Source organism: Arthrospira sp. PCC 9901 (genome assembly GCF_059013425.1).
The window spans coordinates 2,155,001-2,270,343 of record NZ_CP102296.1 but is presented as its reverse complement, the minus strand read 5'-3'; the positions used below and the strand labels follow the sequence as shown (position 1 = coordinate 2,270,343).

Annotated in this window: 91 protein-coding genes, 3 tRNA genes, 1 rRNA gene and 6 pseudogenes (2 of these 101 running past the window's edge); 50 read left to right on the top strand and 51 right to left on the bottom strand. The window is 45.4% G+C overall.

The annotated features are described in order from the left end of the window. On the top strand, window positions 1-1,734 hold the 3' portion of the coding sequence (locus NLZ44_RS09890; RefSeq protein ID WP_493752655.1) for an iron uptake porin. It extends 96 nt beyond the left edge of the window; 1,734 of the gene's 1,830 nt are visible here — the last part of the coding sequence; its start codon lies off the left edge, out of view; its stop codon occupies window positions 1,732-1,734. Window positions 1,735-1,768: 34 nt separating this feature from the next. Then, window positions 1,769-3,577, top strand: a complete 1,809-nt coding sequence (gene hflX / locus NLZ44_RS09885; RefSeq protein ID WP_493752654.1) for a GTPase HflX — start codon at window positions 1,769-1,771, stop codon at window positions 3,575-3,577. Window positions 3,578-3,657: 80 nt separating this feature from the next. On the opposite strand, the gene NLZ44_RS09880 is transcribed toward hflX, so the two are convergent. After that, complete coding sequence (locus NLZ44_RS09880) at window positions 3,658-4,146, bottom strand: hypothetical protein (protein WP_493752653.1); 489 nt, start codon at window positions 4,144-4,146, stop codon at window positions 3,658-3,660. A 167-nt stretch (window positions 4,147-4,313) separates the two neighbouring features. On the opposite strand from NLZ44_RS09880, the gene NLZ44_RS09875 reads away from it, so the two are divergent. Continuing rightward, entirely contained in the window at window positions 4,314-4,871 is a 558-nt protein-coding gene (locus NLZ44_RS09875; RefSeq protein WP_493752652.1) for a Uma2 family endonuclease, read from the top strand. Between the two features lie 13 nt (window positions 4,872-4,884). Here the strand turns inward: NLZ44_RS09875 and NLZ44_RS09870 are convergent, their stop codons facing one another. Then, window positions 4,885-7,278, bottom strand: a complete 2,394-nt coding sequence (locus NLZ44_RS09870; RefSeq protein ID WP_493752651.1) for a heavy metal translocating P-type ATPase — start codon at window positions 7,276-7,278, stop codon at window positions 4,885-4,887. Window positions 7,279-7,421: 143 nt separating this feature from the next. On the opposite strand from NLZ44_RS09870, the gene NLZ44_RS09865 reads away from it, so the two are divergent. Both NLZ44_RS09865 and NLZ44_RS09860 read left to right on the top strand, forming a co-directional pair. Then, on the top strand, window positions 7,422-8,561 hold the full coding sequence (locus tag NLZ44_RS09865) for a methylglyoxal synthase (protein ID WP_493752650.1): 1,140 nt from the start codon (window positions 7,422-7,424) through the stop codon (window positions 8,559-8,561). After that, window positions 8,509-8,757, top strand: a complete 249-nt coding sequence (locus tag NLZ44_RS09860; protein ID WP_493752649.1) for a hypothetical protein — start codon at window positions 8,509-8,511, stop codon at window positions 8,755-8,757. Before NLZ44_RS09865 ends, NLZ44_RS09860 begins: the two co-directional genes overlap by 53 nt. Here NLZ44_RS09860 and NLZ44_RS09855 read toward each other — a convergent pair. Further along, window positions 8,754-10,538, bottom strand: coding sequence for a hemolysin family protein (locus NLZ44_RS09855; RefSeq protein WP_493752648.1), 1,785 nt, complete (start codon window positions 10,536-10,538; stop codon window positions 8,754-8,756). The two genes, NLZ44_RS09860 and NLZ44_RS09855, sit on opposite strands and share 4 nt — an antisense overlap. A 6-nt stretch (window positions 10,539-10,544) precedes the next feature. Next, window positions 10,545-11,207, bottom strand: a complete 663-nt coding sequence (locus NLZ44_RS09850) for a hypothetical protein (protein ID WP_493752647.1) — start codon at window positions 11,205-11,207, stop codon at window positions 10,545-10,547. A gap of 139 nt (window positions 11,208-11,346) precedes the next feature. Here NLZ44_RS09850 and NLZ44_RS09845 point away from each other — a divergent pair. The 4 genes from NLZ44_RS09845 to NLZ44_RS09830 all read left to right on the top strand — a co-directional run bounded on the left by NLZ44_RS09845 (window position 11,347) and on the right by NLZ44_RS09830 (window position 14,919). Beyond that, window positions 11,347-11,419: transfer RNA gene (locus NLZ44_RS09845), tRNA-Met, on the top strand. 160 nt (window positions 11,420-11,579) lie between these two features. Further along, window positions 11,580-12,407: an Rpn family recombination-promoting nuclease/putative transposase gene (locus tag NLZ44_RS09840; protein WP_493752646.1), complete on the top strand. Its 828-nt coding sequence runs from the start codon at window positions 11,580-11,582 to the stop codon at window positions 12,405-12,407. Window positions 12,408-12,722: 315 nt separating this feature from the next. Beyond that, entirely contained in the window at window positions 12,723-14,126 is a 1,404-nt protein-coding gene (locus tag NLZ44_RS09835; RefSeq protein WP_493752645.1) for a site-specific integrase, read from the top strand. Between the two features lie 598 nt (window positions 14,127-14,724). Continuing rightward, the gene (locus NLZ44_RS09830; RefSeq protein WP_493752644.1) at window positions 14,725-14,919 is read left to right on the top strand and encodes a hypothetical protein; all 195 of its coding nucleotides are present in this window, start codon (window positions 14,725-14,727) and stop codon (window positions 14,917-14,919) included. Window positions 14,920-15,113: 194 nt separating this feature from the next. Here the strand turns inward: NLZ44_RS09830 and NLZ44_RS09825 are convergent, their stop codons facing one another. From NLZ44_RS09825 to NLZ44_RS09810, 4 genes are all read right to left on the bottom strand, one after another. After that, complete coding sequence (locus tag NLZ44_RS09825; RefSeq protein WP_493752643.1) at window positions 15,114-15,569, bottom strand: hypothetical protein; 456 nt, start codon at window positions 15,567-15,569, stop codon at window positions 15,114-15,116. Between the two features lie 439 nt (window positions 15,570-16,008). After that, window positions 16,009-16,082, bottom strand: a tRNA-Asp gene (locus NLZ44_RS09820). 69 nt (window positions 16,083-16,151) lie between these two features. After that, window positions 16,152-17,339 (bottom strand): esterase-like activity of phytase family protein, encoded by a 1,188-nt coding sequence (locus tag NLZ44_RS09815; RefSeq protein WP_493752642.1) that lies wholly within the window; start codon window positions 17,337-17,339, stop codon window positions 16,152-16,154. Between the two features lie 231 nt (window positions 17,340-17,570). Then, window positions 17,571-20,657, bottom strand: coding sequence for a type ISP restriction/modification enzyme (locus NLZ44_RS09810; RefSeq protein WP_493752641.1), 3,087 nt, complete (start codon window positions 20,655-20,657; stop codon window positions 17,571-17,573). Between the two features lie 404 nt (window positions 20,658-21,061). On the opposite strand from NLZ44_RS09810, the gene NLZ44_RS09805 reads away from it, so the two are divergent. The 5 genes from NLZ44_RS09805 to NLZ44_RS09785 all read left to right on the top strand — a co-directional run bounded on the left by NLZ44_RS09805 (window position 21,062) and on the right by NLZ44_RS09785 (window position 31,524). Further along, window positions 21,062-22,312 carry a response regulator gene (locus NLZ44_RS09805; protein WP_493752640.1) on the top strand — a complete coding sequence of 417 codons (1,251 nt, stop codon included), beginning with the start codon at window positions 21,062-21,064 and terminating at the stop codon, window positions 22,310-22,312. Between the two features lie 450 nt (window positions 22,313-22,762). Continuing rightward, complete coding sequence (locus tag NLZ44_RS09800; protein WP_493752639.1) at window positions 22,763-23,128, top strand: response regulator transcription factor; 366 nt, start codon at window positions 22,763-22,765, stop codon at window positions 23,126-23,128. Between the two features lie 10 nt (window positions 23,129-23,138). Next, window positions 23,139-23,672 carry a chemotaxis protein CheW gene (locus NLZ44_RS09795; protein ID WP_493752638.1) on the top strand — a complete coding sequence of 178 codons (534 nt, stop codon included), beginning with the start codon at window positions 23,139-23,141 and terminating at the stop codon, window positions 23,670-23,672. A 219-nt stretch (window positions 23,673-23,891) separates the two neighbouring features. Then, a complete protein-coding gene (locus NLZ44_RS09790; protein WP_493752637.1) occupies window positions 23,892-27,278 on the top strand; it encodes a methyl-accepting chemotaxis protein in 3,387 nt (1,128 codons plus the stop codon). Window positions 27,279-27,393: 115 nt separating this feature from the next. After that, entirely contained in the window at window positions 27,394-31,524 is a 4,131-nt protein-coding gene (locus NLZ44_RS09785; protein WP_493752636.1) for a hybrid sensor histidine kinase/response regulator, read from the top strand. Window positions 31,525-31,538: 14 nt separating this feature from the next. Here NLZ44_RS09785 and NLZ44_RS09780 read toward each other — a convergent pair whose 3' ends face one another. The 3 genes from NLZ44_RS09780 to NLZ44_RS09770 all read right to left on the bottom strand — a co-directional run bounded on the left by NLZ44_RS09780 (window position 31,539) and on the right by NLZ44_RS09770 (window position 37,568). Next, window positions 31,539-35,684 carry a diguanylate cyclase gene (locus tag NLZ44_RS09780; protein ID WP_493752635.1) on the bottom strand — a complete coding sequence of 1,382 codons (4,146 nt, stop codon included), beginning with the start codon at window positions 35,682-35,684 and terminating at the stop codon, window positions 31,539-31,541. A 151-nt stretch (window positions 35,685-35,835) separates the two neighbouring features. Next, the gene (locus NLZ44_RS09775; protein ID WP_493752634.1) at window positions 35,836-36,777 is read right to left on the bottom strand and encodes a UPF0104 family protein; all 942 of its coding nucleotides are present in this window, start codon (window positions 36,775-36,777) and stop codon (window positions 35,836-35,838) included. Beyond that, on the bottom strand, window positions 36,774-37,568 hold the full coding sequence (locus NLZ44_RS09770) for a C40 family peptidase (protein ID WP_111892018.1): 795 nt from the start codon (window positions 37,566-37,568) through the stop codon (window positions 36,774-36,776). The genes NLZ44_RS09775 and NLZ44_RS09770 overlap by 4 nt, the downstream gene beginning before the upstream one ends. Window positions 37,569-37,602: 34 nt before the next feature. On the opposite strand from NLZ44_RS09770, the gene NLZ44_RS09765 reads away from it, so the two are divergent. The 5 genes from NLZ44_RS09765 to NLZ44_RS09745 all read left to right on the top strand — a co-directional run bounded on the left by NLZ44_RS09765 (window position 37,603) and on the right by NLZ44_RS09745 (window position 43,511). Then, complete coding sequence (locus NLZ44_RS09765) at window positions 37,603-38,565, top strand: serine hydrolase (RefSeq protein ID WP_493752633.1); 963 nt, start codon at window positions 37,603-37,605, stop codon at window positions 38,563-38,565. 186 nt (window positions 38,566-38,751) lie between these two features. Beyond that, complete coding sequence (locus NLZ44_RS09760) at window positions 38,752-40,764, top strand: FAD-dependent oxidoreductase (RefSeq protein WP_493752632.1); 2,013 nt, start codon at window positions 38,752-38,754, stop codon at window positions 40,762-40,764. 78 nt (window positions 40,765-40,842) lie between these two features. Further along, entirely contained in the window at window positions 40,843-41,244 is a 402-nt protein-coding gene (locus NLZ44_RS09755; protein ID WP_006621473.1) for a hypothetical protein, read from the top strand. Between the two features lie 184 nt (window positions 41,245-41,428). Next, window positions 41,429-42,334: a DNA-methyltransferase gene (locus NLZ44_RS09750; protein ID WP_006621474.1), complete on the top strand. Its 906-nt coding sequence runs from the start codon at window positions 41,429-41,431 to the stop codon at window positions 42,332-42,334. 178 nt (window positions 42,335-42,512) lie between these two features. Further along, window positions 42,513-43,511 carry a homogentisate phytyltransferase gene (locus NLZ44_RS09745; RefSeq protein ID WP_493752631.1) on the top strand — a complete coding sequence of 333 codons (999 nt, stop codon included), beginning with the start codon at window positions 42,513-42,515 and terminating at the stop codon, window positions 43,509-43,511. On the opposite strand, the gene NLZ44_RS09740 is transcribed toward NLZ44_RS09745, so the two are convergent. The 6 genes from NLZ44_RS09740 to NLZ44_RS09715 all read right to left on the bottom strand — a co-directional run bounded on the left by NLZ44_RS09740 (window position 43,508) and on the right by NLZ44_RS09715 (window position 48,176). Further along, complete coding sequence (locus NLZ44_RS09740; protein WP_111892243.1) at window positions 43,508-44,140, bottom strand: Maf family protein; 633 nt, start codon at window positions 44,138-44,140, stop codon at window positions 43,508-43,510. The genes NLZ44_RS09745 and NLZ44_RS09740 overlap by 4 nt on opposite strands. A 13-nt stretch (window positions 44,141-44,153) precedes the next feature. Further along, window positions 44,154-44,696 carry a photosystem II reaction center PsbP gene (psbP, locus tag NLZ44_RS09735; protein WP_006621477.1) on the bottom strand — a complete coding sequence of 181 codons (543 nt, stop codon included), beginning with the start codon at window positions 44,694-44,696 and terminating at the stop codon, window positions 44,154-44,156. Window positions 44,697-44,805: 109 nt separating this feature from the next. Then, on the bottom strand, window positions 44,806-45,858 hold the full coding sequence (locus tag NLZ44_RS09730) for a M23 family metallopeptidase (protein ID WP_008057145.1): 1,053 nt from the start codon (window positions 45,856-45,858) through the stop codon (window positions 44,806-44,808). Window positions 45,859-45,980: 122 nt separating this feature from the next. Beyond that, entirely contained in the window at window positions 45,981-46,997 is a 1,017-nt protein-coding gene (locus tag NLZ44_RS09725; protein ID WP_493752630.1) for a S1 family peptidase, read from the bottom strand. A gap of 92 nt (window positions 46,998-47,089) precedes the next feature. Further along, window positions 47,090-47,680 (bottom strand): COP23 domain-containing protein, encoded by a 591-nt coding sequence (locus NLZ44_RS09720; RefSeq protein ID WP_008057147.1) that lies wholly within the window; start codon window positions 47,678-47,680, stop codon window positions 47,090-47,092. A 28-nt stretch (window positions 47,681-47,708) separates the two neighbouring features. Continuing rightward, complete coding sequence (locus NLZ44_RS09715) at window positions 47,709-48,176, bottom strand: helix-turn-helix domain-containing protein (protein ID WP_008057148.1); 468 nt, start codon at window positions 48,174-48,176, stop codon at window positions 47,709-47,711. A gap of 159 nt (window positions 48,177-48,335) precedes the next feature. Between NLZ44_RS09715 and gatA the strand changes: the two genes are divergently transcribed. Beyond that, the gene (gene gatA, locus NLZ44_RS09710; protein WP_493752629.1) at window positions 48,336-49,802 is read left to right on the top strand and encodes an Asp-tRNA(Asn)/Glu-tRNA(Gln) amidotransferase subunit GatA; all 1,467 of its coding nucleotides are present in this window, start codon (window positions 48,336-48,338) and stop codon (window positions 49,800-49,802) included. Window positions 49,803-49,806: 4 nt separating this feature from the next. On the opposite strand, the gene NLZ44_RS09705 is transcribed toward gatA, so the two are convergent. Then, window positions 49,807-51,189 (bottom strand): MlaD family protein, encoded by a 1,383-nt coding sequence (locus tag NLZ44_RS09705; protein ID WP_493752628.1) that lies wholly within the window; start codon window positions 51,187-51,189, stop codon window positions 49,807-49,809. Between the two features lie 73 nt (window positions 51,190-51,262). After that, the gene (locus tag NLZ44_RS09700; protein WP_493752627.1) at window positions 51,263-52,045 is read right to left on the bottom strand and encodes an ABC transporter ATP-binding protein; all 783 of its coding nucleotides are present in this window, start codon (window positions 52,043-52,045) and stop codon (window positions 51,263-51,265) included. 218 nt (window positions 52,046-52,263) lie between these two features. Between NLZ44_RS09700 and NLZ44_RS09695 the strand changes: the two genes are divergently transcribed. Continuing rightward, complete coding sequence (locus NLZ44_RS09695) at window positions 52,264-53,640, top strand: gluconeogenesis factor YvcK family protein (protein WP_493752626.1); 1,377 nt, start codon at window positions 52,264-52,266, stop codon at window positions 53,638-53,640. A 6-nt stretch (window positions 53,641-53,646) separates the two neighbouring features. On the opposite strand, the gene NLZ44_RS09690 is transcribed toward NLZ44_RS09695, so the two are convergent. The 5 genes and pseudogenes from NLZ44_RS09690 to NLZ44_RS09670 all read right to left on the bottom strand — a co-directional run bounded on the left by NLZ44_RS09690 (window position 53,647) and on the right by NLZ44_RS09670 (window position 58,314). Next, complete coding sequence (locus NLZ44_RS09690; RefSeq protein WP_493752978.1) at window positions 53,647-54,678, bottom strand: C39 family peptidase; 1,032 nt, start codon at window positions 54,676-54,678, stop codon at window positions 53,647-53,649. 93 nt (window positions 54,679-54,771) lie between these two features. After that, a pseudogene (locus tag NLZ44_RS09685) lies at window positions 54,772-54,945 on the bottom strand (peptidoglycan-binding domain-containing protein); the annotation flags it as partial. A gap of 115 nt (window positions 54,946-55,060) precedes the next feature. Then, window positions 55,061-56,092, bottom strand: coding sequence for a C39 family peptidase (locus tag NLZ44_RS09680; protein ID WP_493752977.1), 1,032 nt, complete (start codon window positions 56,090-56,092; stop codon window positions 55,061-55,063). A gap of 93 nt (window positions 56,093-56,185) precedes the next feature. Continuing rightward, window positions 56,186-56,881, bottom strand: a pseudogene (locus tag NLZ44_RS09675) (peptidoglycan-binding domain-containing protein); the annotation flags it as partial. A gap of 137 nt (window positions 56,882-57,018) precedes the next feature. Further along, window positions 57,019-58,314 carry a M16 family metallopeptidase gene (locus tag NLZ44_RS09670; protein ID WP_493752625.1) on the bottom strand — a complete coding sequence of 432 codons (1,296 nt, stop codon included), beginning with the start codon at window positions 58,312-58,314 and terminating at the stop codon, window positions 57,019-57,021. A gap of 169 nt (window positions 58,315-58,483) precedes the next feature. Between NLZ44_RS09670 and NLZ44_RS09665 the strand changes: the two genes are divergently transcribed. Beyond that, window positions 58,484-58,846 carry a VOC family protein gene (locus tag NLZ44_RS09665; protein WP_006669132.1) on the top strand — a complete coding sequence of 121 codons (363 nt, stop codon included), beginning with the start codon at window positions 58,484-58,486 and terminating at the stop codon, window positions 58,844-58,846. Then, window positions 58,843-60,135: a recombinase family protein gene (locus NLZ44_RS09660; protein WP_493752624.1), complete on the top strand. Its 1,293-nt coding sequence runs from the start codon at window positions 58,843-58,845 to the stop codon at window positions 60,133-60,135. The genes NLZ44_RS09665 and NLZ44_RS09660 overlap by 4 nt, the downstream gene beginning before the upstream one ends. Window positions 60,136-60,193: 58 nt before the next feature. On the opposite strand, the gene NLZ44_RS09655 is transcribed toward NLZ44_RS09660, so the two are convergent. The 4 genes from NLZ44_RS09655 to NLZ44_RS09640 form a co-directional block, all read right to left on the bottom strand. Continuing rightward, the gene (locus NLZ44_RS09655; RefSeq protein WP_493752623.1) at window positions 60,194-60,793 is read right to left on the bottom strand and encodes an ExbD/TolR family protein; all 600 of its coding nucleotides are present in this window, start codon (window positions 60,791-60,793) and stop codon (window positions 60,194-60,196) included. Window positions 60,794-60,890: 97 nt separating this feature from the next. Then, complete coding sequence (locus NLZ44_RS09650; protein ID WP_493752622.1) at window positions 60,891-61,814, bottom strand: MotA/TolQ/ExbB proton channel family protein; 924 nt, start codon at window positions 61,812-61,814, stop codon at window positions 60,891-60,893. A 164-nt stretch (window positions 61,815-61,978) separates the two neighbouring features. Further along, complete coding sequence (cobQ, locus tag NLZ44_RS09645) at window positions 61,979-63,445, bottom strand: cobyric acid synthase CobQ (RefSeq protein ID WP_008057159.1); 1,467 nt, start codon at window positions 63,443-63,445, stop codon at window positions 61,979-61,981. 27 nt (window positions 63,446-63,472) lie between these two features. Next, window positions 63,473-63,880: an Npun_F0494 family protein gene (locus NLZ44_RS09640; RefSeq protein WP_228116471.1), complete on the bottom strand. Its 408-nt coding sequence runs from the start codon at window positions 63,878-63,880 to the stop codon at window positions 63,473-63,475. A 159-nt stretch (window positions 63,881-64,039) separates the two neighbouring features. On the opposite strand from NLZ44_RS09640, the gene NLZ44_RS09635 reads away from it, so the two are divergent. The 3 genes and pseudogenes from NLZ44_RS09635 to NLZ44_RS09625 all read left to right on the top strand — a co-directional run bounded on the left by NLZ44_RS09635 (window position 64,040) and on the right by NLZ44_RS09625 (window position 68,142). Next, the gene (locus NLZ44_RS09635; RefSeq protein ID WP_006669135.1) at window positions 64,040-64,474 is read left to right on the top strand and encodes a peroxiredoxin; all 435 of its coding nucleotides are present in this window, start codon (window positions 64,040-64,042) and stop codon (window positions 64,472-64,474) included. Window positions 64,475-64,644: 170 nt separating this feature from the next. Then, a pseudogene (locus NLZ44_RS09630) lies at window positions 64,645-67,297 on the top strand (C39 family peptidase). A 110-nt stretch (window positions 67,298-67,407) separates the two neighbouring features. Next, a complete protein-coding gene (locus tag NLZ44_RS09625; RefSeq protein ID WP_493752621.1) occupies window positions 67,408-68,142 on the top strand; it encodes a M50 family metallopeptidase in 735 nt (244 codons plus the stop codon). Between the two features lie 17 nt (window positions 68,143-68,159). On the opposite strand, the gene NLZ44_RS09620 is transcribed toward NLZ44_RS09625, so the two are convergent. After that, entirely contained in the window at window positions 68,160-69,605 is a 1,446-nt protein-coding gene (locus NLZ44_RS09620; protein ID WP_493752620.1) for an MFS transporter, read from the bottom strand. A gap of 62 nt (window positions 69,606-69,667) precedes the next feature. On the opposite strand from NLZ44_RS09620, the gene secG reads away from it, so the two are divergent. From secG to NLZ44_RS09585, 7 genes are all read left to right on the top strand, one after another. Then, complete coding sequence (gene secG, locus NLZ44_RS09615) at window positions 69,668-69,898, top strand: preprotein translocase subunit SecG (RefSeq protein WP_006618748.1); 231 nt, start codon at window positions 69,668-69,670, stop codon at window positions 69,896-69,898. Next, on the top strand, window positions 69,886-70,605 hold the full coding sequence (locus tag NLZ44_RS09610) for a peptidase (RefSeq protein WP_493752619.1): 720 nt from the start codon (window positions 69,886-69,888) through the stop codon (window positions 70,603-70,605). The genes secG and NLZ44_RS09610 overlap by 13 nt, the downstream gene beginning before the upstream one ends. 99 nt (window positions 70,606-70,704) lie before the next feature. Then, window positions 70,705-70,791 (top strand) — tRNA-Ser (locus NLZ44_RS09605). A gap of 199 nt (window positions 70,792-70,990) precedes the next feature. Continuing rightward, a complete protein-coding gene (rbp, locus tag NLZ44_RS09600; protein ID WP_006670612.1) occupies window positions 70,991-71,278 on the top strand; it encodes an RNA-binding regulator in 288 nt (95 codons plus the stop codon). A gap of 415 nt (window positions 71,279-71,693) precedes the next feature. After that, window positions 71,694-71,867, top strand: a complete 174-nt coding sequence (locus NLZ44_RS09595; protein ID WP_006621508.1) for a hypothetical protein — start codon at window positions 71,694-71,696, stop codon at window positions 71,865-71,867. 190 nt (window positions 71,868-72,057) lie between these two features. Continuing rightward, a complete protein-coding gene (locus tag NLZ44_RS09590; RefSeq protein ID WP_111891227.1) occupies window positions 72,058-72,384 on the top strand; it encodes a DUF4926 domain-containing protein in 327 nt (108 codons plus the stop codon). 30 nt (window positions 72,385-72,414) lie between these two features. Next, window positions 72,415-74,004, top strand: a complete 1,590-nt coding sequence (locus NLZ44_RS09585; RefSeq protein WP_493752618.1) for a bifunctional metallophosphatase/5'-nucleotidase — start codon at window positions 72,415-72,417, stop codon at window positions 74,002-74,004. A 5-nt stretch (window positions 74,005-74,009) separates the two neighbouring features. On the opposite strand, the gene NLZ44_RS09580 is transcribed toward NLZ44_RS09585, so the two are convergent. From NLZ44_RS09580 to NLZ44_RS09565, 4 genes and pseudogenes are all read right to left on the bottom strand, one after another. After that, window positions 74,010-74,159, bottom strand: a complete 150-nt coding sequence (locus tag NLZ44_RS09580) for a hypothetical protein (protein WP_493752617.1) — start codon at window positions 74,157-74,159, stop codon at window positions 74,010-74,012. Beyond that, the gene (locus tag NLZ44_RS09575; RefSeq protein ID WP_493752976.1) at window positions 74,160-75,269 is read right to left on the bottom strand and encodes an RNA-guided endonuclease InsQ/TnpB family protein; all 1,110 of its coding nucleotides are present in this window, start codon (window positions 75,267-75,269) and stop codon (window positions 74,160-74,162) included. Next, a pseudogene (locus tag NLZ44_RS09570) lies at window positions 75,232-75,840 on the bottom strand (IS607 family transposase). Before NLZ44_RS09570 ends, NLZ44_RS09575 begins: the two are co-directional and overlap by 38 nt. Before the next feature lie 55 nt (window positions 75,841-75,895). Then, the gene (locus tag NLZ44_RS09565) at window positions 75,896-76,117 is read right to left on the bottom strand and encodes a hypothetical protein (protein WP_493752616.1); all 222 of its coding nucleotides are present in this window, start codon (window positions 76,115-76,117) and stop codon (window positions 75,896-75,898) included. A gap of 288 nt (window positions 76,118-76,405) precedes the next feature. Between NLZ44_RS09565 and NLZ44_RS09560 the strand changes: the two genes are divergently transcribed. From NLZ44_RS09560 to NLZ44_RS09510, 11 genes and pseudogenes are all read left to right on the top strand, one after another. Then, on the top strand, window positions 76,406-77,692 hold the full coding sequence (locus NLZ44_RS09560) for a Glu/Leu/Phe/Val family dehydrogenase (protein WP_493752615.1): 1,287 nt from the start codon (window positions 76,406-76,408) through the stop codon (window positions 77,690-77,692). Between the two features lie 359 nt (window positions 77,693-78,051). After that, window positions 78,052-78,420, top strand: coding sequence for a 2Fe-2S iron-sulfur cluster-binding protein (locus NLZ44_RS09555; RefSeq protein ID WP_006670614.1), 369 nt, complete (start codon window positions 78,052-78,054; stop codon window positions 78,418-78,420). Between the two features lie 4 nt (window positions 78,421-78,424). Then, the gene (locus NLZ44_RS09550) at window positions 78,425-78,955 is read left to right on the top strand and encodes a thermonuclease family protein (RefSeq protein WP_493752975.1); all 531 of its coding nucleotides are present in this window, start codon (window positions 78,425-78,427) and stop codon (window positions 78,953-78,955) included. A 657-nt stretch (window positions 78,956-79,612) separates the two neighbouring features. Continuing rightward, on the top strand, window positions 79,613-80,425 hold the full coding sequence (locus tag NLZ44_RS09545; protein WP_008057189.1) for an inositol monophosphatase family protein: 813 nt from the start codon (window positions 79,613-79,615) through the stop codon (window positions 80,423-80,425). Between the two features lie 296 nt (window positions 80,426-80,721). Next, the gene (locus tag NLZ44_RS09540) at window positions 80,722-81,630 is read left to right on the top strand and encodes a DnaJ domain-containing protein (RefSeq protein ID WP_046320185.1); all 909 of its coding nucleotides are present in this window, start codon (window positions 80,722-80,724) and stop codon (window positions 81,628-81,630) included. A 92-nt stretch (window positions 81,631-81,722) separates the two neighbouring features. Continuing rightward, on the top strand, window positions 81,723-82,958 hold the full coding sequence (locus NLZ44_RS09535) for an ATP phosphoribosyltransferase regulatory subunit (protein ID WP_008057191.1): 1,236 nt from the start codon (window positions 81,723-81,725) through the stop codon (window positions 82,956-82,958). 315 nt (window positions 82,959-83,273) lie between these two features. After that, on the top strand, window positions 83,274-85,250 hold the full coding sequence (locus tag NLZ44_RS09530; protein WP_493752614.1) for a hypothetical protein: 1,977 nt from the start codon (window positions 83,274-83,276) through the stop codon (window positions 85,248-85,250). Window positions 85,251-85,587: 337 nt separating this feature from the next. Beyond that, window positions 85,588-86,202, top strand: a pseudogene (locus NLZ44_RS09525) (IS607 family transposase). After that, entirely contained in the window at window positions 86,159-86,308 is a 150-nt protein-coding gene (locus NLZ44_RS09520) for a helix-turn-helix domain-containing protein (protein WP_493752974.1), read from the top strand. The pseudogene NLZ44_RS09525 and the gene NLZ44_RS09520 overlap by 44 nt, the downstream one beginning before the upstream one ends. Continuing rightward, window positions 86,298-87,275, top strand: coding sequence for an RNA-guided endonuclease InsQ/TnpB family protein (locus tag NLZ44_RS09515; RefSeq protein ID WP_493752613.1), 978 nt, complete (start codon window positions 86,298-86,300; stop codon window positions 87,273-87,275). The genes NLZ44_RS09520 and NLZ44_RS09515 overlap by 11 nt, the downstream gene beginning before the upstream one ends. Before the next feature lie 25 nt (window positions 87,276-87,300). Continuing rightward, on the top strand, window positions 87,301-88,539 hold the full coding sequence (locus NLZ44_RS09510; RefSeq protein ID WP_493752612.1) for an LL-diaminopimelate aminotransferase: 1,239 nt from the start codon (window positions 87,301-87,303) through the stop codon (window positions 88,537-88,539). 105 nt (window positions 88,540-88,644) lie between these two features. Here the strand turns inward: NLZ44_RS09510 and infB are convergent, their stop codons facing one another. The 5 genes from infB to NLZ44_RS09485 form a co-directional block, all read right to left on the bottom strand. Next, window positions 88,645-91,827 carry a translation initiation factor IF-2 gene (gene infB / locus NLZ44_RS09505; protein ID WP_493752611.1) on the bottom strand — a complete coding sequence of 1,061 codons (3,183 nt, stop codon included), beginning with the start codon at window positions 91,825-91,827 and terminating at the stop codon, window positions 88,645-88,647. A 315-nt stretch (window positions 91,828-92,142) separates the two neighbouring features. Next, complete coding sequence (locus tag NLZ44_RS09500) at window positions 92,143-92,409, bottom strand: YlxR family protein (protein WP_369299348.1); 267 nt, start codon at window positions 92,407-92,409, stop codon at window positions 92,143-92,145. A gap of 39 nt (window positions 92,410-92,448) precedes the next feature. Beyond that, window positions 92,449-93,696 carry a transcription termination factor NusA gene (gene nusA / locus NLZ44_RS09495; protein WP_493752610.1) on the bottom strand — a complete coding sequence of 416 codons (1,248 nt, stop codon included), beginning with the start codon at window positions 93,694-93,696 and terminating at the stop codon, window positions 92,449-92,451. Between the two features lie 66 nt (window positions 93,697-93,762). Next, complete coding sequence (gene rimP / locus NLZ44_RS09490; RefSeq protein WP_493752609.1) at window positions 93,763-94,224, bottom strand: ribosome maturation factor RimP; 462 nt, start codon at window positions 94,222-94,224, stop codon at window positions 93,763-93,765. 315 nt (window positions 94,225-94,539) lie between these two features. Then, on the bottom strand, window positions 94,540-96,000 hold the full coding sequence (locus NLZ44_RS09485; protein ID WP_493752973.1) for a hypothetical protein: 1,461 nt from the start codon (window positions 95,998-96,000) through the stop codon (window positions 94,540-94,542). An 80-nt stretch (window positions 96,001-96,080) separates the two neighbouring features. On the opposite strand from NLZ44_RS09485, the gene NLZ44_RS09480 reads away from it, so the two are divergent. The 4 genes and pseudogenes from NLZ44_RS09480 to NLZ44_RS09465 all read left to right on the top strand — a co-directional run bounded on the left by NLZ44_RS09480 (window position 96,081) and on the right by NLZ44_RS09465 (window position 98,912). Further along, window positions 96,081-97,073, top strand: coding sequence for a glycosyltransferase family 2 protein (locus NLZ44_RS09480; protein WP_493752608.1), 993 nt, complete (start codon window positions 96,081-96,083; stop codon window positions 97,071-97,073). A gap of 359 nt (window positions 97,074-97,432) precedes the next feature. Next, entirely contained in the window at window positions 97,433-97,852 is a 420-nt protein-coding gene (rpsF, locus tag NLZ44_RS09475; protein WP_493752972.1) for a 30S ribosomal protein S6, read from the top strand. Between the two features lie 145 nt (window positions 97,853-97,997). Then, window positions 97,998-98,191: pseudogene (locus NLZ44_RS09470) on the top strand (hypothetical protein); the annotation flags it as partial. A gap of 166 nt (window positions 98,192-98,357) precedes the next feature. Beyond that, on the top strand, window positions 98,358-98,912 hold the full coding sequence (locus tag NLZ44_RS09465; protein WP_006621535.1) for an Npun_F5560 family protein: 555 nt from the start codon (window positions 98,358-98,360) through the stop codon (window positions 98,910-98,912). A 95-nt stretch (window positions 98,913-99,007) separates the two neighbouring features. Here the strand turns inward: NLZ44_RS09465 and NLZ44_RS09460 are convergent, their stop codons facing one another. The 6 genes from NLZ44_RS09460 to NLZ44_RS09435 form a co-directional block, all read right to left on the bottom strand. Further along, window positions 99,008-101,005 (bottom strand): PAS domain-containing hybrid sensor histidine kinase/response regulator, encoded by a 1,998-nt coding sequence (locus NLZ44_RS09460; RefSeq protein WP_493752607.1) that lies wholly within the window; start codon window positions 101,003-101,005, stop codon window positions 99,008-99,010. A 37-nt stretch (window positions 101,006-101,042) separates the two neighbouring features. Further along, the gene (locus NLZ44_RS09455; protein ID WP_111893143.1) at window positions 101,043-101,678 is read right to left on the bottom strand and encodes a chemotaxis protein CheC; all 636 of its coding nucleotides are present in this window, start codon (window positions 101,676-101,678) and stop codon (window positions 101,043-101,045) included. A gap of 12 nt (window positions 101,679-101,690) precedes the next feature. Then, the gene (locus tag NLZ44_RS09450) at window positions 101,691-102,062 is read right to left on the bottom strand and encodes a response regulator (protein WP_006670822.1); all 372 of its coding nucleotides are present in this window, start codon (window positions 102,060-102,062) and stop codon (window positions 101,691-101,693) included. A gap of 228 nt (window positions 102,063-102,290) precedes the next feature. Further along, a complete protein-coding gene (locus tag NLZ44_RS09445; protein WP_008057100.1) occupies window positions 102,291-102,692 on the bottom strand; it encodes a DUF1667 domain-containing protein in 402 nt (133 codons plus the stop codon). A 29-nt stretch (window positions 102,693-102,721) separates the two neighbouring features. Beyond that, window positions 102,722-103,987 carry an NAD(P)/FAD-dependent oxidoreductase gene (locus tag NLZ44_RS09440; RefSeq protein WP_006621540.1) on the bottom strand — a complete coding sequence of 422 codons (1,266 nt, stop codon included), beginning with the start codon at window positions 103,985-103,987 and terminating at the stop codon, window positions 102,722-102,724. A 149-nt stretch (window positions 103,988-104,136) separates the two neighbouring features. Then, entirely contained in the window at window positions 104,137-105,564 is a 1,428-nt protein-coding gene (locus NLZ44_RS09435) for an NAD(P)/FAD-dependent oxidoreductase (protein WP_493752606.1), read from the bottom strand. 271 nt (window positions 105,565-105,835) lie between these two features. Between NLZ44_RS09435 and NLZ44_RS09430 the strand changes: the two genes are divergently transcribed. Next, entirely contained in the window at window positions 105,836-106,453 is a 618-nt protein-coding gene (locus tag NLZ44_RS09430) for a GNAT family N-acetyltransferase (RefSeq protein ID WP_493752605.1), read from the top strand. Here NLZ44_RS09430 and NLZ44_RS09425 read toward each other — a convergent pair. Together NLZ44_RS09425 and NLZ44_RS09420 are read right to left on the bottom strand one after the other, a co-directional pair. Further along, complete coding sequence (locus NLZ44_RS09425) at window positions 106,443-107,339, bottom strand: metal ABC transporter permease (RefSeq protein ID WP_493752604.1); 897 nt, start codon at window positions 107,337-107,339, stop codon at window positions 106,443-106,445. The genes NLZ44_RS09430 and NLZ44_RS09425 overlap by 11 nt on opposite strands. A 103-nt stretch (window positions 107,340-107,442) precedes the next feature. Continuing rightward, window positions 107,443-108,228 carry a metal ABC transporter ATP-binding protein gene (locus tag NLZ44_RS09420; RefSeq protein ID WP_493752603.1) on the bottom strand — a complete coding sequence of 262 codons (786 nt, stop codon included), beginning with the start codon at window positions 108,226-108,228 and terminating at the stop codon, window positions 107,443-107,445. 96 nt (window positions 108,229-108,324) lie between these two features. On the opposite strand from NLZ44_RS09420, the gene NLZ44_RS09415 reads away from it, so the two are divergent. Next, window positions 108,325-109,251, top strand: a complete 927-nt coding sequence (locus tag NLZ44_RS09415) for a metal ABC transporter solute-binding protein, Zn/Mn family (protein WP_493752602.1) — start codon at window positions 108,325-108,327, stop codon at window positions 109,249-109,251. A 53-nt stretch (window positions 109,252-109,304) separates the two neighbouring features. Here the strand turns inward: NLZ44_RS09415 and NLZ44_RS09410 are convergent, their stop codons facing one another. The 5 genes from NLZ44_RS09410 to NLZ44_RS09390 all read right to left on the bottom strand — a co-directional run. Further along, on the bottom strand, window positions 109,305-111,323 hold the full coding sequence (locus NLZ44_RS09410) for a ribonuclease catalytic domain-containing protein (RefSeq protein ID WP_493752601.1): 2,019 nt from the start codon (window positions 111,321-111,323) through the stop codon (window positions 109,305-109,307). An 8-nt stretch (window positions 111,324-111,331) separates the two neighbouring features. Next, window positions 111,332-111,547: a 30S ribosomal protein S18 gene (gene rpsR, locus NLZ44_RS09405; RefSeq protein WP_006616668.1), complete on the bottom strand. Its 216-nt coding sequence runs from the start codon at window positions 111,545-111,547 to the stop codon at window positions 111,332-111,334. A gap of 79 nt (window positions 111,548-111,626) precedes the next feature. Next, complete coding sequence (rpmG, locus tag NLZ44_RS09400; protein WP_006616669.1) at window positions 111,627-111,815, bottom strand: 50S ribosomal protein L33; 189 nt, start codon at window positions 111,813-111,815, stop codon at window positions 111,627-111,629. Window positions 111,816-111,852: 37 nt separating this feature from the next. Then, complete coding sequence (locus tag NLZ44_RS09395) at window positions 111,853-112,404, bottom strand: RDD family protein (protein ID WP_493752600.1); 552 nt, start codon at window positions 112,402-112,404, stop codon at window positions 111,853-111,855. A gap of 125 nt (window positions 112,405-112,529) precedes the next feature. Next, window positions 112,530-115,343 (bottom strand): 23S ribosomal RNA (locus NLZ44_RS09390); it runs 70 nt beyond the window's last position.

The following is a 115,343-nucleotide window of genomic DNA, read 5'->3' as shown; positions in this document are numbered from 1 at the left end:
ACTGAGACAGGAGAAACAGAATTAACGACAAACAACGCTATCACGATCGCATCTATTGAGGATGTCACAGCCGAGTTACCCCAGCAACTAGCTCAAGTTCCGGTTAACCCCCATGCTGGCGGTGTATTTTCCCAAGGTAACTCAGTCGCGGACCGTGGCACAGAAATTCCCCTCGCTGACCTAGATGCTCCCAGTTCCGATGGGAATACGCTAAATCAGCTCAATCAATACGGTAGAGAAGGACAAAGCCGGAGACAGTCTCAGGTGACTTCCGTTTCTCAGTTGTCCGACGTACAGCCTACAGATTGGGCATTCCAAGCACTCCAGTCTTTAGTTGAGCGCTATGGTTGTATTGCAGGTTATCCAGATGGGACATTCCGAGGAAACCGTGCCTTAACCCGTTTTGAATTTGCGGCGGGGGTTAACGCCTGTTTAGAAAGGGTTAACGAATTAATTAACGCCGCCACAGCCGACCTAGTGACTCGGGAAGACCTGGCGAAAATGCAGCGACTGATGGAAGAGTTCGCGGCGGAACTAGCCAGCATTCGCGGACGGGTAACCGTGTTAGAAGCTCGTACTGCGGAATTGGAAGCTAACCAATTCTCCACCACTACCAGGCTGCATGGGGAAGTCATCTTTTGGCCGGGTGATAGCTTTGGCGATCGCGCTAGACATAACGTGGCTGGAGGTCCAAAAGGCGGCCGCAATAGTGACCCGACCCAAACTTATTTGGGCTATCGAGTTCGCTTAGACTTCGATACTAGCTTCACCGGACAGGATCTGTTAAAAACCCGTTTACAGGTTTACGACAATCCCAACCTGAGCGACTTCGACCTAACCAATAGCCTGATGTCTCGGACTCCCTTTGATGGGACTTCCAACGGAGTAGAGCTAGATGATTTATACTATCGTTTCCCAGCTTTCAATGGCAGGGCGCAAATCTTTATCGGTGCTAACAGCCTCGATTTAGATGACACCATGGAAATTCTGACCCCCTTTAACAGTGACGGTACAGGTTCAATTTCCATGTTTGGTCAGCGCAACCCTGCCATTTTCCGGGGTCCAGAAGGAGCCGGGGTAGGGGCTAACTTCGCCTTTGGCGATCGAGACCGTTACCGATTGAATCTGAGTTATTTAGCTGGTAACGCATCGGATGCTACTGCTGGTAATGGCTTATTCAACGGTAGTAATACAGCATCGGCTCAGTTTGTATTTGAACCGACGGAAAAACTGGGATTGGCGGTAGAATATGCCCGCAAGTATTTCACTAACGGCGGTGTAGAGGTAGCTGGCGGGACTGGTAGCTGGATTGCCGATCGCCCCTTTGGTGATAATGCGACCACCAGTGATAACCTAGGTTTCCAATTCAATTGGCGGCTGGCTAACAGCTTCCAATTAGGAGGTTGGTTCGGTGCTACCTGGGCTAACCAGCAGAATAATGGCAGTGATAGCGCGACCATTCTCAACTGGGCGGTAACTCTTGGTTTCCCCGATTTACTGCGAGAAGGCGACACAGGCGCATTAATTGTGGGAATGCCTCCTAAAGTGACCTCCCATGACAGACCAAGCCTAGAAAATAGTGATACTTCACTGCACATTGAAGCCTTCTATCACTTCCCCTTCAGCGAGTATATTTCCATTACTCCCGGAGGATACTTCATCACCAATCCCGGTCATAACGATCGCAATGCCACCATTTTCGTAGGAACCCTGAGAACTACATTCCAGTTCTAACCCCAGTTCCATTCAGATATTAGCAGATTGAGTTTTGAGCGACCCCATATCGGTTCTCAAAACTCATTTTTTTGTTATATTTTGGGGAAATGTTAAGCAACCAAAAGGAGCGCCTATCGAAACCATACACGGAAACCTGCAAGGTCTCAAACCGAGTCAGCTTAAACAACTGCAACGCCTGTACCATCAAAAACTACCAGGCGATCGCATTACTACTTCAGAATTTGCCCAGCGACTCGCCGGGGTAAGTACAGACATCAAAGAGCCAGTCTGCGCCTATATAAACCGTCGTGGGCAGGTGATTAGGGTGGGAGTAGGCACGGTCAGTCAGACCCGCATTCCTGCCCTAGAATTGCCCCGCTATGGTAATGGTCGCCTCAGTGGTATTCGGTGTATAGCCACCCAGTTAAAATCTGATGTACCTAGGGAGTCAGTCTTAACCGCCATGGCTATGCAACGGTTAGATGTTTTGGCGATTTTGACCCTGACCGGAAGCGGGTTTGAACGTCGTGGGGGGGGTGGGACAGGTTATGTGAAAGAAGCCTATCTCGCCCATTTGTTACCCCAAGGGGAAGGGGAAAACCAGACCCAACTTGATAGTCCTCTGGCTCCAGTACCCTATTATGTTTCATCCCCCATGAGTCTTGATGTTCTCTCTAACCAAGATTTCCTGGATTTGGTAGATGGACTAGAAGCCGAATTTCAGCGGGAATTTGTCGCCCTTGATGTCAACTCTGACCAAGATAGGGTGCTATTGGTGGGGGTACAAACTGACAAAATTTCCACCCAGAGATTTGAAGAAGGGTTAGCCGAATTAGCCCGCCTGGTGGATACGGCGGGGGGTATTGTCCTGCAAACTCTTCGCCAAAAGCGATCGCGTCCCCATCCCCAAACCGTAGTCGGAGAGGGAAAAACCCAGGAAATTGCCCTGGCGGCGCAAACTCTGGGGGCGACCTTAATTGTTTTCGATCGCAGTTTATCTCCGGCGCAAGTCCGTAATTTGGAAACCCGCATTGGAGTCCGAGTAGTCGATCGCACCGAAGTTATCCTAGATATTTTCGCCCAACGCGCCCAGTCTGGGGCCGGAAAATTACAGGTTGAACTGGCGCAGCTAGAATACAGTCTACCGCGTCTCACCGGAAGGGGTCAGGCTATGTCTCGGTTAGGTGGCGGTATTGGTACTCGTGGACCTGGGGAAACTAAACTAGAAACCGAAAGACGGGCCATTCAGCGGCGCATCGCCCGCCTTCAGCAGGAGGTTAACCAACTACAGGCCCATCGCGCCCGTCTCCGCCAACGTCGCCAACGCCAGGAGGTTCCTACATTGGCTATTGTGGGTTATACGAATGCGGGTAAGTCTACTTTGCTTAATGTTCTCACGGCTTCGGAAATTTACGCGGCTGACCAATTATTTGCTACTCTCGACCCCACTAGCCGCCGCCTAACTATCCCCGATGCGATTACGGAAGAACCCCAAAATATTGTAATTACTGATACGGTGGGGTTTATTCATGAATTACCCCCAGCTTTAATTGATGCTTTTCGCGCTACTTTAGAGGAGGTGACTGATGCTGATACGCTGCTGCATTTGGTAGATTTATCTCACCCGGCGTGGCAGGCACAAATTCAATCGGTTATGGAGATTTTAACTCAAATGCCGATTACTCCCGGTCCGGCTTTATTGGCTTTTAATAAAATCGATTCTGTGGATGGGGAAACTCTCCGTTTTGCCCAAGAAGAATACCCCCAAGCTGTATTTATTTCGGCTGCTAATGCCCTCGGTTTGGAAACTCTCCGCCGCCGCATTGCACAGTTAATTGATTATGCGATCGCTAATCAATAAGAGACTCCCAGAAACCCGGTTTCTTAGAGAAACCGGGTTTCTTTTCCCAAGACTGTTAGAAACCGGGTTTGTTGTCAGGTTTAGTCACAGATAAAAATTAGGGTGGTGGTCTCACCATTGGAACGCCGACTAATGATTAAGCGTCCATTCAGGATATCCTCATCATGGATTTGATAAATTCTTAAATCCGTCACCTCTGGATTATCAAAAGCGATCGCCAATTTTTGAGGTGCGGTTTCATAATCATCCTGCCTTAAAGGATTAAGGAACCTTTCCAAAACTCTTTCCAGGATATCATAAACATCTTCAAACTCTTTGACAATATTGCCCGGTTCCCCTTCCGGGCGGCGATAAAGTAGCTCCCAGCCTCGCCGCCAGCCATCTTCATTGGGTTCAAAAAACCGAGGCCCTACAAACTTACGAAGATGGTTAAATGCTACCTTTTCCAGGTCAACTTCTGGTTCCAGGATATCATAAAAAACCCCTGAATCGAGGAGTTTTCCATAGGAACTACCATAGAGTTCCATTAAATCACTAACGTATTGAGGCAGTTGAGAAGATGTACTCATTTTGGCGGATAACTAAGATACAGTCTAACTACAGGTGATATTTTAACTAGATTAAGCCGCTTTCACCCCTGGGGTGAAATTATGTTATCATGGGAGAGCGTCGTCGGTCACGCCCTGAGATATAGCAGCCTATCAATAAAATTCCTATTTGGGTTAGGGGAAAAAATATGGTACTGTCAACCATCAAATGGAGTTTAGACGATTATCATCACATGATTAAAACGGGGTTGCTGGTGGGTCGTCCCGTAGAATTACTAGCCGGAGAAATTGTCGAAATACCCCGAGAAGGTACATCTCATGCCTTTTTTAGTTCCGAAGCCGGATCTTATCTTACTCGTATTTTAGGCGATCGCGCTTTAGTCAGTCCAGCCAAACCCATTACTCTCCCCAATAACTCCGAACCCGAACCAGATATCGCTATTGTTGCACCTTTGGGTCGGGAATATCTCAATCATCACCCCTACCCGGAAAATATTTTCTGGGTGATTGAATATGCGGACAGCAGCCTACTGAAAGATAAAACAGTGAAATATCATATCTATGCTGAGGCTGGTATTCCAGAATATTGGCTGGTGAATTTACAAACGGGAGAGTTGATTATTCACCGGGAACCGAGAGGACGGGAATATGGTTCTAAAATTACCCTGACTTCTGGAGAGGTTTCCCCCGTGGCTTTTCCTGATATTACTATTCCCGTGGAGGCGATAATTTCAGCCGTTATATAACCAGCTATTCCGGCTAGGATTTTATTGATGGGGGAAAATCGGCGGGGGTGAATTGGCGACGTAATAGTAGGGAATTGGTGACTACACTCACCGAACTAAAAGCCATAAATGCCGCTGCTACCGAGGGACTGAAAACTATACCAAAACCTGGTAGCAGGACACCCGCCGCCATGGGTAAACCGATGGTATTATAAGCAAAAGCCCAGAACAGATTTTGGCGAATTTTGTTGAATGTTTGTTGACTCAACCGAATAGACTCCACTACGTCACCGAGTGCGTCTCCCATGAGTACAATATCAGCAGTTTCGATCGCCACATCAGTTCCGGTTCCCAAAGCGATCGCCACATCAGCCTGAGCCAAAGCCGGAGCATCATTAATCCCATCCCCCACCATGGCTACCCGGTGTCCTTGCTGTTGGTAAGCAGCGATCGCCTTAGCCTTATCTTCCGGTCGCACTTCTGCCAGCACCGACCCCTCAGACAATTGTAGCTCCGAAGCGATCGCCTGGGCTACCGAAAAGCGATCGCCTGTGAGTAGAACTACATTTAACCCCATTTTCTGGAGCCGTTCCACCGTCATTTTAGCATCAGACTTGAGGCGATCGCAAATACCAATCACCCCCACCAACTCATCACCCACAGTCACATATACCACCGTTTGTCCTGGTGGAATTATCGATAACACCGACTCCGACAAAATCACCCCACAGCGGCTCAAACCCTCTGCACTCCCCACCCAAACTCTCTCTCCATCGACCATAGCAGCCGCACCCAGCCCCGTCTGAGTCACAAAACCTTCCGCATCTATAATAGGCAGGTTACGCCCTTCTAAGGCTCTACAGATGGCGGTAGCGATAGGGTGATGGGTTCCCTGTTCCACCGCCGCGGCCAATTGCAAAATCCGGTCCTCACTAAAGCCGTGAGACAAACTAACGCAGGTAGTCACCTGGGGAGAAGCCGTCGTCAAAGTTCCCGTCTTATCAAAAACCACAGTGTGGAGTTGGTGAACCCTCTCTAGGATATCACCACCTTTAATCAATATACCTCGTTCCGCACCGATCGCAGAACCCACTAAAATAGCCGTAGGGGTAGCCAGTCCCAAAGCACAGGGACAAGCAATCACCAAAACAGCGATCGCCAATTTTAGACTCAATAGCAAAGGTGCATCAACCGCCAAATTCACCCCTCCCGATGTCATCACCTCCGGCCAAATTTTAGTGCCAATTGTGTACCAAAAAATGAGAGTCAGCGCCGCCAAACCCATAACCAGATAAGTAAAATATCCCGCCACCTTATCCGCCAAAAATTGAATCGGTGCTTTGCGAGTTTGAGCCGTTTCTACTAAACTGATAATTTGGGCAACAGTAGTTTCTTCTCCCGTGCGAGTTGCCGCAATTATCAGTCCTCCCGACTGGTTTAAAGTTCCCGCAAAAACCATTAAATCCCGTTGTTTAGTCACCGGGAAAGACTCTCCCGTGAGCATCGACTCATCAACCGTACTACTCCCCATAATCACCCTACCATCAACGGGGATTTTATCACCAGGAAAAACCTTAACCAAATCCCCCACCCGCACCTGTTCCGCCGGAACCTCCACCGTCGGAGATGACCAGGCGATCGCCGAATTTTCCTGATTCTGTTCAGGTAGTTGTGTCGAGAGAATCACCTGAGCCGTTGTCGGTTGCAAACCCCACAAAGCCTCAAAAGCCCTAGCCGCCCTAATTCTTGCTTGTTGTTCCAGGGTTTTTCCCAGCAAAATAAACCCCAACAGCATCACAGGTTCATCAAAGAAACACTCCCAACCCAACCGAGGAAATAACAGAGCCACTAAACTGGCAGTATAGGCGCTAATAGTCCCCAATCCCACGAGGGTATTCATATTAGGAGCATTTCGCGCCAGACTACGCACGCCATCCACTATAAGCGATCGGCCTGGGAATAGTAAAGCCAAAGTGGCTAACCCCCAGTGAAACCAAATACTACTCACTAGGGGAAGCCCTCCCCAAGCTATATGATGAAAGTGACCTATTCCCGACAGAAAAATCAGCACCCCACAAATAATCACCCGCCCAATTTGGTCGCGCATTTCTTGGCGGTGACGTTCCTCAAAAGTCAGCTTTTGGTGAGCCGCAGACCCATAACGCAGTTGACTATTAAACCCCGTTTCTGTTAAAATATCAGCCAGTTTTTGTGGATCGACTGTACCGGGTTCACATTCAACCGTCGCCACTTCCGTGGCTAAGTTAACCCGGACAGCAATCACCCCCTGCTGTTGGTTTAATTGGCGTTCTACCGCCATCACACAACCAGCACATTTCATCCCCCCAACATCCAAAATAATCGTCTGGGTGGGTAGGGTAGTCGAGGTTAACTGCTGCTCTGATGTAGTTTGGGGATTTAATTGCATAGATATGGATACCCTAGATATCAGCTAATTTTGAGTTTTTGGGGGAGAAACAGCCCGAAACCATGGCGGGAATTGGTGAAACTTATCCCCAAATAATTGATAATTGTTGACTGTCTACTTTTAACTGTCAACTATAACCCCCCATGTCTACAACCATCGCCCTAATCGCCCATGATAGCCAACGAGAGGAACTGGTCAGCTTTGTAGAAGAGAATACTGTGGCTTTGTCCTTCTACGAACTAATCGCCCCAGAAAGAACCGCCCAATATCTCCTACAGGGAACCGGAGTAGAGGTGCAGGTGTTATCATCTCTCCATCACGGAGGAGATATTGAACTAGCCTATCGCATCCTACAGGAAACAGAAATCGCCGCTGTGATTTTCTTCCTCGATCCTGGTTTTAACTTATCCTCCCCCGAAATTCAAGTATTGATTCGCGCTTGTAACCTGCAAAATGTACCCCTAGCCACCAACCGCGCTACTGCTAGGGCTATGTTAAGCGGTCTCACCCGTAGTCGGTCGGCTTGTTTAATTTTTAACCCGGTTTCCGGGACGGGAAACTCCCAGCAGGACTTGGTTTTGATTCGACAATTGTTAGAACCCCATATTTATCTCAAGGTATCCTTCACTACTCCTACCATTAGCGCCGAACAGTTGGCTCAGGAAGCCGTTGATTCCGGGGTGGATATGGTTATTGCTTCCGGAGGGGATGGAACGGTCTCAGCGGTCGCTGGTGCGGTGATGGGAACAGATATCCCTCTGGGTATCATTCCGCGCGGGACGGCTAATGCTTTTTGTGTGGCTATGGGAATTCCTGGGAATATTCGCGGCGCTTGTAATAATATTATCGCTGGGGTAACTCGCACGGTTGACATTGCTACCTGTAACGCGCGCCCTATGATTCTATTGGCTGGTATTGGTTATGAAGCCGAAACCATTGATAAAGCTGATCGAGAAACTAAGCAGCGTTGGGGCGCTCTGGCTTATATAATGGCGGGATTACAACAACTCGATGAACAAGTCCTTTTTGATACGGAAATCGAGATTGATGGAACTATTAGCCGAGTTCGTTCTGGTGCTGTCACTATTGCTAATGCGGCTCCGGCTACCTCAATTTTAGCTCAAGGTTTGGGAGAGGTTATCCCTAATGATGGGAAGTTAGAGGTGTTGATTTTTGCTGCTAATCAAAACGAAAATCAGAAATTTACTAAAGTTAGAGGCGATCGCTGGTATGGTAGAATTGTTTGGGTCGGCTTTGCTGAAAACCGGAACCCAGCGCGATAACATGATTGGGTTACGCGCCAGTAACGTTAAAGTGAAAACTGAACCCCCTCAAAAAGTTGTCCTAGATGGTGAAATTATCGGGACTACACCCCTGGAAATTCAATGTATTCCCAACGGTTTAAAGATTCTCGCACCGTCCGTTATTCCTCAAACCAATAACGATAATACTGACACCTCAGAAAAGGCTGAGAGTTAACAGTTACCTCCCCCCTCTCCTCTCCTCTCCTCTCCTTCTGTATCCTCAGAGTCGGAAGCATCCCAAAGTTCCGCCATAGTCTTCTCAGCCTCGGTATTTTCTGATAAGGAATTATCGGCAATTTCCGAGGTGTTACTCTCCCCTTGGCGGGTCATTTCATCAATGGCGTTTAAACTCTCCGTTTCCCTATCCTTCTCTCCTTCTGTATCCTCAGAGTCGGAAGCATCCCAAAGTTCCGCCATAGTCTTCTCAGCCTCGGTATTTTCTGATAAGGAATTATCGGCGATTTCCGAGGTGTTACTCTCCCCTTGGCGGGTCATTTCATCAATGGCGTTTAAACTCTCCGTTTCCCTATCCTCCTCAAAGTCGGGAGACTCCAAAAGTTCCGCTATAGTATGATCAGCGTCTGATGTGGTTTCAGTTTCCGACTGATAAATTTGGATCTGTTCCAAACGGGGACCCACCACTAACACCACTTTAAATTCAATATTTCGGTAGGTGAAAACCTCCCCAACGGCGGGGATTTTTTGCAGGTAATAGGTGAGAAAACCCCCCAAAGTTTGATACTCTTCATTTAAGGGTAAATCCAAATTTAACAGTTCGTTAATTTCCTCAACACTCAACTGCGCCTGTACTAAAAAAGTCTGGTCATCGACAAACTGAATATTCACATCTTCATGTTCGGCTAATTCCGAGCCATCCCCAATAATTTCGGAGATGAGATCGTTAATTGTTACCAGTCCGGCTGTACCGCCAAACTCATCTACAACAATAGCCATTTCCTGTTGCGATCGCTGCATTAGGGGTAGTAATTCACTGAGTAACATTTGCTCAGAAATAAACCGAGCAGCGCGAATCCAAGTTAAGATAGGTGTCTGTTCGGAAAGCTGTCTTTCTGCTAAAGGTTTGGCTAAATCCCGAAAATCTAAAATCCCCAAAATATCATCTAAGGATTCCCCAGTAATAGGGTAACGAGAATGATTAGAAACCGCCATTTCTTCTAGGAGGTGTTGAAAGGTGGCGGTGCTAGGAAGCGAGACAATACTGGTGCGGGGAATCATCACCTCTTCCGCTAGTACATCCCCAAATTCAAACACATTATTAAGTAACTGTCTTTCCTCAGCCTCCAAACCCATAGATTCACTAGATGTAGTGATGATTAGTTGCAATTCTTCTGGGGTTACGCGGGTGTAAGGTTGTCCGGTGTAGTTAATCCCACACAGACGCAATAAAAACCGGGTAGACTGATTTAAACACCAGACAAATGGCTTAAAAAACCGAGCGATCGCCAAAGAAGAAGGAGCCAACATTCTCGCGATTTGTTCGGGATATAATAGCGCCAGAGATTTGGGGACTAATTCCCCCAGGACAATTTGCAGATAAGCCAGCAGAAAAAAGGTGACAATCGGAATCGCCAAGGAATGAGCGATCGCCACTTGGAATTGGTGTAGAGGAATTTGAGCAAGTATCTGGCGAATCACTACCGCCATTGTCGATTCACCAATCCAACCCAAAGCCAGACTCGACAGAGTAATCCCAAATTGGGTAGTAGACAGCAATAAATCTATGCGTCTTTGTAAATGCTGAACCGTGAGAGCAGGTAAATCTCCTTCATCCACTAACTGGCTAATTCGCGATCGCCTTACCGACACCATCGAAAATTCAGCCGTCACAAAAAAGGCATTAACAGCAATCAGCAAAAACACCGATAATAATCGCCCAAAAATATCCTGAGCCGTCAGCGTTAATCCTGATAAATCACCCAAGGCACTTGTCTCCATACAATTTTATTGTGCCACAGGAATACCCGACATTTGTAATTGCAAATTTTGCTCTGGATAGTCCGTTAAACTGATAGCCAGTTCCTGAACATTATCTAGCAAAGCCGTAGAGATAGCAATAGTTCCAGTATAAGTTTGACTCCCTGGTGGTAGTTGACCAGGTAGAGAATCTACACTAGCACTTAAAGCACGTCCCTGGTCATCAGTTACATTCAGGAAACTATAAAGAAACCGCACTGATTGATTACCTTCGTTTTTGAGATTGACATTTAGCTGTAAAGAATTGCTGCGGCGTTGGGTGGAGGTGATTTCCATAGTGACACCCCCATCACTGCTAGTAATAGGAAATGTAACTTGGTTAGTGGTTTCCGATCGCGCCTGATCCTCTTCTTTGGGTTTCTCCTGGGGTTGGGGTTGAGGAGGTGGGGTATCCGGATCAACACCCCCGGCTGCTATGCGTTTTTTGACTTGAGCGATAATATCTTCTTCTCTGAGGAGTTTTACTCCCTCTTGACGGGGAGACGATGAGTTATTAATGCGATCGCTAATGTTGCTGGGTCGCACGTCTGGCTGAGTGATTTCCTTGAGTGCATCACGACCGAGTTTATATCCTGTCGAAGAACTGAAGATACCCGCTCCAAACATCATAACCAGCAGTACAATTGTCATGATTACTGTTGAATTCAAGCTGATCTCCTGTGATACTATATGGGTGTGAGTGTCCTTGTATTAATCGCTAATTAGGACTTTTGCTGAGAGTCTTGCATACTCTCGATGTGCTATGCTATCATAAACTACGAAGATTTGTGCGCCCTTGGCCGATTGGGGAGGCAGCGAACTCATAATTCGCCTTCAGACTGGTTCGATTCCAGTAGGGCGCATTTCCCCCCCACAGCCTTATAATAGTCTTATAAGGGGTGCGATCGCATTGATGATTTTATCCCAGGCGATCGCCCATTGCCCGTTGCCTTTCCGGAAGTTAATCAACACCTTTCGGCAGCTCAAGGCAGTGGAACGCCAATTATCGAGGGATTATCCCCTGTGAAAACAGATAGTATATTCTACCGAATTTTCCAACAGTACCCCCGCAGCTTCTTTGAACTGCTGAACCGTCCACCGGAAGAAAGCGATCGCTACCAATTTACCTCTGTGGAAGTGAAACAACTAGCCTTCCGCCTCGACGGAGTGTTTCTGCCGACTGCCTCAGAGGGCGATCGCCCCTTCTACCTAGCCGAGGTGCAATTCCAACCGGACGAAGACCTATATTATCGCATTTTCGCGGAACTGTTCCTGTACTTGCGACAATACCAACCCCCGCACCCGTGGCAAGTGGTGGTTATCTATCCGAACCGGAGCATTGAACGGGAACAGCCCCACCAATTCCGGGAACTCCTGAACTCAGGCAGGGTGACTCGTGTTTATATCGACGAGTTAGAAGCCCAAAACCGTTTAGGAGTTGGTATAATCAAACTGGTACTCGAATCAGAATCCGATGCGATCGCATCAGCCATAAACCTGATCGAACAAGCCGAACAAACCCTTCCCCCAGAATCCATTCAACGGGATATCATTGACATCATCGAAACCATTGTTGTTTACAAATTGCCCCAAATAAGTCGCGAGGAGATTGCCCAAATGTTAGGACTCACCGATTTAAAACAAACCCGATTCTATCAAGAAGCATTTGCCGACGGTCGCCAAGAAGGGCTGCAACAAGGTATCCAACAAGGTCTGCAAGAAGGTCTGCAACGGGAAAGGATAAATATTGTTCTGCGTTTGGCTAATTTAGGAAATAGTGCGATCGCGATCGCCGAAATTTTGGGTTTACCATTAGAGGAAATCGAGCAAATTTTGTCCTCTAACAATTAGGCGCGATCGCCTATTGGCTACCTATCAGTTAACCAGTGGGTTACAATCAAATCTCAAAGTCCCTCTCCCTCTTTGGGATCCAGATTTAGGGTGAGGGCCACAAAGTCCCTCTCCCTCTTTGGGATCCAGATTTAGGGTGAGGGCGATCGCCCACAGCCTTCCCAGAAGTGAACCAACGGGGCAGCATTAATTATTAATAATTAATTATTTAAACGGGACTGACGGGGCTCGAAGTCGTCAGGATAGCTATAACCCCTATTCTACCGTCACTCTAATGCACTCAATGCCGATCGCACATTTAGGAGTGAGTGCAAAATGAGTGTAAGTACAAACAGTGCACATAGTGGTACATATCAAGGCTTTGAGGATATTCTTGAATTTTTCAACCTATCCCGCAAACAATGTCCCAAAGGTGTCAAGATTAAGCGTAACCGAGGGACGATTCAGCTAGATATTACCACTGACCCAGAAACTGAGGGGCGTAAGCAACGGGGATGTAATTGTCAGTTCACTTCTGAGGGCATCCGTAAGGCTGTTGACAAAGCCTGGTTAGTTCATAAATCCCTTGACGGACAATTCCAGTCAGTATCTGAATGGTTGGATTGGTATAAGGCTACTATCCTTGATGAAAACAAAACCCCCCTAGAAAATGACTTAATCACCTATCGTCAAGTGTTTAAAGAAATGGAGGATGATTACTTTAATGGGGTACACAAGAATACTAAACGGAAACGTTCCCGTAGTATAGCTAGTGATACTAGGTCATTTAAACGATGTTTTCTAGATGTGTTTAATAAAGTCACAGATTGGGATACTTACGTTACATGGGAGGGTATCAAAGAAGCGCTATATAGCCCGTTAAAGAATGGTGATAGTCCAGTAGGTAGTAAAACCTTTAAAGACAGGTACTATCGGTTGAAACAGGTGGCGGAACACGCCAACTGCAAAAAAGCACTGGACAAGCTAGAAAAGATTAACTTTACTCAAACAGTATTTACTGAATCCCAAAGCATAGACTTGGAGACCTTACTGAACTTACTAAACAATGAACGCAACACTGATTACCGTTCTGTTCCAGAAAATCAAGCACGTGATAGTTGGTGTTGGGTATCAGCAATGTGTGCTTTATATGGGTTAAGACCATCAGAGATAGCAGCGGGACAAAACCTGACCAAACCGATTAAGATTGACGGCATCACTTTCCCAGCCATATCTGACCCTAACAACATTGAGTTAGTGTTAGTGATTGGTGAGTTTACTTACTTTGGGAGTAGCACCAAAACAGGTCAACGGTTAGCGGTACCAATGTCAAAAGACAAGGCTTTGATTAACCGCCTAGGGATTCATAACGTCTGCTTACCTATCACAACATCTAATCACCCTAACAGTTTTAACAACAATCACAGACTATGGCTTAAGCGTCATAAATGGGGATTTACTCAAGCCTATGCTTTCCGACATCTAGCTAACCAACTAGGAGAGATGAATGGAATTCCACAAGAAATCAGGGCGCGTTCGTTTGGTCACAGTGTGGCAATCAATGATAGCAAGTACAAAAAACGCCGGAACCTTGCCACAGAGTTAGGTATCCTGACACAACATCAAAAGCAGCCATTACCGCTAGAGATGGGAAAACAAGTCTTAACTAATATCGGCATCAATCCAGACCTACCAGAGGTTAAAGCAATTATCAGAGCTCTTTACCAGCTAGACGATTAATTCCCTAATAAACCCACAATACAATACCCTCTAGGTTAAATATCTAGGGGGTTTCATTTTGCACCAACTCCTAAGTGTGCGATCGGTATTGAGTGCATTAGAGTGACGGTAGAATAGGGGTTATAGCTATCCTGACGGCTTCGAGCCCCGTCAGTCCCGTTTATGTCAAACCCCTACCCTAACTGCGGTTACCGGGATTTACTCAACCCGATAGTCGTACCGTCACACTCAAAATGCACTCCATTTAGTCTTAGCACACGGGACGATTAGCGCATATCCCCTAGCAACAAAACTTAATTATTGACGGGTTAATCAATAAGCACAACTTAATTAATCTGTCAAATAGCCACATCTCCCCCCAACCGGACACGCGATAGGGTAGCTCCCTTGCGATACCCGTCAAGGGCAAGCCTATCGGTTCCTAACGTCACCCTTGACTGCTATCGCGACGGTCACGTCCCTAAGAATGTCTGTTCCGGTTGGGGGGAGGATTGTTTCTCAAAATCAACCACCACAGCACTAAAGGATAATTCCCCAATCTATCAATGTACAAAGATAGTCGAGCTATTTTTCGTGGACTAGACCTATAGATAAACCTATGTGCGATCGCTGTAGTGATTGTCTATGGGGTCAAGCCATGATTGTTACTGGGGAGATTCTTGGGAGTGCGATCGCAAAATCTAAATCATCTCCTACCGGAACTAACCCGATACCCCTAAACAAATCTCTAATTGATGGCGATTGCCGAGATGTGAACCGATACCAACATAATCACCTTACCCAAAAACCTTAGCCGTCTATTGGAGGTAATTTAGTTATGGGTATTATGTGGACATGATAGAGTGAGTATTCATATAAACTGATTTACAGACTGTAAATACAGACAGTAAACAGGAAAATACATAGACACCCCCTACAGTCAGAAACCATAGGGGGTCATTTTAGAGTATTGGATTATGGGTTAGGTACTAGGTGGGCTACTAGAGATTAGGGTTTGCGCCAATCATCAGCATTAGGGGTATCTTTGCGGTTAGGGTTCTGATGATTGTTACTCGATTTACAAACGATTCTATCAAAGGAACTTTTCATAAAATCAAGTAAAATACGCAACAATTCACTGTTATAGTCAAGTTTTGACTCGATAACCTTATCTTCCCTAAGTATCGCATAAGTCGAAAGTATAATTATAGCTATCAAAAAAGCTAATTCAATAATTACTATATTCATTGTGTTAATATCCAAAAATAAAGAGTGAACCATTTTATCCGGATTATGTTGGTATCGGTTCACATCTCGGCAATCGCCATCAATTAGAGATTTGTTTAGGGGTATCGGGTTAGTTCCGGTAGGAGATGATTTAGATTTTGCGATCGCACTCCCAAGAATCCCCCCAGTAGTAATCATGGTTTGACCCCATAGACAATCACTACAGCGATCGCTCATAGGTTTATCTATAGGTCTAGTCCACGAAAAATAGCTCGACTATCTTTGTACATTGATAGATTGGGGAATTATCCTTTAGTGCTGTGGTGGTTGATTTTGAGAAACAATCCTCCCCCCAACCGGAACAGACACTCTTGGGAGAAACGACTGACGCAATAGCAGTCAATGGTGAGGTACGAACCGATAGGCTTGCCATTGACGGGTATTGCGAAGGAGTTAACCTATTACTTGTCTGGTTGGGGGGAGATGTGGCTATTTGACAGATTAATTAAGTTGTGCTTATTGATTAACCCGTCAATAATTAAGTTTTGTTGCTAGGGGATATGCGCTAATCGTCCCGTGTGCTAAGACTAAATGGAGTGCATTTTGAGTGTGACGGTACGACTATCGGGTTGAGTAAATCCCGGTAACCGCAGTTAGGGTAGGGGTTTGACATAAACGGGACTGACGGGGCTCGAACCCGCAACTTCCGCCGTGACAGGGCGGTGCTCTAACCAATTGAACTACAGTCCCCTATGGTAGACCCTGATTTGAGGTCTTCGTAGTTAGTGCTTCGTTTTAAGCACAAAATCTATTATCAGCTTAATTCCCGGTTTTGTCAACCCCTGAACCGAAAAAATTTTCTATCCACTCCCAGACCCTTTGCTGATAGGGTTTCGCGCTATATTCGGGGTCGATCGCCAAAGCTACGATCTGGGTGTGTAGTAGCGGGTGGAAATTGTTGTCGCTGACCATGATTAGCGATCGCCTTCCGTCCGGGAAAGTTGGCCCAAAAGTCATCCCCTCCAGATTATCCCAGATTACCTCAGCCTGTATCTCTGGGGGAATCAAGACCGGAGTTTTGCTAACCGGGGTAATTCCCTCTAATTGGTTTCGCAGGCTGTCCAAGGACCTAATATCCGTCGCTTCCTTCACCGATACCTCAAACAGGCGGATCACAAATCCCCGGTCTAGGGAAAATGACCTTTCCATAGCCAGCGATCGCCTCTCACTCACAGCCAGCAACTCCACCAGTCCGTTAAGCTGTAACGTCTCAGACATCAGGGAACTACCCGCGATCGCTTCTGTCATATACAGAAACTGACCATCTACTAAACCCGTCTCCGAATTATAGCGAATTATCCGGCTAGGGCTTCCTTCCTTAACCGTGGCCGCCGGTCCGTCTTGAATTAAAGCATTTTCCGTAGCTGTAAATAGAGTTTTTCCGTCCGGGGTTAGGGTCAGGCTTTCCGTAGCCAGATTATTTCTGACTCCTATATTAGGATTATCCCGCGAAAACAATTGTTTTGGGATGGGTAATTCACTTAGTTGGCGACCCGACTCTAGGGAAAACTCCTTGATAAACGGAGGATAACCCGCCGCTATATTTCCTTCCGAAGCAATCCAAACCGTTTCTCCCGTAAAAGCAATTCCTTCCGGGTCTAAACTATACAATGGGAAGGCTTCCCCGTTGGCGTCTAATATCCGCGTTACTCCTATTACTTCCACCCCTTCTAATTGGAAAGGGTCCCCACTCCAGTGCAATTTCAGCGTGTAAAATCTCGCGTCACCGCGATCGCCTTGGGAGTCCGACACCGCATAATATACATCTTTTTGCCGGTTATAAGTTATTCCCGACAGTCCCCCCACTTCTGTATCCTCAAATCGGAAACCTGTGGGAATCGTGACCGCACCCAAAAACGATGTTAATTCCTGAATGCGATCGGGGGATGGTGGGGTAATTCCTACTTCGATTAATCCCACTGTTACGGTCAGCGGTAATATGGTCATCAGCGAACACTTCAGCCACCACATCAATTTGCGCCAGTCCCGTCAACGGGTAAACTTCCTAGGATTTTCGCGGGTAGATATTTCGGGAATCTTCCCCTCTGTGGGCAATCTCAAAACAGGCTGATTTTTACCCCCCCTTTTAACCTACCAGCCATGGTGATATTTGTCAAGGGTTCCCCCCAGGTTTCCATAACTCACCGATATGGCTGGGGGTAGACGATCATCTTTTCCTTATTCCAGGGAGGGTAATTGATTGACAATATCCACGGTTTCTAAGCTAACTGTAATCACCTGACCAATTAACCTCACAATATATTGTTCATCCTCTAAGCGGTTGGGGTCATTTTCAATACCACTGCGTTTATCTATTTTAACCTGATAGCGGTCAATAATCCAATCTAAAGCTGATCGGTTCCCCAGGCGATATGCAAACACTTTCGGGGGAATACCCGCCAAGGTCAGAAACTCGTTATAAATTAACTGGGTTTTATCTTTACTCAGTTTCATCTTTTCGACACGCCAATTTAACGCGACCTCATCATTTTCGATAAATTCCAGCCGATATTCCGGTTGCTTTTCATAGTTTAGATGAATTTCCGCTAGACGTTTTCCGGCTTTGGCAAAACTCTCAAAGTCGGGGGCGTAGGGAATGCGCGCTATCTCCCTTTTCAGGTTGTCGGCGTATTTTTCCCGATACCTGGGATGGTGTAACAAACCATATATATAATAGAAAATATCCCATTTACTGATAGCCCGGTTTTCGTATTCTTCCCGAAAAGCATCTAACGCCCAGTCCGTGATGTTTTCCTGGCGGTTATTTCCGTCTTCGTCATAAGTGTAGAAAGGGAAAGATTGAGAATCACCAGTAAAATGTAAATCAGGAATGACCCTCACTATCAGAGAGTGAAAAGGCTTACTGCCACCGATACCATTAACACAAATCACCCGATTCTCTTTCTCTGTCTCCGGGGTGGGGAATATGTAGGGAAATTTATAGCGAAAATCATTGATATACTCAGCAAAATAAAGCCAAGATTTCGTGAAAGGACGATACAGAGACTGTCTGATATGCTTCGGGTCATATTCTACGATCACCCCGCGCTTCAAATATTTTTTTAAGTCGCGAGACCAGCTAATTTTAGCGTCATCATAGGTCACAAAATCATCAACCTTAGCCGATTTGTCGGGACAATCAAGCCATTTCCTGGTTTGTTCATTATAGGTGGCGATCATCCTTTGAATATTGGCGGCTAATTCATCAGGATTAAAGTTATACGCCCAAGCATCGCGATGAGTTGCAACTCCCAAGCTAAACAACTTAAAAATCGCCCCCGTCGCGTCTCCCTTGGCGGCTTTGGTTTCCTTGCTTCCCATGGGGATAAAGGTTTCAAAATCCGCGTGCAACCCTGCGGTTAACCAGGTATGTTTTTTGTCCGGTTTAATCTCTTCCCAGTCTACCCCACCCCAGGTTTTTACTTTTTCCAGAAAAGCAAATTTTTCTAAGCGAGTCGCCTTCCAGTCAACCTCACTGTAAAAAATCTGATGTTTATTTATATCTTTTCGTTTCACCAAGAATGTGACCGCTATACCCACCATTGCAGACAAACCAAATACCGTATGTTTTTCTCCAAGGGGAATACCCTCTCGCATCGAGTCTTTGCGGATATTTCCCTTCAAATCTAAAATATAAATTGCGTCAAAATCTTGGGCTAAATGCTGCCGCATTCCATCAAAAGCAATATTATCAATAAAGCTGTTATTGCTGACAAATGCCACAATTCCCTCATCTTCAATCCTATCAGCCGCCCAGCGAAATGCCTTAACGTAGGGGTCGGAAAGTTTATTTTTATTAGTCGCTTTCGAGTCTTTCGCATAAGTTTCCGCCACCCGTTGATCAACTCCTCCCGTTTGGCTATATTTGCGGTTTTTGTTATTGTCGTTATCATTTTGCTGTCCGACATTATAGGGAGGGTTGCCAATGACCACAAAAATGGGGGAACTTTGCTGCTGCTTGACCCGTTGGGTATTTTCGGGAGTAAATAAATCGAGTTGTAATGCTTCTTGCACCGAGAAAGTATCCACCAAACAAATCCCGTCAAAAGGCTGATATTGTCCCGTTGCCGTCAAATATTCATGCTCAATATTCATCGAAGCGATATAATAGGGTAATAACATCACCTCATTGCAGTGTAACTCCTGCTGATACTTATGAGATAAGGCAGTTTTTCTAATCTCCCGCATTATCCGCATAATAAAGTTACCCGTCCCCACAAACGGGTCAAGAATATGCACCCCTTTATCACTCAGAGATTTCTTAAACTCGGTGCGGAGAATCTCATCAATACTTCTCACCATAAAATCGACAATACTCTGAGGCGTGTAAACAATCCCATGGGTATCGGCGACATTGACGGCAAAGCCTTGGAAAAACCTTTCATAAACCGTGTTTAAAAAATGCTGCTTTTCGCTATACTCAGTAATAGTAGCCGCAGCCTCTTCTAAGGCGCGATAAAAATAATCAACATCTCCCAGAAAATGAGCGCGACTAAACGACTTGGAGGTTAAAGCCTCGATCACCTTCTCAATTTCCACCGCGATAATATTGCGCCGGGTAAAATCGGGGTTATTAAAAATCTGTCGGAAAATCCTTTCGGTGAGTAAATGCTGAATCAGCATCTCTTCCACAGCCGCATCAGAAATATTAGGATTAATCGACTGACGGCACAGGTTACTAAACCCTTGAAAAGCCCCAATAAACTGGGGATTAGTTTTGCGTTGACTCTCGATTAAATCAACCAGTTTTTCCCCCAACCCGCGCACTTTCTCGCCAAATTCGGCGGCGGCTTTCTCCCAATTTTCGATTTGGGGTGGGCGATATTCAAAAAACAACTTTAGACTTTCGACCAAGGCTTCCGGTTTGGTGATATCCTGGTCATAGACTTGTTTTCCCCCTTGCCAAATAATCACCCGGTCAGGGGACTGAAAAATAATGTTATCTTTGGGGTAGCCTTTGGCAAATTTCTTTTGTACTTCTTTGGGTAAGTCGTCGGCGGTGTCTTTAGCTTCCCAAATGCCATGTTTTAGGGTATCATCTCGGACAAATAACCCATCAACTTGAATCCGTTTTTTGGCGGTCAACTTCAGGCTGTTTTCCTGTACCAAAATCCAATTAAACTGCTGACAACAGGAAGTTAACAAATCGGCAAAAGCGACTTTAACCGCCCCTTCATTAGCCGCCCCCAACTTCTGAAAGTTTTGTAATGTTTGGTAATAGGACTTTACCGCCTTGTGGGAAGGTTTCAAATTCAGAGTAGCCATAAGTAATTAATAATTAATAATTAATAATTAACGATTCTTGATTATTGCCGGGGGCAAGTGCGGTCTTAGGAGAACCCGGGTCTACCATGATCAATTGTCCATTATACATTATCCACCAGGAGGGATTGAGTTTAAGCAATGAATAATTAATAATTAACAATTAACAATTCTTCATTATTGCCGGGGGCAAGTGCGGTCCTAGGAGAACCCGCGTCCACCATGATCAATTGTCCATTATCAATTATCCACGATGGATTGAGTTAATCCACTATTTATGCTATCCTAACCAGAGTGTAGACAGTGTAGACAGTAATGTTGCCCTTACCCTACTCAATCCCATTATTGAGTTGTATGAGAGCATTAACTAGAAAATTTCAGCGATCGTCAGGAGGCCAAGCGGCTTCATGCAAGGCTCTTTAAATGAAATCGATATCCGCAGTATATTGCAGTTGGTCGAAGTGGGTCAACGCACAGGTCAGCTAATGGTGGAAGCCTATAGCCCCGCCGCCTCGGTAGTGTCGGAAAAATATAGCGATCGCTTTAAGGGTAACTGCTGGCTAGTTTTTTGCTCCAACGGTAGAATTGTCTATGCTGGGGAAAGCGAGGGTAGCCTGAAAAGACTGCGGGACTATATGCGCCGCTACAAGTTAACAGAAGTCCTCAATGAGTTAGAAGTGCCGTCAATTACGGCAGTTAACGCGCCCGAATACGGCTATTTGTGGGTGCTACTAGAACAAAACATGATTACCCCCACCCAGGGGCGCAGCATTCTCCATGGGATGATTTCCGAAACCCTATTCGACCTTCTCAGCCTTCACCACGGGGCTTTTAACTTTGAAATGGGTTCACCCCTAGCACCGCAATTAATGACTTTACAAATCAACACGGTGTTACCTAAAATTATGAAACAGGTGCAGGAGTGGAAAACTTTTCACCCCCATATCCAATCCCCGAGTCAGTGTCCCCTCATTTTAGACCCAGACAAACTTAGACAAGTAGTGCGTCCCAATGTCTTTGAGACTTTAACCCGTTGGGCGGACGGAAAAACGACTTTCAGGCAAATTGCCCGTTATTTGAACCGAGATATTGTCGCAGTCACCAAGGCGATCTATCCTTTTGTACAACAGGGTTTTGTGCAGCTGCGCTTTCGGCCGACCGAACCAAGTCCGTACCCCCGTTCTCAGTTCGAGAGTAAGGTTCCCCGCATTGTCTGTATTGATGACGACCGTGTAATTCGGGAGACAGTAGAGTTAATCTTAACGGAGCATGGCTACGAGGCGACGGCTATAGGTCATCCCCTGAAGGCATTAAGTCAAGTTTTCCAACTGAAACCAGATCTGATTTTATGCGATATCGCCATGCCGGAACTAAATGGATATGAAATTTGCGCGATGTTGCGAAGTTCTAGTGCTTTTCGGGAAACTCCGATTATCATGCTAACAGGCATTGATGGATTTATCGATCGCCTCAAAGCCAGAATGGTGAGAGCGACCAATTATCTGACCAAACCCTTTAGCGAAGGGGAGTTACTTACCCTAGTAGAAAACTATATTGGTACAGCGGACGGCCATTCCCTGAAGCTAGAAAGTCAACTCGCAGAAGCCTTTTCCTATAACTGGCCTTCTCTTGACTCGGAAGAGTCTCATTCGGTCTAGCCAAAGTGTAATCAATCCGTAGCGAACTTAGGTATACTTGAGATTAAAGCCATTCGCATTAAGGATTTGCTCAAATCAACTCTGCGGGTGGAATATCGCGGTTGCAATAAAGCCAGTGGCCTCTTGCATAAAATCCGGTAATTTCCGGCAGGATCTGGAAATTACTCCTCAAAGGAGATGTAAGATGCAGGTCCAGGATTAGACCTACGTTAAGGGGGTGATGACACCCACAGGTGAACGCCAGCCTGTTGCTCTGTCGTCTATCTTTAAGAAACGAGATGAGTGGATTGGCAATATCGAGTGAGCTAGACGTAAAAAGCCCCTTTAACATGACCGAGGCAAACATTACCCCATCTGGGAGATAGCTTAAATGCCAAATTACCCAAATTACGTTTTTGTGTCCGCACCCTGCCTCAGTTAAGTTAGAACCCAGCAACTCAGCAAGACAGTATGAATACAATTATGGTTGTAGAAGACAGCGTGACACAACGGGAGATGATCTCAAATCTCCTGAGAGAAAGTGGCTTAAAAGTCGCGGTAGCAAGCGACGGTGTAGAGGCACTAGAACAAGTTCAACACATCTCTCCCGATCTAGTGGTGTTGGATATTGTAATGCCTCGCATGAATGGCTACGAACTGTGTCGCCGTCTCAAGTCTGATCCGAAAACTCAAAAAATTGCCATTGTGATGTGTTCTTCCAAGGGAGAGGAATTCGATCGATATTGGGGCATGAAACAGGGGGCAGATGCTTATATCGCCAAACCATTTCAGCCGACTGAACTGGTAGGGACGGTTAAACAGCTATTAAGGGGGTAGGTGAGGGGTAATGGTTGGAAGTCCCGATTTTCTCACGGGTCAAGGTGCAGACGGCTCCGAGTTTCAGGAGCTAGAAACCCCAGAGGGTGAGTTGCATCTGCGTTTTTTTGTGGCATCGGGTGCCGAATTTGCCTTGCCCGCTATGGGTATCAAAGAAGTCCTATCTCAATCTATCGATCGCATTACTCCCATTCCCAATGTATCATCCCTACTGTTGGGGACTCTCAACTTGAGGGGACGAGTGGTTTGGGTGGCTGATCTAGGACAGTTTTTGGGAGATACAATGCAATTAAACACCGATCGCACGGAAATTCCCGTAATTGCCGTAGAAGACCAAGATACTATGTTGGGTCTAGCAGTAGAGTCGATCAACAATCTGACGGCTATGGACTGGCTACCCATAGAAAAAATGAGAACGCCAGTTCAGGTTCCCGATAGCATGGCTCCCTATATAAAAGGGGAGTGGGTTCTGGGGGAACCAGATAAACCTTTGCGCCTGTTAGACCAAATTGCCATTTTGCGATCGGCTCGGTGGGCAGTATAAATAAGCTGTATACAAGGTGATTGAACCAATACAGCTATCTGCATCACTATAATATAACTAATTTTGGCTCAGGATGATTACAATTGAGGGGGTTGTGGTCATCATCAGTCCAACATTTGCCCAAGCAGTAATCAAGATACTAACTAAGCTAATACAGTTGTTTTAAGTTTTAAATGTAATTTTTGCGGTAACTTTATAGAGTCGTAAGGGGAATGGCCAATGACAGCAAGTGCAGAATATCTGCAGGAGTACCAAAAAACTGAGGCAGCCTACACAGATGGAAAATTGGACGAGGCGGCTACTTTAGTCTATAAATTAGTGGAAGACTACCCGGAAGACCCATTCGCTCGCCTGCTGTGTGGTCACATTTACTACGGTTTACAACAATACGATGTGGCACGGGAACAATATGAGGTGGTCCTGAGCCTGACGGAAGACCCGGCACTGGTGGAACAGGCGGAAAACTACATGACAGAAGCTAGTCAATTCTGCGAGGACTCGGAGACTGGTTCGTCTTTGGGAGATATTAGCTTAGATGATGACTTGGATGATGAGTTTGATGACGCTCAAGAAACTATGCTAGAAGATTTTACCTCGGTAGGTGAGAATTCTAACGGTTCCCTCGATTTTGATTTGGAACAAGAACTAGATCTAAATGCGATCGATGAACAATTAGATGAGTTGGAAGAATTAACGGCAGCATCCCAACAACTAGGGAAATCTCCCCAAAAACCCTCGGCAACTATAGAAACCCTGGATGATGATGATCTGGATTTGTATGATGACGAAGATATTGGCCTGGAAGAAATAGAGATATCGTCAGCCTTGGATGATGATTTAGATGAACTAAGTAACCTCGAATTTGAGGAAGGAACAGAGGAAAACTTAGAGGCGATCGACGATGATCTGGGTGATTTGGATATATCTGCAGATGAACTAGAGCCGGAAAATTTGAATGGTAAAGCCAGTGTAGGGGGTGAAGAACTAAATGACTCCCTAGAAGATGAATTTTCCTTAGAAGAAGATAACTTTAATCCCCTAGAATTAGAAGCTAATCCCCTGGTAGATGATTCCAACTTCGACCTAGATGATGAGGTGGACTCAGACCTAACCAACCCGTTAAATAACCCCTTTGCTCAGGGGCAAGAAACTGACGAGGAAGAAGAAGACCCTGACTTGAATTTTGACTTAGAAACATCAGATCCCTTTGTGATGGACGAAGAGGATGAACCGGTGTTGACGGAAGGATTAGATCCAGAAGACCCGATGAGTGGCTCCCTCGAACAACTATCAGAAGACTTGTTTGAGGAAGATTTAATCGATGATCCCCATAAAGACTCCCCCGCGACAAATACCCCTGGGGTGACTCAAGAACATCAAGACAGTTTGGATGATTTGGATGACGATTTCAGCCTGACAGATCTACCTTTAACTGATGGGCCGATAACTAATGAACCGATAGTTGATAATGTTGCCGAAGAAATTAAACCGCCGGATTTGGGCGATGTGCCGGATGAACTGGATATCGGAGAACTGGAACTAGAGGAGGATGATATTTTTTCTCCCCTAGAAGATATGGCTGATGCTATGCATCAAACTGTGCCAGAAACTAACGGTAATGGTAACGGTAAAGGATTTGTGAAACCTGATCAGATCAGCCTGAATAAGACCCCAAATAATAATTTAGATGAGGAAGAAGAAAATTTATCTGATTTCAATCTGGATGAGTTTGACCAGGTTGATGATTCAGTATCTGAGGAGTTGGAACTGGATGATATCCCGGATACGTTTGACCTCGATAGCCTGGAAGAGTCAACTGTAAGCAATGGGACGGCTAATGGTGCGATCGCCCACAACAATACAAATCAAACCTCTGGTTCTCAAGTTAGCCACGAATTTTTAGACGATTTTGAAGAGTTTGATGATGTAGAGGGTTTTGCGATTCCAGATGCGGCGGCATCGGCTTTTATCCCGGATAGCGCTGACTTTGATGATGATGGCCTCGATAGTAATTTCCTGGGAAGGTCTAGCAGTATCTCAGATAACGATAGTTCGGCAATCTACGAGGATGATGTGTTTAATACTCCCACAGAAAGGGAGACGATCACGACATTTTCTAACCCATCAGAAGACTCGGTTGATACTAATATTTCGGTAGAACAGGGCTCATTTGCCTTCCTGGAAAATAAGCCGCTCAGAGCTAAGTCTTTTTATATAGCATTGGGGAGTGGGTTAGTAACTTTGATTACTGTGGCTGTGGCTACTAATATTGCTACTAAGGTGGCTGCTAGTAGTTATCAGGCGGAAGTGGTTAACTATCTACGCCGCTCAGGTTGGTTTATGACTATTGTGGCTGGGGCTAGTAGTTTTGGGACGGCTTTTGCTATGGGTCGTATTACCAGCCAACAACTAGAAAAGGCGACTGGTGACCTGCAAAACCAGTTTGATGCGATCGCACGAGGAAACCTTAATGCCCGTGTGAATGTCTACGCCGAAGATGAACTGGGGCAAATGTGCGCTAAATTTAACTACATGGCTCAGTTCATTGAAAGCACCACCAGGGAAGCTCAACGGAAGGCGGAAGAACAGGAGGAGGCTAAGGAAAACCTCCAGCGCCAAGTGATTAGACTCCTAGATGATGTGGAAGGGGCGGCGCGAGGAGATTTAACTGTTAGTGCTGAGGTGACTGCAGACGTGCTGGGGGCGGTAGCAGACTCGTTTAACCTGACAATTCAGAACCTGCGGGAAATTGTGGTTCAGGTGAAACAAGCGGCTCGTCAGGTGAGCAAAGGAGCGACCGATAGTGCGAGTTTTGCCAAAGATGTGGCTGGGGATGCTTTGCGACAAGCGGAGGAATTGGCCGCGACTCTTAATTCTGTGCAACAACTGACTGATGCTATTCAACGGGTAGCAGATAGCGCGAAGGAAGCTGAGGAAGTAGCCAGGACGGCGGCGGCTGTAGCAACTAAGGGCGGTGAAGCGGTACAAATGACTGTGGCTGGTATCTTGAAAATTAGGGAAACAGTGGCAGAAACGACGCGAGATGTTAAGCGTTTGGCTGAATCTTCTCAGGAAATCTCGAAAATTGTCGCAATCATTTCTAATATTGCTTCGCGGACTAACTTACTGGCTTTGAATGCTAGTATTGAGGCGGCTAGGGCGGGAGAAGCTGGCCGTGGTTTTGCTATTGTGGCTGATGAGGTGCGACAACTGGCGGATAAGTCGGCTAAGTCCCTCAAGGAAATTGAACAAATTGTAATGCAGATCCAAAGCCAAACCAGTTCTGTAATGATGGCAATGGAGGAAGGAAACCAGCAAGTAATTGAGGGTACCCGTCTGGCGGAACAAGCGAAGCGATCGCTCGATGATATCATCCAAGTAACCAATCGTATTGATGTTTTGGTGCGATCGATTACGGCTGATACGGTTGAGCAAAACGAAACAGCTAGGGCTGTGGCTCAGGTAATGCAAACGGTAGAACTTAGCGCCCAAGACACATCCCAAGAAGCCCAAAGGGTCGCCAGCGCCCTCAGTAACCTGGTGGGAGTAGCACGAGATCTGCTAACTTCGGTGGAAAGGTTCCGGGTAGATCCTTCGGAACGTTAATAGCAAAAGTTCCGAGTCAAAGATTAATTATCCCTCGTAAAATGTGGTTTTCTGAGTAAGTGTCTGAGTTTAAAAAAAACGAATATTGTCCATTTATTTATACTATTAAAAAGCCATGGAACCAGAACAACAACAACGGATAATGGGTTACTTTATTGAGGAGGCGAGAGACCACCTCAATACCATAGAACAGGGCTTGCTGAATCTGCAAAGTACCATTGAAGACCGAGAACTATTATATGAGGTGTATCGGGCGGCTCACTCGGTGAAAGGGGGAGCAGCTATGCTGGGTCTTCATAGTATCCAAAAAAGTTCCCATCGCCTAGAAGATAACTTTAAAGCGTTGGAAAAAATAACGGAACAATCTCATATTGAGGTTGATCAACAACTAGAATCGCTATTTTTACAAGTATTTGATACCCTGCAAGCATTAATAGATAATCTGTCGGGTCCCTATGGACTGACAGAGGAAACTTCCCAAAGCCTGTTAACGGAAGTTGAGCCGGTTTTTGAAGCACTAAATTATCATCTGAAAAACCTATCGGCTCAACATGGTGTGGTCGCGGAAAGACCGCCTAAACCTACTCAGACTCCGACTCCGCCTCAACCCACTCCGACTCCGGTGAAGGTTGAGCCGAAAGTGACAGTTCAGGCGATCGATAGTGCGGAAGAACTTTTCTTTGGTGGTGATGTAACTTCACGGTTGCGGGAAATGCTGGATGTGTTTAAAAAGTCGGATAATACCGCCAATAGAAACCGCTTAACTGAAATTTGTCGGGAATTGGCTAGGGGTGGAGAAACTTTTGATAAAATGCACTGGGTGCAATTTTTATACACTGTAGAAAAGGCGATCGCTTATGGGGAAAATAGCTATAAAACTCTGGCTCCGTTGGTGATTACTGGCATTAAACAGGCTCAGGATTTAGTGCTAAGTAATAGAGAAAGTGAAATAGTTGTAGATTCGGAGTTGTCAAAATTACTGCCTGCTGTAGATAATGGGAATGGGAATGGTAAGGGGAATGGTAAGGGAACTTTAACGGCTGATGATGAATTTTGGTCGGAATTAGATTTAACTACTAACTCGGAAGTAGAAGAAACTGATGAGATTGATTTGGAACCGGAGAAGACATCAGAATCAATACTAGATGATTTCCCATTGGTTGATTCTGTGGAGATGGAAAAAGAACACAGCGGCCACCCCCCAGGGCCGCAAATGCAACCGGAAGAGTTGAAAAGTTTGGCAGATCTGTTTGAGGTGGTTGATCGTCATGGGGGCGGTATTGAAGATGCTTGGGAAGAGGAAAGGCTGCTCGAAGAAGCTGATAAACTTCCCGACTTGAACAGTGATACAGAAGATTTTGACAGCTTTTTTAGCAATGAACCGCCGTCTAATGAAAGCAACTTTAAGCCGGTTTCTGATGATGATGATGATTTGACTAGCCTACTGTTAGAAGAACTAGAATCCGGCAGCCGACCAACCCCAGAAAATTCTTCAGCCGATTCCAAACCTGTCAAGAAAAGTAGTAATGATGACCCGGATAATTTTATCCAACAGTTGTTGGAACTTGATGATGAGGAACTGGAAACAACTGTCGCGCCTGAAAGTTCAACAGGGATTGGTCAATCATTAGATACCCCGGATCCCTGGGAGAGTGATAATCAAGATGGGGAGACTGATGGGGATCTTGATTGGTTTGAGGTGTTAGCCCGTGAGGATAACAACAATGGCAAATTAACCTCTAGTGTAGACACTATTGCTGAGGACAAACAGGTTCAAACGCCGCCTGAGTCGAAGTGGGATGATAGAACTGTAGATTTGTTTGATTTTGATGATTTGTTTGGTAGTAGCGACACGGAGGAAACCGTAGAGTGCGTTAGCTTGGGTAGCAAAAAAACCCCTGGGAAAACCGACGAACTGGGTAACGCACCGAAAACTGAAAGCACACCATTACCAGCCCCGTCGCAGACAACTGACAACATAACCACGACTCCAGATTTGGGGTTAGATAGTGATTGGGAAGATGATTTTAGTCTCCTGGATGATTTGCTAGGGTCTACGGATGATCAGAATACGACTGATGATGATAATGCTGATGATGGGGTGCTATCTGATCTCGATCGCCTTTTGGGTGAAACAGCACCGCCAGGGGCGCAATCGAGTACCTTGGAAGAACAGAGGGCTCGATCCTGTGAGGATGATGAGTTCAAGGAGTTGGCTGAACTGCTGGACGGAGGATCTAGCCGCCCAGTAGATCGTACACCTCAAAAACCTCAAACTAAATTTGATCCGATCGCTAAAGTTCCGGTGAAAGAATTGGATAATCTCAGTAACCTGATTGGGGAACTGGTGGTTAACCGCAATAGCCTGGAACAAGACCAAGAAAGGATGCGACAGTTTTTAGATAACCTACTGGATCAGGTGTCGCTGCTAAGTGATGTGGGTCAGCGGATGCAGGATTTCTATGAGCGATCGCTGCTGGAAATTTCCCTATTGTCTAATCGGCAAAAATCATCTTCTTTCCACGGAAGTTATCATGGCGATGGTGATGAACACCCGACTAGATCAGATCCTAACACTTTTGACTCCACAGAACTCGATCGCTTTACCCCCTTCCACACACTGTCTCAAGAAATTATTGAGTTGGTGGTGCGGGTGCGAGAGTCGGCGGCTGATATTGAATTCTTGGTGGAAGAAGCAGATCAGGTGGGTCGCCAACTGCGCCAAGTAACTAATCAGTTACAGGAAGGCTTGAATAAGGCGAGAATGGAACAGTTCGCTCAACAAGCCGATGGCCTGAAACGTCCGGTGCGGGATCTGTCGATTAAGTGTGGTAAACAGGCGGAATTGGTGGTGGAAGGTCGAGATACCCTCATAGATAAAATGCTTTTGGGTAAATTGCGCGACCCTCTCACTCACTTGGTAAATAATGCGATCGCTCACGGTATCGAATCCCCAGAAGTTCGCAAGGCGGCGGGTAAGTCTCCCACGGGTCAGATTACCATTAAGGTTTTCCACCAAGGCAACCAAACGGTGTTATCGGTTTCTGATGATGGGGCGGGAATTAATGTGAATCGGGTTAAGGAAAAAGCTATACAGAAGGGTTTATTGACCCTGGAATCGGCTTCAAATCTGCCAGACCATGATGCCTACGATTTGCTTTTCCTGCCGGGTTTTACTACCCAGGATCAGGCGGGTGATATTGCAGGTAGAGGGGTTGGTATGGATGTGGTGCGGACGAATTTGGCAGAAATTCGAGGCAATATTACTACCGATTCGGTATTGGGAGAGGGAACTACTTTTACCATCCGCCTCCCACTCAATATGAGTATCTCCCGGGCGCTTTGTTGTATTAGCGATCGCGCTCGGATTGCTTTCCCTATGGATGGGGTGGAGGATATGATCGATGTGCCTCGTGAGCAAATTCAAACAGGACCAGACGGTAAACAGACCCTAGAATGGCGGGGTTCGGTGCTGCCTTTCCGCCACCTGCGGGAATTACTTACCTATAAACGCCATTTGGGTCGCGGCGGTGTTTATGGTGCGAATATCGAAGAGGATATGATTTCTGTGATTGTACTACGGGCGGCGGGGAATTATCTGGCTGTTCAAGTTGATCAGGTTTTGGTAGAACAGGAAATCGTCATTAAACAGCTTGAAGGTCCGGTACCTAAACCTATTGGTATCGCCGGGGCGACTGTTTTGGGGGATGGTCAAATTGTGGCGATCGCCGATGTTTTAGAATTAATTGACCTGGCTACTGATCGGGTACGCCGAGATGCTAATACTAGCAGGTGGGATGATAACCTCCCCAGTGAACCCATAGATGCTCCCGCCTCCAAAACTGAGCCGACTGTGCTGATTGTTGATGATTCGATTACAGTGCGATCGTTGTTGTCTATGACCTTTGAAAAATCCGGCTATCGGGTTGAAGAAGCCCGCGACGGTAAGGAAGCCTGGGAAAAACTTAAATCCGGCTTACCCTGTGATATCGTCTTCTGCGATATTGAAATGCCTCGTATGGACGGCTTGGAACTTCTCTCGCGAATGCAGAAAGACCCACAACTCGAAGGTCTACCTATTGCTATGCTAACTTCTAGGGGGGCTGACAGACACCGCCAGATGGCTTATCAATTAGGCGCGAGAGGCTATTTTACTAAGCCTTACCTAGAAGAACAATTACTGGAAGCGGCGGGGCGAATGTTACGCGGTGAAATTGTCGGGAAACCAGCAGGGGCTAAAGTCTAATCTAGGGGCGGATGTCAAGGAATAATCACAACCCGGTTGCGTCCCTCAGTTTTGGCGCGGTACAGAGCCACATCGGCAGCCTGGATTAGGTCTAGACCTATACTACCATGCTTGGGAAAGGCTGCCACACCGAAGGAGGCGGTGATACTGCCTAAATGTTGACCACCACTGGCTACTGCAAGGGAGGCGATCGCCTCTCTAATTTCTTCAGCCCTCATGGCAGTATTTTCTAGGGAAGACTCCGGCAAAATTAGAGTCATTTCTTCACCCCCATACCGACAAGCAATATCAGATTCTCGCACCTTCTGTTTCAGCAGTTCTCCCACTTTTTGTAATACATAATCCCCCGCATCATGACCGAATGTATCATTAAAATGCTTAAAATGGTCTACATCCATCATGATGACCCCAATGGAGTGCTTTTTCCGTTGGGCGCGGGCTATTTCCTGACTCAAATATTCCTCTAAATAGCGACGATTAAAAAGTCCCGTGAGAGGGTCACGGATGCTCTGATGTTCCAGAGTTTCCCGGAGGTTTAAATTGGCGATCGCCATCCCTATCTGTTCAGCTACCGTATTCGCAAGCTGCTGTTTGGCATTAGATAAAGCGATCGCCGAATCTGTACTTAGATAAAACAAACCCAAAGTCTCTCCCTGAGCCATCATCGGAACACACAATGTGCAAGATAGGGTAGAACTTACCTGAATATGTCGGCAAGAAATACCCCCTTTTTCATGATTACATAAATGTACTCTTCCCCGGCGCAAAGCCCAACAATCTTTCGGCACAAAATTAGATGCTGATGTGGATTCTTCTTGTCCCCAAGAAGAAATCATTTCCAGCGAGTCCCGGGAAGCCGCCATCAAAAAAATTCCGCCACCACATTCCGGGAAAAGGGGTTCTAGCAAATAGCTAATCGCTTCACAGGCTTCTTGTACAGTCAAAGCCGCCTGCATAAAGTCGCTCATTTCACTCAAAAGCAACATTTCTGCATGGCGTTGATCTAGTTCATTGATCCGATTATTCAATTGTTCGTTTGCTAGACTTAGGGCTTTTTCCGATTGTTTAATTCCGGTGATATCACGGAAAGTCACCGCGAAACCATCCCCTAATTTGACCGAAATATTTTCAAACCAAAAGTCAATGCCATCCTGGTTATAATAAAACTGTTTTTTCACAGATTTTCCCGATTCTACCACTTCCACATAGTGTCCAAATAAGCCATTTTCTTGATACCCTGGCAATTCCTCCAGTAACCTTTTCCCAATTAATTTATCTGCTGATTTACCGACTATTTTAGCAGCGCTAGGATTGACCAATAACCATTCAAAATCAATAATCTTACCCTGTTCATCACGAACCGAACGAAACGCCATAATCCCATCTAAGGAACTATTCAGAATCCCACTAAGCTGCATTTCCGAAGTTTTTAAGGCTTGTTGAATACTCACCAGTTGATTAATATCAGTTAATAAGCCAATAGCCCCCACAAAGTTACCCTGGTCATCTAACATAGGCGTAGTGGAAACGATCGCCCACAAAGCCGTCCCATCTCGGCGTTGAAATTGACAGGTATGCTGTTCCTGAATACCTTGCTTTCTCCTTTCCAGGTAGTTTACCGCTTCAAGTTGGTCTTCAGAGTTCAAGAAGTCCATTAACCCCATACCTAGCATCTCCGATGGAGTATAACCCAGCATATCTGCCATTCGCTGATTCACAAAGGTAGTTTTAGCGTCCCCATCAATTATCCACACCCCCTCTAGGGTAGTTTCAATAATGCTGCGATAACGCGCCTCGCTTTCTGCAAGTGCAATTTCGGAGTTTTTGCGATCGGTAATATCAATATGACAGCCTACCATCCTCTTCGGATTACCATCGTCGTCCCACTCAATCACCTTTCCAGAACACACCACCCAAACCGTGGAACCATTCTTGTGGCGATATCGAAGTTCGTTGTAGTAGGGGATTTTACCACGACTTTTTATATGTTTTTCAAAAATATCGAATACTCCCGGTAAATCTTCGGGAAAAATCAGTTTTTGCCAACTTTCGGGGACGTTAGGGAGTTCGTGATCCTCATAGCCAAACATACGCTTAAAGCCGGGACTCATGTATTCTTTATTACCAGGAATATCCCAATCCCAATATCCCGCTAGGATGATATCTAAAATATTATCTAATAGTTTCACTTCCCGGCTAATAGATTCAGCCTGTTGTCGCATAGCTTCGGCGCGGATATGTTCCTGTTCTAATTCTTTTTGTAGGGTGATGTCTTGGATAGTTCCATCAGATATAATGGGCTGATTATTATCATCATAAATAGTCTGGCAATATTCTTGTGCATACTTAATCCTACCATCATTTAGTAAAATCCGGTAACTCACACTGTAAGACTGGCGATCGCATAGATGTTGGTTATACATATCATTGACTAAATCGCGATCTTCAGGATGTACAAGGCTGATAAATTGCTCGTGGGTATAGCTAAAGTTTTCCGGTTCAATTTCAAAGAAAGCAAACACCTCCTCAGACCATGATAATGTCTGGGTTTTATGATTGAGATGCCAAGTACCAAGTCCGGCAATTTTTTGAGCTTTCCGCAGTTGATTTTCCGTAGCTGTTAATTCTGCTGCTACCCGGTTTTTTTGCTGTAATTCTACCTGTAATTGTTGATGGATGGTAGCTTGTTTAAGGGCGATCGCCAATTGTACAGCTAACGCTTGTAGTAGTTCCACTTCTTCTGTTTTCCATTGGCGTGGATGTTCACTTTCAGTAACATTAAGCAGACCCCAAAGTTGATCACCACACAGCAGAGGTAGTAAAATTTTAGCGCGGGTATGAAGGCGGATCAGCATCTCTCTATGGCAGTCCGTCATTTCTGTGCTATAAATATCCGAAACTACCCTAGTCTTTCCCAGGCGATAAATCTCCGCTTGGTTTTGCAGAAAACAGGTATCTGCGATGCGTTCTCCCATCAAAGAAAAAGGCGAATTAGTAGACTCTGCGACAACTACCGTTTCCCAATTATCGCCAAACTGCCAAATATTAACGCGATCGCATTTTAGCACCTGTCGCACTTGGTCAACAGTCGTATCCAAAATCGTCTGTAAATCTAGGGATGAGCGAATTTTTGTGGCTAATTCTGATATTAATTTTTCCCCTTCAGCCCGCTTCACTAATTCATTAGTCCGCTGTTTAACTTGTTTTTCTAATTCAGCAGCGCGATTTTCTAGCAGTTGGAATTTTTCCGATTCTAGCCGCGATACCTTTTCCTCTAGCAGCTCCGCTAATTTGTAGAGTTCCAACGGATTAAAACATTGCAGCAAACTGGTTTGGGTGACAATTCCTAATAGTTCACCCCCTCCTCCTGCTACTATCACCCGACCGATTCGGCGCTGTTCCATTAGTTGCTGAACTTGCCATAAATTCGCCTTTGGTGTAATCGTAAATAACGGGGAACTCATCATATTTTCAGCCCGGATATTTTCCCAGTTTAAATCCAAGTATTGAAATTGTAATAAATCTCTCTCCGTCAAAATTCCTACGGGAATTTGCATAGCATAATCACCATGACCCTGAGTTTCCACAACTACCACACAACTAACCCGTCTTTCCGACATCAACCGGGCTATTTCTAACATGGTCTGATCACAGTTAGCAGATACAACATTGCGGGTCATCACTTCCGATACTAACCGCAACCGTAATAAGTCAATGGGGTGCATCAATTTTCGCAGACTCTCATGGGTCACCAGTCCCACTAAGCGATCGCTATCATCAACTATAGGTAAATGTCGAATGCGGTGCTTTTGTAGTAAGTTAATTGTAGTCAGTGAGTCAGTAAGTTCTGATTCCCGTACAGTAATTACAGAGGGAGTCATTACTTCCTGAATTAGCAACTCTTCCAGATTTTGCTGTTGGGCGGCTAGACCCACAATATCGCGCTGTGTCAGGATGCCAACCACCATTAGGTCTTGCAACACTATTACACAAGTTAAGTGGCTGTATAGGTCTGGTTCTGACTCGGATATTGATATATTATCAGTCATCTGGCACTGAAGGCGGACACCACTCATACAGGCGATCGCTTCCATGACAGTTAAATCACCTGATACTACCAAAGGATCTCGAATTATGGCTGATTTGACTTCTGGTTGCATAGCTGATATCCATAAAATTTCACTGGGGGTGGCTTCCCAGGTAATCTAGCAACAAACCTGAGTTAAACTGATGCTATCATATAATATTTAGGCGTGACTTGGGGGTGTATAGAGATTTAACGCCCAGGATCACTATCAATTTACCTTAATTTTATGCCGATTTTATACCTTTTTCATCTCCAGCAGCCCAAGCCGCCGCCGCCGTTTCTGCCATAATACTAACTACCCGATAAAAGGCGATCGTCCCCAATAAAATACCGGGTGCGATCGAACTTTCTAATAATCCCAAAGCCGTAGCTTCAAACACTCCCAAACCTCCCGGAGCCCCCGGAACCACCAACCCTAATAACCAGGCTAAACTAAAAGCACCAAAAACCCTAGGCACTTCCAGCCAATTAAAATAACCCATAGCCACCAGAGTTAGCATAAACCCAATGCCCCGTAAACCCACAAATCCCAACTCTCCTAAAAAAGGCTTAATCGGATAGCGTTGTAGTTGTATAGGTGTAGATGTTTTTTCCTCTGTATTCGCCAAATTATTCGACCTTAATTTAACTCTTCCTAACCACCCCAAAACCGGATTTAAAATCCCCGGATGAACAGCACCTAAAACCACAATTAGACATAAAATTTGCAACCATAAATGAGCAGTGTTGATAGTTATCAAAGCTATCAATAAAGCCGCTGCCGCCATCAATAACGGCTCTAGTAAAACACTTAAAGTTGCTATACCTAAAGCTATACCCGCATTTTGAACAGCTATAATACGCCCATAAAAATGCCAAATATTACCAGGAATATACTTAGCAATATTAGTTTTCAAATAAATCTGTAGTCCCCGGCGATAATTAATCCCCGCATCGCCCACAGATTGAAACTCCCTTAAAATCAATAACCAGACCCAGGCAGACCATAAATGAGCCAGAAAAGTGACCGCCAAAGCCATGGCTAAATATCCCCAACTTTTGCCAGTAATTTGCAGTGATGCCACCTCTCGCCAGTGGTTTTTAATAGCCGTAGCCAGGAAAAACAAAGTAATGCCCAAAACCAACCAGCGTAACAAAGGTTTACCGCGAGATATATAGGATTTCACAACTTAACCCTCTGTCGATTAAACCTACCAAAAGCATCAAAAGGATAGCTAGATACTACCCGACCAGCGCCGATAAAATGTTCCGCATAATATTGACTAACCGGATTATTTGCGTGCCACAAATAATCATAACCAATACCATTGTTACCATGTTCCGGGCCGGAACTATGTATATATTGACCATCACCCAAATAAAGACCGACATGAGTAGTTTTAGATGTTGTACCAAAAAAAACCAAATCCCCTGGCTGCATTTCCCAGATAACTGGTGGTATAGGTTGAACAAACCCCTGTTGTTGATAAGCGTCTCGCGGTAGCCAAATACCCTGTTGAGAAAAAGCAGCTTGTATCAAACCGGAACAATCATAATTCGGCCCTAGTGTCCCTCCCCATAGGTAAGTATTACCAATTTGTGCAGCTTGGTGACAAAATGCGATCGCCTTATTTATTGCCTGATTAATCGTTTCGGATGATATAATTGTACGGGGTAATGGTGATGGAGGCTTTAGCAAATGTTCAACATCCCCCGCAGCCAACCAACCCGGGTAATCATCCTCCCACAATTGCACAGGTATAGCTGAAATATTCTCAGCCGTGTTAACCTCAAACAGGCGCAGGTGTCGTCCAGTCGCCGCCTGAGTTGCCAGAGTGCTACACTCAGGAGAATCATAAATATTCAGATCACCTTTGCATTTATACTCAACTGGGAGTAGCTTTAGTGACACTGTAGCATCAGTGCCAACAACTGTCGCCACCTTCCCCAAAATATCCGATAATCCATCAACGACCATATTTGTCACCAATATTGAAAACTAATTTCCTGTTATGGCATTTTTCCATCCAGACCCAAAGATACAAACTCTTGGCACAAGCATTATAGAGGCAACCCGGAGTAAATTTCCAGGACTAAGCGCCAATCAAATAGCCATGACCTGGGTAATTTATGACCCGCCAGTTTCTGTGAATACCGGAGGCGCACTTACTCCCGAAGAATTTTGGAAATATCCTGTTAGGGGGTTTGCATATCGGGGAATTGAACGCATTTATCCAGCCAGTGTAGTTAAACTATTCTACTTGGTGGCTGTTTACGAGTGGGTGGAAAAGGGTATGTTGCAAATCTCTCCCGAGTTAGAACGTGCCATTAAAGATATGATTGCACATTCTAGCAATGATGCTACCAGTTTAGTAGTGGATGTATTAACTGGAACCACCAGCGGTCCCGAATTATCACCCGGTCCCTTCGAGACTTGGAAATATCAACGAAATATCATTAATCGCTATTTTCAATCCCTGAATTGGCCGGAACTTGAATCAATTAATGTCAATCAAAAAACCTGGTGTGATGGTGCCTATGGTAGGGAAAGAGCCTTTTTAGGGGAACTGATGGAAAACCGTAATATGCTGACAACTAATGCCACAGCCAGGCTAATACATAGCATTGTCGGAGGTGTAGCAGCATCTTCGGAAGCCTCTCAAACAATGATGCAATTGATGCACAGAAATCTTGAGCCAGCAGCCTTAGCAGAAGACCCCGAAAATCAGGTTAAGGAATTTTTAGGGGAGGGACTACCTGAGAATGCTAAGTTATGGTCAAAGGCGGGCTGGACTTCTCAAGTTAGACATGATGCAGCTTATATAGAAATTCCCGATTTACCACCTTATTTATTAGTAGTTTTTACCGAGGGTAAATTCCAAAGTAAAAACCCGGAGATTTTACCCTATATTTCTCAATTGGTGGTAGCTGCCATGAAAGATAGCATAGGCGACTGGCTACCCCACCAACCCTAAACCCCAACTATAAGTGCGTCAGACCTGAACATCTCAGGTGAAAGTTATCATGGCTCTCTCTGACGCATCTTACCAATTTTGGTCAAGGGAATATATAATGGTTTAAATTGTCAATTTATCCGTCTGAGGTATCCTACCAATTGACGCACTCACGCGCAATGATCAGGTTTTATATGGTAACATATTATGAAGATTATTAAAACTGCGTTTTATGTAAAAATTGCCTTGGGTCTAGTGGCTTCGGTGTTCAGTCAGCAAGTAGCGGAGGCGAGTTTACCCAGGACGACAGATACTCAAGAAACTTGTGATATTTTAGTGTTTGGTGGCGGACTAGCAGGCGCAGCCACAGCCTATGAGGCATTATTAGCAGGTCGGACAGTTTGCTTAACGGATATTACTGACTGGGTAGGGGGTCAAATTTCCTCCCAGGGAACCTCGGCTTTGGATGAACGCGCCACACAACGATCGCTATTATTTTTCCCGCGAGGATACCTAGAATTGCGCGATCGCATCAAAGAAAAATATGGGATTTTGAACCCTGGTGCTTGTTGGGTAAGCGAGTCTTGTTTCCGACCTTATGACGGTCACGCCATTTTATTATCAATGCTACAAGATGCGGCAAAACAGGGCAAAGGTACTTTAAAATGGTTTCCTAATACTGTTCCCAAATATGTAGAAATAGCAGATAGACAAATTCTCAGTGCGATCGCCATTCAACATCAAGCCGCCCCCGGTACACCCCCCCTAAATAGCGAACCCCTATCCCAAATTATTGAAGATGCTTACAGTTGGGAAGACTCACCCCGCCTCACGAAAACCATTATCGAATTTCTCCCCGCCAATACAGATAAACAAACCGCTAACTGGTACGTGGTAGAAGCCACAGAAACCGGGGAAATTATCGGAATGACCAATATTCCCCACAACTTGGGTATAGACCCACGCAACCCCCTAGAACCCACCTCCTCCAGCGTCACCGGAGACCCCTATTGTACCCAGGGTTTCACCTATACCTTCGCCATGAAAGCCCTCGCCGAGCCAGAACCCATCGAAAAACCACCATTTTACGAACGCTATGCGCCCTACTACAGCTATGAATTGCAGCGATTAGCTAATTTTACCCTAGTGTTTACTTACCGTCGCATTCACAGCGAAAACCCAGAAGGACCTTTTCACCCCGACCCACGCAGGTGGACTATTTATCCAGGGGATATCTCGATGCAAAACTGGACTTGGGGCAATGATTACCGTCCGGGAACCTCTCAGGACAATTTAATCCTAACTCCCCGACAACTAGCCGCCAGCGGGCAGCTAGAACCCGGAAATTGGATGGGCGGACTACGGGTGCAGTCCTTGCAATATGGCGAAGAAAATGCCAAAGGTTTCTTTTATTGGTTAGTCAAGGGGACTACTGATTCTCAATTGGGCGATGGTATGAAAAATAAGTACCCTAATCATCGATTTTTGAGAGGATTTGATCAGCCCATGGGAACCGCCCACGGACTCTCTAAGTTTCCCTATATGCGAGAGGCGCGACGGATTATTGGTCGCCCTTCCTTCGGTCAACCTCAAGGGTTTATGATTTGGGAAACTGATATTTCTCGTAATGATTTTGCCGGGGATTTTTACCGGGAAAATCTCTCGGAATCAGAATTTAGGGAGTTATGGATGGCTTTGGCTGGGTTGGAATTACCAGCTTTAGTCGCTAGAAATCAAACCGTTGAACAGACTTCCCGCAGAGGAAGATCTACCATTTATCCTGATACGGTGGGTATTGGACATTATGCGATCGATTTTCACCCATGTATGACTTTAAGCCCCCACGAAACTCCCGGAAATACTGAAAGAGAGGGAGAACGTCTCGGACAAGGACAGGCTTACCCCTTCCAAATTCCTCTCCGGGCTATGATTCCCCAGGAAATTGATAATTTATTAGTGGTGGGTAAAAGTATTGCTACTAGCCATATTGCGGCGGCGGCTTACCGGGTGCATTCCTTTGAATGGTCTTCGGGTGCGGCGGCGGGAATGACGGCGGTTTTTGCTTTTGATAATGATGTTTTTCCCTATCAATTAGTGGCGGATTTACCAAGGCGATCGCCTTTACTAGATGAGTTACAATGGTTCATCCAAGAAAATGGTAATCCTATCGCATTTCCCCGCACTTCCATTTTTAACCGTTCTTGGGAAAATTGGAGATAATTTTTGACATTTGACTAGAGTTAACTACTAGCATTAACTCGGTAATAATGCTTAAACAATGAATCTAAAACTGATCAGATGAAGGAGATTATAGTTCACCAAGTAGATATTACACACTACCGATTAGTAGAACTCTGCCAACTTGCTGATCAAGCCAAGCCTTTCTACCAATGGGTAGAAAAAAACGCCAAAAAGATAACAGGTTCTCATAAAGAACTCAACGAGATTATGATGTCAGCCACCCGAGATGAAATGGCATCTATTATTTATGCTTGCTACGCAGAACCGGAAGAAAAGCGTCCTTTACTCTTTGATGGTATTGGCAGAGTTTACCCCCACCCAAAAGCCTGCTTTTACTTTTTTGCCTGGATGATTAGAGATGCACCTCAGCAGAGGTTAGCACCCCTAATAAGTCGATGGAAAAAGGAGGTCATGCACATTTATTTACTCGGGATATTATGGGTGCTGTACAGGACTTAAAATCATCGGGAAGTCCATGCTATATTATAGTGGTTATCATCGCCAATAACTGGTCAATATCAGAAATAACAACCATTACCAATCAAATGGACATGGTTTTTCATTTTAATTTGAATCCTCTTTTGTGGTTTTGATGAAGCCAGTCAAATTAAGTTAAATAAGTATATACAAGGTGTTTTAGATAATGGATAATCTCATCCATATTATTAATAAAGTTCTGTTGGGGGATATCCGCACTGTATCTGTAATTATTCCTGATAATTCTATCCAAGCCATAATTACTAGCCCTCCCTATTTTGGGCATCGAAATTACACCGGAAAAGATGGCTGTGCCAACGAGATAGGTAGAGAAGCAAATGTAACCGATTATATTAATAATCTGGTCACCTGCTTTGAAGTGGTAAAACCCAAACTAAAAAATAATGGTTTGCTGTGGCTGAATTTAGGTGATACTTATCGGAATAAACAACTTGAGGGTGTTCCTTGGCGGGTGGCATTTGCTCTCAAAGATAGGGGTTGGATTCTCCGCAGTGATATTATTTGGAAAAAGCCAAATGCTATGCCATCCTCTGTGAAAAATAGACCAACTACTGACCATGAATATATTTTCATGTTTTCTAAAAACACTGATTATTATTATGATGCTGATGCCATTAGGGAACCTCATATCACATTTACCGAACAATCAAAAATGAGAGGCGGTAGGAATCATTTTGGGAAACGAAATAGCACCCCAGAAAATGGCAAAAACTCCGGTAATCAGAATTTGCATGATGGTCGATGGGACCAAGCATTTCACCCCAAAGGAAGAAACAAGAGAACTGTTTGGGAAATACCCCTCGGTAAGTTCAGGGATGCACATTTTGCGGTTTATCCAGAAGATTTAGTTAAAATATGTCTACTGGCATCAACTCGTCAAGGAGATCTGGTTTTAGACCCATTTACTGGTTCAGGTACTACCGGAGTTGTTGCTATTAAGCATGACAGAAAGTTTATTGGCTGCGAACTGGTCAAGACCTATCAAAAAATGGCTCAAAATAGAATTGATGAAATTATTATTCAACCCAGCCTGTTCACGCTGCCCAATTAATTAATATTAATAATCTCCTCAAAATTATGGTGGTATGCTATACTATCCATCTAGGTGATTAAGATGCTGCTAAACACTATCACAATTACCTGATTTTGTGGGTGGGATACCATGGAAAATCTCACCAATTAACTCTATTGCATATTAACGATTAATTGACCATCAGTTTAACTCAATTATGAATCAGACTTCCTCGACTACATTACCAAAAGTTACTGGAAACTCGGTTCAGAAAAATGCGCCTTGGCTGTATGCTTTCTGGAAGTTTTCCCGACCACATACCATTATCGGAACCAGTCTCAGTGTGTTGGGGTTGTTTACGATCGCATTTAGTGCTCAACTTAATCCTACTACATGGGAAAATCCCCTTTTTGTCCCCACCAATTTAATCATCCTGCTGATTAGTTGGATAGCCTGTCTGTGTGGGAATATCTATATTGTCGGTCTTAATCAATTAGAAGATATCGAAATAGACGTAATTAATAAACCCGATTTACCTTTAGCGTCTGGGGTATATTCTCGCCGCCAGGGTCAAATTATCGTAGCCACTACAGGGATATTGGCGGTTATTTTAGCCGTGGTTGGGGGGCCTTTTTTGGCAGCTACTGTTGGGATTAGTTTAGTCCTCGGCACCGCCTATTCCCTCCCTCCCATACGCTTAAAAAGATTTCCCGTTTGGGCGGCATTATGTATATTTACAGTCCGGGGGGTGATTGTCAACCTGGGGCTGTTTTGTCATTTTAGCCAGCAGTTATCAACCCCCCAATTATGGCAAATTCCGGTAATACCCCCGACGGTTTGGGTGTTAACCCTATTTATTTTGGTGTTTACGTTTGCTATTGCCATTTTTAAGGATATCCCCGATATTGAAGGCGATCGCCAATATCATATTACCACCTTTACCATCCGCCTCGGAACCGTAGCCGTATTTAATCTAGCTAGGGGAGTAATCACCATCTGTTATTTAGGGATGATGGCGGCGGCTTTCCTAGTTTATGAAAGTTTAAACCCAGTATTTTTAGTGATGACTAATCTGATATTACTGAGTTTTATGTGGTGGCAAAGCACCAGTGTAGACCTAGGGGAAAAACAAGCGATCGCCAATTTTTACCAACTCTTATGGAAACTGTTTTTTCTGGAATATATACTATTCCCCATCGCCTGTTTATTAGGTTAATTCCAAAAATTAGTGATGCCATACCCCAACTCGCGCAGCATTGACCGCAGCAGAGGTAAACTCAGACCAATCACATTAGTATGACAGCCATCTAACCTATCAACAAAAGCCCCCCCTTTCCCTTCAATCGCAAAACATCCCGCACAGTTCAAAGGTTCTCCGGTCTCCACATAAGACCGGATTTCCTCCTGATCAACAGTCGCAAAATGCACATGAGTTATGCGAGATAAAACCAAAAGTTTGGGTTTATTCAAATCCAGTAAAGCATGACCAGTATAAAGCTGTCCGACATTACCACTAAGATTTTGCCAACGGGCGATCGCTTCTAGTTTATCAGCAGGTTTCCCGTAAATTTCACCCCCCATTACCAACACCGAATCACAGCCCAAAATTAGCGCATTTTTGCCGTTTGCCAAATAGCTAGGGGGATGGTCTTTTAACCGTCTCCCCACAGCTTCCGCTTTGGCTTTAGCGAGTTGTTCTACCAATGCAGTCGGATCATCAATCTGAATGCTAGACTCATCAAAATCACTCTTAATTACTACTGGCTCAATTCCCACAGTTTTTAATAGTCTATGTCTGGCTGGGGAAGCAGAAGCCAGGACGAAAGTGATAGCTGAGTCCACCATATCAGAATCTCCGTTAATAAACAGTAAACGATCGCACCACTTGTTCTAACAGAGTTTTGCTTTTTTGCCAACGCTGTTCACTGGTGGATATATTCAAGGTAAACAACTTACCCCGACTGATAGCAATACTAGCGAAATCATGCCGTTTTTGCTGATTAGGAAGAGTCACAGCATATTCCAGTAAATAGTAAGTATTATTGGTGGATTCTCTTTTCCCAGCATTCACCAACTCGGCTGTCCGACCCGAACCTTCTGGGGCGATCGCATTTTTACTGAGGGTATATCCCACCTCTGTGGGAGTGCCAATTTCCTCTAAACTATCACCCCTAGTCACAGAACTAATCACCACACTAACATTTTCGGTGGAGTCGATCATATCGTGAAAAACCACATCCGGTCCATTAGAGACCCTCACCTCCACCCAACCGTTAGGGTAAAGAAACTCATAGCCATCTGCTGTGTCCACAAAACTTTTTAGACCTCCCCCGGTGGCTACACATCCCCCCAGGGTGAGACTAACAACAACTAGGATAATTGATGCAATTCGTTTGAACATTGAAACACATTTCCATTACTGCAAAATCGATGCTTGATCGAGTCTTGAGCGACTCTGACAGCGATCGACAGTATAACCATTGTCCCATTAATCGGCTGTTTAACTCTGGTTAGGTCAAATTTAACTCAACCTGTCGTTGCACATTTATTAAAACTCGATCGCCACGGGTAAGGCTGTATTCAGCTTTCCAGACTCCTGGAAGTAGACTAGCGCCAGAATTTCTTTGTCCCACATAGCCCACCCAGGTGAGACTGGGAGATTGAATGCGGTCATTATGGTCAACTACCACATTACCTCTGGGGTCAATCATCCGATATTTCACCTCATCCCCCGCTAAAATACCATAGGCTTGCACCCAGAATAATAGGGCGGGAATTTGTGCGGACAAGACGGTTTCTGAATGCTTCCCATCCCAAATTTGGTCCATGTCGGGGGGGTCTGTGGAAAATCCCGCCCTAATTAGACCTGTGGGATTATACCCAGAAGGTTGATTCCAAATCGGATCTAAGCTAATCTGACAACCGGGTGAGGAGGTCGGACCGACAAAAGGATCAACTACCTGTCCTTGGTGGGTAACGGTGATGTGAACATGGGGAAAGGAGGTTAAACCGGATGTTCCCACCATTCCTAACACTGTGTCAGTATTGACGCGATCGCCTGATTTAACCGCCACACTACCCCGCCGCAGGTGACAATATTGAGTTTCCCAACCTTTTCCGTGGTCAATAACTACCCCATTACCGCATTCTTGACCCTCTACCCTTGACCTTTCCGCAGGATGTCTAATTCGCCGATCTTCGACTCCATCACGGACTCTTAATACCTGACCAGAGGCTGATGCAAATACGGGGACTCCTTTGGCCATCATTCTTTCATCGGGAATGGCAAAATCTGTTCCTTTATGACCATCATAGGTTTGACGACCACAGCCAAAATCTACGGCTTGGGGACTCGGATCGCGATCGGTGTATAAAATCACTAAACAATCTTTATTTAATTCACATTTCAGCGGTGGAGACAAACTCACGCTATCTGTGGCGATCGCCACTGTATCCGGTTCGGAATTAAGGCTGAAACTGATTGACGGAGGAACACAACCTATCAGCAGTGATAGTCCTAACCCCAACATAAATAAGCATAGATATCGCAGGTGTTTGAGCATTTGTCAGATGTTGGATATGTCTTATATGTGTCGTTAGTAATTATAGCAAATCCCTAATCGGCTTGCCCTTACTCTTTACGGAGTCTGACGCTACCACAAGATATGTGGGTAATTTTCTCCAGTTATTGGGTGATTTCTGGCAGTAAAAACCACGGAAAATCAGGATAGTTAAATTGCCATAATATGGCATTACTTTCAGGAATATATAAATCGGTAATTGGGGAAAATTCCGGCGCTAATTCAGTAAAGCGATCGCTAGGAATGGCAAAAGCTAGATGTCTCATTTGTTCCCGTAAATCTGGGGGTGGCTGTTCACCATCATCATAAATATAGGGGTCTCCCCACAGGGGATAAGCGTGCATTCCATTAATACCGACTACCTTTCCCCAACGGTCTAACAGGGGGCCGCCACTCATGCCTTTTTGGATCGGATTAGTATAGCCAATTTGATAACCGTTTTTAAAGGGTTTTTCGGGAATTAAAGAGACTCTCCCTCTGGTTAAATTCAATCCTTTATTTCTGGTGGGAGGGTATTTTTTATCCGGGAATTTGGCGAGGGATGATTTGGGATTAAATAGATGATCTAATGATGGTTTTTTGTCTATCAGTTTGCCATGATTATTGTGAAAGTTAATGGGTTGAATATTATCGGCATCTATCGGAAATGGAAAACCCGCCCCAAATACTTTATCACCGGGTGAGAGAGTAGCGGAAGGATGGAAAGAAGCGATCGCATAATTTTGAGGTTTACCCTGAAACTGAATCAGGGCTAAATCTTGTCCTTGTAAGGAATAATTCTTGAGTAAATACCCTTGATAAATCTGACCATCAGGAGTTTGGATTAAATAGGGAGATTCCTCGGTATTGATGACATGATCATTAGTCAAAACCGTATATAAATCACCTTCTCTTTTAATGATAATTCCCGACCCCCAAGCTGACCCAGAAATAATTTTGACTGTAATTGATTCAGCGATCGCCTTCAACTCTTGAGGGCTACAAGGTCGGCATTCACCCTCGCCACATACCGGATTAGTAGAGCAAGTAATGGCGGGTAACTTATTAGGTAGAAAAAAATAATCTAAATGATGCTGCCAAATTCCCGAAAAATTAGCAATTAAAAAAGGCAGTAATAGCATATAAATCCTCATCAAAAACTGCCATGATTAATTATTCCTGCCCCCTCCTCACGCCCAGGACCCCTCAACTAAGGAGGCAGAAGGATCAGCATTTAATCAGAATTAAAAGTAATTTGCTGATCTAGGTATTCTTGGAAATCCAAATATAGACGGGAATCAGTTTCCGACAAAGGACCAGCATTAGCATTAGCTTGTAGAGCAAAAAGCTGTCGGATAGTGCGGCGAGCATCTTGATTAGGTTTGAGAGTAAATAGAACCCCCAAACAGGGACCATCCTTAGCATCAGAAACACAGATAACTGGCTGTCGATTAACAGTTCCTGTAGTCACATAATTAAGTAATCCGCGCTCATAGAACTCCTGAAATTTAGCCGAAACTTGGCGACAGCGAGTTTGTGGCACATAACCAGCCTGATTAAAAACCAAAGAAACCCAACGAATTACGGGAAAAGTCCCCCGCGAGTTGCGGACAAAAGTAGTAGGGACATCATCATCACTACGTCCACAAAAAAACTCTTGTTCCACTACTGTATTATATCGCTGATGTGGCTGATATAGCTGATGTCGATGGCGCGGAAACTGTGTGATTTCGGTTTCTTCAGCGGCTGTGCCATTACCAACAAAGAAAGAAGCGATCGCCATCGCTCCTCCCGTGGCTAAATTAAAGAGATATTTTGGTTTCATTGTCCTTAGAACCAGATAACTGAATAGATCAAAATTCCGAACCAGAATTGTTCCGTTGCTTCCAATTGACCCCTAATCGTTTGAGATAGTCCCACCCCCGCTGGGGCCAAACGTGCTGGCGGCCAGTGCGTTCAGCAATCCACTGGGCTACCTTGGGGCCAGACCAGGGTCCCCCATCAGGAGCCGGACCTTGCAAAGCCTGCTTGAGTTCCTTTTGCTGTGATTTAGTCAAAAGCGATCGCGCCACAGGGGGCTGGCGATCGCGACTACGGTTTCTCACCGAAGGTGGGCCCTCGTGGTTATAACGTCGGATAATCTCTTTGGCGTAGTCGTAATTTAACCCCACAACCTCTGCCGCCTGTTTGATCGTCCAACCGCTGCCAACCAAATGAAGAAGATGCCACCGACGCGACTCAGTAGTATCTCTAGCTTGTCGGTAACGGTTTTTGAGATCATCAACCGATAAATGGGGTTCAATATGAGCCTTTGGTGGCATACCTCCTCATCTCATCATCCACAACACTGCTTGATCTATCGTCAGTTTGGCAAAATTTCCGGATCAAACAAAAATTTAGCGATCGCCACTGATCAGGTAGTAGAGTGTTACCAATTTTTCGCTAAACTCAAATATTGGAACTAAAACAGAGGAGACCGCATGGCATCGATCTGCGAGTTGCACCAACAACTGGTAAATAAAGAACGCTCTGCTGTGGAAATCACCACCGAAGCGCTCGATCGCATTAATAAACTAGAACCCACACTTAAAAGTTTTCTGTGTATTACCGCAGATCGAGCCTTAGAACAAGCCCGACAGGTCGATGCTAAAATTGCAGCCGGAGACGAAATCGGATTATTAGCAGGCATTCCCATAGCCGTCAAAGACAATATGTGTACGGAAGGGATTACCACCACCTGTGGCTCGAAAATTCTCGCGAACTTCGTGCCTCCCTATGAGTCCACTGTGACCACCAAACTCATAGAAGCCGGAGCAGTTATACTCGGAAAAACCAACCTAGATGAGTTTGCGATGGGAAGTTCCACCGAAAACTCAGCCTTTCAAATCACCGCTAACCCTTGGGATATAACCAGAGTTCCCGGAGGGTCCTCTGGCGGGTCAGCAGCAGCCGTAGCAGCCAACCAGGCAGTAGTTGCCCTTGGTTCGGATACAGGGGGTTCCATTCGTCAACCAGCCTCATTCTGTGGAGTTGTAGGCATGAAACCCACCTATGGGCTAGTATCCCGCTATGGGTTGGTAGCTTATGCTTCTTCGTTGGATCAGATTGGCCCCTTTGGTCGCACCGTCGAAGATGCGGCGATTTTGCTAAATGCGATCGCTGGTTACGACCCCAAAGACTCCACCAGTCTTAACGTAGAGATCCCCAACTATACCGATTTTTTAAAGCCCTCCCTCAAACCCAGAAGCAAAATCAAAATTGGGGTAATTAAAGAAACCTTCGGGGAAGGCTTAGATCCCGTAGTAGAACAAGCCGTTACTAAAGCGATCGATGTCCTGCAAAGCCTAGGCGCAGAAATTCAGGTCATCTCCTGTCCTCGGTTCCGCTATGGTCTACCCACCTACTATATTATCGCCCCCAGCGAGGCTTCCGCTAATCTCGCCCGCTATGACGGGGTTAAATATGGTTTCCGCACTCCTGATGCTGATAACCTGATTGAGATGTACGCCAAAACCCGCGCCGAAGGCTTTGGGGCGGAAGTCAAACGTCGGATCATGGTAGGAACCTATACTTTGTCTGCTGGTTACTATGATGCCTATTATCTGAAAGCCCAAAAAGTCCGCACCCTGATTAAACAAGATTTCGATCGCGCTTTTACTCAAGTAGAGGTCCTAGTTTGTCCTACCTCTCCCACCACCGCTTTTAAAGCCGGAGAAAAAACCTCTGACCCCCTGAGTATGTATCTTTCCGACCTGATGACAATTCCCGTCAATTTAGCCGGTTTACCCGCGATCAGCGTTCCCTGTGGATTTGACAGTCAGGGTCTCCCCATTGGAATGCAGTTAATTGGCAAAGTTCTCGGCGAAAGTCGTCTGTTTGAAGTCGCCCATGCTTATGAACAAGCCACCCCTTGGCATAAGCATAACCCAAACATACCCAGCTCATAGTTAACTATTCCCCATAAATCTCTACTGAGGAAGTGCTGTCAATAGTCCACCGGGGAGAATTAGCGGCGGTGTCTGGTGAACTGACCAAAGCCCATAAATCGGATATATCTGAATCGATTTCTGAGAATAGCAGTTTCATGGTTTTTTCATCCCCCGCGTCCGCCGCTTGACTGAGGGGGGCTAGGGTTTCGGCAACAGCGGTTTGGCGTTCTAACTCCTGGGTGGAGGCGAGAATATTACCCAAGCCGTTGATGATCCTCCGTAAACTATCGCGCAATCTCGGATCTCCTGTCAAATCTTCAATATCTGCGGTCACTTTCTGCATATTTTGCAGGGTGGAACGGGCCGAGTCTAGGGTTTGTTGCAGTAAGATTATATTATCCGGGTTGTTGACACTCTGAGAAACATCTCGCAAGTTCTCCGAGGCGATCACGGCATTGGCTGATAAGGTTTCCAGATTGGTTAATAGTTCCCCCTGTTCAAATCGGGCTATAACTGGGGTTAGTGTAGCGATCGCTACACTCAATTCCTGGCTGGTTTCATTAATATTATTTAAGGTCATCAGCAAAGTGGAGCGATTGGTAGCAACCAGGGCATTTACCTCTTGAGTTAAGGCACTGATATCACCAGTAACCTGGTCTAAGGAATTAGCCGACTGCAGTGCTGCTCCGCTGACTTCCTGCATGGAGCGCTCTAGCTGCTCGGAAAGTTGAGTCATTTCCGAGGAAAATAAGTTCATGTTTTGATCCACCGATGCACTGAAATTACCCAACTCCAATTTAGCTATATCAACTAATTGCCCCATTTTGGTGGTCAGTTGGGTGGCTTCGGCGGCGGCGAGGGCGGTATTTTCCACCGCAGCATTTAGATTAGCAAATAATTCCGGGTTGCCATAGAGTTCCCCTAAATCAAGCATAGTCTCCATGAGGCGATCGGGGCTAATACCCGGTAAACCTTGAACGGAACTCTCATGGCACAAAATATCTGACGAGGGACAGTTAGCAGCAATGGGGTTAGCAGCCACCAGCTCAGGAGTTAAGACTATATTGGGGATAATATCAATATATGTTTCATTCAGAAAACCCGTCTGATTGACCAAAACTTGGGAATTTCGTGGCATTACTAAATCGGTAGATTCAATATTTAGCAACACCTCCACCCCATTAGACTGGGGTTGAATTCTGGTAACCCGCCCGACTCTTACCCCCCGATATCGTACAGGTACGCCAATTTGAAGACCAGTAGCACTAGGAAATTCTGCCCGAATTTGGTAACTCTGCTGACCAAGACTGATCCCCCGCAGCCAAAAAGCTGTGGCCCCAAATAGCCCCACTCCCAATATAATCAACAAACCGACTGATCCTTCACGGACACTTCGCGATCGCATAATTCATCCTCTCATCTGTCTGTCCCATCTTCATAATGTTAGGCTAACTTAACAAATTTCAGGATCCCATCAGCTAATTGACCACCTGAATGGGTCCGCTTACACTGCCCGTAAAAAACTGTCTCAGCGCCGGATTGGTGGACTTGTAAGCCTCCTCAATTGACCCTTGCCATTGAATTTGACCTTTATACAAAAAAATTACCTGGTCTGTGGTTCTGCGGATTGTACTATCTTGGTGTGTCACCATCACATAGGTGCTGCCACCCCCGTCCCGCTTTTGTAGGCTGCGAATCAAATCTTCAATCACCGTTGAAGCGATCGGATCTAAACCGGCGGTTGGTTCGTCATACAGTATAACTTCGGGATTATCGCTTGGGGTTTCTGGGTTGGGCATAATGGCTCTGGCGAAACTCACCCGTTTTCGCATTCCTCCAGATAATTCTGCTGGATAGCGATCGCAAATATTAGGCAGACCCACCATTTCTAGCCTTTCCTCAACTAATTGACGAATAGTAGCCTGGGAAAGTCTGCTGTGTTCATACAAGCGAAATCCCACATTTTGTTCAACATTAAGAGAGTCAAACAAAGCCGCATTCTGAAACACCATCCCAATACCAATCGGATCACTAAGATCATCCACCCAACCCCGTCGCAGTTGTCCCTTGACATATACTTCTCCAGCATCAGGAGGTAATAACCCCGCTATAATCCGCAAAATCGTTGATTTTCCCGTCCCAGAAGGACCGATAATTCCCAACGCTTGACCAGGATAGATTTTTAGATCTACCCCATCTAAAATCACATTGGAACCAAAGGCTTTAGAAATTCCTCGCAGTTCAATTAGTGGCTCAGACATATTAGATTTGGATTCGGTTCCCGGACATAGTTATCAATCAACCCGCCTGTAATACACAAGCTATGGCTATATACAAGATATACTGCCATTCCCAATTTGCCATAGACTCTTCCCTATGCACCATATACATAACTATAAATGGCGATATACAGGCTATCATCTCGAATTAGGTTTGCCAAAATTTAACCACCACAGATTTTTCTGGAGGTCTATTATCAATGTCGATTATTTCCCTTAGATTGAAACTGCGTCGCCTGTTCAAACTCCGACTAAATTGGAGTCGCTCAGGCTATCGTTCCTCCTCACGAATAGGACAGTGGTTCAAATGGTTAGCCCCCGGTTTGCTAGTCAAACGGTGGTTACTCATTAGCGCCGGAGGGGTATTGCTGACCAGTTTGGGGTTAGCTATCTGGACAGGAATGACCCCAATTTTTTATATTTTGCAACTGCTCAGGGGATTTTTGGAATGGATTACCCAAATTATCCCTAACTCGGTTTCTGGACCGTTGCTAATTTTGGCGGGTTTACTATTCGTTTTTTGGGGTCAGAGTCGCAGCTTTAACTCTATTACCCAGGTATTCACCCCGGAAGGTGATCAGGAATTGGTCGATCGCCTCCTAGCATTGCGCCGCCTCAACCGAGGTCCGAAAATCGTAGTTATTGGCGGCGGCACGGGTCTATCAACCCTGCTGCGGGGTTTAAAAGATTACAGCGCTAATATCACGGCTATTGTTACCGTAGCGGACGATGGTGGCTCCTCTGGGCGCTTGCGTCGCGAAATTGGAGTATTACCCCCAGGAGATATTCGCAACTGTTTAGCGGCTTTAGCTGATGAGGAAAAGCTATTGACCGAATTATTCCAATACCGATTTCGGGCTGGGGATGGTTTGACAGGTCACAGTTTTGGTAATTTATTTCTCACGGCTATGGGAGAGGTGACCGGAGACCTGGAAAGGGCGATCGCAGCTAGTTCTAAGGTCTTGGCTATTCGCGGTCAAGTCCTACCCGCTACCCTCAGCGATGTTCACCTGTGGGCTAAATTAGAAGATGGCCGTCGTATTCATGGAGAGTCTAGTATTACAGAAGCTAAGGGTAAAATTGTTAAAATTGGTTGCACACCTGCCAACCCCCCAGCCCTTCCTAAAGCTATTAATGCCATTCAAGAAGCAGATCTGATTATTATCGGACCGGGTAGCCTCTACACTAGCGTTATCCCCAATTTATTGGTCCCAGAAATTACGGAAGCGATCGCTCAACGCCAAGTCCCCCGCATCTATGTTTGTAATGTCATGACCCAACCGGGAGAAACTGATAACTACAGCGTCGCCGACCACATTCGGGCGATCGATGACGCTTGTGGCCATCAACTATTTGATGCCGTCCTAGTGCAAGGAAAAGTCCCCCCGGCTCAAGCATTAATCCGCTATGCTCAAGAAGACTCTCACCCAGTCTTTATTGACCGGGAAGCCGTCAAGGAATTAGGGCGAAAAATGGTATTAACCAATATCATTGAAGTTGATAGCGACACTGGCTATGTCCGCCACAACTCCAAACGACTCGCCCAAGTCCTCCTACGTTGGTATAGCAGAGTTTAGACAATTTTACTTCGAGATAAAATGCACCCAAAAACTGCCATCAGGGATACACACCCGCCGAATTAGTTGATAGGAGTAGTGTAAGTAAGCACCACTTAGATCTGTTCGATATCCACTGGAGAACCACTCCCCATAAGGGTCATGGACGATAAACCCATTTTGGTCATAGCCTACCACGACAATAATATGCCCAAAGGAGGTAAAGTATCCGTGGATAACGGCAGGATAACCCGCAGCTACCCAGTCCTGTACATCCTCAATTACCGCATTTTCGGTAAAATAATCCCTAGCACCATAGTCTCGCACAATGCGGGCTAAATCGTAGGGACTATGGCGACTATAGCCCTTATTGATAGCATAGCGATACAGTTCATCCTCAAATTGACGATATCTCGTATCACGGCGGGGAATATTAAAATATTCCAAACACATGGCTAGGGAAGTGACATTACAAGCGCCTGTGGGGTTGTAGAAATTATCTAATTGTGACTTGAAGGGGACATTCAGACGATGGCTTCTCGGTAGGGGTCTGGGGTAGGTTTGGGTTCCTCCCTCGTAAACTTCCGCATGACCACCCCAAATATACAACACAGAATAACCGCCAAAGGACTCATTACGCAAAGCTATCCTTAAATGCGCCCGGATCGGATCATAAGCCAAAACTGAAAATTCCCGTCCGGCTGGAATGGAAAATTTCTCGGAGTTGTTCAGTTGAGAAGAGGCGATCGGTTTGACCTTCAAAACTGTATCTCTGATGACTTTTAACATGGGAGTAGTTACCGGGAGGTCAGAAACCTTAGCTTCAATTAATTTTTTGGCAGTCTCAGACCCAATAAATCCCGGTTCTTCGCATTCCATTAACTGCTGAAAACGATGCAGCGCGGCGGTTGACTTCGGACCGAATATCCCATCTGCTGGCGGGTCTAGCAGCCCTAAATCAATCAGCCGGATTTGAATTTGACGGCTCAAACCTGCATCATCATTAATCGCCTTCACATCATATCGGATATCTGTACCCAGGAAGTTCTGTAGCCTCATATTTCCCTGGCGATTCACACTTTTTGTTTCTATCAGTTTTTTGGCGGTATCTGTGCCGAGAATGCCACTGGGTTCGCTACAGTTCATTAACTCCTGAAAACTCCGAAAAGCCGCCGTTGAATTGGGGCCGAATATGCCATCAACTGGCGGCGCTAGGAGTCCTAAATCAATCAGTCGAGTTTGAATTTGACGACTCAGAGCTTCATTATCATAAATGGCTTTGATATCATATTGAGTATTAGTCCCCACAAAGTCCTGTAGTCTCATGTCTATAGTTATAATTTTGGTGTTTTGTACAAGTTTTTTGGCTGGCTATGTACTGCATAACTCCTGTGGAGTTATGCAATTTATTAGGAGTTGGTAAAGTCGGGTTTAAATTATCTCACCTGGAGATGAAATGCACCCAAAAATTACCATCAGGAATACATACCCGCCGAATGAGTCGATAGGAGTAGTGTAAGTAAGCACCACTTAGATCGGTTCGATATCCGGTTGAAAACCACTCCCCATAAGGGTCATGGACGATAAACCCATTTTGGTCATAGCCTACCACGACAATAATATGCCCAAAGGAGGTAAAGTATCCATGGATAACGGCAGGATAACCGGCTGCGATCCAGTCCTGTACATCCTCAATCACGGCATTTTCGGTAAAATGATCCCTAGCACCATAGTCTCGGACAATGCGAGCTAAATCGTAGGGATTATGGCGACTATAACCCATATCCAGGGCATAGCGATATAGTTCATCCTCAAATTGACGATATCTCAAATTGCGACGCGGAATATTAAAATATGCCAAACACATGGCGATGGAAGTGACATTACAAGCGCCTGTGGGGTTGTAGAAATTATCTAATTGTGACTTGAAGGGGACATTCAGACGACGGCTAGTTGGTAGGGGTCGGGGATGGGTTCTGGTCCCTCCCTCGTAAACTTCCACATGGCCAGCCCAAATATACAAGATGGAATAACCACCAAAGGACTCATTACGCAAAGCTACCCTTAAATGCGCCCGGATCGGATCATAAGCCAAAACTGAAAATTCCCGTCCGGCTGGAATGGAAAATTTCTCGGAGTTGTTCAGTTGAGAAGAGGCGATCGGTCTCACCTTGAAAACTGTATTTCTGATGACTTTTAAAATGGGAGTAGTTACGGGGAGGTCAGAAACCTTAGTTTCAATGAGTTTTTTGGCAGTCTCAGAACCAATAAATCCGGGTTCAGAGCATTCCATTAACTGCTGAAAACGATGCAGCGCGGCGGTTGACTTGGGACCGAAGATTCCATCGGCGGGCGGGTCTAGCAGCCCTAAATCAATGAGCCGGATTTGAATTTGACGACTCAAACCTGCATCAGCATTAATCGCCTTAACATCATATCGGATATTGGTTCCTAGGAAGTCCTGTAGCCGCATATTTCCCGGCCGACTAACAGTTTTGGTTTCTATCAGTTTTTTGGCGGTATCTGTGCCGAGAATGCCACTGGGTTCGCTACAGTTCATTAACTCCTGAAAATTCCGAAAAGCCGCCCTTGATAAGGGGCCAAAGATGCCATCAACTGGCGGCGCTAGGAGTCCTAAATCAATCAGCCGAGTTTGAATTTGACGACTCAGAGCCTCATTATCATAAATGGCTTGGAAGTCATATTGAATATTAGTCCCTACAAAGTCCTGTAGTCTCATATTTTCCCGTCGAATAGTGGTGGTTTCTATCAGTTTTTTGGCGGTTTCAGAGCCTAAAATACCAGATTCACTGATGTTCATTAACTCCTGAAAGCGTTTGAATGCGGCGGTTGAATTGGGGCCGAATATGCCATCAACTGGCGGCGCTAGGAGTCCTAAATCAATCAGTCGAGTCTGAATTTGACGGCTCAGACGTTCATTATCATAAATGGCTTTGATTTCATATCGAATATTAGTTCCCAGAAAATCCTCAAGCCTCATGTTCGGGGGCCGCATAGTGGTAGTGTCTAGGAGTTTTTGGGCAGTTTCAGTGGCCAGAATACCAGATTCACTGATGTTCATTAACTCCTGAAAGCGTTTGAATGCGGCGGTTGAATTGGGGCCAAAAATACCATCAACTGGGGGATCTAGGAGTCCTAAATCAATCAGCCGAGTTTGAATTTGACGACTCAGAGCTTCGTCATCATAAATCTGTTGTATATCATATCGAGTATTGGTTCCTAGGAAATCTTGTAGTCTCATTTTGGGTGCTAGGTCACAAAATCACTGCAATTGTACATGGTTTGTTGACCCCCCCTACAAATAATTCATTATTTGATACAAAATATCAGAGGGGGTCGAGATTTAGAAGGGGATATCAACTCCCGGTTTCAGTTTCGTTAGGGGGTATGAGGTTTCAGGATAACTACCCCATAGGCTTGGGGTAATAAATATTGGCGGATGGCTTGTTGTAATTTTTCTGCATTGAGGGATTGAATTTGGCTGGGATATTCTAAAGCTAGGTTCACATTTCCGACGATCGCCTGATAGTAACCATACAAATTAGCGCGATCGCTTGGTGTTTCACTACCAAAAATAAACCGATTGGCTACTTGAGTCCGTACCCTGGTCATTTCGGTGGGGGTGATTAATTCCCTGTGGAGTCGGTTAATATGTTCTGCGATCGCCGCTTCGGCTTCGGCTAAGTGTTCGACCCGCAACCGAGCGGAAATATAAAATACTCCCTGTAGCCTCTGGGTCATATTGCTGCAACTAATCCCAGACACTAAACCCCGATTTTCTCGTAAATCCTGCACTAGGCGGGAGGTACGACCTTGACCTAAAATTGTAGCCAAAACATCCAAAGCATAGGTTTCTGAGAGTTGATTGAGTCCGGGAACCCGCCACACCATCATTAATCGAGCTTGCTGTAAGCTATCATCTATGATTTCGTGGCGGACAATTTCACTAAATCCTGACTCTGGGATCAGATGATGCAGATCTACTTCTGGGGGAAGTTCTGGAGGTGTCTGTAATGGGATAGACTCGGCTACTGTTCCAATTAAAGTCTCTACAGGTAAATTTCCCACAACTGCGATCGTGGTTTTTTGGGGACAGTAATGGCTGCGATGAAAATCTCGCATTTGCTGAGGAGTTAACTGTTCAATAGCGGCTGCTGGTCCTAGTACAGACCGACGATAGGGGAGACGCTTAAAGGCTGTTTCCATGGTCCGCTGAAATGAACGACGCGCGGGGTTGTCTTCAGATCGCCGGATTTCTTCTAATACTACTAGCCTCTCTCGCTCAAAAGCATCATCGGGAATAATTGGGTTAAATACTACTTCAAGCTGTAGGGGGGCTAGGGTAGCAAAGTCGGCGGGAGCGCTGGTAACATAATAGTGGGTGTAGTCCTGGCTGGTGGCTGCATTGGTTAAAGCGCCTCGTTGTTCGATGAGTCTTTCAAATTCCCCAGCTTTGAGGTTGGGAGTCCCTTTGAACACCATGTGTTCTAAAAAGTGAGCCATCCCGTTGATCGGGTCGGGTTCGACAGCGGATCCAACATCAATCCAAACATTCAAGTTCACGGCTTCAACGGGTAACTGTTCTGCCACAATGGTGAGACCATTTGATAATTTGTAGATGGTGGGAGCGTTTAGTGAGCGGGTGATATTTGATTCAAGTAGGATAGAAGTCATTGGATCTTTAGCCGTGTGGTCTTTTCCCTATCTATCTTAATGGGGTTATAGCAGAGTTACGGGGATTTGGTGATAATTTGGTTGATACTACAGGAGTTTATGCGATCGGGCGATCGCATACTACCAACCACAGGTCAAACACAACAATTATCGATAATTGCTCCCAACTATGAACATCACCAAACCTCTACACGCAGCCATTTTAGTCTCGGACTTGGCAAAATCTCAGCAATTTTATAGCCAGATCTTACAGTTAACTGCTGTCGATCGCCCTTTGAATTTCCCAGGAATATGGTATCAGATTGGTGATTGGCAAATTCATCTAATTGAATCTGAACAAGTAATTGGCGATCGAGTCAATGAAGCCAAATGGGGACGCAACCGACATCTAGCTTTCGCTGTGGCTGATTTGGCGATCGCCAAAGCACAACTCACCCGCCATAATTACCCGTTTCAAATGAGCGCTTCCGGTCGTTCAGCCCTTTTTGTGGCTGACCCTGATGGTAATATTATCGAATTGAGTCAAATATGAAAATTCTCGCCTATTCTTATACGGAACCGCTGTTAGAACCGCCGCCAGATCCGACGATTTGGGGATGGGATATTGATGGGATTTATCAAGATTTTGGCGATCGCCAACAACTAGAGCAAATGCTAGAAGATTGTCAACAACTACCACCCCCCAACTATTTATTAATCCAACGCTATGAAGAATTGGGTAACTCTGTCCTAGAAGTTAGCGATCGCCTCCGCCAACTCCAACAGTTAAACATCCAAGTTATCGCCATTGAATCCGACCTAAAATCCTCGGATATTTCCCGTGTAGATTTAATCAAATTTATCTCGGAAATTCAACAAAGTTACCACAGCCGTTGTATCCGCCAAGGACACGCGCGCAACCGTTTAAAAGCCATTCCTCCCCCCGGAAAAGCACCCTATGGCTACCGTAGAGGAAAGGACCGCTACACCATCGATCGCAGCACCGCACCTGTAGTTAAAGACTTTTTTGAGCATTTTTTACTGTACGGTTCCCTACGCGGTGCAGTCCGGTATTTACAAAAGCGATATCATAAAAAAATCTCCGTAACTACCGGGAAGCGATGGTTAATTAACCCCGTTTATCGAGGGGATTTAGCTTATCAGAATGGCGATATTATTTCTAATACTCATCTTCCGATTATTTCCCGTGAAGAAGCCGCCCAAATCGATAGGTTATTACGACGCAACCAGCGCCTCCCACCTCGCACAGCCAGCGCCCCCCGTTCTTTAGCTGGTTTATTAATGTGTAGTGAATGTGGTTCAGGGATGACTATTAGCCGGGTAACTACACATAACAAAAAGCGAGAATATCTTTATGTGAGACCTCTAAAATGCCAACGCTTAACTAAGTGTAAATCCCTTAATTATCATGATATTTTATCGGCTACCATTGACCGAATTTGTACCGACCTACCCCCAGCAGTTGCCCAATTACAGATTCCAGATTTAGACCTATTTAAGCAGCAGATTTATGATGAAATAGCCCACAAAAAAGACATCATCAATCAACTGCCAACTCTGCAAAACACAGGAATCTTAGACAGGGAAACTGCCACCATTAGGGAATATAAATTGCGCCAAGAAATCGCCCAACTAGAGAATCAATTATCCCAACTTCCCCCAGTGAATTTACAAGCCACGGCTCAAGCGGTTTCTATCCGCCAATTTTGGCTAGATTTATCAGAAACGGAGAGGCGATTTTATCTGCGGGAGTTTCTGCAAAAAATCCAAATTATTCGCGATCGCCATCACTGGCATTTACAACTAAATTTTATTTTTTAACCCCCCAATGTATCTACTGTAATAGCCGTGGCTGCTGACCGGAACAATGATCGATTTTTCAACTGTCAGGAAGTAGAGGGGAAGTGGGAGAAGTGGGGGAACCCGGAGGCGGCAATAAAGGACTCCCTGGCTGCATTTCATTAAGCGGCTGAGAGGGGAGGAAAGGATTAATAGGAGGTTCCACCCCATTATTAGGTGTCAGTACATCAGGGGCTAATAAACCCTCAGAATCAACCGGAGAGGGCATTTCCTCAGAACTCGGTAAAGTAGCCAAAGCAACGCGATCGCCTCCCACAGCCCGCATTTTATCTAAAACCTGTACAACATCATTATAACGGGCATCTTTAGGGGCATACAGCACCACCAAACCACTAGGATTCCACCTTAAAAAACGCTCCAAAGCCCGCTGCATTTGTTCAGCATTAACCCGTTGCTGGTCAATATAAGTATCCCCTCGAATATCCACCCCAACCACCAACATTTTTTGCATCTGAGTTTCACCAGTCCCCGCCCGTGGCAAATCCACATTGATCGCCTGTTGTCGGGTAAGCTGTAGGGCTGCCAAAATAAAAAACGTCAAAATACAAAAAACCACATCAATCAGGGGTAGCAGTTCAATGCGCCCCTCATCAAGCTGAGAATCTATGTTAACTTTCATCAATCTGCCTCCGTGGATAGTCCCACCAAAAAGGGTGTTTGTTAGTATCTTGATATCAATGACAAAGGTTTAATTGGATCTGGGCGTGTTGTTGATATTATTCAACCTCTCCTTTTTGATGTTTATCATCATCATCAGCCAAGCGAGAATTACCCTTAATCACAGGTTGAATTAAAGTATTTTGTTCAGCTACCGACCCAGGGAATTCTGATTGAGAGGGAGTTTCCTCATCCTCAGATTCTGAAGGTAATTTGATTAAAGGAGTTTCCTCATCCTCCGCCCCATCCTCATCGGGTAGCTTAATTAAACTACCTTTTGGGGGAAAATCCTCCTGGGGTTCTTCCGCCATCAAAGAGGCATCATTAGCCTCTCCCGGAAGCAGCATCTGAGCTTTAACCTCTGGCCAATCCTGGCGATAGAGTAATTCTAATTCATTTCCCGCTTTTCGGAAGACCTTAACTTGGCTAAAGGAAAAGCCTTGAAACAGGCGATAGAAAGCCAGACTGATAATAGCCACAATCAGGCCTGTAGCTGTACTAATCAGGGCTTCTCCAATCCCCAGGGTGACATCAGCAGCCGAAGAAGTACCAATATCTCCCAGGCGGATAGAACCCAAAGAATTAATCAGACCCAAAACTGTTCCCAACAAACCTAACATAGGGGCGAGGGCAATTACCGCCTCTAGGATTTTATCGCCCCGTCGCATAGAAACAAATTCCTCCTCAGCGGCGGCTTCCAGGGCGAGACTAAATAATTCAGGGTCTGGGGTAGCGAGTTTAAGGGGGGCATAAAAAAACCTTCCCATGGGGCGATTATTGCTTTGTTTGGCAATCTGATAAGCCATTCCCCACTGTCCCCTCCGGGCGACATCCAAAACCCGGTTGACAATTCGGCGTTCACGGGTGAGGGTATTTCCCCAAAACCACAGTCTTTCAATAATGGTACTAATGGATAAAATTGATAATACCATTAGGGGCCACATGGCTGGGCCGCCTCTCTCCAAGATTTGTTGAATATCCATATAACCTATTGTCCTTCAGATCTCCCATTAGCCAAGATTGACGAAAAAATTATCTGTTTTCCATAAACCAAAGCAATCTCAATTTTAATCGCCTTGGGACAAGTGACAAGGGGGGGAAGACAAATTCCCCCGAGAAACCCGATTCCGGGTCGCCCCCCACCATGTCAACCGAGAATGGTACTCAGGTCTAAATATTCTTCGACCACATCAGCTAAGGTATCCAGCATCAGATCTCGTTGTTCGCGATAGTTAGGAATCCCGGTGGGTAAGGTTCCTAATCCCCTTGGTTTTCGGAGATGATTTAACCAAGACCTGCGCCAGGGACTATTATCAAATATGCCATGCAAATAGTGACCCCAGACGGATCTATTGCTGCTGACTACTCCTAAATCGTGATCGTCAAATAGGGGTACTGTCTCCCGTTTGTCCAAAATTTGAGTCCGCCCTTGGTGGATCTCATAGCCTTCTACGGGAAATCCGATTTCTGGATAATTCGATGTTACCAACCGCTGGCGGGAGACTTTGTCTGATAAAAGTATGGTTTTGATGGGAAGTAAACCTAAGCCGGGAAAGTCTCCGATTTTACCCTCTAAGCCACGGGGATCAGATACCTGTTGTCCTAGCATCTGATACCCCCCACAGATACCCATGACCTGACCGCCTGCTTCTACATAATCCTGAATTTGAGAAGCCATGCCACTTTTTTGCAGGGCTAGTAGATCAGCAATGGTGGTTTTAGAACCGGGGATAATTACGGCATCGGGATGTCCTAGGGGTTGATTGAGTTCGACATATTGGACTTTAACGGTGGATTCGGCATCTAAGGGGTCAAAATCGGTAAAGTTAGAAATCCGAGGAATCTTCACTATGGCGATGGTTATATCAATATTGTCGGAACGAGAACGGCGTTCGAGTAAACTTAGAGAATCTTCTGCTGGCATGGCGATATCTACCCAGGGAATTACTCCGAGGACGGGGATTCCGGTGTATTTCTCTAACCACTCAATACCAGAATCGAGCAGCGATCGCATACCGCGAAATTTGTTAATCACAATGCCCTTGATTAAGGCTCGTTCCTCTGGGTCTAGCAATTCTAGAGTTCCCACTACATGAGCAAAAGCCCCCCCACGGTCAATATCAACTATCAATATGGTGAATGCTTGCAGGTATTGCGCGACTCGCATATTGGTTAAATCTCGGTGCTTGAGATTGATTTCCGCCGGACTTCCCGCGCCCTCACAGACAATTACATCAAATTCCTTTTTCAGATAATCCAGACATTTAGTGATGGTATCCCACCCGGTATCAAAGAATTTCTCATAATATTCGGTAGCTTTGAGGGTGGCGAGTGGTTTCCCTTTCAGAATTACCTGAGAGGTCATATTTCCCTGGGGTTTTAACAAAATTGGGTTCATGGCTACATTTGGCACTAAACCCGCCGCCCAGGATTGTACGGCTTGTGCATAACCCATTTCTGCGCCGGTGGGGGTGACGTAGGAGTTTAAAGCCATATTTTGCCCTTTGAAGGGAACTACCCGCAGATTTTGACGACGTAGAATCCGACATAGGGCGGTGACGAGCATGGATTTTCCGGCATGGGATGTGGTTCCAACCACCATGATTGCTTTCATTTCGGGATTTTGACCAGAGATGCTAATTTATAGGGGAAGGCGTAACCAACGCCTCAGGGCATTACTGAGGCGATCGCTCCATGATGGGGGTTTGCTATTATTTATATCATCGGCTAGTCGTTCTGCTACTTTTCGCCCCAGGGGAGTCAGTCGAAAACTATCGGTGATTCCCTGACCGTCTACTTCTCGCCTCAATACTCCGACTTGGATTAGCCATAAAAGGGCGTTTTCGGCTCTCAATTCCGGTAGAGGCGATCGCGTATATCCTAACTCTACACCCCGATTTCCGCTAATGGCACTCAGTTTAACGCTTTGGTCAATGGAATCGGTTAAAAGTTTGATTTGAAATGGAGAACAGCGGATGGCTCGCTGGGCTCGGGCGATCGTCCCGCTAGAATATTCTATGGACTTGGAAACCGAATTAGGGGCACTCATGGGTTGATGGGCTTTCCTCATGGCTGGTTTTGAGTATATTATCCTCCACCAGTAGACCCAAATTTTGATCGGATTGTGTAATTGATTGCAAAATATCTTAAAATAACTTCACAAATAGACAAAGCATATCAAACTCGTTTTCAGGAGGACAACCATAACATGGCTTTATCTGCTGGTACTAAGGCCCCCGCATTTACCGCTAAAGATACCAACGGGAATACGGTTTCCCTCTCTGACTTTGCTGGGAAAACTGTTGTTCTCTACTTCTACCCCAAGGATGACACCCCTGGTTGCACTAAGGAAGCCCAAAGTTTCCGGGATAACTACGAAAACTATCAAAGCCGGGATATGGTGGTTCTGGGTGTAAGCACTGATGACGAAGCCTCCCACAAGCTGTTTACCGAAAAATATGGCTTACCTTTCCAACTTTTGGCGGATACCGATGGGGCTATTACCAAAGCCTATGATGTAGATGGCGGCGGTTATGCCAAGCGTGTTACCTATATTATCAATGGCGAGGGTGTCATTGACTATGTTGATGACAAGGTGAACACCTCTACCCACGCTCAGGATATTCTTGCTAAAGTCAATTAGTGCGATCGCTAATTCAAAAAATATCCGTTTTTAACCATTAGCCACCTGTAGAGTTTTCTAGGGGTGGCTTTATTGGTGCGCCACTGGGTTATGCTAACCATTGTGGGATGTGTAATGTCAAATGCACCCTTAGACACCCTACGGTTCTGACCCTTACGGTTTTTAGGAAGATGAGTGAAACTATCCTGAGCTATCTCGGCCCTAACGATATTATCATCGATCAACCTGTCGTTTTGATTGGTAACTACGCTAGTCAATACATTGATACGATTTCGGTTATGGCTGAGGATCAATATCCTTTACCTACCCAACTAAGTCCTCGATTAGGGATTTGGTTTATTCCCATGCCTAAAGGCTTTAATACCGCTGGAAAACGCTGGTTAAGAGTTCAAGGCAAAGACCAATCTGGTAAGGTTGTCGCTGACACTTTGGCTGAGTTTACTGTGGGTAATACTGGGCTTAATGTCGGTTTATCTACTCAGTTAATCGTCTTACAAAATACATCATTTAAACATCAAGCGATCGCCTCTGATAGACTAACCTCAGAGCAGAAATATGATTTAGAAATTGGCGAAATTTTAGCAGTTGATAGCTACGAACTGCAAAATGATCACTTTTATATTGAACTAACTAATCCCCTGGGTGATTTGGGGCGTTCTGGTTATTTATATCGGTCACATATTTTGCTGATACAAGGGGCTCAAATTTTATGGTTTAATCGAGATGATATACCCCCTACCCCTCCGGGAACAAAACTAATATGGGTCACTCATGATACAGTGATTAAACGTAGTCCTGATGATAGAGCCCAACTGCCGGAAAATGCCATCTATCCCCTCAGCCAAGGGAGTAGTTATCTAGCCCTAGGTTACGCCTGTGTAGCTGATCATTTTCGGGTAACACTCACCGAGTCACTTCCCGGTTATGGTCATGTAGGCTACCTGTATCGCTACCATTTACAAATGTTTCAGGGAGACCGTGAAATCACCTTTGATCATAATGCCATTACCCTAACCATTATCAATACCACCCTGTTTAAAAAACGCCCCATTGACTCAGCTTATTTATCTCCAGAAGAACAAGTTACCCTTCCCGCCGGAATGATTTATGGGGTACAAAGTTATACCACTGAAGACGGACATCTAAAAGTAGCCTTAACTGAAAATTTCCCAGGTTTTGGTAATACGGGTTATTTCTTTCCTAATTTTGTGCAATTAAACCGGGCTACAGCTTCCTATTCTCCGACTCCTAGCCTTACCTATGAAGCGCCCCCCAGAAGTGTTAATAAATACACCTGTGGTTCTGAAGGGTCAATTTGATGGTCAACAAGCGATCGCCGTTTCTTTAGTAGCCGAAGACCGTTATCCTTTAGAAGTAGTTATAAATCGACAAGCCGGAACCTGGACGGTTAATTTAGAAGCCGGATTTAGTGAACCCGGATATCGATGGCTGCGCCTTAAAGCCACAGATGCTCAAGGTCAACTGGTAGCCAGTCAAATTATCAATATTACCGTCAGTGAAAACGCCATGACCGTAGGGGAATCTCTACAACTTGATGTTATAGAAGATACCCTATTTAAAGTATCACCGCTGGATGCTAATTTACTCGGTTCTGAACAAAAAGTCACCGTCCCCGCTGGTCAAACATTTAAAGTGATCAAATATGGTCTAGTAGATGGTCACTTAAAACTATTGTTAGAAAATGGGATTCCTCCCATTGGTTCCTTTGGCTATTTTTTCCGGGGTCATGTTCGGCTACGGAAAGGAAGCACCACCTTAGCCTTTGACATGGAGGAAGTTCCCGACACTAATATTAGCGCTCAAATGCTAGTGACCACCACTACCAGAATTAAGGCGCAACCGATTGATTCTGCCAATTTAGCACCTGATCAATTTGCTGAGTTACTGTTAGGACAAACTTTTGCTATTCGCGGATATGCTTCCTTTCAAGGTCATTTCCGGGTCACACTAGACCAATCTATCCCCGGTTTTGGTAATGTGGGTTATGTTTATTGGCAGCACGTCAGTTTATTGCGAGATGGAAAAGCGATCGCATATAACCCCGATGCTATTACCATGACCATGAGGGAAACAACCGTCCTCAAAAAACGCCCCGTAGACTCAGGACAACTAGCAGAATCAGAAAAAGCTACCCTTTCTCTGGGTCGGGTTTATGGTGTTAGTAGCTACAGTATAGATCAAAGCCATGTCCGAGTTGCCTTAACTGAAGAATTGCCGAATTTTGGTAATACCGGTTATATATTTCCCAAGTTTGTCAAGTTTCAACGAGGGGGAAAAGTTTTTGATCCGACTCCCCCACAAGTCCAAATCAATGTTCCCTATTTTTCCCAGCGAGATAATCCCCGATTTTATTGGTCTACTTGTAATGTTACCTGTATCGCCATGGTCATGCACTACTATGGTGTGCGTTCTAAATGGGGTGGACAGTTAGAAGATGAACTCTTACAGTGGTGTTTTGATTATGCTGGACAAGGTTCTCAAACTAACCACAGTGTTTTATCAGCCTTAATTCGCGCCTATGGTTTTCAAGGCAGTTTTAGCACAACTCGCCGCTGGTCTGAAGTTCGCAACGAGTTGATTAATAGTCGTCCGGTCGTATTAGCCGGAGATTTTACTCCTTCCGGTCATATTGTCACCGTTATTGGTTACAACCGATATGGCTATATCGTTCATGACCCCTGGGGAGATGCTTACACCGGCTATTCCAACACCGAGGGTCGCCGCCTTCCCTATTCTTATAGCTATCTTAATCGAGTTTGTGGACCAGATGGCAATGTCTGGGCGCATTTCATCCGACCTTAGCTCAATGACCCTCTTTTTTGACCCTGGGGCGACTTGACTGGATTTCAGGCTAAAATATAATCACGGCTAAGATCTGGTTTAGCCCCCGGTCTACAAAAGAGGGATAATTTATGTCTGATTTTCAATACTCATCATCATCTAAAATTGGGGTGCTTGGGTTAGTTGTTGCTGCTATTGCTACCATTATCTTATGGCAATTTTACTGGGGAAATTATGTCTTATATCCTTTCTCCATTTTGGCTACATGGTTTCATGAAATGGGTCATGGATTAACTGCTATTTTACTGGGAGGAAATTTTCATAAACTCTTACTTTTTCCTAATGGTTCTGGTCTCGCATATAATTCCGGTAACTTTGGTTCTTTAGCCAGAGCATTAATAGCAATGGGTGGTCCTTTGGGTCCCGCTGTAGCAGGTGGAATCTTAATATTATCTAGTCGTCGTTATCAAACAGCCCACTGGTGTTTAATGGCTTTGGGTTCGATTATGTTGCTATCGGTTTTATTATGGATTAGGACTTTGTTCGGAGTTTTTGCTATATTACTATGGGGGTTATTAATTTTATCCATTGCCTTTCAAACACCCCAAAAAATCCAGGCTTTTACTGTACAATTCATGGGAATGCAAGCCATTGTTAGTACCTACCACCAAAAACATTATTTATTTGGCAGTAGTTGGGTTAACATCAATGGTCAAAATTTGGTTTCTGATACTGCTAGAATTGCCCAATACTTGTTTCTACCTCAATGGTTTTGGGCTGCCTTAATTATGGTTATTTCTACTGCTATTTTCTGGTGGAGTCTGAAAATGGCCTATGGTTCTGATGAATCAATCATCAATAATTAACCATTGATTGCCCATACTCACCGCTCATTTTTGGAAATATACCAAGTTAAATTACCTGCCACCACAGATAGTATAGCTAAAGCCAAAAATACAGAAGACAGACCGAATAAGGTTTCGGTAATACCCGCCAAAGCGAGGGGAAGTGATAGGGCAATATTAATGGCATTATTTTGTAAGCCAAACACCTTACCACGCATTTCTTCGGGGGTTTCGGCTTGGATGGTTGTTTGCATGGGAATTCCTACCATTGCACCAAACACGCCTAGGAGCGCAATCAACCCTAAAGCGGGTGCTAGTTGCTGACTAAAAAATGCTAAACCCACCAAACAAATAGCCATACCAATTGACCCAAATAGTGCGATTCTAAAGTGGGGAAATTTGTGTCCTATATGACCCAAAATAGCTGCACCAATTGCCATTCCTAAGCCCGCCGCAGCCAGCAAAAAGCCAAATTGTGATGATTTGAGGTTAGGAATCAACTCCGCCACCCGAACGGCTAAAACAGCCAAGGCAGCAAAGACAGAAAATAAAATGACTAATTGCAGTAAAGCATTACGGACTCCATGATGATCTCGTAGATAGCGCATCCCCTCGCGTAAATCTTCGAGGATGTGGGGTTGTTCTTGTGAGCTAATATTTGGTTGTTCGCCAGTTTTCATCAATAGTAATAGTAAACCGGCGATCGCATATCCACTACCGACAATCAACTCTTTACCCACAGGTAATTGACTCCCCAGCCTTTCTAGCAAGGTATCGGCTAAAGCTAACAGCGGTTCCCCCACCGCAAAACCGACAATCACAGAAGCCATCATGGTAGTTGTATATAGGGAATTAGCAGATAGTAAATGTTTCCGTTCAACAATTAAAGGGATAGCCGCCTGTTCTGCGGGGGCAAAAAATTGAGTGAGAGTCGAGACTAAAAAGGTAATCAGTAATAGCAAACAGAACCCCAAGGGGAATTTGGTAAATTTCATCCCCTCAGATAGCCACAGGAGAATCGGGAGGATAACAACCAACCCACCCCGCAGCAAATTTGTTAACACTAACACCATTTTTTTCGGCCAGCGGTCTACATAGACCCCGGCTCCTGCCCCAAATAATACAGCAGGAATGGTAAAGGCAATCATTACCGCCGAGACCCAACCGCTAATACTCTGGTTAGCCTGTTGAAACTCAGTGGAGATGACAGCAATCATTAGGACTAGGTAGACTTTATCGGCTAGTTGAGAGAAAACCTGTCCACTCCACAAGGCGAGAAAATTGCGATTTCTCAAAACTGGTAAAAATCCCCGTTCCTCTGGCTCAGGGGGAGGGGGGTCTGAGTTGGGCGGTGTCGGCGCACTAGGCTTTTTACCAGCAGTCTCTGACGAACTGTAGGAGTTACCTGTTGAACTTGAATTGTAGTCTGTGTAATCTACGGGTGTGCTTAGGTCTAAGCCGTTTCTTGTTTCCCAGTCATCCATGGAGTTGCTCTGTTTAATGTTAAGATACTGAAAGCCGAAACGCACGGAATTGATGACGAACTATGGCTCTTACTGATATATTACAGGCAATCTGGTCACTCTCGGCCCTAGGGTTGGTGATTTTGGTACTCCTGCACAGTCCCAAGGGTGATGGTATTGGGGGAATTGGTGGACAGGCGCAACTGTTTACTAGCGCGAAAACAGCGGAAGTTACCCTAAATCGCATTACCTGGATACTAGCAATTGTGTTTATGGGGTTAACCACGATTTTAAGCGCTGGTTGGCTTGGATAGGGATTTTGGGGTTGGTGAGGGTTCGGCTAATAGGATTGAGTCTATTTACGATTTTCCTGATCGTAGTTTACGGTTGGCGATCGCCTGCTGTTGATCTGTCAATCCCGTTTGATTCCCATCCCCTCCCCCCATCTCTGGAACAATGGCAAGATCCTACGGACAGTGGTGATTATTTCGACCAGATAGCGCCACCTACATTTGGTCATCTGGTCTGGTCTAGTTTTCCGGTTCGTGTCTATATTGAATCCCCAGAAGATCCAGTGGCTGAAAATTGGCGGGATCTGGTCTTAGATGCAGTGATGGACTGGAACCCCTATTTACCCATAGAAATTATTGAGGATAGCGATCGCGCCCAGATCCAGATTTTCCGTCGTCGCCCTCCCCTACAACCAGGAAGGCTGCGGGCTAGTTCTGCGGAAGCCAGATATCAGCTTTTTAAACGGATTACTGGGAATGACTCTTATATTTTAGTCCATCGCTTTACTATTTGGCTGAGTCCTACCCAAAGCGGCAAGTATATTACCGCCGCCACTCGCCACGAATTTGGACACGCCCTGGGAATTTGGGGCCATAGTCCCACGGAAACGGATGTGATGTATTACTCCCAGGTTCGGGAACCTCCCCCGATCTCGCCCCGTGATGTGAATACGCTGCGACGTATTTATGAACAACCCACTCAACTGGGTTGGTCTCAAATGAGGGTATAGGCTGTATCTCAACAAATTTGGCAAAGGGTATTGTCAAATCATATAGGCTTCTGCTAAGATACATATCTTGTGAGTAAAACTAAAAAATGCGACGGTTTTGGAGAGGTGGCCGAGTGGTTGAAGGCGCAGCACTGGAAATGCTGTTTAGGGGTGACTCTAACGAGGGTTCGAATCCCTCCCTCTCCGTTCGCTAACTCATGCGATCGGGATAAATCAAGGTGAGTTCCTTAGCTGAACCCTGGTGGTGCTAAGATATGATCTAAGAACAGTTGATTCGGTGGTAAAGTTTGTTGTTGATCTTAGCTGGTTATTTCCGTAAGGTATTAGCAGACGTTCCTCCCGGGTCTGTCGTCCCCTCGTTTATCAATGATTTTGGAGGAAACAAATGTCAATCTATGTAGGGAACTTATCCTATGATGTCACTGACGAAGATCTAAAAGAAGTCTTCGCAGAATATGGCACGGTGAAACGGGTTCATCTTCCCACCGATCGCGAAACTGGAAAGTTTCGTGGTTTTGCGTTTGTGGAAATGAATACCGAAGAAGAAGAAATTCATGCGATCGAAGAACTTGATGGTGCTGAGTGGATGGGACGAGAAATCCGAGTTAACCTAGCTCGTCCTCGGGAAGATAAGAAACCGTCTGATAGAGGGGGCCGCAAACCACGATATTAGAAAGTCCTTTGACCCGAAAAGCGATCGCCTGTCCGTGACGGCGGCGATCGGGATGTAGGCGGTTCGCAGTCCTAAACACGGCGAACTAGCGTAGCCAAATTAAGTACGGAGAACCATCTACCCAAGGAAGTATTCTAGTATCGGAGCCATCCCGGCACAGTAAGTCACTACTGCCATGCTCGCCGCCTGCCTAAACAACTGACAAGTAATGGGAAGATGCAGAGCGTAGCTATATGGCTAGGCGATCGACTCGGAAACCAAAAAAACCAAAGTAAGCCCAATAGCTGCCAAGGCTGGAGGGCTTAGAGGGATACTTGAATGTCCCGCTGTCCCCCATTTGAGGGTAGACAGAAATCCCCATACTTTTAGTATTGGGGAAGTTCAAGCACAACTATGTCTTTATGAGGTAATCGTGATGGCCAAGCGTCGTAATTTAAAAAAAGAAAAGGCTGAACGCAACCTGGCCAATGCACGCCAGTATCGTAAGAGATTCAACCCCCACTCAGCTCGTAATAAGCGCTTCAACCGCAACGATCGCCCGTCTGAGGGTGAGCAAACATCTTCAGAACAAGATTCTAAGGCTGAGTAGGTGATTAGGTTGGTGATAACAACAGTTATACAAATAACTTTGATTGTTGATCACGCTTCCCAAATGTATTGGAAAGCCCAGTTTAAACCTGATTGTTTGGACAAGGTTCCAGACTAACTTCAACCCTTCCCTAGTCCTTGGGGAAGGGTTGTTTTATGGCTGATGATTCCTAAAATTGAGGCAAAAATCAATGAAAGCTAAACTCTATGATAGAATTGAAACCGTAATAGAAATAAAAGCCCATTTTGGTCGCCAAATTATCCCCAAGGGAACTGTAGGAACAGTTGTAGAATGTTATGAAAATCCCCAAGAAAGTTATTCAGTAGACTTAACTATGGGGGGTGAGTATGAAAACCTGATTCTTAACCCGGAACAATTTATGGTGATGGGAGAAACCGCTGATGAAAGTAATTTAGGCACTCTCTTTGGCGGGACTAAATACGAAGTACCCCAAGCGGTTTTAGATGCTTCTGTAGCGCCCCAATCTCAGCCAGATTCGCCAGAATTAAAGGTATAATAAAACTGCACTGATAATCTAGTCATAATCATGAAGTGGGCTGTACGCTTGTATGGGATTTTATTTGTGGGAGCAATTTTTGTAGGAATTGCCTTTCATGATGCTTTGGTAAACTCACAGGATTTTAGCCTAAGATTATTACATACAAACGACCATCATGCTCGCCTAGAATCGGTGGAAGTTGGGGATAACTTGTTAGGTGGTATTGCGCGACGAAAAACCCTAATTGATACACTCCTGGCTGAGAATGAAACCACAACCCTATTGCTAGATGCGGGGGATATTTTCCAGGGAACGCTGTATTTTAATAAGTATTTAGGTCAAGCAGATGTTCCCTTTTATAATCAAATGAATTATGCGGCTGTGGCGATCGGAAATCATGAATTTGACCGAGGACAGGAAACCTTGGCGGAGTTTATTAGAAGTTCGGCGTTTCCGATGATTTCCTCTAATCTGGAAATTGATGTCAACTCACCGCTGTCTGATTTAATCAAATCTTGGATTATTGTTCATGTCAATCGTGAACAAATAGGTATTTTGGGGTTAACGACACCAGACACGGAGGTTTTGTCTAGTCCTGGGGAAGGTATTAAGTTTCTTGATCCGATCGCCGCTGCCAAAAAAACAGTTAAAATTCTCAGAGGTCGTGGTGTAAATAAAATCATCGCCCTGACTCATTTAGGCATTTCTGAGGATATTAAATTAGCCCAACAAGTGGATGGAATTGATCTAATTGTGGGGGGACATTCCCACACTCCCCTAGGAAATATACCAGGTGCGACTCAACCTTATCCTTTGGTAGAAACTTCCCCTAATGGGGATAATGTGTTAGTGGTGACTGATTGGGAATGGGGGAAATATTTGGGGGATTTACAAGTTGTTTTTGATGGTAGAGGTCATCTAATATATTGGTCTGGTTCTCCTCATGCTGTGGATGAAAGTATTATTCCTGACCCGGATTTTGAAGCGCAATTGCAAGTTTTCCAAGCCCCCCTGGAAGAATTACGAAATAAAGTTATTGGTCAAACTGATACTGTACTAGATGGCGATCGCCGAAATATTCGCTCTATTGAGACCAACTTAGGAAATCTAATTGCTGATGCAATTCTGGCAAAAATGCAGCCAGACGGTGTCGAAATAGCGATTATTAATGGGGGAGGAATTCGAGCCAGTATTCCGGCGGGGAATATCACCCTTGGTCAAGTTATGGAAGTTCTCCCCTTCGGAAATACGATCGCTCGTTGTGACTTAACCGGAAATCAGATAAAAAAACTGTTAGAACATGGTGTTAGTGGAGTAGAAAAGGGAGAGGGAAGTTTTCCGCAAGTGTCTGGAATTCAATTGATGTGGAATCCAGAAGCGCCCATAGGTTCGCGGATTATGTCAGTTAATGTCATCAGTCCTGATGGTAGCATGAAACCCCTAGAAGATGATGTTAGTTATCGGGTAGTTACCAACACTTTTTTAATGACAGGCGGCGATGGTTACGAAATTTTCAAACAGTCTAATAATCAGGTAGATACTGGTTTTTTACTGTCAGATGTTGTGGCTGATTATATAAGCGCGCGCCCCCTGATTAACCCCCCAGTAGGCGATCGTATCATCAAAGCACCTCTTTAACCTTGCTACAACCCTTCTAAAATAGGTGTTGACACAAAATTACTGAAAGCAAACTCACCCACAGCGTGCCACTGTCGGATGCTATCTCGAAACTGTTTCCAGGGTTCATAAATATCTCGGAAAGAGGAATTACGAATAGCCATATCCTGATACATTTACGCGACATTTATCCGGCTATTGCCTGACAATGCGACGATAGCACTATTACCCGTTAAGGTAACAGAGGCGGTATCCCGCAAAGCTTTTAGAAAGATTCCAAAAGCACCGTTCCAGTCCCTGGGTAGAGTGAACCCGCACTCCGGACATCGGAACACTTTTGAGCCACCTAGCTGGGAATGCACATGACCACAGTGAGTACAGGTTTTGCTGGTGTATTCTTCCGTCACATCTACAACTGTGGTTCCAGTTATTTCCCCTTGATGTCTCAGGGTTAGTTTGAATCGATAATGCGCCCATGTCAGCATGGCTCGGGCAGTCTTAGACCTGATTAGACGCTTCACCTTGGCAACCATATCGGAAGTCTCGAAGGTGGGCAAAAAAATTAGGCTGTAGTTGTGAGTCAAGTAGTGAGCAATTTGTTTGTGGGCTTCATCAACTAGATTGCGGATTTTGGTTCTCATTCGTTGAGCCGCTTGCCTCATCCGTCGCCTTCTTGAACGACAGGGTTCCTTGGCGATTCGGCTCATCAAATCATCCAAATGTTGACATAACCGAGTGATGCGTCCTATATCCCCGGAGCCAAATTCCAGAAATCGTGAACCATCAAACCCGGTCATAAAAGTTCGGACGCCCGGGTCTAATGCAATCACGCCAGTAGCGTCAGTTGGGGTAACGGCAACTGGTTCAGGAAACACCGCAAACCACCGCCCCTTGGCAAAGACTAATTGAGTCCCTTGCCCGCAAGTTTTAGGGATGGGTTCGGAAACCATGAAAGTTAATCCTTTCGTTAGTCTTGGATACCAACTCCCTGAAGAGAAATTAGTATTATTGAACTTAATCCCTTGAGAGCTGTCACGACAACTTCTAAACCTTGCATCAGGACTGGCGGTCAAAGCCTGATAGGCATCAAAGATGGCATTTTGCCGAATGTGGCAGGGTGTTTCTTTGACCCATGCAGGTAAGTCACTCTGCATCACTTTATTGCGTAACTTTAACTTGCTTAGTCGTTTACCACTCCTAGATAATGCAATTGCTTGGTTGTAGCAATACCGACAAGCAGCCAGCCATTTACGCCAGACTTGATTTAGCCCTGGGCTGGGGTAAATCCGGATCTTCTTTGACCTGAGTTTTGTATTTACTCCGTCGGTATAATCGGGAACTGAAGCAGTGGAGGAGGGCGAGGATGTCCTCAACCATTTCTGGTTCTGGACTGAGACTTGTCTCGTTGAGAACCACGAGTTCACACCCGTTTTGTTCGCAGAGCCATCGAAACAAGTCAAATCCAAACCTTGCCAGTCGGTCTTTATGGGCAACGACAACCATGCGGACATCTCCTGACAAGACTTGTCCCAGTAAGGCCAGCATTTTCTTTCCCTTGAAGTTGAGCCCGCCTCCGATTTCTGAGACGACTTCTGCTTCGGGGTAGAGGTTGGACAGTGCGGCCACCTGTCGGTTGAGGTCGGACTGCTGGGCGCGGCTACTAACTCTGGCATAGATAACGACTTTGCGTTTGTCACTGCCTGATTTGGCAGCAGTATATCACTCAACGTTGTATCGTCGTTGCCCAGCGGGGGTTCTGATGGTCTCGATTGAGCCATTTTCGTCCCATCTGCGGAGTGTTCTTTCATGGACTCCAAGGATTTGGGCCGCTTCCTTGGGTTGGACATATCTGGCAATAGGTTTATCCTCAACTCTTCTCGCTTATTATACCCTATTGCCCTAAAATGTTAACCTAATTTGAGATTAAATCATGCTCCAGTAAATCCGTAGTGGCAGCCAGAGAGGCCTGTAAAATTTCTGGGCTAAAAGCCTTTAACTGAGTCCCCCCATCAATCAACCTTTTCAACGCTTGAGGGTTCTGGACATCATACTTAGCTAAAGGAGGACTACAGGCAGCCAAGGCGGCGGTGGCCACTCCAGTGGCAGCATAACCAAGGATATTTCGACGTTTCATAATTTTTGCTTACTTTCGGTGAGAGAAATTAGGCCAGTGGGCTTGAGTATTTCATCTAATTTTAAACCCAACGGGTTCACTGAGTCAGTTTTGGCTGATTTACCATATCACCGAATTTAAAACTGTAACAATTTTTACATAATTCTGTATTTATAGATTTTTTTAAGTTATGGTACAGATATGAGGGAATCTAGCTGGGGATCAAGAAGTTGGTCAGAACAGATCGCTGTACTGTCTAGCTTCTGGCTTCAGCCTGAACAATTAATTAATAAAGAGGTTTAATAAATTATGGTTGTATCATCCCAGGTAGCGACTACATCCCCAACTCCGGCTTATATTTGTCCATTCGATCGCACCTGTAGCTATTTAAACCAAGCGGCTGCGGAACTAGGTATGGACCCAAATATCTTGGTGATTTTAGAACATCCCCGGAAAGTCGTCACCGTTTCCATTCCGGTTAAATTAGACAATGGAAAAGTAGAAATCCTCGCCGGACACCGGGTGCAGCACTGTGATGTCCTCGGTCCCTATAAAGGCGGAACCCGATATCATCCGACTGTTAATCTGGGAGAATTGTCAGCCTTGGCTATGTTGATGACCTGGAAATGTGCCCTATTAGGGATTCCCTACGGTGGCGCTAAAGGTGGGATTGCTATTGACCCTACCCAATATAGCCTAGGGGAACTGGAACGCCTCACCCGTCGCTACACTAGCGAATTGATTAAAGATATTGGTCCGGCGATCGATATCCCCGCACCAGATATCGGCACATCCTCACGAGAAATGGCTTGGATGATGGATACCTATTCTATGAATATGGGTCATGCTGTCCTAGGTGTCGTCACCGGAAAACCCCTATCTATTGGCGGTTCAAAAGGTCGAGATATGGCGACCGGACGCGGGGTGATGATTACTGTCAGAGAAGCCTTATTAGAGAAAGGACAAACCCTAGAAGGTGTGACAATTGCTATTCAGGGATTTGGAAAAGTCGGCGCGGCCGCCGCACAACTCCTTCACGAAGCCGGGGCTAAAATTATTGCTGTTTCTGATGCCTTTGGCGGCGTTTTTGATGCTAATGGCTTGGATATTCCGGCTTTGCAATCTCATGTGAATAACCAGAAAACTGTTGTCGGTTTTCCTGGTAGCGATAGCATTAGTAATGCTGAATTACTCACCCTTCCCTGTGATGTCTTGATTCCTGCTGCTTTAGAAGACCAAATTACTGAAGATAATGCCGATCGCATTCAGGCGAAATTAGTGGCAGAGGCTGCTAATGCTCCCATTACCCTCATCGCCGACCAAATACTCGAAACGCGGGGGATTACTGTCTTACCAGATATCCTCGCTAATGCGGGTGGTGTCGTGGTTAGCTATCTGGAATGGGTGCAAGGTCAATCTTTCCTTTTCTGGGATGAAAAACGGGTGAATCGGGAAATGGAAAAACTACTCCGTAATGCCTACCACCGCGTTAGCCAACATTCCCAACAACGGTCTGTTTCTTTGCGGCTTGCTGCCTATACTCTCGGTGTCGGTCGGGTCTCACAAGCCATGAAAGATAGGGGACTCTATCCATAAGATAATTAACAATTAATAATTAACAATTAATAATTGTTAATGTTGTCGGGGCGGGTTCCACGGTTAGTTATAGTCATCACCGATCATCTTAATAAACCCGCCCTATCTATCCCCAACAATGGATAATGTTGTCGGGGCGGGTTCCACGGTTAATTAGATTACCCACCGACCATATTAATAAACCCCCCAGAATACCCGTAAATTAATGGATTAATTATTAATTATTAATTATTAATTATTAATTGTCCGGGCGGGTTCCACGGTTAGTTAGTGGGCGGTTGTCTGTTGCCTGTTGGTTGTTGGTGGCTAAAATATCCTATGATAGGAGGGGTTGTGAAAAAAATCCAAGAACTGATATTATGTCCGCCTATCATACAATTCGTATTCACGATCGCCAAAGGGATAAGTCCTACTGTGTGCAAGTTCCAGAGGATCGCTATATCCTCCCATGTGCAGAAAATCAGGGTTCAGATTTACCCTATTCCTGTCGCAATGGTGCCTGTACAACTTGCGCGGTGCGGGTGATCTCAGGGGAGTTGTATCAGCCGGAGGCGATGGGATTATCTCCAGAACTCCAAAAAGAAGGATATGCTTTGCTCTGTGTGAGCTATCCCCGTTCAGACCTGGAAGTGGAAACCCAGGACGAGGATGAAGTCTACGAACTCCAGTTTGGTCGCTACTTTGGTAAAGGTAAGGTGCGATCGGGGCTCCCCTTAGATGAAGATTAGTCTAATGCCATTGAGATTGATGCTTACCGGACTGTTACTCCTGTTGTGTTGTATCGTGGGGGTTGGGTGTTCTGAACCGCCGGAAATGCCCACAGGTATGACTGTCAGAGTAGAACGGGTGGTTAGTGGTCAGACTATAGAAATTGTCAGTCCTACCGATAATATTCCCAGGTTACAGCGGGTAAGACTGATTGGCATTAATGCGCCAGACCTAAGACAAGACCCCTGGGGAATGGAAGCTAAACGAAGGCTACAGCAGCTTTGTCAGGGACAGCAGGTGCTATTAGAATTTGACCAAATGGAAAGCGATCGCTATGATCGCCTATTAGCATATATATGGCGCGATCAAATTCTGATTAATGAGGAATTGGTTAAACAAGGTTACGCCCTCGCCCAAGCTGGAATTTACAACAACAAATACAGCCAACGCCTTGACAATGCCCAACGGTGGGCTAGAATCATGGGGTTAGGTATCTGGAACCCAGAAGAACCCATGAGATTTACCCCCGCTGAGTTTCGTCAACAACAGTCCTGACTGAAAAAGAGGCAGCCGACAGTCTGGGGGTAGGCGGAAATTAATCAATTTCAGATTCCCCATTTGACACTCCCCGCTCTGAAGAGACGGGGATTCTTGGCTCACCGAGACCACTTAAACTAGATTCCTTGCGTCGTCTAGCCCAGAGGTGGGACTCTCCCCAAGCGTTACTTTCGGTATGCCCTACCGTAGTTGCATTTCTGCCAATCCTGTTTAGATTGAAGCAAATATACCTCAAAAACTGATTTGTCTAGTTCCTGTGAATCTTTTACCTGCTGCCAGGAGGAAGCTAGAACAATGCAGCCAAACCGCATAGATTCAATGGTCAAGGTTCAGTGTACGCCTTGAGGCAACAAGGTTTTTTAAGTGGTTGGTTACCTTTATCCACGCTCAATCGGTGTAGCATTTATCTAGTAAGCGTGTAAAGTCAAACAGCCATGTTGTTCGAGAGTTGATCAGGTCTTGGGCTGACGGGCACTAAAGTACCCGTGTCGCCTTTCATCCTTGCTCTCTTGAGACAAGGTTTTCATGATCCAGTGCTGTTCGTATAATCAAAACTTGTCCCCAGACACAGGCTTTCCCTACTATGGGAATTATGATTGATTAATCGGGTTATGGTGTTATCTGTGAGCTGAAACTGATGGAATTTTTGCCAAAATGACTCAAGAACCATTACAAACATTTTTGGATGTGGCTACCCTAGCAGCAACTGCGGGGGGTACAGTCTTAAAGTATTACTGGGGTAATTTACAAGATATTCAAGAGAAAGGACGCTCAGGAGATTTAGTCACAGAAGCCGATAAAGCCTCAGAAGCGGCAATTTTGGAGGTTCTCAAGCGCCATGTTCCCGGTCATGGTATCCTTACGGAAGAGTCTGGTAGTTTAGGGGATACTAGCAGTCGCTATTTGTGGGCGATCGACCCCCTCGATGGTACCACTAACTATGCTCATCAGTATCCAGCATTTGCTACCTCGATCGCTCTTTTGATTGATGGAGTCCCCCAGGTCGGTGCGGTATATAATCCCTTTCATGATGAATTATTCCAGGGTGCGACTGGTCATGGTGCTACCTGTAACGGTACACCGATCAAGGTCTCTCAAACCAATTCACTAGATCAAAGTCTATTGGTGACAGGGTTTGCTTATGACCGTCGCGAAACCCCCGATAATAATTATGCGGAATTTTGTTATCTGACTCACCTCACTCAGGGAGTCAGGCGTGGTGGGTCGGCTTCTGTAGATTTAGCCTATGTCGCCTGCGGACGTTTAGATGGTTATTGGGAGAGAGGACTATCTCCCTGGGACTTGGCGGCGGGGGTGGTCTTAGTCCAAGAAGCTGGGGGAAAGGTGACAGCCTATGATGAGAGTCCTTTTGAAATTAAATCTGGGCGAATTTTAGCTACCAATGGTTTCCTACATTCTAGCCTTAGTAAAGCCCTGTTAGAAACACCCCCCTTATCTTCCTGGTAGCCTCTGACTCCCACAGCAGAATCACCAATCAGTCAGAAAATATGTCAAAATAAGATTGAGTAGCAGTTGAGCTTGAGTAAATTGCGGTCAGACGTACACACAGATACCGCGATCCGGTTATCTCTGTGGGCTTAACTAGCTAATCATCCGTAATTGTGCCAGGCTTAACTGTTATGCTTTGGGGTTGGAGGTTATTGGAATATCCTCGATATGGTTGCATCTAGTTATAATCCCATGAATATCACTGAAAATTAGAACTTAACTTAGCATTTCTCAGATACCAAAAGGCGAATACTATGTCATTTCAAATTAATCAAGGATTATTCCAGCTTGGAATTACGGACAATTATGCTATTTTAGGTGTTAAAATCGACTCTGATTTTAATGCTATTCGTAAACAATATATGAGGATTGCGCGTCGTTTGCATCCAGATACTTCTGCTTTTCAGGAAGCGGAAGAACAAGAAATTGGTAAGGAATTATTGGCGAAATTGGTGAGTCCGGCTTATAACAAGTTTTCTAAGGATGATGAGAAACGAGAATATGAGTTGTTAATCAAAACGATCGCCGATCGCATTAAACAAGACCCCAACAGTATTCAAATCTCCACAGAATCAGCTAAAGAACTACAGACCATAGGTGATTTTAATCAAGCATATGAAACCAGTTTACAAGAATTGGTCGAAAAACAGTATGAATCGCCGAAACAAGCCCTGGCTAGAATTGGGGAAATTAGCGAACTGAATTTAGTGTATTTAATGCGATCGCGACCAGGTAATGCAGCCGCTACACCCACGCCGCCACCCCCACCAGCAGAAGCTAAGTCAGAGGAAGCGCCGCCACCCCGACCAGCGAAAACATCTTTTGTGGATAAGGCTTGCGATCGCGCGGTCCAGTTAATGCAAACTAGCAACTATGCTAAAGCTATTCTGGAACTAAAAGACGCGGTAAAACGGGAACCATCACACCCCCGTTGTCATGGTCTATTAGGGTTGATTTATGTGAAACAAAATCAGCCTAAATTAGGTACACCCCATATTAAAAAAGCCCTAAGTATTGATCCCAATCAGCCGGAAGCGATCGAAGCCCAACAACTAATTCAGAAAACCGCTACCACCTCTAGTGTCAAAGGTAAAAGCAAAAAGTCAGGTTCAGGAAGCGGCGGTTTATTAGGGCGACTATTTGGCGGGAGTAAGAAAAAATAAATGCCACCATGGTGAACAAATCGACTCAATTGGAGGTAAGCTGTAATAATCTGTAAGCCGTCCCCTAATTTTGTACTACTTTTTTTAATCCCATGATTCATCAACCGCCGCCGGGTGCGCGAGATCTACTTCCTCTCGATGTAGCCCAAAAAATTTGGATTGAACGCCGACTACAGCAAGTATTCCACGGCTGGGGCTATCATCGCATTATCACCTCTACCCTGGAAAGGCTTGATACCCTTATGGCTGGGGGTGCGGTACAACGTTCAACAGTCATACAATTACAAGATGCAGAAAATGAAGGTTTGGGACTGCGCCCGGAATTAACGGCTTCTATTGCTAGGGCGGCGGTTTCTCGCATGGCGGGGAATGACCACTGGCCGCAACGTCTGTACTACAATGCTAATATCTTCCGCAAGGGTGGAGAGACGGGACATGGTACACAGTTAGAATTTTATCAGGCGGGAGTAGAATTACTTGGGGCTGATGGGGTCCGCGCTGACTCGGAAGTTTTACTACTGCTATGGGACTGTTTGCGATCGCTAAACTTACAAAACCCACAGTTTATCCTAGGGGAAGCTGGATTAACGCGATCGCTTTTATCTCCCTTTCCGCCACCCTTACGCGATCAGGTTCGACAAGCGATCGCTAATCTCGATAGAATTACTCTGGAAACCCTTTCCATGTCGCCAGAATTGCGACAACGGGCTTTATTCCTCTTTGACTTGCGCGGTCGTCCTGAAGACGTTTTAGCCAAGGTTTCCCAACTAGACCTAGACCACAGCCAAAGATCTGCCCTCAACAACCTAAAATCCTTAATTGATGGTCTCAATCAATATCAGAAATTGCGACCAGATACTCTATCTCCTATGTCTATCACCCTAGATCTCAGTCTGATTCAGACTTTTGACTACTACACAGGCATTGTCTTTATTGTAGTCAGTGATAGTCATTCGGGTTCACGGGTATTAGGTCGCGGCGGACGTTATGACCAGCTTTTAGGACTTTATCATCCCCAGGGAGAAACTAAACCCAGTATTGGCTTTTCCCTCACCATTGAGGAACTGCATCAGGTATTATTAGACATGGGAGAGCTTCCCTCTGATATTCCCTCCGGTGATTGTTTGGTGGTTCCCAAAACCCCCCAAGCTGAAGCCGCCGCCTTTGCTTATGCACAAGATTTGCGTCAGTCCCCCGATGCACAGGTACAAATGGAATTGAGTATTTCCGATGATTTACTCGCCCTCCGAGAGTCCGCCCGTCGCCGGGGAATTACCCAAATAGCCTGGGTAGATGAACAAGGTAATCCTACCTTAGAAGCCATCTAATTTCAGTTGACATGACACCCACAATTAATAATTAATAATTAATGACCGGGTGGGGCGGGTTTATTCATCTGGTCGTGGGGAATTGAGAGTTGACAGCAGTCGGGTGGGGCGGGTTTATTCATCTGGTCGTGGGGAATTGAGAGTTGACAGCAGAACCCGCCCCGACAATTGTCAATTGTCAATTATCCATTAATTCCCTGGTGGGGTGGGGCGGGTTTATTCATCTGGTCGTGGGGAATTGAGAGTTGACAGCAGAACCCGCCCCGACAATTGTCAATTATCCATTAACCGTCATATTTTCAGGTATTAGTTGTTATGCTGACACCAAACAGTTATCCTCTGAATCGTCGCCATTTTCTGGGTTCGATCGCTTTAGTAACTTTGGGTTTGCTGACTAAAGATTTAATTAATCCACTGAGTGTTCAAGCGGATAGCCAAGGATTAGGCAAAGGCAACATTTCCTTAGAAACTTATCATATTTTTGTTCCTTATACCATCGCTCGAAATGGGGGAAAGCAGATAGTTACTCTGCGATCGGGAAATGACTTGTCGGTGAAAATTCCCGCCCAGATTGAAGATAACCAAGAGATGACTATCAAGGGGGGCGGTTTTGAGGGTAAAGATATTACGCTTGTGTTGCATACTTTGTATGACAAAAAAACTCGAATAGACGATAAAATTTATCAAGAAATTGGCCAAAATATCAAATTTATTCGGCCCGGCTCAAGCCGATCAAAATGTAAGTCAGTATATGAGCAAATTGAGGATGGTGAGTACGTTAAGGATCTGAGCGCTTTAAATTTGTTGGATTATGCGATCGCTTCTTCTAAGCTGGACAGCACCATTCAGGCTCGCTATCAACTTGCTAGTACCAATTCCCGTTTAGTGGGACTTCAGCAAGCCATTGACTCTACTTTAAACGAGTCTACACTCAGTCCAGAAGAGCAGAAAATAATTAAAGGAACTTTTGCTTATGTACGTGCTAATGAACCATGTCCTGACTTTAACGCTCTCACGGCTTTAGATGCAATTGTGGTGGGTTCAGATTTGCCACCAGAAATTCAGGTAACTTACTCTTTAGCAAGTGCCAAATCAAGGGCTTTAACCGTTGATCTGATTTTAGTCAACGAGATTTGGCAAAGTCCCCAACTATCCTCAGAAACAAAAGAAAATTACCTGTCAATTTATCAGGAGGTACGTGACGGCAATAAGCTGGAAGATACAAGAACCTTAAAAGCCTTAGACTCCTTTATCGCTCAAGCGAATATTCCAGATAATGCTAAAATGGTTTACCAGGCTGCCCGCCAGCAGGATTTAGAAAACATTGTGAGCCAGAACAATTATGATGTGCTTTCACTGGTTAAACCAGCAAAAAACGCTGCCAAAATAGGATCGGCGATCGTCCCGGTATCTGTAAATGCCTTGAGCGCAAGTGGAGTGTCAGCAGGTACGGGGACTCTGATTAGCACGTTATCTGGAGGGGCTGCTACTAATGCGGCGTTAGCTGCTTTGGGTGGTGGTTCTGTGGCTGCTGGAGGTTTGGGAATGCTTGGCGGGTTAGCCGTAGCTACTGGAGGAGCAGCCCTGATCGGAGCGGCGGGAGTTGTCTCGATCGCATTAGTCTCAAAAATGGATGGTGAAGACAAAAAAAATCTGGGAATTGCGATCGGAACAGGCACAATTGCTGGCGCTACAACTATTTTGGGCGCTTGGACTGCAGCCACTGCTTTGGGAGTAGCCGGAAGTTTATCCGGTGCAGCCGCAACTACTGCAATTATGGCGGCTCTGGGTGGAGTTAGTGTGATGACTGGCGGTGCGGCAGCGGTTGCGTTCGGTACAGCATTTTGGGTTTGGTCATCCATGAAAAAGGGCAAGAAACGGGATCAATCAGTGCTTGAGCAGCTAGAAACTCTATCCTACATCTATACTGAAGAAGAAATCCCCAGTCGTATCGGAGAATTTGTGCAAAATCAGGTACAGTCTCAGTATAAATTTACTAATGGTTTTTCTGCTCCTAATATTCCCTTGGATAGGCTATCAAAGGCTTTAGAAAAATGGCTATATCTCAAGGAGAACGAAAAAGTTATTGCCCTGATAGATACCAGTGGCTTTATGTCTACCCAAGGAATTGCCTTTACTGATGACAGAATTCTCTGGAACCATCACTATGTTAAGTACCAAGATTTAGACCAATCCTGGGGAGATTTATTGGAAATGTTACCCCAGGAATCAGATCGGCGTATTTTGACTAAATTTTTGCGAGAAATTAGTAAACAATATGCCTCAGTTTAAGTCTCTATGAATCTCCGAAGTTAACAACAGGGATACAGTTAAGATGGTGGGTCAATTATGGGGAGGTGTCTTGACCTCCATATCTGCCAGGTTTGACGCACCCTACAGGTAATTATTTGGGGGTTAAATTAGCCTAAAATAACCGTGAATTATTCCGAGGTGTCTTGACCTGGATATCTTGTCGGTTGGCAGGACCCTAGAAAGACTGTGTTGAAAAATAAGCGATCGCACGTCCCCCCTAGGCGGTAAGCTGTTGGAGAGCATGATTTAATCTCAAATTAGGTTAATATTTTAGGGCAATAGGGTATAATAAGCGAGAAGGGTTGAGGATAAACCTATTGCCAGATATGTCAAACCCAAGGAAGCCGCCCAAATCCTTGGAGTCCATGAAAGAACACTCCGCAGATGGGACGAAAATGGCTCAATCGACACCATCAGAACCCCCGCTGGGCAACGACGATACAACGTTGAGTGATATACTGCTGCCATATCAGGCAGTGACAAACGCAAAGTCGTTATCTATGCCAGAGTTAGTAGCCGCGCCCAGCAGTCCGACCTCAACCGACAGGTGGCCGCACTGTCCAACCTCTACCCCGAAGCAGAAGTCGTCTCAGAAATCGGAGGCGGGCTCAACTTCAAGGGAAAGGGAAAGAAAATGCTGGCCTTACTGGGACAAGTCTTGTCAGGAGATGTCCGCATGGTTGTCGTTGCCCATAAAGACTGATTGGCAATATGGGGATTTGACTTGTTTCGATGGCTCTGTGAGCAAAACAGGTGCTCACTCATGGTTCTCAACCAGACAAGTCTCAGTCCAGAACCAGAAATGGTTGAGGACATCCTCGCCCTCTTCCACTGCTTTAGCTCCAGATTATACGGACGGAGTAAATACAAAACTCAGGTCAAAGAAGATCCGGATTTACCCCAGCCCGGAGCTAAATCAAGTCTGGCGTAAATGGCTGGCTGCTTGTCGGTATTGCTACAACCAAGCAATTGCATTATCTAGGAGTGGTAAACGACTAAGCAAGTTAAAGTTACGCTGGGGAAGTGATGCAGAGTGACTTACCCGAATGGGTCAAAGAAACACCCGGCCATATTCGGCAGAATGCTATCTTTGATGCCTATCTCGCCTTTTCAGCCAGTCCTGGCGCAAGGTTTAGGAGCTGTCGGGATAGTTCTCAAGCCATCAAGTTTAACGATGCTAATTTCTCTTCAGGGAGTTGGTATCCAAGACTAACGAAAGGATTAACTTTCATGGTTTCCGAACCCATCCCTAAAACTTGCGGGCAAGGGACTCAGTTGGTGTTTACCAAAGGTCGATGGTTGGCGATTTTCCCTGAACCAGTTGCCGTTACCCCAACTGACGCTACTGGCGTGATTGCATTAGACCCGGGTGTGCGAACTTTCATAACTGGGTTTGATGGTTCACGATTTCTGGAATTGGGCTCCGGAGATATAGGACGCATCACTCGGTTATGTCAACATTTGGATGATTTGATGAGCCGAATCGCCAAGGAACCCTGTCGTTCAAGAAGGCGACGGATGAGGCAAGCGGCTCAACGAATGAGAACCAAAATCCGCAATCTAGTTGATGAAGCCCACAAACAAATTGCTCACTACTTGACTCACAACTACAGCCTAATTTTTTTGCCCACCTTCGAGACTTCCGATATGGTTGCCAAAGCAAAGCGGAAAATCAGGTCTAAGACTGCCCGCGCCATGCTGACATGGGCGCATTATCGATTCAAACTAACCCTGAGACATCAAGGGGAAATAACTGGAACCACAGTTGTAGATGTGACGGAAGAATACACCAGCAAAACCTGTACTCACTGTGGTCATGTGCATTCCCAGCTAGGTGGCTCAAAAGTGTTCCGATGTCCGGAGTGCGGGTTCACTCTACCCAGGGACTGGAACGGTGCTTTTGGAATCTTTCTAAAAGCTTTGCGGGATACCGCCTCTGTTACCTTAACGGGTAATAGTGCTATCGTCGCATTGTCAGGCAATAGCCGGATAAATGTCGCGTAAATGTATCAGTGTTTGCACAGTAACGATGACAACTATTAACGATAATTACCTGAAACTCAAAGCTGGCTACCTATTTCCAGAAATCGCCCGGCGGGTTAATACCTTTGCGGAAGCCAACCCCGACGCACAAATAATTAAACTGGGAATTGGTGATGTCACGGAACCTTTACCAGAAGCCTGCCGAACTGCTATGATTAAAGCGGTCGAGGAAATGGGCGATCGCTCTACATTCAAGGGCTATGGACCAGAACAGGGTTATAGCTGGTTGCGCGAAAAAATTGCCCAACATGACTTTCAAGCCAGAGGCGGCGATATTGACGCGGAGGAAATCTTTATCTCTGACGGTTCCAAATGCGACACTGGGAACATTCTGGATATTTTTGGCAAAGATAACACCATTGCCGTCACAGATCCAGTATATCCCGTCTATGTAGATACCAACGTCATGGCAGGAAATACCGGACCCGTGAATGAGCGTGGGGAATATGAGGGGTTGCTATACCTTCCCATTACCGCCGAGAATAATTTTACCGCCGAAATTCCCAGCGATCGCGTCGATTTAATTTATCTGTGTTTTCCCAATAACCCCACAGGCGCTACAGCCACCAAAGAACACCTGAAAAAATGGGTTGATTACGCCCGCGCCAACCGTTCAATTATCCTATTTGATGCCGCCTACGAAGCCTTTATTACCGACCCCAGCTTACCTCACTCCATCTATGAAATTGAAGGCGCTCGTGAATGTGCGATCGAATTCCGTTCCTTCTCCAAAAATGCTGGTTTTACCGGCACTCGTTGCGCCTTCACAGTCGTTCCCAAAACATTAATGGCAAAAACATCCTCCGGGTCTGATGTCGAGCTGTGGAAGCTGTGGAACCGCCGCCAGTCCACCAAATTTAACGGAGTCTCCTACATTATACAACGGGGAGCCGAGGCAGTGTATTCCCCAGCCGGACAATCCCAAATCCAACAACTCGTAGATTTCTACCTAGAAAACGCCCAAATCATTCGCGAAAAATTGACCGCAGCCGGACTCACAGTTTATGGTGGTGTCAACGCCCCCTATGCATGGGTCAAAACCCCCAGCGGTCTATCAAGTTGGGACTTTTTTGATAAATTACTGCAAACCTGTAATGTAGTAGGAACACCAGGTTCCGGTTTTGGTGCAGCCGGCGAGGGATATTTCCGCATTTCAGCCTTTAACAGTCGTCAAAACGTAGAAGCCGCCATGGAACGCATCACAGACAAGTTTAAAGCCCTCTGAAATTAGTTCACAGCAGAAACCCCGGCTTATTCAATAAACCGGGGTAGCGTGCGCCAGACCCTCATTACTGGCGCACCAATAATCTCTAGCTAACCAACAAAGTCCCTAGCGGGAGAGAGTCCGACGCTTAGTCACCATTCGATAGGCTTCAATAGAGTCGCCCTCATTCCAGTCATTGAAATTTTCAGCCGCAATACCACATTCATATCCGGCATTAACTTCCTTCACATCATCTTTAATCCGCTTGAGGGAGTCAAGGAAGCCATCATAGACTGTCTGTCCACCACGATGAACTCGGATTTTGCAGTTACGAATCAGCTTACCAGACTGAACATAACACCCAGCCACACGGGAACGACCCACAGGGAAAATAGCCCGCACTTCCGCTTGACCAAGAGGTTCTTCCACCAATTCCGGTTCTAGCATACCCTCCATCGCCGCTTCAATATCATCGAGGAGGTTATAGATAATGTTGTATTCACGAATATCTACACCCGCGCGGTCAGCCGCTTGGCGTGCGCCACTAGCTGTAGTAGTATTAAAACCAATCAGAACCGCATCACTAGCCGCTGCTAGGTCAATATCAGTTTCTGTCACCTCACCCGGCGCTGCTAACAGCAGTCGCAGTTGTACCTCCTTCTGGGGTAATTTCTTCAGGGCATTAACTATAGCCTCTACAGACCCCTGAACATCAGCTTTCAGAATAATATTGAGGTCTTTAAGTTCTCCCTCCTGAACCCTAGCCGACAAAGCACTGAGGCTAACTCGACCCTGGAGTAAGCGAGACTGTCGAGCTGTATTCGCGCGTTCCGAAGCCAAAGCCGCCGCCTCTTTTTCGCTCTCAAACACCTCAAACTCATCTCCGGCCGCCGGAACATCCCGCAAACCCAAAATCTCAACAGCAAAGGAAGGGCTGGCATTCTCCACCCGTTGACCATGATCATCAATCATAGCCCGAACCTTACCTAGAGCAGAACCTGCTAAGATGACATCTCCCACCCGCAGAGTCCCATTCTGTACTAACAGAGTAGCCACCGGGCCGCGCGCTTTATCTAGGTTAGCCTCAATCACCGTACCCTTAGCCATACGGTTAGGATTAGCATAGAGGTCCTCAACTTCCGCCACCAACAGCAACATCTCTAGGAGAGTGTCGAGATTTCCGCCATTAATAGCACTAACTGGAACCATAATCGTATCACCGCCCCACTCTTCAGGAACTAAACCATATTCCGTCAGTTCCTGCTTAACTCGGTCCGGTTGAGCCGACTCCTTATCCATTTTGTTAATGGCAATGACCATTGGCACACCCGCCGCCTTAGCATGGCTAATAGCCTCCACCGTCTGAGGTCGCACCCCATCATCAGCAGCTACCACCAGAATAGCAATATCAGTAACTCTCGCTCCCCTCGCTCGCATAGCTGTGAAGGCTTCGTGACCAGGAGTATCTAAGAAAACTACCTGTTGAGTCTCGCCCGACTCATTTTGCACATCAACATGATAAGCACCAATATGCTGGGTAATGCCTCCCGCTTCTCCCTGGGCTACCTTAGTTTTGCGAATAGAATCGAGCAGGGTAGTTTTTCCGTGGTCAACGTGACCCATAATCGTTACCACTGGCGGACGGCGTTGGAGATTATCCAAATCTTCCGCATTGAGCATATTATCAGGTTTTTGAGCCGCTGATTTCTGCTCCTCGGTTACCACCGTAACCTCTAATTCTTCACAAACCATCGAAATAGTTTTGAAATCTAGGGTTTCTGTGATATTAACCGCAATACCACGGGAGAACAGACGCTTGATAATTTCGGTTTCCGCAATTGACAGAGCATGGGCGAGTTCCTGAACCGTCATCGGTCCTTGAACCACTAAACGCTCAACCTTTTCTGGTAATGCTGGTGTAGGCGCGCGCCGAGAAGCAGCCGCCCCGCTACCACTACCACCACTACCACCGGAATTGCGAGATGGTGCTGATTTCTTTCGTCCCTGATTAGAGACTACAGCCAATTTTCCGGCACCAGAAGCAGTTTTAGCTTTGGGAGGTCGAGCTAAGGATATACTCAGAGCCTCAGACTCCGAGCTATTAGCCGTCAGGCTATCAAAATCTTCATCATCCTCATCGTCAATCAGAGGCTTAATCCGGGGGCGCTTGACCTTGGCTTTACCTGCCTTACCACCCTTTTCATCAATATCATCATCATCATCATCCACAGAACTCGCACGCTTAGGTGAAGTCATGGGTTGAGGCCGCTTCAGCGTTAAACCGCGTTTGGGGCGCTTCGACTCCAGTATCCCATCATCTTCAGGTATAGCCCCGATATCGCTATCATCCTCGACGATATCACTGGAGTCTGTCTTAGTCGCCACGCTTGGTTGTCTCGAAGGTGGTGGTTGCAGTTCCGGCATCGACCTGGCAGGTTTCACCGTAGAAACGCGCCTTTTCACCTCTCTAACTTCTTGATTATCAGAGGGAACTGGCCGTTTTTTCTGTTTGGAAGCTACTGGTTTATCAGCTTTATCAGCTTTATCAGCTTTATCAGCGCTTTTCTCCACCGGAGCGCTCCCTCCCGGACTGGGTTTGGGAGTGGGCTTATTCTGTTTTAAAACTGGCTTACGAGACAGTTGCGGAGATTTAGTAGCCGTCGGTACCGGTCGAGCGGGTGGCCCTACTAAAGTCGGTGATTCTTCCTCCGTTATGACTGAGCTTACTTCGACTGGCTCAGTCACAGTCGAAGTAGTCGATTTGGCCACCTGGGAAGTGGTTTTTTCGTCCGGCTTATTAGCCCCGCTGACATCATCTTGGGCTGTGGTAGATACAGAAGAGGTAACTTCCACAGGGGGTTTGCGGGGGGGTTGGGGGGAATTATTGGGTTTTGGCAATTCGGATATATTGGTTTCGGAAGTCACAGATGATTCAGAGAATTTTGGGGGTTTGGGGGGAGTGGCAAGGGATGCAGCAGGCGACTCCGCCTGGGGAGAGTCTGCTGGTGATGGTTGATTTTCTGGTCTGATAGGATTTGGCCTGCGAATTTCTAAAATCTGTTGTTTTTTCTTGTCAGCCGCACCACCACCGGAATGGGATTGATTGGCTGGATCGGAGTTGTCATCAGACCATGTGGAAATCGGATGACTGGCGACGTATTTCTCGATCCGTTCAGCATCTGATTCTGTAATTGTACTGCTATGGCTTTTGACGGAGATATTCAGCCGTTCACATACGGCTAAGATGTCTTTGTTCTCCAAATTTAACTCTCGTGATAGTTCGTAAATTCTGACTTTGACGTTGTTCATCCACTCTTGCCTCTTCGTACCAACCCGTTTTTAATTATATTGACATTATTTTAGGGGTGTTACCAACTGCGATCGCCTCCACTTGGTTACACTGTACCACTTTCGATCGCGATCGCCATCGGCACTAGATCAACTCACATTTGTTTGCTACAGAAACAGTTTAAGCCTTAAACAGACATAATGCTAATTATGCCCCACCCTGATACCCCTATTTGCCACCAGGGAAACTCTTGTTATTGACTTATGCTGTGATCACCTCCTTACTAATTCCAGATAGCGGGTTGATGGCTGTACAATTCCAGTTCCCATAATACATTAGCTATCCGGCTGCGAGTCCGTAGCTAAACGCTGCCACAGGATTTGAAATACTTTTTCCGGCACCGGAGCCCTTAATGCTCGTCCGAGTCTATTTTTCTTCTGAGCAACCATCAGACATTCAGCCGTTTGACAAACATAAGCTGAACGACCCATGCCTTGATCTAATTCTACCTGATGAGATGGATAGACTCTGACCAATCGCCAGAACTCCTGTTTAGCAGCCAGGCGGCGACAGGTAACACATCGACGAAGATGATCTACCATAATTTAGCATCCTCCTATTTATAACATCCCCAAAACCCCCTATACCTTAATTTCAGATACTTCTGTAGCTTCTGGCTCTAAACTTTCGTCCTCCGATACTTCCGCAGTTAGTTGTCCCTGAAACTTGCTCGCCTCCATTTCATCTTCCGCCGCCGCATCATACTTAGCGACATCTTTAATATCAATTTTCCAACCCGTCAAACGTGCTGCCAATCGCACATTCTGCCCCTCTTTACCAATAGCTAGGCTCAATTGGTCTTCCCCTACCAGCACATGGGCTCGACGTTCCTCTGGGTTCACCAAGCGCACTTCATCCACACGAGCCGGACTCAGAGCATTAGCAATATAAATTGACGGGTCAGGAGACCAGCGGATCACATCTATTTTCTCTCCCCGCAGTTCATTAACTACCACCTGAATTCGAGATCCCCGCGCCCCAATACAAGCTCCCACGGGATCAACATCTCTGTCTAAAGTATCAACCGCAATCTTAGTTCGTGGACCCACATGATTCGAGGGTGGATTGGCTTCTCTAGCCACAGCCACAATTCTCACCACTTCGTCCTCAATTTCTGGCACCTCATTCGCAAACAGGTACACCACTAACCCCGCATCAGACCTAGAGACAATTAATTGAGGACCACGCTGGGAACCCTGGGAAACTCGCTTCAGATATACCCGAAAAGTGGCATTAGCCCGATAGTTATCCTTGGGTAATTGTTCTCGTTTGGGCAATTCTGCCTCAACTTCTGGCTGTCCGTAAACACTACTTACAGCCATAATCACCGACTGGCGCTCAAATCTCAGTACCCGAGCCTGTAGGACGGTTCCTTCATGTTCGGCGAACTCATCCTGAATCATCTTCCGCTGTTTGTCCCGTAACTTCTGAGCCAAAACCTGTTTGGTTTGAATGGCAGCCATGCGCCCAAACTCATTCTGCTCTGGGGTAACATCTAAAGTTACTGTATCTCCCAATTGAGCCTCTGGGGCGACTTCCTGCACATCCTTCAAGGAAATTTGGTGGTCTTGGTTACTAGCCTGTTCCACAATAGTTAGGTTTTTGGCTAAAACCCTAAATCCCTCTTCCTCAACATCCAGTTCTACATCAAAATTATCGAAGTAGTCCTCACTAAATTGGGTGTCAATCTGAACCGTGCGCCTATAGCGTTCATAACCTTTCAGTAACGCTTCCCGCAGAGCCTCTTCTACCGCCTGTTTCGGTAGGTTGCGCTCCGTGGAAATGCTCTCAATCATATCTTTGAGTCCGGGTAAACTGACCATTGACATAATGATTTGTCCTCGTAATTAGTTAAATACAGAAATTGAGATTAGCTTGTTTCCTGAGAGTCGGGTTTATTCCCCTTCCTCTAGCAGCACTTGCGTAATTAAGGAATTGGGGATAGAGATTTGTCGCCCTTTCTGATTTATATGGACTGCCATCTCGTCGCGCCCCACCAATTTTCCACTTTGTTGTTTTTGTCCTTTGTAGGGTTCGGAAGTGCTGACTGTGACCGGAAATCCTTTGAAGGAGATAAAATCGCGATCGCAACTTAGAGACCTCGATACACCGGGACTCGATACTTCCAGAATATAAGCATCGGGAATTACATCTACCGCATCGAGTTGTTCTTCGAGGGCTCGACTCATCCGCTCACAATCTTCTAAACTGGTGTCTTGCTCCAAATTACGGATATCAACCCGCAGTACAGGAGGCTTCTGGTTAGTGTAAAACATTGCCCCCACGACTTCTAACCCCAGAGGCTTGGCGACTGGAGTGGCTATGTCGATAATTTTGGGAATTAGGGGGTGAACCATAGTCAGATTTGATGTTAAAACGCTACAATTAGGCTCTATTGCGGTTTGTACCTAAGCCTAGGGTTACGGAAACCTGGAGATCATCCTTTACCATAGACCTGTCCCTTGGGGTTGGCCATGGAAATGCTGCCACTAAAAAAAGTGGGCGTCACCCACTTGTAGATGAAACTGTATCTTCCACAAGAAGCTGAGGGCTGACCCGCAGCTTAACTTCCTAATGTATTACTTTAACTCACAATTGAACTATTGGATGATCGCCACTCCATAATTCCCTGTGGCTAGGCTATCTAGGAGTGGGGGAGGGGTCTGATCGCCTCAGTCGGACTCGTAAACAATCAATCCCTCTAATTTCCGCCTTTCCTGGATTGAGGCGAGAACTTGCTCGAAGTTTTCTTCGTCCACTCGATGTATATAATTCAGTTTAATTTCTTCTAATAGATCTACCAGTAAATATTCAAACTGCTGCATTTGTTCCCCTTCAATTTCCTGCCATAATACTTTGCCAAAGTCCCGCACCAGTTGCTCTGTTAATTGGCTTCCTTGGCGGTCCGACATGGCTTTACGGATCGCTTCATAGGCACTATTTGGACCCTCCGTGGCTAATTGGGATAGTTCCCCGATCAGGCGATCGCTTAATTCTTTCGCCAGATTCTCAAATCCTGGTACTTTTTTAAACCTTTCTACCACCGGGGAATTTTTGACTACACTCTCCACATTATAACGAATTAGTGCCTCTATATCCGACTCTAGTTGTGGGATCACCTTATCAACCACTACCTGAATTAATTGATTAGAAATAAATTCGATTTCATTCAGGTTATTAATATTCATATACCGCTGCTGTTGTGACTGGGCGATCGCCTTGCCAATATTACCTTCTCTCAGTTCGTCTTGCACTTGATTAATAAATTGGATGATCACCGCTTCCGTTAATTCCTGCGATACCGATGACACTAAACCTCGGCTGGCAAATGCTCTGAGTTTCTCCAACTTAATTAATCCCGTTTGGTCTAAACGAATAGTTACCGGAATAATCCTTAATAATCTTGCCGTTGGCAGCGGAACAAACATTAAGATATCGTACCAACGCCAGAGCATCGCATCTAGCCAAGTCACCGTGTTAAATTTACTGCTGACTACCCTAGTCCGAATCAGAAATTCCACTAAAAAGAAGATCACAAACGGAAAATCAATTCTCCAGAAATCGTTGACAAAGTTACCGGTTTCTGATAAACGTCGAAAATAATTAGCCTCCATGAACGGCTTGATCTCACTCTTAAACCAGCCTATCTCCTGTGGAAATCCATGATCGGCTAAATATTCAACAGTCCAAAAAGTAGAGAATGCTTGCTTAGAAGAATCGTCCGGGTTGGGAGCGCGATCGCGCATTCGATTTTTAATAGTCTCTAAAGCACCACTTTTATTGGCGATCGCAAAAGGGTTAGTATCAACCATTTCTATACTTTGCTGTCGCAGACTCGTCAGAATCACCTCTACTTCCGGTGATTCTAGTCCCGTCTCCACCACCTGGTTATTAAGAGCTTCTACAGTTTCTATATATCTGACCGTGTCCCGGTGGGGTTCAATCCCCATAATCGGATCATACAGTTCCGTTAACTCTCGAAAATAACGGAAATAAAAGTCGCGCCAGGGTATATAACTAATATTAAATAAAACTAGGGCATAGTTGACAACTGCTATCATTGACAGACCTCGTTCGATCCACAGACCGACCGGGTGGTTTTTATTAATCGCTCTCGGTTTTTTCATGGTCATAGACTCAATCGGTTCTGTTGACAACAACTCACTCTAGTTAAAATTTCAGTAATTGACGAATTGATTTTATTGATAATCTCATGTCTGAATCTTATCCCCGTATCAGTGTTGTGATCCCAGCTTACAACTGTGAACAGTATATTGCCGAAGCCATTGATAGTGTACTGGCTCAAACTGAGACTGATTATGAAATCATAGTTGTTGATGATGGTTCTCAAGACCAGACTCGCTCAGTAGTAGCCAACTATGACAGCCAAGTTCGCTATGTTTATCAGGATAATCAAGGGGTTTCCGTGGCGCGAAATCATGGTCTGAGTTTGGCTAGGGGTGAGTTTATCACTTTTCTCGATGCCGATGATTACTTTTTTCCCGATACCCTCCAAAGCCAACTCGCTGTATTTGATGCTGACCCCGAATTGGCGATCGTCCATAGTGGTTGGCGCAGGGTTAACCAAACTGGCGAAATGCTGATCGATGTTCAGCCTTGGGAAATGGTCGCTGAGTTGAATTTAGAGAATTGGTTGCGCTGGAAGCCTTTGGGGACTATGGGAACTTTGATGTTCCGCCGCCAGGCTTTGGAGACCGTCGGAGGCTTTGAACCTGGGTTGGCTCATGCTGAGGATGTCGATTTGATTTTGCGTTTGGCCTCCAGCGGGTATCGCAGCGCCTGGTTGAAGCGATCGACTGTATGCTATCGTCAGCACGATCGCAATACTATGCGAGATGGTATCTCTCAAGCCAAGTCTATTAATTATGTCCTCGATAAATTTTTTAATTTGCCAGATATACCCTTGGAAATTAAAGTAATTGAGGACTGGGTTCGCTATAGTACCTTGGTCTGGAGTTCCTGGTATTTATACCATACTGGGTTCAATACTGAGATGGTCGAATATTTACAGCGCTCATGGTCTTATAGTCCTTTTCTACCTATTGAAACCGTCATTAATTGGGTCGAAAGTTTTACTCAGTATTCTCAAAATGTTGATGCTATTTTCGATGTCGATCATTTATCTACATCTCCTGAGTGGCAAAACTTATTAAAATGGGTCATGAGTAGCCTGCAATACCCCTAGCCCCTATCTCGTCCTCGGAAATTATGTTAAGTTTTGTAAAACTTGTCAAAAAGTCCCCCCAGCCCTCCCAGCCGGGGGGTTGCTTTTACGGTTGACTTATGCTATTGTCTTATATAATGCAAATATTTTGAAAAAAATTATTTTTGGTTATTATTCGATTATTTAACAGTATGACAAAATGATACCATTAGTTCCCGGCGCTTGTCAACCCCCGACCGTGATTTGGCTGAACAATTTTTTAAAAATTGAATAAAAAATCAACTTTGATATTGATTGTATTGTGCAGGGAATTAATGTAGAATGTATAGGTCCTTGCTTCTGATTAGAAGCCTGAATTGTCCATAAGGAGTATCATCAGAATGAAGCCTTTTGTTTACGAAACCATGTATATCCTGCGCTCCGACCTAAATGAGGAGCAGGTAGAGGCCGCGCGAGCCAAATATGAAGACATCCTGCGGGAACATGGCGCACAAAATCTTGAGGTGCAAAATTTGGGTAAGCGTCGTTTAGCTTATGATATCGACAAGTATCGCGAAGGCATTTACATCCAGATGAACTATGAAGGTGGCGACAGCGACCAGATTAAAGTCATGGAAAGAGCCATGCGTATAGGTGGCGACGTAATTCGTTATCTGACGATTAAACAAGATGTGACCGCATCTCCAGCCGAAGTCGAAGCCGAAGCCGAAGCCGAACCGCAACCGCAACCGCAACCGCAACCGCAACCGCAACCGCAACCGCAACCGCAACCCCAAGAGCTCAATTTAATCGCAGATTAGTTGAACCAATTAGGGCGATGCGCTACCATACCAAGTATGGTGCGAGACCTTCGGGTATGAAATAGAGCTGAAATGGGCGAAATAACTACCCGGTGAGGACTTCAACCCCTTGGTTGATTGGGTCGCATCCCTGACCATCCCATAACACAGCCTAATTTTTTTGCTCATCTTCGAGACTTCCAACATGGTTGCCAAGGTGAAGGGAAAAATCAGGTCTAAGACTACCAAGCTAAACAGTGCTTTTGGATCATCTTTCTAAAAGCTTTGCGGGATACCGCCTCCATTACCTTAACAGGTAATGGTGCTATCGTTGCATTATCCGGAACCGGAAAAATGTCGCGTAAATGTATCAGGTGTAAATCTCAAGTAAGGTCAGGAGTTGGCACCGCTGACCGTCGCCAACTCCTGACTGCGTGATACTCCTGGAGTATCTCTCTTGCCGATTGGGTGGAATTGGGAGTATTTTAGGGGACATATTGGAAGTTTATAGGAGCCATTGGTTATCATGAGCCAGAAAAATAATCCCAACTCCCAGGAACTCACAGCAGAAGTCGCTCGACTGAGTGAAGAGTTAAAAATGCGAGATCAACTGGTGCAGCAGTTATCTCAAGAATTATTCCGTTTGGTGAAGGGAAATGCTAATTTAGCGCCAGATCCAGAAATGGCCGAGCGACACCAGGCTCAGATGAAGTCATTGCGGGAACAGCTCCAGCAAGTAGAGGAACAGGTTAAATTTTATCAAGACCAGATCAATGAGCGGGATCTGGAAGTTTACCAACTTAGACAGTCTGTCCAGGAGTTAACCGATCGCTCTCGAATGCTGGAACAGGTAGTTCAAGAATTACCTGGAGTCTACCGCCAGAAGTTTTCAGAACGCCTCGAAGAGGTCATGGAAAGGGTGGAAAAACTGCAACGGGAAAATCGGCAACTGCACGCAGAACTACAAAGTGTTACCTACCGTCTGGCTCAAAAGAGTCGCCGTCCCGGCAATTTAGATCTGCCAACTTTTCAGCCAGGAACTCAGACTGTAATCGAGTTTCCTAGTTTAGGGAAGGCATAATTTTTTCCTGAGTCAGGGTCAAACCTCGTAAAACTTAGGGGTCGGTTCTAGGGATAATCGCAGAACAAACCCCTTTATTTTTATGAATCAAGTGCCTAGGGTTTGTTGGGACTAGAATTAAGGCATTTTTGTAGCACTTCTAATAACTCCTGCGTGGTGAATGGTTTTGATAAAAATATATCAACTCCTAACTCAGCTATATCTTTGGCTATATCTACTGAAAAGTAACCGCTAATTCCGACAATTTTAATTTTCGGGTTAAGGTATTTTAGATCCCTAATCGTAGTTTTACCACCCATAACAGGCATCATAATATCGATAACCACACAGTCAATTTTATCTAAATATTGACGGTATATTTTAATCGCCTCAACTCCATTACTTGCCACCAAAACTTGATATTGAAAACTCTCTAAACTGGCTTTAGTAATTTCTCGGATGGGTTCTTCATCATCAACCACTAAAATTAGTTGACCCTGACCTGTCATTAATTCTAAATGCTCATCAGCCGTAGTTTCTGTTTCCTCTGAGGCGGGTATATAAACTCTAAAAGTAGTTCCCAAACCCATTTGAGTGTCAACGTCAATAAAGCCATTATGACCCTTAACTATACCTAGGACTGTGGATAGTCCTAAACCACTACCTTTAGCAAATTCTTTGGTAGTAAAAAACGGTTCAAATATCCGGTCTAAGACTTCTTGGGTAATGCCAGTTCCCGTATCAGAGACGGTAATCATTACATAACAACCTTCCCTCGCATCAAGGTTTAAACGAGCTTCTTTTTGGTTTAAAATAACATTACTAGCTGATAGTGATAAATTCCCCCCGCCTGGCATGGCATCTCGTGCGTTGACACAGAGATTCATTAAGATTTGATGTAGTTGGGTGGGGTCGCCATAAACTGTCCAGAGTTCCTTAGAAACATTAGTGCTAACATTGATAGATTTGGGGAATGTCTCCCTGGCAATATCTGCTACTTCACTAATTAAGTGTCTGACTTGAAAAATCTCTAGTTTCCCTTCAAAGCCTTTGGCGAAGGAAAGAACTTGCTTAATTAAATTGGCTCCCCGTTTGGTGTTATTTTCAATTAACTTGAGCATTTTATTTTGTTTTTCTTGGTCAAGTCCTAATTGAAACATTTGCACGGAGGCGAGAATCGGTGTTAAAATATTATTGAGGTCATGGGCTATGCCACTGGCTAGGGTGCCAATACTTTCCAGTCTTTGCGCTCTCAGTAGTTGGATTTCTAGTCTCTTGGTTTCGGTAATATCTGAGAGAACACCGACTATTTCTTCAATGTGACCAGAGGCATCACACACCAGCTTCATTTCGTCTCGTAACCAACGATAACTGCCATTTTTATGGCGGAAACGATATTCGGTGGTTAGGTGATTTAATTTGAGAATTTGTGAGCAACGATGATGGATTTTGGGGCGGTCATCAGGGTGAATGCGATCGCTCCAAAAATTGAGGGTATTAATCCATTCACTAGGTTGATATCCTAGTTGAGTTATGAGATTATCACTGATAAATTTAGGGGGATAGTCATCGGTGGGATAACAAGTATAAATAATCGCCGGACTCGATGCTAATAAATGTTCAAGTTGAATCTGAATAGAACTTAATCTCGCTTCGGTTTGCTCAAGTTTAGTGATTTTTTGTTGCAGTTCTGTTTCTCGCATTACCCGTTCGGTAACATCGGCAATTACTGTAATAGTTCCGCAAATTTCTCCGGCTTCAATTAAGGGAGCAATACGGACGCTTTGTTGCATTGGGGATAAAGAATGACTGCCAATATTTGCCGGAATATTAATGAGATAGGAATGGAGGCGCTGAGACAGGAAAGCTACTTGACCTTGGAGAGCTTGTTCATAAAAACGATGGATTCCTCGTTCTTTCATGTCCGGATAAAGGCTGAATAAATGACACCCAATTAAATCTTGGGCTGACCTACCACTGTGGATTTCTAGCCAATGATTCCAACTGAGAACTTCTAATTTATTATTAGTAGTAAAAATCCCCTGTTCGGCAAAGTTATTGAGCCATTTTAACAAGGCTTGACTATGGGAAGGATGGATATTATGATCTAACATAATTAGGTAAATCCCATCTTTAATAGTAATTGGTGGATTACCGAGTCAGAGATGGCGCTACAGCCTCATCTGCCCAACTGTCTATCAACTCTAATAATTTCTCTAAGGAAACTACACCCAATACCAGCACTAGATAGCCGTTTACGGAGTCTTCACGCATTTTAAAGGAGGTATACATTACCATGGCATAGCTGACTTCTTCCTTGCCAATAATCAGAGAATGAATCAGTCCATCTAGGGCTTCTAGGTAAAGGCGCGGTACCGAAAAGGAAATCTGAATTTCTAGTAAATTTCCGAATACACTTAAACAGGAGTTAAGTAGGATATTGCCAATTTCTGTTAGCACTTCTCCGGCGGGAACGTCAAGGCGATCGCTTGATGGGCTACCCTCTGGGGACACTAAACGGGACAACATTACCGCCCCTTCATAGTTTAATAATAATAGAGCATTTCCCGACACTGGCCCGGTGAAAATCTGCTGTACTGTGGCAATTTCACCATTAACAAAACTCGCCAGTTTAGCCGCTAATTCTTCAATAGGATGAATAGAAACTTGAGGAACATCAAGCAAAATGCGATGACCCGTTAGCTGTGATAAAGAATTGGCAGTGCGAGCAAAACCAATATTAATTAACTCAGTTAGAGCATCTTTTTGCTTTTCGGTCAGGATCATCGCAGCACCTCCCTAGGACTGTGATATAGTAATGAGAGCTTGATTTACCTGGTCGAGAACACTTTGAGCCATAAAAGGCTTGGTAATGTAGCCCACAGCCCCAGCGGCTTGAACTGCAGCGCGAGTCATTTCCTGAGCATCAGCACTGGCAATAATAACCCTAGCTGTGTTATCCATTGCCATGAGTTTTTCTAAAACTTCTGTCCCCTGCATATCTGGCATAGCCAGATCAATTAAAACCAGGTCTGGTTTATCGATAAAGTAGCGTTCCAGCGCAGCTAGTCCCCCTGTGGCTTCAATGACTTCGTGTTTATCTGTTTCTAAGATACCACGCATAATCCTACGGGAGAGACTAGAATCATCAACGATTAAAATTTTAGCCATTGCCAAGTCTCCCAAGCCCTGCGGTTGATTACGGTGGAGTATAAACAGGATCTATATTTAGTCTCCTACAACATATATAGTAACAGGAAACTATGGGTTTTATAAAATTTTTGTACAAATTTTAACAATCTAGTTAACTACTAGGTGATCTGCTAAAATAGATGATACGAGAACTTATACAAGGTGCCGAAACACCTTGTATAAATCAATTTTAGTCGATTTTGACCATCAATTGGGGGCAGTAGGCATATCTCGTGATGCCACCACATCGACACCTAAATCAAGAACATTAGATAAGATGGTATCGCCGATATGAATCGGGGCGGTGACATTGACTTGCCGCAATTGCTGACATAATTCTATCACTTTTTCTTTCGGTATGGCTGCGGTAGTTTTTACGGGTAATTTTGCCCAAATACCATTATTAACTCGCACTGTAGTTGTCACCATGCGACGGGGTTCGGTGTGTTCCTGTTTCGCATATTCCTCGCCTCGCTTACAGGTGAAGCCTCGCACTTCGACAATGTGGTTATTCTCTTCCTCAACTTCTAGGCGACATCCCAAAGGACAACCAATACATAGATAATGAGAAATGGTAGTTTCTGTGGTGGTTTCTGTGGTTTTAGTCATGGCTTATTTCTCCTCAAAATTGGCGGGATTTACTCAAGGGGGAGGATATCAATTGTTAAAGCCTCTCCGTGGAAGTTCTGCAAAAACCGGGGTTTGACTTTCAGGTTGACCATTTCGGCGGGGAATACATACCGGAGTTTTTTCTCATAAATATCCCCAAGTTTTAAAATGCTTTCCTTGAGAGGACGACGCACTCGCATATAAACGGTATGATCCCGATCGCTCGAAATGGTTTGAGGTACACAATAGGCGACATTTTCACCAGGAATTAAACGGATATTATCGGTAGGTGGGCGATTTTTAGTTACATATAATCCCGCATTTCGACCAGCTAAAATGGCTTCTTGGCTGACAAAATCAACTAGATCATGAATGTGGACGACATTACCACAAGCAAAAACTCCATTCATAGAAGTTTCCATGGTGCTGCTAACCACTGGACCACTGGTAACCGGATCAATTCGCAGTTGTAATTGACGAGATAGTTCGTTTTCGGGAATTAATCCAATCGATAATAACAGGGTGTCGCAGGGAACATACCAGCTTTGGTCGGCGAGGGGTTGTAGATGTTCATTAACTGGCGCGACGGTGACTCCTTCAATGCGATCGCGTCCATGAATTTCTACTACTGTGGTAGATAGATATAGGGGGATATTAAAGTCCTGTAAACATTGCACAATGTTCCGGTTTAATCCGTTGGCGTGGGGCATTATTTCAAATACTCCCGCCACTTCTACCCCTTCCAAGGTTAGCCGTCTCGCCATAATTAATCCGATATCCCCAGAGCCCAGAATTACGGCTTTATTTCCAGGTAGAAATCCTAGTAAATTTACAAATCTTTGGGCTAACCCGGCGGTTAAGACTCCTGAACAGCGGGTTCCGGGGGTGCGAATAGCGCCACGAGTCCTTTCTCTCGCACCCATGGCTAAGACGGTGGCTTTGGCGGAAATGACGTGCATTCCGTGGTTTCCAGACATTAATTTAACTCGCCGATCGCCATCTATATCTAAGATATAGGCATCTGCTATAATGTCTATATCCTGGGCGATCGCTTGTTCTAAAAAACGTTGAGCATATTCAGGTCCGGTCAATTCTTCTTTAAAGTGTTGGAGTCCAAAACCGGGGTGAATACATTGCAATAAAATGCCTCCCGCTTCCTTTTCGCGATCGACAATTAAAATTCGTTCAGCGCCAGACTCTTTCGCGCCTAACGCCGCCGCTATCCCAGCAGGTCCGCCGCCAACAACTACTACATCATAGTTGCTATTTAGGTGCTTAATACTCTCGGTAATCATGATAATTTTTCCATGGCTAACAACAAAAAAAGACTAAATTTGGGGCGGGTTATATAGTCCATTTTTGTCGGTAGTAAGTAACCGACATTAACCCGCCATTTTTAGGCACAATAGGCTATGGGTTGTAATCAGTGTTAATTAGTGGGGATTTATGAATGCTGTTCACGCACTACCCAGGTATCGCCGCCACGTTTGGTAATTTCGGTCATGGGAATGTTATATTCCTGGGATAAAAGTTGCATACAGCGTCCTGTACAAAATCCCCCCTGACAGCGACCCATTCCCGCGCGGGTGCGGAATTTAATGCCATCTAATGTTTTTGCGCCTCGGCTGATCGCATCGAGAATTTCACCCTCGGAAATTAACTCACACCGACAGATAATTCGACCATAGCTAGGGTTTTGGTTGACCAGTGCAATTTGTGCTTCTGTAGAAAGAGAGGCGAAATGAATGGGTTTAGTAACTGAGGTAATAAAGCTATCTTTGGGGGCTAAGGATAAGCCTTCTTGTTGTAAAATATCCCTAACCATAGTGGCGATCGCAGGTGCTGCGGTTAGTCCTGGTGATTGAATTCCCGCCACGTTAATAAAGCCAGGTTTCGCCGTAGTCCCGATGATAAAATCTTCTCCGTCTACTACGGCGCGGAGTCCCGCAAATTCAGCTATACAGTCCCTAGGACTAATTCCAGGGACGGTTTGGGTAACTGCATCAAAAACTTTTTTTCCCCCTTCGTGGGAGGTGGTTAAATCGGTCTTATCGTCCACCATTTCGGCGGTGGGACCCACCATTAAAGTCCCGTCATAGGTGGGGATGACTAAGATACCTTTAGAAACGGGAGTAGGACAGGGAAAAATTACTCGTTTGACCAGTCCAATTAATCGCTTATCGAGGAGATATTCCTCTCCTTTACGGGGTTTGATGGTAAAGGTACGCACTCCCGCAAATTCAGCGATCGCATCTGCATATAGTCCAGCCGCATTAATGACAAAACGAGTATTAAATTCCCCTCTGGGGGTATGGATCACCCAGTGATGATCAGGGGTTTGATTAATGGCTGTAACTTTACAATTGGTAAAGAGATTTAAGCCGTTTATACAGGCATTTTCAATTAAGGCAAAACAAGCCTCGTAGGGATTAACTACCCCAGTTGTCGGCGCATATAAAGCAGCGATCGCCTCTGATGTTAGGTGAGGTTCTTCTTTTCGCAGGCGTTCTTGTTGCCAAATTTCTAAGCCGGGAACTCCTTTAGCTTCCCCCTGTTTTTGCAATTTTTCTAGTGTGGGTATTTGGTCTTCTGCGAAGGCGACAGTAAGTTCTCCAATGCGTTTAAAACCAAACCCTAATTCTGCGCAGATGGTATCCCACATTTGGTTTCCTTCCCATTCTAGCCTACCTTTCAGGGTATTAGGGGAACTGTGATGTCCACCGTGAATAATACCGCTGTTGGCTTTGCTGGTTCCGAAACCCACTTCTGCTTCTGATTCAATTAGGGCGACTCGAATCGCATACCGCATCAATTCTCGCGCAATGGTGCATCCGGTTACACCACCACCGATAATGATTGCATCATACAACATGATCCTATCCTGTTAGTGTTTGCTTGTCGGTCATACAGTGTTTAATCAATTGAAATTGTTAGTCAATCAAACTGCTCAATCTGGTTAAGCGGTGGACATCAGTTTCTGGCTGCTACAGCCGCGATCGCATGGATCTGTAAACTGAATCCTCTATCTTCAGTGTAAGGAAAAATTGATGATTTGTCATCCGTATTTAGGTTAAGTATTTTTAAGCGCCATTATTCAACTATGGTATAATTAATCCGGCAAAATTCATCAATGGACAAGTTGAATGAGCATTAATTTTACACAAATTAACTCTGGGAATGAACTTAACTCAGCCATGGCTCAAGGTCTTTATACTACTGTATATCAGTGTTTTTCTGCTCCCCCTTTTAACGAAAAAGTAACCCCAGAAAAAGTCAATTTTTACTTTCAAAAATATATCGAATCCGGGGTTTTATACTTGGCTTATTCTGACTCAACCCCCATGGGATTTATGGCGGCACTCCCCTTAGCTGAAACCGCCAATATAGGAGAGTTAGAATTTTTTGAGACTTGGGGATATATGAACAACCAAAAAGTTCATCTAAATTCTGATTTATTCACTCAGCAAACCGGACTCAGCATTGATAAATTATACTATGTCGCTGATTTAGGTGTAGCCATTAATTACCGTCAGCAAGGTATCGCCACAGGACTGTTTAAAACCTTATTTGGTCATTTATCAGATCACATAGGTTATATATTGAGAACTACGGCTAACCCTGAATATGCTTATTTACCTGAGTTTTATCAAAAGTTGGGGTTTAAAATGATACCAATTAGCCAAAGTGTTGAGTATTATAATTTTAAAAATGAATTAATCCAGGATAGCCGTTTAATTTTAGTGAAATTACCTAACGATTAATTAAATTTTTGATTTCCTTTAAAAGTGGCGGTTCTTTGGATATCTTAACCGGGTGGGTTAGCAGTCCTTCACTAGGGCTAAATAAAAATGCCATTAGGAATAAACCAGAAGCCACCAAGACAATGGCTGGACCGGAAGGCAAGTTATAGAAATAACTCAGATACATTCCACTCATGCTAGAACCCACGCCAATTAACACGCCTAAAATCATCACATTATGCAGACGATTAACCAATAAATAAGCCGTGGCTGATGGTGTAATTAATAAGGATAAAACTAAGATGACTCCTACAGCTTTGAGACTGGCGACAATAGTTAAGGAAATTAACATCATTAACCCTAAATTTAACAGGTTCACAGGTAAGCCAGCCGCCTCCGCGCCCTGGGGGTCAAAGGTATAGAACAATAATTCTTTATAAATGAGGAACACGACCAATAAGACAATAGCAGCAATAATCATTGTATCCCGGACATCGGAGGCTGTAACTCCCAATATATTGCCAAAGAGAAAATGATTTAAGTCGATTTTATTGTCTTTTTGAATGATGGTAATTAGAGTAATCCCCAAAGCAAAAAAGCCGGAAAAAACAATCCCCATGGCTGCGTCTTCTTTGATTTTGGAGTGGGTGCGGATTATTTCGATTAATACTGTACTGGATACCCCAGCGATAAACGCACCTACAAAAATATTAAACCCTAAAATAAAGGCGATCGCTAATCCAGGTAAAACGGAATGGCTGATGGCATCCCCTAATAAAGCCAGCCGCTGCACCATTAAATAACTACCAACCACGGCACAAATTAACCCCACCAATATAGCAATAGTGAGCGATCGCTGCATAAAACCATATTGCAAAGGTTCTATTAATATTTCCCAAACTATCATGTTGATACTGTCTCTTATATCTTCATAACCCGGATTTTTGTCGATGGATATACAGGTAAAAAAACCGGGTTTCTCGCCTTAAATATATAATTCTCCAACGCCATTAAGCTGCATTGTCTGAGAAAAACATGACCCTACCACCATAAGCATGATCAAGATTTTCCTGAGTTAAGACAGCTTCCCTAGTTCCGGCGGCGATTAGTTCTTTGTTTAGCAGAATTAAGTCATCAAAATTGGTAATGGATTTACCTAAGTCGTGATTAACTACTAACACAATTTTACCGGAAGCTGCTAACTCCCTAAAAATGCTAAAAATCACATTTTCAGTTTTTTGATCAATACCTGCAAAGGGTTCATCAAAGCAGAAAACTTCCGCCTGCTGCGCTAAAGATCTAGCTAAGAAAACCCGTTGCTGTTGACCTCCTGAAAGTTGACCAATAGGACGCGCACTATAGCTTTCCATTCCTACCCGCTGTAAGGCTTGGGTAGCCAAGCGACGACTGACTCCCGAAAAGCCTCTAAACCAACCAGTTTGGCGGACTCTTCCCATCATTACTACATCCCCAACTGTGGCGGGATAGGTCCAGTCTATCTGCGATCGCTGGGGGACGTAGGCGACGCGGTGGCGTTGTTGACTCAGGGGACGTTCACCGAAAATGGCAGGGCTTCCTGTGGCAGGAATCAGCCCCAAAATAGCTTTTAACAAGGTACTCTTACCCGCACCATTGGGTCCAATAATTCCGGTTAGCCGTCCTGGGTTCACCTGTAGATTAATGTCCCGCAGTGCTTCAATCCCTCGGTACTGTACCCCCAGGTTACTGATGATAATACTCATATCGGCTGAAACCTGCTTAATAAAGGAGTTGTGGGCAATTTTGAGAGTATCCATAACTATGATTTGCGATCGCTTTATGTCAAGAATAGCACAAAAATGAAGGGAATATGAAATAATTTATGAAAACAAAATGAAAAGGAGTAAGTACAAATGGCTAGACCAATGGCTAAGGGGTTAGGTGTAGTTGGGTTGTTGTGTGGGTTGTTGCTGGGGGGTTGTCAGTCGCCGTCGGTGGTTTCTACTGGGGATGAAATGCCGAAAGTGGTATCTACTACGACTATTATTGCCGATTTAACTGAAGCGATCGCCTCTGACCAAATTCAACATACCAGTCTTTTACAGCCGGGGGTAGATCCTCATATTTATGAACCTGTCCCCCAGGATAGTATAGCCTTAGAAAACGCTGACCTAATTCTGTATAATGGTCATAATTTGGAACCAGGTTTAATTAGGTTAATTGAAGCGGTGGGAGAAAGGGCCATAAGAGTGGCAGTTGCTGAGTTTATCACTCCCTTAACTATTGAAGAAAATGGAGAGGTAGAACCGGATCCCCATGTGTGGGGAAATGTGGAAAATGCGATCGTCATGGTTGAGGTAATTCGGGATGAATTAATAGCACTATCCCCAGATGATCGGCAGATATTTATAGATAATGCGGAACAGCTTATTGAGGAGTTGGAAAAACTCCATATTTGGATTGGTGAACAAATTGCCACAATTCCCAGCGATCGCCGTTATCTGGTCACCACCCATGATGCTTTTCAATATTACGCCGCCGCCTATGGTTTAACTGTACCCGGAACCTTAATAGGTATCAGCACCGAAGAACAACCTAGCGCCCAAACTGTGCGGAATTTAGCAGAGGAAATCCGCCGCCTAGGAGTCCCTGCTATTTTTGCGGAAACTACACTTAATCCCCAATTAATTAGGGCGGTTGCGGAAGAAGCAGGGGTGGAATTAGCCCCCCAAGAATTATATTCAGATTCTATTGGCGCACCTGGTTCGGAAGGGGATAGTTATGTTAGAATGATGGAAGCCAATACTAGGGCGATCGTAGAAGCCCTCGGCGAAAACTAATTTATTAGGGCAGGTTTATAACCCGCCCTCACCTGCTGCTGGTCGCTATTCTCCTAAACCGCTGGTTCCGTGGCTGGGCCAATAATTTCCTGGAATTGAATCACGTCTTGGCGTGGGTCAGAATGGGTCACTTTGACCTCAAAGCGATCGCCAAGTTCTATATCACGGTTAAACCGCATTGGTAACTCTAACCCTAATTCCTCCAGCATCACCAAACCTAAATTACTATCCTCGCGCAACCACCGCAGCAAAATAGCTTCCCAGACCTCATCAGTTTGACGACGCAAATATTCCAAACTCCAATAGCGGTTAGTCTCCCGTTCCACCTTCGAGGCTTCTTTCACCGCCGGACCGAGACTCATCACCATTTCCTGCATTTGTTCCACCGAAAAAGGTGGATCATCTCCCCGCAAATGAGCCTTAATCTGGAAGTGAGCCAAGAGATCGCTATAACGCCTAATGGGGGAAGTCACCTGCGTATAAGTTTCCAAGGCTAAACTTGCATGGCGAGCCGGAGTTAAGCTAACCTCACTGCGAGGCATATAACGACGCAATGCACAGGCTCTGACCGCTCCGGCTGGTAGTTGCAGCAGCTCCTCTTCTGGGGGTAGTTCCGGTTGAGGCTGGCTGCGATAGGGTAATGCTAAATTATGCTCCTGACCATAGCGAGCCGCTACCTCCCCAGTCAAAATCATCATTTCTGCCACCATTTGGCGAGACAGAGAATCATCAAGGAGTTTAACAATTACCTCATCCCCCTCCACCTTGATCATCGATTCTGGCATATAAATACTAATAGCCCCTTGGGAGGAACGCCATTGTTGGCGACGTTTGGCTAACTGTCCTAAAATCTCGATTTCTGGTTCAGCCTTGATACCTAAGTGCAGCATCTCATCCACATCATCATAGGTGAGGCGGTAGGTAGGTTTGATGATGCTCGTATGAATGCTATAATCCTTCAGGCTGCCATCCTCATTCAGCACTACCCCGAAGCTCAAGGCACAGCAAATTTTACCCTGTACCAAACTCATCGGCCCCGTGGCTAGTTCTGGGGGGAACATGGGAATCATCCCCGTCGGTAGGTAAACGCTGGTCGTCCTGCGCCGCGCTTCTAGGTCTAGTTCATCTCCCGGTGTAATTAGACGAGTAGGGTCAGCAATGTGAATCCAAATTTTTTGGGTTCCGTCTTCCAGGAATTCTAGGCTAACTCCATCATCAATTTCGCGGGTGCTTTCGTCGTCAATGGTGTAGACCTTCAGATGAGTTAGATCAAACCGATGACCTTGATCCGGGTCAGGTTGGGGAGATTGCAAATAATATTGAGCCACGTCTAGCACCTTTGCGGGAAACTGGGTTGGGATCTGACTGCGCCATAGGGAAAGATTCTCATGCAGACTCCATATCCCCAAGTCTACCAACAATTGAAAAGAGGCACTGGGAGTTTGAGGGCGATTAAGACTGCTTAGGGTTTCTAAGGCGGGTCCGGTATGGGATGCTTCCTCCCCGTAAAGAGCAAAACGTTCTAAAGCATCAAGGCGAGTGCGATCGCTCCCCTGCCATTCTACCACCTCTCCCGCTAGACATTGTTCAACTCGCTGCCAAAACAGTTGGGTTTCCTGTTCCCGTTGCTGTTCAACTTCCTGTTGATGTTTGATTTCTGCTACCTGGTTGGGAGGGCGAGGTTCATAGCGATCGCCCTTCTGTTTAAAGTAGAGTTTATCATTGCATAGCAACAGGTGGCTGGCATAACACTGGGCTGGAGTTTCCTCCGAAAATAGCAACAATGCCATTCCTTTGGGGTCTACTGTTTCCCCCTCTTCAATCAAAATCTCCCAGGCTATCTCTAAACTAGCTGGATCTAGATAGGGTTGTATTTCTTCATAAAAAGAGGGAATATCAGCAGGACGATAAGTCGTTCCCCCTACCTCATAGGTAATTTGTCTGGGATGAACGGTATGGGAATTTCCCTGGTCATCAACTAAGATCCAGTGCTTTTTTCCTTCAGGGCGAGCTACCACAGCGAGACGGCGCTCCCCATGTATACGGAATTCAACTAAGGTTCCCTTTTCCACCAATTCAATCAGCCTTCTTTATTGACAAAGGGCAGCATGGCTAAAATTCTAGCCCGTTTGATCGCTTTTGTCAGGTCTCGTTGTTGTTTACAGGTTAAACCGGTAATGCGGCGGGGTAGAATTTTGCCCCGTTCGGTCATAAACTTTTTCAACAACTCGATGTTTTTATAATCAATGGGGGTTTTGGGATCAATGGGCGAAACTTGGCGACGGAAATAGCTCATGGGCTTTGACTCCTGTTGGTTTAATGGATGATTCTATGTCGATGGGGATGACTACTCTCCCACCAGTCATCTGAAAGCACTATTTGATTTCTTTGTGAACCGTATGTTTGTTACAGTGGGTGCAGAATTTCTTGAGTTCCATTCTGCCAGTTGTATTCCGACGGTTTTTGGTCGTTGTATACCGTGACACACCCTTAGAACGCTTATCGGTATTGGTGCGACACTCAGTGCATTCCAGCGTGATTACAATGCGAACACCTTTAGCCATAATCCTAAAAGATTTCTTAATAAAGCACAATCATCTATTATTTCAGGTATTGCTGCATTTTGTCAATCCAATTTTTGACTCTAATATCCAGAGAATAGCCTCGCTGAACACCAATAACGATGGTTTCGCCCAGGCGATCGTGAAAAGTTTGCGGATATTGAGTCAGATCAAACAGCACCGTCCCACCATCAGCGATCAGGGGAACTAATAATAACACAACTCCAGCATGGCCTGAAGCCAGACTGCCTAATCCATTTAGGGCCAAGAATACAAAAAACCCTAGGACCCCCTCGCGCTTAGATAATTCTAGCAATTGCGGTGTTCGGTGGAATCGTGTATCAATTACCCTCATATTCAAAGCCCAGCGCCCCAAGCTCTGTCCGTAGTTTCGATAAACGACAAACACCCGTGAGGCTATCCAAAGCAGCATAAATATCAAAAATCCGACTAAGCCACTAAGCCCTAATAAACCAGTAATCAACAACACTAGAAATCCGTCAATCCCTAATGCGATCGCCCGACACCAAGTTGGAACCCTTGGAAAAGCCGGGGCTACTAACTCCGATAACTCAGACCTTTCAGAACTCATGGTGAATACCAGATTATCAAAAGACAAAGCCTCAATCAAATGAAGAAAGAGGCAGAGTCATCATATTAAATTGTAGTGTAGAAACCAAACCCTAAAGGCTGCATAGAGAAAAAGCGAGTGTAAAAGAGGTCAAGCCCTCGGTCTGTTAGTGTGCCTCGGCTACATCCATTACTGGACTTCCACCTGACATCTATTAACGGGTAATCTTCCCGTGACCTTACCTGGCTAACCCAGTGAGAGCACTCATCTTGAGGTGGGCTTCCCACTTAGATGCTTTCAGCGGTTATCCGCTCCGCACATGGCTACCCTGCGTTTACCGTTGGCACGACAACAGGTACACCAGCGGTGCGTCCTCCCCGGTCCTCTCGTACTAGGGACGGCTCCTCTCAATTCTCCTACGCCCGCACCGGATAGGGACCGAACTGTCTCACGACGTTCTGAACCCAGCTCGCGTACCGCTTTAATTGGCGAACAGCCAAACCCTTGGGACCTACTCCAGCCCCAGGTTGCGATGAGCCGACATCGAGGTCGCCAAACCTCCCCGTCGATGTGAACTCTTGGGGGAGATCAGCCTGTTATCCCTAGAGTAACTTTTATCCGTTGAGCGACGGCCCTTCCACGCAGCACCGCCGGATCACTAAGGCCGACTTTCGTCCCTGCTCGACTTGTAGGTCTCGCAGTCAAGCTCCCTTATGCCTTTGCACTCTACGGCTGATTTCCAACCAGCCTGAGGGAACCCTTGCGCGCCTCCGTTACCATTTAGGAGGCGACCGCCCCAGTCAAACTGCCCCCCTGAAACTGTCTCTTTCCCGGATAACGGGAAAAGGTTAGAATTCTAGCCTCGCCAGAGTGGTATCTCACCGATGGCTCAGAATCCCCCACAAGGAATTCTTCACAGCCTCCCACCTATCCTGCGCAAGCGAAGCCCGAACCCAATTCCAGGCTACAGTAAAGCTTCATAGGGTCTTTCTGTCCGGGTGCAGGTAGTCCGTATCTTCACAGACAATTCTATTTCGCCGAGTCTCTCTCCGAGACAGCGCCCAGATCGTTACGCCTTTCGTGCGGGTCGGAACTTACCCGACAAGGAATTTCGCTACCTTAGGACCGTTATAGTTACGGCCGCCGTTCACCGGGGCTTCGGTCATCAGCTTCAGATTACTCCTAACCGACTTCCTTAACCTTCCGGCACTGGGCAGGCGTCAGCCCCCATACATCGTCTTGCGACTTAGCGGAGACCTGTGTTTTTGGTAAACAGTCGCCTGAGCCTCTTCAGTGCCACCTACCTTTCGGCAGGCACTCCTTCTCCCGAAGTTACGGAGCCATTTTGCCGAGTTCCTTAGAGAGAGTTATCTCGCGCCCCTTAGTATTCTCAACCACCCCACCTGTGTCGGTTTCGGGTACAGGCATTTACAGTTTAAGATGTATAGGGCTTTTCTAGGAAGCCTGATGACTATCACTTCCCCGCCGTAGCGGGTCGGACTCGTGCCTCAGCTCAGTCTGTTTTCACCAGACCTCAACACCTCGAACACTTGCACCGGTAACCAACATCCGGATGACGAACACCTACTTCGTCCCCCTTCATCAACTGCAAACGGTACGGGAATGTTAACCCGTTGTCCATCGACTACGCTTTTCAGCCTCGCCTTAGGTCCTGACTAACCCTCCGCGGACGAGCCGTCCGGAGGAACCCTTAGGGTTTCGGGGTGTGGGATTCTCACCCACATTTTCGCTACTTAAGCCGACATTCTCACTTCTGATTCGTCCACACCTGCTTGCCGCTAGTGCTTCACACTACTACAGAACGCTCCCCTACCAATAGTTGCCTATTCCACAGCTTCGGTACACTACTTAGCCCCGTTCATTTTCGGCGCAGGAGCGCTTGACCAGTGAGCTATTACGCACTCTTTTAAGGATGGCTGCTTCTAGGCAAACCTCCTGGTTGTCTGGGCACTCCCACCTCCTTTATCACTTAGTAGTGATTTGGGGACCTTAGCTGGTGGTCTGGGCTGTTTCCCTCTTGACGATGAAGCTTATCCCCCACCGTCTCACTGGTTGAGTGTACCCCTGGTATTCAGAGTTTGTCTCGATTTGGTACCGCTCTCGCAGCCCGCACCGAAACAGTGCTTTACCCCCAGGTTTAAACCTCAACCGCTGCGCCTCAACGCATTTCGGGGAGAACCAGCTAGCTCCGGGTTCGATTGGCATTTCACCCCTAACCACACCTCATCCGCCGATTTTTCAACATCGGTCGGTTCGGACCTCCACTTGGTTTTACCCAAGCTTCATCCTGGACATGGTTAGATCACCCGGGTTCGGGTCTACAAATCATGACGTAACGCCCTATTCAGACTCGCTTTCGCTTGGGCTTCAACCTATTGGGTCTTAACCTGCCATAACTTGTAACTCGCCGGCTCATGCTTCAACAGGCACGCGGTCAGACGTTAAATCGTCCTCCCACTGCTTGTAGGCTAACGGTTTCAGGTTCTATTTCACTCCCCTTCCGGGGTTCTTTTCACCTTTCCCTCACGGTACTGGTTCTCTATCGGTCACACAGGAGTATTTAGCCTTACCTCGTGGTCGAGGCGGATTCACACGGAATTTCACGGGCTCCGTGCTACTCGGGATACAGTCGAGCCGTTTTGGCTTTCGACTACAGGACTTTCACCTTCTCTGGTGCAGTATTCAACTGCTTCGTCTAGCCTCGGCGGTCTCTGATGACTGTCCCACAACCCCAACGGGAAATCCCATTGGTTTAGGCTGTTTCCCGTTCGCTCACCACTACTTGGGAAATCGCTATTGCTTTCTCTTCCTCCGGCTACTAAGATGTTTCAGTTCACCGGGTTCGCTCATACTCGCCTATGGATTCAGCGAGCTGTTTCTGGGTTGCCCCATTCGGACATCTTCGGCTCAAAGCTTGCTTCCAGCTCCCCGAAGCCTTT

What these genes read in the sequence shown, in the direction of transcription:
- NLZ44_RS09740 (WP_111892243.1), bottom strand. Translation starts at nt 44,140, where the DNA reads ATGGTGGACTCAGCTATCACTTTCGTCCTGGCTTCTGCTTCCCCAGCC.
- NLZ44_RS09875 (WP_493752652.1), top strand. Translation starts at nt 4,314, where the DNA reads ATGGTACTGTCAACCATCAAATGGAGTTTAGACGATTATCATCACATG.
- NLZ44_RS09560 (WP_493752615.1), top strand. Translation starts at nt 76,406, where the DNA reads ATGGTTGTATCATCCCAGGTAGCGACTACATCCCCAACTCCGGCTTAT.
- nusA (WP_493752610.1), bottom strand. Translation starts at nt 93,696, where the DNA reads ATGTCAATGGTCAGTTTACCCGGACTCAAAGATATGATTGAGAGCATT.
- NLZ44_RS09880 (WP_493752653.1), bottom strand. Translation starts at nt 4,146, where the DNA reads ATGAGTACATCTTCTCAACTGCCTCAATACGTTAGTGATTTAATGGAA.
- NLZ44_RS09810 (WP_493752641.1), bottom strand. Translation starts at nt 20,657, where the DNA reads ATGGCTACTCTGAATTTGAAACCTTCCCACAAGGCGGTAAAGTCCTAT.
- NLZ44_RS09500 (WP_369299348.1), bottom strand. Translation starts at nt 92,409, where the DNA reads ATGGTAGATCATCTTCGTCGATGTGTTACCTGTCGCCGCCTGGCTGCT.
- NLZ44_RS09730 (WP_008057145.1), bottom strand. Translation starts at nt 45,858, where the DNA reads ATGCTCAAACACCTGCGATATCTATGCTTATTTATGTTGGGGTTAGGA.
- NLZ44_RS09750 (WP_006621474.1), top strand. Translation starts at nt 41,429, where the DNA reads ATGGATAATCTCATCCATATTATTAATAAAGTTCTGTTGGGGGATATC.
- NLZ44_RS09765 (WP_493752633.1), top strand. Translation starts at nt 37,603, where the DNA reads ATGGCATTTTTCCATCCAGACCCAAAGATACAAACTCTTGGCACAAGC.
- rpsR (WP_006616668.1), bottom strand. Translation starts at nt 111,547, where the DNA reads ATGAGCTATTTCCGTCGCCAAGTTTCGCCCATTGATCCCAAAACCCCC.
- NLZ44_RS09555 (WP_006670614.1), top strand. Translation starts at nt 78,052, where the DNA reads ATGTCCGCCTATCATACAATTCGTATTCACGATCGCCAAAGGGATAAG.
- NLZ44_RS09790 (WP_493752637.1), top strand. Translation starts at nt 23,892, where the DNA reads ATGACAGCAAGTGCAGAATATCTGCAGGAGTACCAAAAAACTGAGGCA.
- rpsF (WP_493752972.1), top strand. Translation starts at nt 97,433, where the DNA reads ATGAAGCCTTTTGTTTACGAAACCATGTATATCCTGCGCTCCGACCTA.
- NLZ44_RS09530 (WP_493752614.1), top strand. Translation starts at nt 83,274, where the DNA reads ATGCTGACACCAAACAGTTATCCTCTGAATCGTCGCCATTTTCTGGGT.
- NLZ44_RS09590 (WP_111891227.1), top strand. Translation starts at nt 72,058, where the DNA reads ATGAAAGCTAAACTCTATGATAGAATTGAAACCGTAATAGAAATAAAA.
- NLZ44_RS09715 (WP_008057148.1), bottom strand. Translation starts at nt 48,176, where the DNA reads ATGCCACCAAAGGCTCATATTGAACCCCATTTATCGGTTGATGATCTC.
- NLZ44_RS09415 (WP_493752602.1), top strand. Translation starts at nt 108,325, where the DNA reads ATGGCTAGACCAATGGCTAAGGGGTTAGGTGTAGTTGGGTTGTTGTGT.
- gatA (WP_493752629.1), top strand. Translation starts at nt 48,336, where the DNA reads ATGGCATCGATCTGCGAGTTGCACCAACAACTGGTAAATAAAGAACGC.
- NLZ44_RS09860 (WP_493752649.1), top strand. Translation starts at nt 8,509, where the DNA reads ATGGTAGAATTGTTTGGGTCGGCTTTGCTGAAAACCGGAACCCAGCGC.
- NLZ44_RS09430 (WP_493752605.1), top strand. Translation starts at nt 105,836, where the DNA reads ATGAGCATTAATTTTACACAAATTAACTCTGGGAATGAACTTAACTCA.
- NLZ44_RS09625 (WP_493752621.1), top strand. Translation starts at nt 67,408, where the DNA reads ATGTCTGATTTTCAATACTCATCATCATCTAAAATTGGGGTGCTTGGG.
- NLZ44_RS09655 (WP_493752623.1), bottom strand. Translation starts at nt 60,793, where the DNA reads ATGAAAGTTAACATAGATTCTCAGCTTGATGAGGGGCGCATTGAACTG.
- NLZ44_RS09540 (WP_046320185.1), top strand. Translation starts at nt 80,722, where the DNA reads ATGTCATTTCAAATTAATCAAGGATTATTCCAGCTTGGAATTACGGAC.
- NLZ44_RS09865 (WP_493752650.1), top strand. Translation starts at nt 7,422, where the DNA reads ATGTCTACAACCATCGCCCTAATCGCCCATGATAGCCAACGAGAGGAA.
- NLZ44_RS09835 (WP_493752645.1), top strand. Translation starts at nt 12,723, where the DNA reads ATGAGTGTAAGTACAAACAGTGCACATAGTGGTACATATCAAGGCTTT.
- NLZ44_RS09785 (WP_493752636.1), top strand. Translation starts at nt 27,394, where the DNA reads ATGGAACCAGAACAACAACAACGGATAATGGGTTACTTTATTGAGGAG.
- NLZ44_RS09620 (WP_493752620.1), bottom strand. Translation starts at nt 69,605, where the DNA reads ATGGATGACTGGGAAACAAGAAACGGCTTAGACCTAAGCACACCCGTA.
- NLZ44_RS09485 (WP_493752973.1), bottom strand. Translation starts at nt 96,000, where the DNA reads ATGACCATGAAAAAACCGAGAGCGATTAATAAAAACCACCCGGTCGGT.
- NLZ44_RS09815 (WP_493752642.1), bottom strand. Translation starts at nt 17,339, where the DNA reads ATGACCATATTACCGCTGACCGTAACAGTGGGATTAATCGAAGTAGGA.
- cobQ (WP_008057159.1), bottom strand. Translation starts at nt 63,445, where the DNA reads ATGAAAGCAATCATGGTGGTTGGAACCACATCCCATGCCGGAAAATCC.
- NLZ44_RS09850 (WP_493752647.1), bottom strand. Translation starts at nt 11,207, where the DNA reads ATGACAATTGTACTGCTGGTTATGATGTTTGGAGCGGGTATCTTCAGT.
- NLZ44_RS09690 (WP_493752978.1), bottom strand. Translation starts at nt 54,678, where the DNA reads ATGAGGCTACAGAACTTCCTGGGTACAGATATCCGATATGATGTGAAG.
- NLZ44_RS09480 (WP_493752608.1), top strand. Translation starts at nt 96,081, where the DNA reads ATGTCTGAATCTTATCCCCGTATCAGTGTTGTGATCCCAGCTTACAAC.
- psbP (WP_006621477.1), bottom strand. Translation starts at nt 44,696, where the DNA reads ATGTTCAAACGAATTGCATCAATTATCCTAGTTGTTGTTAGTCTCACC.
- NLZ44_RS09585 (WP_493752618.1), top strand. Translation starts at nt 72,415, where the DNA reads ATGAAGTGGGCTGTACGCTTGTATGGGATTTTATTTGTGGGAGCAATT.
- NLZ44_RS09795 (WP_493752638.1), top strand. Translation starts at nt 23,139, where the DNA reads ATGGTTGGAAGTCCCGATTTTCTCACGGGTCAAGGTGCAGACGGCTCC.
- NLZ44_RS09745 (WP_493752631.1), top strand. Translation starts at nt 42,513, where the DNA reads ATGAATCAGACTTCCTCGACTACATTACCAAAAGTTACTGGAAACTCG.
- NLZ44_RS09695 (WP_493752626.1), top strand. Translation starts at nt 52,264, where the DNA reads ATGTCGATTATTTCCCTTAGATTGAAACTGCGTCGCCTGTTCAAACTC.
- NLZ44_RS09755 (WP_006621473.1), top strand. Translation starts at nt 40,843, where the DNA reads ATGAAGGAGATTATAGTTCACCAAGTAGATATTACACACTACCGATTA.
- NLZ44_RS09760 (WP_493752632.1), top strand. Translation starts at nt 38,752, where the DNA reads ATGAAGATTATTAAAACTGCGTTTTATGTAAAAATTGCCTTGGGTCTA.
- NLZ44_RS09445 (WP_008057100.1), bottom strand. Translation starts at nt 102,692, where the DNA reads ATGACTAAAACCACAGAAACCACCACAGAAACTACCATTTCTCATTAT.
- NLZ44_RS09465 (WP_006621535.1), top strand. Translation starts at nt 98,358, where the DNA reads ATGAGCCAGAAAAATAATCCCAACTCCCAGGAACTCACAGCAGAAGTC.
- NLZ44_RS09825 (WP_493752643.1), bottom strand. Translation starts at nt 15,569, where the DNA reads ATGAGCGATCGCTGTAGTGATTGTCTATGGGGTCAAACCATGATTACT.
- NLZ44_RS09770 (WP_111892018.1), bottom strand. Translation starts at nt 37,568, where the DNA reads ATGGTCGTTGATGGATTATCGGATATTTTGGGGAAGGTGGCGACAGTT.
- NLZ44_RS09440 (WP_006621540.1), bottom strand. Translation starts at nt 103,987, where the DNA reads ATGATTACCGAGAGTATTAAGCACCTAAATAGCAACTATGATGTAGTA.
- NLZ44_RS09425 (WP_493752604.1), bottom strand. Translation starts at nt 107,339, where the DNA reads ATGATAGTTTGGGAAATATTAATAGAACCTTTGCAATATGGTTTTATG.
- NLZ44_RS09580 (WP_493752617.1), bottom strand. Translation starts at nt 74,159, where the DNA reads ATGTATCAGGATATGGCTATTCGTAATTCCTCTTTCCGAGATATTTAT.
- NLZ44_RS09680 (WP_493752977.1), bottom strand. Translation starts at nt 56,092, where the DNA reads ATGCGGCTACAGGACTTCCTAGGAACCAATATCCGATATGATGTTAAG.
- NLZ44_RS09805 (WP_493752640.1), top strand. Translation starts at nt 21,062, where the DNA reads ATGCAAGGCTCTTTAAATGAAATCGATATCCGCAGTATATTGCAGTTG.
- NLZ44_RS09670 (WP_493752625.1), bottom strand. Translation starts at nt 58,314, where the DNA reads ATGACTTCTATCCTACTTGAATCAAATATCACCCGCTCACTAAACGCT.
- rpmG (WP_006616669.1), bottom strand. Translation starts at nt 111,815, where the DNA reads ATGGCTAAAGGTGTTCGCATTGTAATCACGCTGGAATGCACTGAGTGT.
- NLZ44_RS09460 (WP_493752607.1), bottom strand. Translation starts at nt 101,005, where the DNA reads ATGTTAGATCATAATATCCATCCTTCCCATAGTCAAGCCTTGTTAAAA.
- NLZ44_RS09535 (WP_008057191.1), top strand. Translation starts at nt 81,723, where the DNA reads ATGATTCATCAACCGCCGCCGGGTGCGCGAGATCTACTTCCTCTCGAT.
- NLZ44_RS09595 (WP_006621508.1), top strand. Translation starts at nt 71,694, where the DNA reads ATGGCCAAGCGTCGTAATTTAAAAAAAGAAAAGGCTGAACGCAACCTG.
- NLZ44_RS09515 (WP_493752613.1), top strand. Translation starts at nt 86,298, where the DNA reads ATGCAGAGTGACTTACCCGAATGGGTCAAAGAAACACCCGGCCATATT.
- secG (WP_006618748.1), top strand. Translation starts at nt 69,668, where the DNA reads ATGGCTCTTACTGATATATTACAGGCAATCTGGTCACTCTCGGCCCTA.
- NLZ44_RS09435 (WP_493752606.1), bottom strand. Translation starts at nt 105,564, where the DNA reads ATGTTGTATGATGCAATCATTATCGGTGGTGGTGTAACCGGATGCACC.
- NLZ44_RS09420 (WP_493752603.1), bottom strand. Translation starts at nt 108,228, where the DNA reads ATGGATACTCTCAAAATTGCCCACAACTCCTTTATTAAGCAGGTTTCA.
- NLZ44_RS09510 (WP_493752612.1), top strand. Translation starts at nt 87,301, where the DNA reads ATGACAACTATTAACGATAATTACCTGAAACTCAAAGCTGGCTACCTA.
- rbp (WP_006670612.1), top strand. Translation starts at nt 70,991, where the DNA reads ATGTCAATCTATGTAGGGAACTTATCCTATGATGTCACTGACGAAGAT.
- NLZ44_RS09565 (WP_493752616.1), bottom strand. Translation starts at nt 76,117, where the DNA reads ATGAAACGTCGAAATATCCTTGGTTATGCTGCCACTGGAGTGGCCACC.
- NLZ44_RS09725 (WP_493752630.1), bottom strand. Translation starts at nt 46,997, where the DNA reads ATGCTATTACTGCCTTTTTTAATTGCTAATTTTTCGGGAATTTGGCAG.
- NLZ44_RS09395 (WP_493752600.1), bottom strand. Translation starts at nt 112,404, where the DNA reads ATGAGTTCTGAAAGGTCTGAGTTATCGGAGTTAGTAGCCCCGGCTTTT.
- infB (WP_493752611.1), bottom strand. Translation starts at nt 91,827, where the DNA reads ATGAACAACGTCAAAGTCAGAATTTACGAACTATCACGAGAGTTAAAT.
- NLZ44_RS09660 (WP_493752624.1), top strand. Translation starts at nt 58,843, where the DNA reads ATGAAAATTCTCGCCTATTCTTATACGGAACCGCTGTTAGAACCGCCG.
- NLZ44_RS09545 (WP_008057189.1), top strand. Translation starts at nt 79,613, where the DNA reads ATGACTCAAGAACCATTACAAACATTTTTGGATGTGGCTACCCTAGCA.
- NLZ44_RS09855 (WP_493752648.1), bottom strand. Translation starts at nt 10,538, where the DNA reads ATGGAGACAAGTGCCTTGGGTGATTTATCAGGATTAACGCTGACGGCT.
- rimP (WP_493752609.1), bottom strand. Translation starts at nt 94,224, where the DNA reads ATGGTTCACCCCCTAATTCCCAAAATTATCGACATAGCCACTCCAGTC.
- NLZ44_RS09550 (WP_493752975.1), top strand. Translation starts at nt 78,425, where the DNA reads ATGCCATTGAGATTGATGCTTACCGGACTGTTACTCCTGTTGTGTTGT.
- NLZ44_RS09450 (WP_006670822.1), bottom strand. Translation starts at nt 102,062, where the DNA reads ATGGCTAAAATTTTAATCGTTGATGATTCTAGTCTCTCCCGTAGGATT.
- NLZ44_RS09640 (WP_228116471.1), bottom strand. Translation starts at nt 63,880, where the DNA reads ATGAGTGCCCCTAATTCGGTTTCCAAGTCCATAGAATATTCTAGCGGG.
- NLZ44_RS09635 (WP_006669135.1), top strand. Translation starts at nt 64,040, where the DNA reads ATGGCTTTATCTGCTGGTACTAAGGCCCCCGCATTTACCGCTAAAGAT.
- NLZ44_RS09830 (WP_493752644.1), top strand. Translation starts at nt 14,725, where the DNA reads ATGTGCGATCGCTGTAGTGATTGTCTATGGGGTCAAGCCATGATTGTT.
- NLZ44_RS09455 (WP_111893143.1), bottom strand. Translation starts at nt 101,678, where the DNA reads ATGATCCTGACCGAAAAGCAAAAAGATGCTCTAACTGAGTTAATTAAT.
- NLZ44_RS09650 (WP_493752622.1), bottom strand. Translation starts at nt 61,814, where the DNA reads ATGGATATTCAACAAATCTTGGAGAGAGGCGGCCCAGCCATGTGGCCC.
- NLZ44_RS09705 (WP_493752628.1), bottom strand. Translation starts at nt 51,189, where the DNA reads ATGCGATCGCGAAGTGTCCGTGAAGGATCAGTCGGTTTGTTGATTATA.
- NLZ44_RS09720 (WP_008057147.1), bottom strand. Translation starts at nt 47,680, where the DNA reads ATGAAACCAAAATATCTCTTTAATTTAGCCACGGGAGGAGCGATGGCG.
- NLZ44_RS09870 (WP_493752651.1), bottom strand. Translation starts at nt 7,278, where the DNA reads ATGCAATTAAATCCCCAAACTACATCAGAGCAGCAGTTAACCTCGACT.
- NLZ44_RS09780 (WP_493752635.1), bottom strand. Translation starts at nt 35,684, where the DNA reads ATGCAACCAGAAGTCAAATCAGCCATAATTCGAGATCCTTTGGTAGTA.
- NLZ44_RS09665 (WP_006669132.1), top strand. Translation starts at nt 58,484, where the DNA reads ATGAACATCACCAAACCTCTACACGCAGCCATTTTAGTCTCGGACTTG.
- NLZ44_RS09700 (WP_493752627.1), bottom strand. Translation starts at nt 52,045, where the DNA reads ATGTCTGAGCCACTAATTGAACTGCGAGGAATTTCTAAAGCCTTTGGT.
- NLZ44_RS09800 (WP_493752639.1), top strand. Translation starts at nt 22,763, where the DNA reads ATGAATACAATTATGGTTGTAGAAGACAGCGTGACACAACGGGAGATG.